This is a genomic window from Neobacillus soli NBRC 102451 (genome assembly GCF_001591665.1).
GTDB lineage: Bacteria > Bacillota > Bacilli > Bacillales > Cytobacillaceae > Neobacillus > Neobacillus soli.
The window spans coordinates 1-91,035 of the sequence record NZ_BCVI01000058.1 but is presented as its reverse complement, the minus strand read 5'-3'; the positions used below and the strand labels follow the sequence as shown (position 1 = coordinate 91,035).

Below are 91,035 nucleotides of genomic sequence, written 5' to 3'. Positions count from 1 at the left end.
GTGCTCCAGTCCATACGACGCTGAACAGGGCACTTGCGCTTTTCTTAATTAGCTTATTCAATGATTTGGGCGTTTGACACCTTTCTTTGCTATTTCTTAGGCAATCGTCACCATCCTAAATCCAAACACATAAGGTACATTAAATAGAAGGAAAGGTGCATAGGAATGATACATGAACAAGATCTTAACGGAAACGTGGTGATCAGGATATGAAAAATTCGTCACAATTTAATTTTATCGGAGATATCAATGTCCAAACTATGCAAAGGCAATCTGGTATTTTTATAGGGGAAGAAAATAATGCCATCGGCTGGAGTACCCATGGCAAAGAAAATAATGTGATTGGGGGGATTAGTGGTCAGTATAATCTTCTTTTTCAAAATATCTCTATTCTAAATGATCCTGATTTTATCGATACTCCCATTGATGACCGTGATATTAATATTTCATTTGAGAATCCGAGTAAGGAAGATGCTTCGAGCATCACGCTTGGGTCAGTAAATGTCAATACGATGGAGCAAAATAGCTCTGTATTCCTTGGAAAGTCTCATGTAACGGGGATGGACGCCAATGAAAAAGTGAATTTTTCACAAGGTGCTATATTTGGAAATCAAAATCATTTGTTGAATAATTTAAATACAAACAATGATCAAGATTTTATAGATGCCATAATGGAAGATCAAGATATCAAGATTGCAAATTTAAAAGAATGAAAATTCAATGATTACTGAAACGATAACCTTTGGCTGTTTTGGTTATTTTTTTTTGACTTGGTGCGTTAGTTTCTGACATTGTTTCTTGTTTCGCCTTCTCTTTATCCATTTTTAAAATGTAAGGGTGGGAAAGGTCTTCCGTGCTTCCAATATTATTTCCAATAATAAGTTTTCCGCTCAACTCGTCGATTTCTAGATTGTCTAGTCGGAAAATAATGTTTTCTAAATAATCAATTTGAACATGATCAAATTGAATGTTTTTTCCAACCTCCTCCTTTTGTTTTTGCTCAAGCAGTTCAATAATTCGATCTAATTTATTGAGAAGAAGAGAGTCTATCTTATTTTCTTTTTCGACCTGTTTCTTTTTAAAAGAAAAAAATTTAAACATAAACTCCCTCCAAACGGTTAAATGGGGGAACTTAAAATCAATAGGAGTCCGTCCATTTTCCGCTTTTTGCATGATTATGTATAGGCTGCATTTTTCGTATCGCTTAAGACACCTTTTTTTAATTTATGCGGTGGATAGTAGACATATTCCGGTGCCTGACATCTCCAATCAAGTCATATACAAAGCTGTTACATTAGGCAGAAAAAGCGGAGGGGAACCGACCCCGCCGATTTAAATTTTCCATGATGGCCAACAGTGATCCGTTGCCTGAGCCCCGAATGCGTTTGGGAGAAGGGTTATTCGGGATTTTCCGAAACTTCTAAAAAATTCCCACTAAATGTCGTAAGTCTCTGAAAATATGTCGTAAGTGGCTGAAATTGTGTAGTAAGTGACGGAAAATGTGTCGTATATGCCCTAAAAATAAGACGCACTTGGCCCAAAATACGAAGGAAAATCCCTTATCAGAGTATGAAGGACTAATCTTTAGCAGAGAGCCAGTGATTAGTCCATCATAATCTAAGTATCATTATATATACAAAAAGCAGAGGAGGTTTATTCATTCGAATAAAAACCTCCTCTGCTTTTGTTAAATAACCGCCCGTCTCTATAGTCCCCCGAGATATGCTTTTTTAATTTCTTCACTTGCCTGCAATTCAGCAGCGGTCCCTGAAATTTCGATGCGGCCGGTTTCGATGACATAGGCGCGGTTGGCAATTGATAATGCCATGTTGGCGTTTTGTTCAACGAGCAGGACGGTCGTTCCGTCCTTATTGATCTGCTCGATAATGTTAAAAATTTGTTTTACCATTAGTGGTGCCAATCCCATAGAAGGCTCGTCGAGGAGCAGCAGCTTTGGCTTGGCCATGATGGCACGGCCCATTGCCAGCATTTGCTGTTCACCACCGGAAAGTGTACCGGATAATTGCTTGCGGCGTTCCAAAAGTCGAGGGAATAGCTCATACACTTTTTCCATATCCTTGCGAACCCCGCTGGCATCCTTTCTTGTATAGGCTCCCAATTCCAAATTTTCCTCTACTGACATGTTGGAAAAAACACGGCGTCCTTCTGGGACGTGTGAAATTCCGGCTTTTACAATCGCCTGAGGGGCCTTAGCGGAAATCGGCTTGCCTAAGTATTCAATCGCCCCTGATTTTGGCTTGAGAAGGCCGGATAAGGTTTTTAGAAGCGTACTTTTTCCTGCACCGTTTGCACCGATTAAGGTAACAATTTCGCCTTCCTTTACCTCTAATGAAATTCCTTTGAGTGCATGAATGTTTCCATAAAATACATTAATATCGTTGACTTTAAGCATGCTCGCTTGGAACCTCCTCTCCTAAGTAGGCCTCAATCACCTTCGGATGGCTGCGAATTACATCTGGTGTTCCTTCTGCAATCAGCTGGCCATGGTCGAGTACATAAATTCGTTCACAGATGCCCATGACTAGCTGCATATCATGTTCAATTAACAAAATCGTTAGCCCAAACTGTTTACGAATAAATGCGATTAGTTCCATTAGTTCGTGGGTCTCTTGCGGATTCATCCCGGCTGCCGGTTCATCCAGCAGCAATAGTTTCGGACCGGCAGCTAAAGCACGGGCAATTTCTAATCGACGCTGCTGCCCGTATGGTAAATTTTTTGCCTTTTCATCCTTTAAACTGTCTAGGTTAAAAATTTTCAAAAATTCGAGCGCTTTATTCTCCATATTCTTTTCCTCTGAAAAATGGGAAGGAAGACGGAAAATAGAGCTCAAAATAGAGTTTTTCGCTAACGAATGATAGGCTACTTTTACATTGTCTATTACGGATAATTCACTGAACAGGCGAATATTTTGGAAGGTACGGCTGATCCCGCTTTGAGTTACCTTGTAGGGAGGCAGGCCGTTCAGCCGCTTTCCGTTAAACAAAATCTCACCTTCAGTTGGTACGTAGACACCTGTTAATAAGTTAAAGCTTGTCGTTTTTCCGGCGCCGTTCGGCCCTATAAGACCGACAAGTTCTCCTTGATGCAGTTCCATATTAAAGCCAGAAACAGCTTTTAATCCGCCAAACTGAATTCCGGCATTTTTTACTTCTAGCAGTGCCATTCTAATTGCCTCCTTTAGCCGGTTTCCACTTAAATAAATCTGTGATTTCACGTGTACCCATCAAGCCTTGAGGACGGTACAGCATGACAATTACCAAGACTAAGCTATAGATAATCATCCGTGTTTCCGGATATTGCGCTAAAAACGTTGAAACAAGGGTTAATAGGATGGCTGAAATCACCGACCCGGTCAGGCTGCCAAGACCACCTAAGACAACGAAGATGAGAATATCAAATGATTTTAAGAAACCGAAATTGCCGGGCTGTAAGATATAGAAATTATGTGAAAATAACCCGCCGGCAATTCCGGCAAAAAATGATCCGATGGCAAAAGCAAGAACTTTATAATAGGTAGTATTGATTCCCATGGCATCGGCAGCAATCTCATTTTCCCGAACCGCAATACATGCACGTCCATGTCTGGAATTGGTAAAGTTGGCGATCACCAGAACCGTAATAAATAGACAGACAAACGTGATGGTCCAGGTGGTAAGATGGGATACCTGCATCCCAGCTGCCCCGCCAACATAGTCAATATTAAATAGCACAATCCGAATGATTTCCGCAAACCCGAGGGTGGCAATGGCCAAATAGTCCCCTCGCAGCCTTAAGGTAGGAATCCCCACAATAAGACCAGTAAGAGCGGCAACTATTCCGCCAATAACGATGGCGAGAATAAACGGCAAATCAAATTTCATCGTGGCAATGGCCGAAATATAAGCCCCAACTGCCAAAAAACCAGCATGGCCGATGGAGAACTGGCCGGTAATGCCAATGACCAAATGGAGGCTGACTGCTAAAATAATATTTATTGATATTGTAATGATCAAGTTACTATAATATTGATTTAATAATCCGGAGCCGATGAAAAATTGGACGACTCCATACACAATCGCCGCTAGAATCACAAATGCCCAAAATGGTTTTGATTTCTTCATTATTTTTCACCTATACTTTCTCTCTTGTATTTTTACCAAAGATGCCTGATGGTTTAAAGATCAGTATGAGAATCAAAATGATAAAGGCGGCTGCATCTCTCCATAAAGAAAATCCTGCGGCACTGACCAATGATTCGACAGAACCGAGGATAATTCCGCCAACCATCGCTCCCGGAATGCTGCCGATACCGCCCAAAACAGCTGCAACGAACGCTTTTAACCCAGGAATCACACCCATTAATGGTTCAATTTTTGTATAATAGGCCCCGTACACGACCCCGGCCGCTCCTGCTAATGCCGATCCAATGGCAAACGTGAAGGAAATCGTTCTGTCAACGTTTATTCCCATTAAGCGGGCAGCATCCATGTCAAGAGATACAGCGCGCATCGCTTTACCCATTTTTGTGCGGTGAACAATAAATTGTAAAATAATCATTAGGATAATAGAGGTTAATAAGATAAATAAAGACTGGCTGTTAATTTGGGCACCAAATAAATTGATGGCTTTGTTTGGTAAAACATCAGCAGGATACGCTTCCGGCTGTGCTCCACGTATATAAATCATTAAATATTCAATCAACAGTGACATACCAATTGCTGTAATCAAAGCAGCAATTCTCGTAGCATTCCGAAGCCGTTTATAGGCAATCCGTTCAATTAATACTCCAAATACAGCACAGACAGCCATTGATATAATGAGTGCCGGCAAGAAGCTTAATCCCCATCCCGTAATCGCATAGAACCCAATAAAGGCACCTACCATAAATACATCACCGTGTGCAAAGTTGATCAATTTAATGATTCCATACACCATAGTGTATCCTAATGCGATTAAGGCATAGATGCTGCCGAGTGAAATTCCATTTATTAGTTGTTGTAACCAATCCATGCGTGTTTTCTCCTTTTTTCTAAGGTATTGTTACCCTTGTCTGTTCATTTCCGCTCCTATCAATATAGTGTGTGAAATCAACCATTTTTTTTAGCAAAGCCTTTTTTAAAAAAAGTAAAATGGAAGGATAATCCTTCCATTTTACTGGTCTGTTTATTAAGGATTAATTTTTGTGTTAAACACTTGCTTACCGTCTTTGTACTCTAAAATTGTTGCAGTTTTAATTGGGTGGTGATTTTTATCAAGCGATAATACCCCAGTTACAAGGGATAAATCTTTAGTTTTTGCTAATTCTTTTTGAATTTTAACGGAGTCTGTGCTGCCAGCACGCTTAATGGCATCGGCTAAGAAATAAACTGTGTCATAACCAAGGGCATTGAAAGCGTTAGGGGCATCGCCATTGTTCTTAGCTTTGAATGCTGTAACAAATTCTTGAACCTTTTTATCTGGATCCTCGGTAGAATAGTGGTTGATTAGGTAAGTGTTATTTAATGCATCTGCACCGGCTAAATCAACTAATTTAGGAGAATCCCAGCCATCAGCACCCATTAATGGAACTGTGATACCTAGCTCGCGGGCTTGCTTCACAATTAAGCCAACCTCTTCATAATAGCCTGGGATAAAAATAAATGATGGATTTTTCGCCTTGATGTTAGTTAATGTAGCGCGGAAGTCAGTATCCTTTGCTACATATGATTCTTCTTTAACGATTTTACCGCCGGCTTTTTTAAATGTTTCCTTGAAAGCATTGGAAAGTCCTTTTGCATAGTCACTTGAGTTGTCGGAAAAGATGGCTGCATCTTTAACTTTTAAATTATTCAAAGCAAAATTGGCTGCAACTGTACCTTGAAATGGATCAATGAAAGATGTACGGAAAACGAATTCTCTTACTTTTCCTTTTTCATCTACAGTAACAGTTGGGCTTGTTCCTCCTGGAGCCATAAGAACTGTCTTGGTATCATTTGCAATCTGCGCTTGTGCAACGGTATTTCCGCTTGTTGCAGCCCCGATTACGGCATTTACTTTGTCTTGGCTTGTAAGTTTAATAATTCCGTTTGTTGCTTCAGCTGCTTCCGATTTATTGTCCACTTTAACGACTTTGATTTGTTTCCCCTCAACGCCGCCAGCTTTGTTAATTTCGGATACGGCCATTTCAACACCTTTGGTCATTGATTCTCCGTAGGATGCAACGTTACCGGAAAGCTCCATGTTTACTCCAAGTTTGAAGTCCTTGGAATTACCGCCGTCGCCACCGCTCGCTTGATTTCCTCCGGAACAACCGGCAAGGATTCCGGCAGCTAAAGCTGAAACCATAAACACCTTACTAAATTTCTTTTTCATTTCTAGTTCCCCCTTTGAAGTTTTTTAATTTTTCTGACACTATTATCCGAAATGGAGTATCGGTAAATGATAGTTAGAAATGATTTAACAATTAGTATATTAAAACAATTTTTCGCTTTCGTCTAGTATATTATTTCAATATTTCAGAAATTTATAATTATTTGGAAATGATTGTGCTTTCATAGGGAGAATGATAATAAAAACGTGAAAAAATTCCATAGATTACTAGAGTTAATAGAATTAGAATAATAAAATAGTATAGTGAAATTATTCTAATAATATAGGAACGGGGATGGATTGGGAAAGTGGGAGCGCCATTAAATGGAATTTTTATAGTATAAAGCTTTTTAGGCCAATATCGGATTATGGAAAAATTTATCTGAAAAATTGTGAAAAACAATCAGTTTTACTGGTAATATAGGAATGTAAAATATACCAAACCTTTTAAGACGGAAGTCAGGATATCATTACGGTTAAAATTGATTATTTCAATTGGCTCAATGATAATAATTAGATAAAATGGAGGTTTTAATTTGAGTCAACTTTATAAATTAGATTTCGAATCACCAATTGGAATGATCGAGATAGTAGGAACAGCTGAGGGGATTTGTTCAATCCTGTTCTCTGAACGAGAGCAAATAGAAAATAAGTTGCATAACGAAACTCCCCAGGTATTAGTGGATTGTTTTGAACAAATGGATCAATATTTTAAAGGGTTACGTCAAGAATTTACATTCCCCTATATTTTTGAGGGGACAAACTTTCAACAAACAGTGTGGGACGCTTTAACAAGAATCCCCTACGCTGAAACGGGCTCCTACAAGGATATTGCTGTTTCAATTGGAAACGAAAAGGCCGTTAGAGCAGTCGGAAGTGCAAATGGCAAAAACAAGTTAAGTATCGTGATTCCTTGCCACCGAGTTATCGGTTCAAATGGGAAATTAACCGGCTATGCTGGTGGTATGTGGAGAAAGGAATGGCTGCTTAAGCATGAAAGATCTATAAAAAACGCTTGAGGAAAAGTTATTAATAAGGAGAACAGTGACTGTGAACTGTTCTCCTTTGAAGTATTTAAATTGGTGCGGACCCCTACTTGCTTCAAATAAACATAACCATGACTTGTAGCGAAGATTGGTTCATTTCTTGCTTTTAATAGGTTAATATCCCCGACAATCGCCTGTCTGCTGACGTCTGTTTTGGCAGCTAATTCACTTCCAGTAATGGGAGTCACGGTTTCTTTCAGCATTTATAAAAGCAAAAATCTTCTTTCTTCCCCGATTAACTTTTTCTGACCTGTCATGGAAACACTCCTATTTATTAATCAAATATAAAATCCATCGCTTCCTTTTGGGCCATAGATTCAATGTCTTGAAAAAGTAAAGCTACAAACATTCCTTTGCCTTAATCCATACTTTTTGTGCGAAAAATCTTGTTTTTAGTTTAAATCTATGTAAATATAGATGTCAAGACAGATGTCAACCTTTGGAGGTATACACTATGAAAAAGAGTGACGTTCTAATTATTGGCAGTGGAGTTGCGGCCTTGCAACTGTCCATTTTGCTTAGGCATGATAAGAATGTGAGAATCCTCACAAAATCACATATAAAGAATGCAAATTCTTATTTGGCGCAAGGTGGAATTGCTGCTGCTATCGGAATTCAAGACGACCCCTCGAAGCATTTCGCTGATACGTTTGAGGCGGGAAGATTTCATAATAATGAGGATACCGTTCGTGAAATAGTAAACGAAGCCCCCAAACTGATTGGTGATCTTGCTAAACAAGGTAATATTTTTGACAAAGATCAACTTGGAAATTTGCAGCTTGGATTGGAAGGGGCTCACAGTGAAAAAAGAATTGTTCATAGCGGCGGCGATGCAACAGGAAAAAATGTAATAGAATACTTGATTAGTAAACTTCCTGAAAATAGTAAAGTCGAAGAGAATGTCTTTGTTTACGAATTAATCATGGACCATCAGCAAAAACGGTGTATTGGCGCCAAAGCGAAAACTGAAGATGGCACCATCCGTTATTTTTATGGAGATTATGTGATTCTTGCGACAGGCGGCTGCGGCCAATTATATCCCTATACCTCAAATGCACCTACTGTAACTGGTGATGGGATTGCCATGGCCTATTTGGCCGGTGCTGAAATTGCCGATATGGAGTTTATTCAATTTCATCCAACACTTTTGTATATAAATGGGGAAACAAAGGGCTTAATTTCTGAAGCGGTTCGAGGGGAAGGGGCCACTTTAGTGACGGAAGATGGAACACCGATTATGGAAGGTGTCCATCCTTTAAAGGACCTCGCCCCAAGACACATTGTTTCTCAGACCATATTTAATTATATCGAAAAAGGCCATGAAGTATTTCTGGATATTAGAAGCATTAATGACTTTGAAACGAGATTCCCATCCGTTACAGCGATTTGCCAGAATAATAAGGTGAATTTGTCAGAAGGGAGAATCCCGGTTGTTCCTGGCAGTCATTTTTTAATGGGCGGGATAAAAACGGATGTAATGGGGCGTACGTCCATAAATGGACTATTTGCCATTGGAGAAGCCGCATGTACAGGTCTTCATGGTGCGAATCGCCTGGCCAGCAATTCCTTATTAGAAGGGCTTTATCAAGGGAAAAGACTTTCCCAATGGATTAATTCACAACAGATAAAAAATCTCATTCCTGATTTTCCTGAACTTGTTCCTTTCCTTCCAGAAAAAAGTGTCTTTCTTCCGGATGTGCAGGTTTTAAAGGAGCAGATGATGAAAAGGGTCGGGATTGTCCGTTCCAAAGAGCTCTTGGAGGAACAACAAAATTGGCTCGAGCAGCTGGATGTAAGCGAGTTAACGGAATTTGACGCTTATTCGACGGAAGACCTTACCGCAATTTTTATGTACGTCAATGCAACCCTGATTACGGGGTCTGCCTTAACCCGGACAGAAAGCCGCGGCGGTCATTTTAGAAGTGATTTTCCAGATGAAAATGATGAAAACTGGTTGAGGAAAATAATCATTCAAAAACACAAAGGGGAAGTGGCAATCAATCATGAATACGTTGAAACTGCGCTCGCTAATTGAGCAATTTTTTATTGAGGACATTGGAGAACAGGATGTCACTACCGATTTAATCTTTTCAAACCAGACTAAAGGGCAAATCGTCTTTATAGCAAAAGAAGATGGAGTCTTTTGCGGGGAAGAAATAATTAAGACGGGCTTTCACTTGTTGAATTCGCAAATTGACATCGAATTATTTGTCAAAGATGGTGACAGATTCGAAATTGGGCAGCGATTAGCTGTGGTATCAGGCGAGGTTTCCTCTCTTTTAAAAGGAGAAAGGGTCATCCTTAATCTTGTTCAGCGCATGAGCGGCATTGCCAGCTTAACAAAAAAAGCAGTAGAGACGCTGAATAGCTCTTCTACAAGGATTTGCGATACAAGAAAGACAACACCAGGACTTCGAATGCTCGAAAAATACGCGGTTCGATGTGGCGGCGGCTATAATCACCGTTATGGTCTTTATGATGGAGTCATGATAAAAGACAATCATATCTCTTTTGCTGGCTCTATTAAACGCGCGGTCAAGTTGGTCCGTGAGAAAACGGGACATATGGTTAAAATCGAAGTGGAGACAGAGACAAAAGAACAAGTAATCGAAGCGGTCGAAGCAGGCGTGGATGTAATTATGTTTGATAACCGGACTCCGGATGAAATAAAGGAACTTATAAAATTGGTGCCTGACACCATTATTACGGAAGCATCAGGCGGAATTCAATTAAACAATCTGGCTGATTATCGCGATTCGGGCGTTCATTATATTTCGCTTGGCTTTTTAACTCATTCATACAAAGCACTTGATATTAGCGTCAAGGTCTTACTTGGGGAGGAACAATAATATGACAGTTACTGAAATGCAAAGCCGCATAATAGAGGAAATTCAAGAATGGAAGAAAAAGCGTAATGCCATTCTGCTCGCTCACAATTATCAACTTCCAGAAATTCAGGATATTGCAGATGTGCTGGGTGATTCCCTTGCACTTGCCCGTGCAGCGGTAAACACTACTAAGGATGTCATCGTATTCTGCGGCGTTCACTTTATGGCGGAAACGGCTGCAATGTTGAATCCAGAGAAAACTGTGCTTCTTCCAGACTTGGAAGCAGGCTGCTCCTTAGCTGATTCCATCACAGCAGACCAGCTTCGTGAATGGAAAGCTGAGCATCCCGGGGCAGTAGTCGTTGCTTATGTCAATACAACTGCTGAAGTAAAGGCGGAAAGCGATTATTGCTGCACCTCTTCGAACGCAGTGGATATTGTCCGTTCCATTCCGGATGATAAAGAGATCCTTTTCTTACCGGATATGTTCCTAGGTTCTTTCGTGAAGCGGGAAACAGGCCGCGAAAACATGCATATTTGGATGGGGGAATGCCACGTTCACGCAGGGATTGCCCCGCATCAGGTAGAAGAAGTGCTTACAGAGCATCCGGAAGCCGAACTGCTTGTCCATCCGGAATGCGGCTGCTCAACTTCCAGCATGTATTTAATGTCTGAAGGCGTACTGCCAAAGGATAAAACTCATATTCTATCAACGGGTAATATGCTAAAACATTCTAAAGATTCACAGGCAGATGAATTCATCGTCGCAACAGAAGTAGGGATTATTCATCAAATGGAAAAACAAAATCCAGAAAAACGATTCGTCGCAGCCAATCCCGAAGCCATTTGTCCATTTATGAAAATGATTACACTTGAAAAAGTTTTAGCTGCTTTAAAAGAAAACAAACATGTGATTACAGTTCCTGCCGATACAGCCGAACGTGCAAAGCTTTCAATTGAACGAATGGTATCCATTGGTTAACTATATTGAATATTGGTGCCTGTCCCCCGATGCAGTAATGCTTTAAAACACTGGGGACAGGCCCTTTTTTCTTGGATACTCCTTTGGTCTTTTGGTCTTTCTGTTCAACATTCCGTCAAAACATTTCAAACAAACTGTGAACTTACTACTATACCCATGTTGTTTAACAAAGAAAGGGATTATAGTGTAATCATAAAGAACAAACAAATTTCGAAAGGCGGAATGAACTCATGTTTAATAAATTTTTAAGAGAAAATAAAATTGCAGCGGCTATCTTAACTGTCTTACGTTTATACCTTGGCTATTCTTGGGTAACAGCTGGTTACGGAAAATTATCAAGTGGCGGCTTCGATGCGGCTGGATTTTTAAAAGGAGCCATCGCGAACCCAGTAAAAGGCCCAGATGGTACCGTCGTATTTGGTTGGTATGTTGACTTCTTAAAACACTTTGCCTTACCAAACGTTGATGTGTTTAACGTGATTGTACCTTGGGGCGAAACATTAATCGGTTTAGGATTAATCTTAGGCTGCTTAACAACTACTGCTATGTTCTTTGGATTAGTCATGAACTTTAGCTTCTTCCTTGCAGGAACAGTCTCTCATAACCCAAGAGACATTTTTCTAGGCTTCATTATCTTAACAGCTGGTTACAACGCTGGAAGAATTGGTTTAGACCGCTGGGTCGTTCCTTTCATCACAAAAATGAGCAAAAAAGGTACTGGTGAAGACAAAGCAAAAGCGAGTGCATAAATAAACTTTCAACTAAAAGGCGATTCGGACTTTCAACTTCCGAATCGTCTTTTTATTCTCGTCAAGAGGACAATATTTTTCCCATCAACACTCGGAAGCCTGTGAAGTGTCCAAGAAGGTGGACCAGGCAGAAAAAAGGTATAAAAAACAGCTTGATAGAATATTGGTGCCTGTCCCCCGATGCCATAATGCTTTAACACACTGGGGGAGAGGCATCTTTTTTTAGACACCTTTTTTTCTGACGGGCTTGTCCATATATGAATACTATGCCAATATATAAGAATATCAAGAATTCCCTAATAAAATTCCAATTCGCTATCTTAATCGGCGTAAATTTCGATATTCAGGAATATACAGGGATAAATGGAGGAAACAACGATATGTCTAATTTGCCAAATTGTCCTAAATGTAATTCAGAATACACGTATGAGGATGGAAGTTTTTTTGTTTGCCCAGAATGTGCCCATGAGTGGGCTTTGGAATTAGAAACTGAAAATAATGAAGACCAAAAGATATTCAAAGATGCAAATGGAAATGTTTTAACCGATGGGGATTCTGTGACAGTAATCAAGGACTTGAAAGTAAAAGGAAGTTCATCAGTTTTAAAAGTAGGTACGAAAGTTAAAAATATCCGTTTAGTTGCTGGGGACCACAATATTGATTGCAAAATTGAAGGTTTTGGCGCAATGAAATTAAAATCTGAATTTGTTAAAAAGGTTTAAATAAAATCATAATATTGGTGCCTGTCCCCCGATGTGTGGTAATGCTTTAACACACTAGGGGACATGCATCCTTTTCCGTTAATGTAAAATCCACCAATCAGCGTAGGTATAATGAATAATAATTATTACTTTCCCCTAGCGAACAGTGACAGCCACGATTCGCTTTTGTATGGTGTTTATTCTGTTTCTTCTCCAGAAGGCCGAGTCGTTTGGGTTGGCAGGGTATTCCAGAAGCTTGTATTAGCTTTCTCAATTGAACCATCGGCGATTGCTCTCGTTGTTGCATCAAGGGTGGTGATCGTTTGCTTAATTAAATAACCATTGCTTTTTTGTCCGAGCACGTAAGATTCATAGTTGTGATCAGACATGCCCCTCATTTCAAAAAGAAGTGTTGAAATATCGTATTGAACTGCGGCTCCATTGCGGCCAATGGTTTCCTCTGAACCGCCATTGTATTTTCCGATATTTCCCCATCCCTTTGCGTTAACAGCATTGAACACGACCGCTCCTAATCTTTTCGACCGTTCTAGGACTGCCGGCTTAACATTCCGATTTGTTGGATAAAGGATGGAACCTGATACATATTTCCCATCTATTTCACTTTGAGTTCCTTGATGATGGAGATCAATCATATAATCAATTTTGTACTTTTTTAACACATTATTATGCAAGGCTTTGGTCTCTGGGTGTATTTTGGCAACATGGTCACGGTTTAAATCGGCACCAACAGCATTATAGCGAGTCAAATGCCTGCCGCCGTCAGCGACATAGTCATCAAGGGAAAAGTTGACATCTCCCATAGCTCCATCAGCATTTAACATTGGTACAATCAGGATGTTTACGTTCTCAAGAACTCCCTTCATTTTATTCGTTCCTAAGTGTTTAATAAATTCTAAAGCACCTTCTGTCGTCAGCTGTTCATTTCCATGTTGCTGGGTTAAAAAGAGAATAGTCGGATTACTAGGGTTTGACATATATTTCGCGAGGAAAATGTCACGGCCTTTAACAGTTTGACCAATGACTTCTAGTTTCATAGCGCTTTGTTTAGCATCTTGGGTTTTTAGAAAATCAACTAGTCCAGTGTATGTATGTAGAATAGAAGTCTGAATCGACTCATTTCCGCCATAGTTTGGCCCTTCTCCAACTGCACCAGCAGAAACGGGAACGCTTAAAATTCCGCCAATTGCCATTAAACTAGATAAAGATAATGCTAGGACTTTCTTTTTCATTTTTAAAACCTCCAATTGATATAATTATTGAAAATTAAAAATATTCGATACGCGAAGAATATTACATATAAAATGGCAGCTTGTACATAGTGATTAATTACTGAATTTTTAATCCAACAAATTACCTACTGAGGTGGATTTTGGAAATAAATATAGCCTGCCCCCCTAGATCGAAGACATTAAGATAGTCTTGTCTTTCGATAATCTGACGGTGTAAGACCAAACGTTTTTTTAAACGTCTTACTGAAATCTTTAAATGTACGCCTCAAAGTAGGCATCAGATACTCCAATAAAATTAGCTACATCCTGAAGTGATTGAATTTCATAGGGAGGTTAAAGGGATAATGGTAGAAACTGTGGCGAACAGTGACAGGCACTTTTCTCATTGTCAAAGTGAGAAATGGTGTGTTAAATGCTGTCCTATTTACTATGTTAATCATGGTGAACGTAAAGGAGGCTTGTGATTTTATGTTAAAATATATAAGTAGTTGAAGAATTTCTGAAACTTTACACGTAAAGATATCTGGCTATATGGCGGAGCAGGTCTTATTACAATTTTACTTGTTGATGAGTTTAGATTATCTGTTCACCCAGTTATTTTAGGAAATGGAAAACCTTTATTTATTGACATAAGGCAAAGGGTAAATCTAAAGCTTGTGGATTCAAGAACATTTTCCTCTGGTGTTATTCAACTATGCTATCATCTTAATGAGTAGTAATAAAATTTACAAATAACCTTGCACAACAAATGGGCGCTTTAGAATAACAATACAATATGAACAGCACATAAATATGCTTGATTCAATAAATGCGTATTTAAGTGCTGTTCATAGTGCTATTTTGTGTGCTATCTTTCTGTGTTTTTGTAACCTATTTGAACTGTGAATTTACATACCATTCATTGGACTTATCCACGGATGGTGTCAGGCGCCATCCATTATTATTTTCTCCACATCGACACGCCCTGAAAAGAAGGTGGCGCCTCCGCCCATATCTGCGACTCGATCGGGAGTTAGGATGTTAATTGGCGTATCTGCCCAGAGGCCTTGAGTGACAACTACCCCGGGTAAAACATTTTCGCCAACGGAGACTTTCAGTTCGCAGGCTCCACGATGATTCCAAATTCGAACCCGTTCTCCATCCTCAATCCCTGCTTTCAGAGCATCCATCCTATTCATATGCAAGCGGGGTTCTTTTTCCAAAGTGATGTGTTTTTCATTATTGGAAAAAGTTGAATTTAAAAAGTTGTGATTGGGTCCTGCTACAAATAAAAAAGGAAAGTCTCCATCGTTTACTATGGGGATGTAGGTTGGGAGGGCAGGGTAGCCATCCTCTTCCATTTTCATTGAAAGTAATTCAATTTTCCCGCTTGGAGTTGGTAGTTGATCAAGAAAAAGCCCTTTCCTATTGGATTTCATATACTGCTGTTTCACCAATGAAACAAAACGAATCCCTTCAAGGTAGGGGTTAGTTGAATGGTGTAGGGCATCGGCCATCATTTTTTCTTCTGTCTCCTCGAAACTAGGGTTGTCAAAGCCCATCTCTTTCGCAAGTAAACGGAATACTTCCACATTTGATTTCGATTCTCCATAGTGGTCAATAACAGGCTGTTGAATTTGGATATAGTGATGCCAATACGAAGTGTAAAAATCTGTATTTTCAAATGCAGAGGTGGCTGGAAGCACAATGTCCGCAAATTTAGCTGTTTCTGTTAAAAATAATTCGTGGACGACAAGAAATAAATCCTCACGAGCTAAACCTTCTCTCACCTTTTTGCTATTAGGTGCAACGATTGCAGGGTTACTCTCATAAACGAACATCGATTTTACTGGCGGTGTTAATTCCAGTAATGCTTGGCCAAGCAGGTTCATGTTAATCACGCGTGTTTGTTTATCACGGAGCAGGTCAGGACGTTGCAAGATGTCTGTATGATGGGCCAAAAAGGCTGTATTTGACTTAATCGCTCCGCCTCCTTTCACAAGCCATTGACCTGTAAGTGCCGGCAGGCAGGAAATGGTTCGAATGCACATGCCGCCGTTATCGTGATGCTGGGGTCCATTCCCGATTCGAATAAACGAAGGGGCGATGGTTCCATACATACGGGCAAGATTAACGATATCTGCCACTGGTATGCCTGTAATACCAGAAACGGAGACAGGATCATACTGAACAACATGCTGCCTTAGTTCCTCATGTCCGACTGTATATTTTTTTAAAAAGGAAGGATCGACCAGATTCTCTGCAAATAAAATATGCATGATACCAAGAGCGAGAGCACCATCTGTACCGGGAAGAATCGGTATAAACCAGTCAGCTAACCGCCCCGTTTGATTTTTATGGACGTCAATCACAATGATTTTCGCTCCGTTTTTACGGGCTTTCTGGGCAAGGGCGACTTGGTGCATATTCGTACTTACGGCATTAATTCCCCAAAAGATAATCAGTTTTGAGTGAATCGTATCTTCTGGGTCTGTTCCCAGGCTGCCGCCCATTGTATATTTATATCCTTTTGACCCGGCAGCTGTACAGATAGTACGATCTAATTGTGAGGCGCCAAGCTGGTAAAAAAAGCGGCGATCCAGCCCTTCAGCGTTCAATTTTCCCATATTGCCATAAAAACTATAGGGAAGAATACTTTCGGGGCCATCTGTTCGGATCATCTCTTTCCACTTGGAGGTGATTGTTTTTATCGCTTCTTCCCAACTGATTCTCTCAAATTTTCCTTCGCCTTTTAATCCGATTCGTTTCATCGGATATTTTATTCGCTTTTCATCATAAATCCGTTCCGCCATATGACGAACCTTATTGCAAATATTCCCTTTGGTGACAGGATGGTTCGGATCACCTTGTATCTTTATGATTTTTCCATCCTCCTTATGAACAAGCAAACCGCATTGATCAGGGCAATCGAGTGAACATACAGATGGAAATACTCCGTTTTGTTGCTTTACAAAAGAATTCATATGGTAATCTCCTTTATCTCTGGATGAAAGGTTGGAAAAGGTTTTGAGTGATGTTGAAATGAATCATTTAAAATTGACTTTACTACTTTCAATATTTAATATAATAAAGTAATTCCAAAAATCATTCAATTCATAAAATTTATTATTGACTTTACCAATTGGAATTATTAGAATTATGTTAATCAATACGAAGATAGTGAATACTAAAAACTATATAATCATTTTTCTATCAAGAGAGGTGGAGGGACTGGCCCTATGATACCTCGGCAACAGATTTTACTGTGCCAATTCCAGCAGGCAAAAAGCCTGAAAGATAGGAAGGTAAGCAACGTTCTTCTTTATTAGAATTTATTGCCTCTTTCCGTATCTTGGAAAGGGGCTTTTTATTTTTATCTCTTTACTGCCAAAGACGAAATTCATGATGAAAAGGAGATGGATGAAGTGAAAATATTAATAACGGCTCCATATAATCAAAAAGCCCGCGATCAGCTTGAGGATCAAATTGGAGAAGTAGTCTATCATTCTTGGAAAGATAACGGGCAAACTTATTCAACCGCTGAATTGGTTCAACTATTAAAGGAAACAGAAGCAGAGGGGCTTATCACTGAACTTGACCAAGTAACAGAAGATGTGTTGAAAGAAGTGCCTTCTCTACGGTTTATAGGGGTTTGCCGGGGAACACCATCAAATGTAGATGTAAACGCAGCAACCGAAAGAGGGATTCCGGTCTTTTATACACCGGCACGCAATGCACAGGCTGTTGCTGAAATGTTCGTGGCTAACTTAATTACGTTTTTAAGAAATACGATTCCGGCTGTAACGTGGACAAAAGAAGGAAAATGGAATGGCGATCCTCTTACATCGTACCTCCACTTTAAGGGAAATGAACTAGCTGGAAAGACAATTGGAATGGTAGGCTTTGGTGCAGTAGGACAACGAATAGCCGGGTTGGTTCAAGGATTCCCATGCAACATCCAGTTTTATGACCCATATGTTCAAAATGAACATCCTGACTATAAGCAAACCACTTTAGAAGAAATCTTTACAACGAGTGACATTGTTTCGATTCACTTGCCAGTCACTGAACAGACAAAAGGCATGATTAACCATAACTTGATCGCTTTGATGAAAGGAGATTCGATTCTTGTTAATACGGCAAGAGCGGTTGTGGTTGAACGTGAAGCCTTAAGATCAGCTTTAAAAGAAAATAAAATCCGCGGAGCCATATTGGATGTGTTTTATCATGAGCCGCCTGATGAAATCGATTGGGAGATGATGAATTTGCCCAATGTGCTGGCTACCCCCCATATTGCAGGTGCGACGTTTGAAGTAGAGGACCACCATGCTGCGATTATGAATGAGGCGATTATGAAATGGACCGCAAACCCAAACGTTCCTATTAAATCATTATTTAATAAAAGCATTTTACATGTTAAATCGTAAGGAGGATTCCCTATGCCGTTACAAAAAGGATATTTGGTGTTTGACGTTGGCACTGGCAACGCAAGGGTAGCAATTGTTGGAACGAATGGTCAAGTATTAGCAATCGAGAGAGAAGATATCACGTATGAAGTGGAATCCCTCTATCCTGACAGTCATTATTTTTCCCCCCAGAAATTATGGGTGCAGCTCTTAAGGATTTCAAAGAAGGTATTGAACAAGACTGATGATGTTGAATTATTGGCAATCACCTCTACGAGTCAAAGACAGGGGATAGTGTTATTTGATAAGAATGGAGATTCCTTGATTGGACTCCCGAATTTGGATAACCGAGGACGTGAATGGGAACAGGAAATTTCCCATCCGGAAACGATTTATCAAAAAACTGGGCGGCTGCCGAATGCCTTATTCTCAGGATTGAAATTATTCGCGGTGAAAAACAAACAGCCATTGCTATGGGAAAAGGTTGCTGCGTTTACAAGTATTAGTGATTGGATTACTTATCAGTTGACCGGGAAAATGGTGTACGAACCGTCCCAGGCAGCAGAAACATTGCTTTACGATGTACATAAAAATGAGTGGTCTGAAGAGCTTTGCCAGCAGTTTAGAATTTCACCACAGTTGCTTCCAACCATCACTTGGTCCGGAACGGTACTTGGTTTCCCTTCTGATTTAATGGCAAATGATTTACAGCTATCCACTGAACTTCCTGTTATTGTCGGCGGCGCTGACACACAGGTAGCTGTTAAGGGCACTCGGGCTTCCGTTGATGACCTTGTCATTGTATCCGGAACGACGACACCGATTGTGCAAGTCGTGAACGAAACAGTTCAAGATAGCGTGGAATACAAAACATGGTTAAATTCTCATATTGAAAACGGAAGGTGGACAGTGGAAACCAATCCGGGAATAACCGGATTAAATTATCAACGATTAAAAACGATTTTTTATCCAAATGAAAGCTATGACGTGATGGAGAAGGAGATTGCGCAAGCTGGAGAAGCTGTAATTGTTGCTTCACTAGGCTCCTATATGACTCATGAAAAGAATGGTTTAGTAAAAGGCGGCTTTATCTTTAATGCGCCTGTCCCACCGGAATTAAGCCGAGCCCATTTTATCTGGTCTGCCCTTCGAGAAATCGCTTTTACTATTAAGTGGCATTTTGATGCATTAGCAAATATCACCCGAACAAAGCGGGAATATGTTTGGGCTTGCGGCGGAGGTTTTCAAAGTCCTTCTTTCGCTCAATTTCTCGCCGACTTGCTGCAAAAGGACATTCGAATTTCAGAAGGATTCATGCATGCATCGATTGCAGGTGCAGCAGCGATTTGTAATGAAGCCCTAGAAATAAACATAGGGCAGAGTGTTTCTGCCGCTATTATTAAGCCATCGAAAGAAACAAACGCAGCGGCGCTATATGAGGAATGGAAGGAAGCCCAGCAGTTCTATGCGAATATCACCCATTCTTACAAAAATAAAAAAGAACCGCTATTGAATCATAGTTGAACATTCGCCCATCCTTCATTTATCAGCGAATCAGCGTCCATCTTTTTGAAAAAGCCATATAAAAAATTCAAATGAAAAGGGGAAAGCATATGTTATCACGGAAAGCATTAAAGAAGATTATTTCGCTGCCACTCCTGCTAAGTATTTTACTACTTTCAGCGTGTACGATTGGAGGTCCGGCAAAAAATACGGATGCAGGCGAAAGTAATAAAGCAACGGCAGCCTCTTCGAATGGCAAAGGAACAGGTGTTGTTGGGATTGATGGCCAGCCTGTTCCGTCTCTTAAAGGGAAAAAAATTGGGGTTGCCGCGATTGGAACCGACCATAACTTTGATCGCCAGGCCTATCAAGGACAAATCGATCGGATTAAGGAATTAGGTGGTACTCCGATTGCTGTTGACGGGGAACGCAACGACCAAAAGCATATTGCAGATATCGAAAATTTAATTTCACAGAAGCCCGATGCGATTATCAAAATGCTAGGGGATACAAAGGTTTTTACACCGGTCCTTAAAAAGGTCTCAGATGCCAAAATCCCTCTTTTTACTGTTGACCATCCAAGTGAATACAGTATCGCCAATCATATGTCAGATAACTATCTAATCGGTGAAGCCTTGGCTCGGAAAATCTTTGAAGATATGGACGGGGAAGGTAAGATTGCGGTATTTAACGGATTCTATGGTACAAGAGTATGTGCGATTCGCTACGATATGTTGAAATATGTAGCAAAGGACTATCCGAAAATTGAATTTATTGAGCCGGAATTACAAGATGTGATTCCTGGTACAGTTGAAGACGCACGTAAAAAGACGCAGGATTTACTAACTAAATATCCGAAAAAGGGAGATTTAAAAGCCATTTGGGCTGCATGGGACAGCCCAAGCATCGGTGCTGCACTTGCTGTCGATGCTGCTGGCCGCTCCGATATTAAAGTATATGGTGTTGACGGTGACCCCGCTGCAATTGACATGGTTGAAGACCCTAACAGCTCTTTCGCTGCTGATATGGCCCAAGTCCCTTACGCTATTGGTCAAGCCGCTGCTGATTCCGCCGCTCGCTATTTAGCCGGCGAAAAGGTCCCTAGCTCTGTCTATGTAGATCCTGTTCTGGTTACAAAAGATAACGCAAAAGAGAAGAAGAAGATTTTATTTACGAAATAGAGATCTGATAAGGGATAGAGACTTCTCTATCCCTCCTATCATTTTTTACAGATGAGGTGAATATCCACAAATGAGTGAAAAGTATATGTTAGAAATGGTAAACATTAATAAGAGCTTTCCAGGTGTTAGGGCCTTGCAGGATGTCACATTCCAACTCCGTGATGGGGAGATTCATGGCTTGATTGGAGAAAATGGCGCCGGAAAATCTACATTAATGAAAATTCTTGCGGGTATCTATCACCATGATCATGGTGAGATTAGGTTTCAAGGGTCTAAACAAGGCCGCTGGACAGCAAGGGTGATTGAGAGGTTAGGAATTCAGTTTATTCATCAAGAAAGGCATGTCGTTCCCTACTTGACGGTAGCAGAATCCTTATTTTTAGGAATCGAACCTACTTACTCACCGTTAAAATTGATTAACCGGAGGAATTTGGAAAAGCAGGCTTCAAAGGTGCTTCAAGAAAAAGTAGGGTTAGTTGTAGAAGGAAATAAACTAGTTGGGGAGCTTACGGTTGGGGAGCAGCAGTTAGTGCAAATCTGCAGAGCGTTGCTTCAAAATCCGAAGGTGATTGTATTTGATGAGCCAACAGCTGTTCTGGCGAAGCGCGAGGCAAATCGCTTGTTTGAGATTATTCGAGAATTACAGAAAAATAAAATTGCTATTATCTATATTTCCCACTATTTTGGTGAAATTATCGATATATGTGATCGGATTACTGTACTTCGGAACGGTCAAAAGGTAGATACGGTTGGGATTGAGGGATTGACGATTGAAGATATGGTGCAAATGACAGTTGGACGCGAAATCGTTGATCAATTTTCTGAAAAGAATCAAAGTACAGACGAAGTTTTACTAGAAGTAAAAGATTTAACTCATAAAACCGACTTTCGCCATGTAGATTTTTCCGTTCGAAAAGGAGAGATTGTGGGAATTACCGGTTTGATGGGATCTGGCCATACAAGTCTAGGGATGTCCATCTATGACCATTACGGCGTTGTTAATGGAGTTGTTCAGTTGGAGGGCAAACCGCTTGGGCGATTAAAACCTGAAGGAGCGATAGCAAAAGGGATCGGATATGTACCGGAGGATCGACGTAATTTAGGAATCGTCCAGGATTTATCTGTTCGGGAAAATATCACTCTGGCTAGTTTGAAAAGGGTGAGCAGAGGGAGTGTCATCAACCAAAAGGCTGAGAAGCAAAAAGTAGCTTCATTAATTGAGAGGTTAGCCATCCGCACGCCAAACCAAGAAGAACCTGTCAACTTCCTTAGTGGCGGGAATCAACAAAAAGTTGTGATCTCTAAATGGTTAAGCAGCGGTGCGAAGCTCTATATCCTAAATCAGCCAACAGCGGCAGTAGATGTGGGTGCGAAAGCGGAAATTTACTCCCTCATTCATGAGCTCGCTAAAGAAGGGGCGGGAATTTTATTAATTTCACAGGATTTGCAGGAATTGGTTGGTCTCAGTAACCGGATTTTGGTCATGTTTCGTGGCGAGATTATCGATGAGCTGGAAGGAAGCAATGTAACAACAGATCAAGTGTTGGTAAGCATGATGGGAGGGGAACAAAATGGAACAGACGACAAAATCAGTTAACACGAAGGCGATTGATTTCCGGTACCTCCTGAAATATAGCGGCTATTTTGCCTTTTTCATTGTTGCATTATTTTTTGCTATCCAATCCTCCACATTTCTAACGCCAAAAAATATTATCAATCTTTTAGTTCAATCAAGTCCCTTAGGAATTGTTGCCTGTGGAATGGCCTCGGTCCTGATTGGGGGAGGAAATCATGTGATCAGGGGGGGAATTGATTTATCACTTGGGAATAACCTCGCACTGAACGTTGCGGTGACTGCTGTTTTAATCAATGGCGGCTCCTCTTTTATAGCGGCCTTTGGAATTGCCTTTCTCTGCAGTGTGTTAATCGGCATCATTAACGCTTTTGCCATTGTAAAATTAAAAATCATTCCTTTGCTCGGGACACTTTCGATGATGTATTTGCTACAAGGCATCATCCTGCTTGTTTCAAATAATAAAGTGGTTAGTGTTAATGATCCCATCCTCATTTTTATTGCGAATAACGCTTTTATCGGGTTACCGATACCGATATGGATATTCACTTTTGTAGGCCTTATCTTTTATGTGGTTCATCATCAGTCGGTTTTTGGTAATTGGGTTTACGCCGTAGGAGGAAACCCATTAGCTGCTAGAACAGCTGGCATCAATGTCAGCAAAGCATTGACTTTAACGTATGTGATGGCTGCAATCACGGCGGCGATTGCAAGTATACTAGTGACAGCACGTTTATCAGGAAGTGTACCAGGAGTAGGCGATATTATGTTATTAGATATCATGCTAGCTGGTTTGATGAGTGCCATATTTAGCCGCTTATCTGTGCCGAACATTCCAGGAGCGATTCTTAGCGCTATTTTTGTTGGAATGTTATCAAATGGGTTTACGTTAATCAATGTGCCTACCTATTGGGTCTATGCTATTAAAGGTGCCTTAATATTGGCGGCTGTTTCAATCACGACGGCACAGCAAAGGAGAATGATACGTAATGTCTAAGCCTATAATGAAAACAACCGTCCAGACTGGGAATTGGGTAAAAAACGGCGTGGATGTAACGCGTTATACGACTGTCATTGCTTTAATAGGGGTCACCATCCTCTTTTCGCTTATTTCACCATCCTTTTTTACGGCAACTAATATAGCGAATATATTCAGTCAATCGGCCATCCTTGCTTTGGTTGCGATTGGATTGTGTTTTGTTGTGGCCAGCGGCGGCATCGATCTTTCCGTGGCCGTCTCCTTTGACTTAGGTGCAATGACTGCTATTATGGCACTGCAAGCGGGAATGGGGTGGATACCGGCGATTCTCCTCGGTCTATTGGCAGGTGCCATCATTGGATTATTTAATGGATTTTTTGTCGTGAAATTGAATATTACTCCTTTTCTTGTTACGCTAGCCACTTTATTTATCGGCGAAAGCGTCCAGAAGATTTTTACAAAGGGTGGGGAGCCTATCTTTCTAACAGGAATGGACGAGATGTATAAATTTCTGGGCCGTGGCAGTGCTCTCCTCATTTATACGGCAGATGGAGGGAGAATTGATTTTAAGTTTTCGATTATTCTTGCGGTTGTTTTAGCCGCTGTCGCTTATTTTATTCTAACTCGGACTATTTTCGGTCGTCAGCTATTTGCTTTAGGTTCTCAAAAGGAGGCCTCCTATCTTTCGGGTGTACCTGTAAAAAGATACACGGTCTATGCATTCGTATTAAGCGGCGTTATTTGTGCTTTTGCAGGAATGGTTGGTTCCTCTGTGTTAGCGGCGTACACCCCATTAAGCGGCCGTTATTATTTGATGGATGCCATTGGTGCTGTTTTCATTGGGAGCACCCTTAATCGCCAAGGGCAAGCAAACATTTCCGGAACTTTGATTGGCGTTCTATTCTTTGGGGTTTTAGCAAATGGATTAAATTTGGTGGGAATTAATTTTTACTGGCAGTCTGTTGCGCGCGGGCTACTAATCTTCCTCATACTTGGGCTGAATTCTTATATTTCACAGAAGAGTTAGGGATTTTGGAAGGGACAGGCCAATATCATCAAGACAAGTTTCAAAATATTAGCAAAAGCCAAAGCCCATACGCCTCTAGGGGTATTCGATGGGAGATTATAATAAACTGACTTTGATACTAACTAAAATAAGGCATTAGGATGCTAGGGGGTGATTTCCTCTTTTCACAGACCCCTGCCATCCCATATAGGTAAATAGCATTTATATACTGTTCCTGATTCAACAAAAGCAGAATATATAGCAAAAATAGGTGATAGGATGAAATACAAATCTGCCACCGATATCATCCATCCGATTCTTTTTTTAAAAACTCCCATCAGTAATAGAGGGAGTTTTCCTAATCACATTTGGTTTGTGAATTAATTCACTTAAGTTAATAATGCAATTGTTGTGGTTTAAGGATTAAAAAGAGAAGGAGAGCTATGTGAGGTAAGAAAAATGGCTTCACCAAGGCGAACAGTGACTGTCACTGTTCGCCGTGTAAAGGAGATGAGGAATCAAAATAGATGCCTGACCCTCTATGTATTAAATCTTTAACACACTGGGGGACAGGCACCATTTTTCTTAAATTTCACGCTGGTTAAAGTATGACCTTTTATGACCGTGCTCGATAAGCCATGCTGTCAGCCGATTTATCGTTAATCCATATATAGACTGCTATTCATACGTTCCCCTTTTTCCGTAAAGCTTCCCCTTTTACCACCATATCAAAATTGAATTAGCTCTAAGTGGAGCTTAGGTTAATTACATACAATTACTTCTCGAATAAATAATCCCTTTTTAGCAACAGCTCGGTCAATAATCGAAAAACCTGCTTTTATTAGGATTTCATCGACGGGTTCAACGGTCACCACGACCACTTTGTCAGCGAACCTACGCGCGCTCTGGAGCATTTCCAGCTGTTCTTCTGGGGTGATTACCGAACACAAGTTATAAGGCAAATCAATTATGGCCACATCATAATGATTGGTAATATCGCGAATATCTGCTAAGTTTATTTCCCCAGTAAGACCAAAGTGTGCCATGTTTTCTCGTGCTCCAGGGAGAATTAGCTGATTTCGGTCGCTTCCGACCATATCAATTCCCATTGACCGGGCTTCAACTAGGACGGTCCCAATTCCACAGCAAGGGTCGATTGCTTTAATTCCGGTTGGATTGGGGATGGCGATATTCACCACTGCTCTAGCAACACGTGTGCTGAGCGCAGTGGAGTATCCATTTGGCTTCTTTTGATGTCGATACCAAACCGCCTCACTTTTCACATGCTCACCGAATACCCATCTTCCATTAACATGCATAACGCCAAACAATCGATCCGGGTGACGAAGGTCTGCTATTCCGTTGACATGTAAACCAATCTCTCGTTCAATGGCACGTCGTTTCTCGAACCCTTCGTTTTCATTTTTAGTCTGACCAATATTTTTTACATAAGTTACTTTAAACGTTTCTCCGCTTAGCTGTAAAGCCTCTACCTGCTGATAAAGATCGGCCAGGCTTTTTGCTTCATATATCACACTAATTCTATCTTTAATAAAAGGGCTTCGACTCGGATCAATTTTTATAAAGCTTTCCAAGACATTAGATTGATAGACCTCACCGAATAATGAGCGCATTTCCAAAGCACACAAAGAGCGTTCATCCTCAGAGCAGGCATAAGTATATATATAGGTCGTTCCATTTTGTGGAGTACTATCCAATACATTATCAAACATTAATTTTTCTATTTCATCTTCACCTCAAGTGTTATCTAAAAACATTAATATAATTAAAACGATTATTTCTTTGCTTTACTTATTGATTTATTATACCAGGAAATGAGGGATTATTTGAAATTACCTATAATGGGGCGCCTGACACCCTATTATTAGACAACAATCTCGATTGGCGTCTTTCTTCAAAAAATGATGCCTGATCCTCAGAGCAATTACCTTCTATGTTTTTCAAGTACCTTTTTCCTTTTCCATTCTTAGATTGGGGAAGTGCATGATTCCGCTTAAATACTATCCTATTAAATCATTTTGTAAGATTGGAAAGTTGCAATATCGGTGCCTGACTCCCGTTACGTTAAAGCTTTAATAAGCTGGGGGTCAGGTACCGATTTTTTGAATGATAAACGCGCCTTAGATTTACAACTCGAAATGTAAGGTAAAATGAGCATCAAAAGGCGCCGCAATTGCGGTGCCTTTTGTATTTTGGCCATAAGAATAGCTCAATCAAAAATGATTGAGCTATTCTATACCTTAATCTAGAGGTGGATATTTTAATTTTTTCCTTTCCAAATTACTAAGTCCACTGCCACCCCATTGTTGTGCCTTTATATGTTCGGCTCCTTCGTAGTACGCTTGAAAAAAGACTTTTTTATCTCTATAAGAATATAAATAGTAAATATCGCGCTTTTCCCCTTCCACATAAGTAGCTAGAAAATAGCCCCCCATAGTGTAATCTCTTTGAAAAGCAGTATATTTTAATTGATTTTCTTTTATTCCTTGTCTAGCGATATAGTCATATATAGACTTTTTCGCATTTTCTTTGGTATAAAACATAAAACTTGCCACTAAAATTATTGGTATTAGGACAACCGCAGCTAAAATCGCATATCTTTTCTTCATAAAAATCCGCCTTTTAAAATTAACTTATTACTTAGTTTAGTGTAATTTTACACTAATCCTATTAAGATAACAAGAATATTTTTTCTAGTTTGTAGGGACAAATTAAAATTTATAACCTTCGTATTAGAGATTACTTAGGCTTGATTTTCAAATGAACCAACTCCTATTTGCTGGTAAATGTATGTCACCCAATTTGAATAGTAATATGTATATAATATTGCTGATATATACCAGTAGTATATATCAGCAAATTCAACTACAAATTGACATACAAATTAACATATAAATCGGGGGTAAAATGCCTTTATACCAACAAAAAATGCCTATCAAGTTAGCCCTCAATTCGATAGACATTTTATATTACATTTTCTTTGTTTGCGATAGGGAACGGAACCCGTTAAGCTACGACTCCTTGTTTTGCTCAAGCCCTTGTTGAACAAAAAGCTTTCTTTTCGTGTATGATCAATCCCGTGGTTATTTGCTCTTTCAAAATCTCCAAAAGGTGAACCCTTTATCAATTATCAGTGCTTTTCTCAGTTAAACACTCTTCTTCCGGCTTGATGTTAACCTGTTTCCACTCTTCATTGACTACTTTCCGAAATTGAGCAATTTCTACATCAGTTCCATTCGTCAATGTAACAAAAATAAAACAATAATCCGCTCCATCTGTACCATGAAAATAAATATTTTTAAAGTATCCATTTTTCACAGTTGGGTACATTTGTTTTATCAATTTGCACCAACTTCCATATTTTACTTCTACGACATCTTCCCCGTCATGGTCCCAACCATGATATGGTGCACATAAAAAATCCTCTTCAACCTTACTCAGTTCTGAAATTCGAAAACCTTCTATTTCATGAATAAGCTGAATAAATCCGTATGAATAACCAAAATACTCAGCTCGCTTACCTTTAAACCCCTCAATCGTTTCAATTTCATAAAAAAACTTTATTCCTCTTTTTCCATCAGGTACTCGACAAAGCTTTATTAAACTCGTGTGCCCTATTCCTGCAAACGTATTAAAATATTCATCATAGCTTAATTTAATTTGATACTCTTTAGACAAAAAATTATATGCAATAGGAAATGGAGTACGTGCCTGACCAACCGTACCGCAACTCCTCCCTCCCATATTTTCAGCTTCACGCAGGACGCTAAAATAGTTAAGAAGAGTATCTTCGGGGGTTCTGGTCAATTCAGGAGGTAATTTGATTTGGTCATGAGTCTTTTCAGAAAACAGTGAAAAGAACTCCCAATTGTCAAATCTTAAATTTAAAGCTTTCAAGCAAGATGGACGAAAATATTTTTGATGATATGAATGTATGTCCATCCGGTTCCGTTTTTGCATAATCATCACCCTGATTTCAGTTTATGGGTGATTGAAGGATATGTGAAAGACCTGTATTTCCTGTATGATTAAAATGTTTGGGCAAATAAGGAAATTATTAATTGCTTAAAAGAACTTCCGAAGGATATAATGCAACAGCTAATCAAGAATAATAAGGACTTGCATACACGCTTAAAAGAGTTGAAAGTAGAACACGGCCTTGAAAAAAACAATGCTCTAAAGGCCTTGTATCATTCAGAAGTTGCTGACGGGGGAAAATACCAGTTAGCCAATCAAGCGCTTGACCAGCCTATAAAGTAGGCCCATTTTCGGCATTTGAAATATAGGGAAGGTGCGATTGTTTAGCTTTAAACATTGTACCTTCCCTATTTAGATAGTGTCGCTTAAAAACTAAAGGACCGACTAGGCTATGCTCATTAAAAGCATAGGAGCCTAGCTTTTATTTTATTCGGCTCCAAGGGGACTGTATTCATGGTTCCCACGATCACAAGAATCTTCCCCATGATCATTGGAGGCAGGAACCTTTGCAGCCAATTTCCGATAGAAAATCGCAAGCAGCATTGATGGGATGGTACAAATGATCATCCCGATAAAGGCGTATCTTGGCTCGATTTCATATAAATATCCCCCGAAGAACGTGAACACCGCTGTACTCCAACTTAGTGCCAGTGCTGTATACATCCCTTGTGCATTCGGAATCTGTGCTTGTGGAATATGCTTGGTTAAGTACTTCATAAAGGCATAATGTCCCATCGCAAACGAGCAGGCATGCAAGGTTTGAGCGATACAGAAGACAATAATATTGGGAAAGAGAAATATGAGAATCCATCTTACTGTTGACCCCAATGCCGCAAGTGTCAGCAAGGATCCGACTGAAAATTTATGAAAGGTCCGGTCCGCGAGTAAGAAGAAAATGATTTCTGCCAGCACAGCAATGTTAAGAATCAAGCCAATTAAATATTTGGGTGCATGGATTTCTTGTAAAAAAATATAGCCATAGCTGTAATAGGATGCGTGTGCCGCTTGTAGTAAAATCACAATAACCAGCACTAAGCCAAAGTGTTTGATGCGAAATAATTCCAGCATCCCGTCTTTTTTCCTTTTAGTGGCTTGCGGTTTTTCCATTAAAATAACAGGGGCACGCATAAAACTAAGACACACGAATACCAATATGCCGAGCAACAACGCCCATAAAATCACTTCATCGCCAAGTGCTCCAGTAAAGACCGTTAACATCATCCCGGATATGACAAATCCAATGGACCCCCACGATCGGCTCTTCCCGTAATCTCGTAATTGTCTTTTTTGCACAAGGACGCCTGCTGCGCTATCCAATGCCGGCATCAAGCTAGGATAAAAGAAATTCAACAGTAAAGTGACAACTAATAAACTCGTATAAGAGTTCGCTGGAATACTGCACAGAAGGGATAGTAATGTGCCGATGGCCATCCCGTTTAGTAAGGTTCTGCTGCTAAATTTCCCCGATAAATAAGGAAAGACAAATAATGTAGAAAGGCCGCGAACAACCAGCCCTAGACTCATAATCAAACTTGCCTGTGAAACCGTCATTCCTTTTGTATGAATCATCCACCCTGTCCAATAGGGCAGAAAAACACCCCAGGTGATAAAAAAACTAAAAAATTGTCTGTTCATCCATCGTTGCGAATTCATTCTTACCCCTCCAATGTTTGCATCATACCATGGAGAAACGTACAATAATATGAGATATCTCATATTTAGGAGGAGATTAATGGAAATTTATAAAACAGAGAAAAGGCAGCGCTATTTGGAAGAATATTCGATTGGCTATTTATTCTCTTTTCCAATTGAGGAATTTTTAGAAGTGCATGAATATAAGCGTGAGGAATGGATTATTCAAGAGGGCATGCGTCCGGATTTCTTATTTTATGTCATAGAAGGGAAAGCGAAAATCTATGTGACGCACCAAAATGGAAAGGTTTCATTGATTAATTTTATCAAGGAGAAAGACTTTTTTGGAGAAATGGAATTATTAAATCCGATTTATTATACAAAAGGGATTCAAGCCACTACCAAGACTGTTTGCTTTGCCATTCCTTTTCATTTCTGCCGTGCCAAAATGCTTGAAGATACTGCCTTTCTCCGTGAACTTGCGAAGTTCTTAAGTGTAAAATCCACCCAAATGGCGGCAAAATATACACAAAGTCTCTCCTTCCCGCTGGAAAACCGGCTTGCGGAATTTATTTTGCAAACAGCAGATGGGGAGATCTATAAAGAGAAACACGTAACCGTTTGTGATTTTTTAGGCGTCTCTTACCGCCACCTATTATATGTGCTTGCACAATTTTGCGATAAAGGCTATTTGCAGAAGGAAGGACGTCACTATCGTATTCTACAGCACAACGAACTAGATGGACTTGCCAGGGTGTTGATGAATGAATGACTCCCTTTTTTTATTCATAGGTTTCTACTGGAAGTGAAAGCCCATATATATATAAGTAAAAGCTAACAGGGGTAGAAATCAGTGGACAAACAAAATAGTAAGTTTAGATGGGTTGTCTTTGCGTCTGTCATGTTTACTTACTTATTATCGTTTTATTTATTGGCTGCCGGAGGGGGACTATTAAATTGTTATAGAACCCTTTCCTTTTGGCTCAGTCCGATTTCAACTTTCAATTCACCGGAGGCAAAATAATTAAGAATTAAAATTTCCACTTGACTTCCATTTCCTAAAAGGAGATTCTTGTAAAAAAGGGCAATTTTCGAGGTGACTAAATTTTGAGAGAAGCACTACATGTGATAGATAATGAAATAACTAGTCTCCCAGATTCCGCAACTAAAGAAGAAGTAGATAACCTAAAGAAGTTGGCGGAGAAAGGCCTTTTTCAATGCCCTTACTGTAAAGCAAAATTAATCGTCAAGTATGGTGAAGAAAGAGGACAATATTTTTCCCATCAACACTCGGAAGCCTGTGAAGTGTCTAAGAAGATTGATCAGTCCGAAAAAAGGTATAGAAAGCAGCTCGAGCGTGAAACAAAGAATCATCATGCAATGCTCGCAATACTCCATGATGAACTGGCTAGCCAGGCTAAAATGAATGAAATGATACAACTTGATTATGGCTATAAAGCAATACAGGAACTAAAAGAGTATCCGGATATTTGGGTGAAGATTGGTGAAAAAGAGTACGGTCTGTCAATTGTGACGAATGTTAAATCTTCCGTGGATAGCAAACTATCAAATCAAATCACTAAAAGACAGCAAAATTTCCTTGAACAAGGGATGGAACCGATTTGGTTTATCGAAAAAGAAGAACAATCAATAGAAATGAGTAAAAATGCCTTAGTGCTGTGGGATGCAGAATTATCGATTTCTTCTAAAACCGAGGAAGATAAAAAGTGGGATGCCATGCTTACTGAACTGGTCAAGGATCAGCACTTTTTTACTTATTTCAATTACCCTGTTTCAATGGATCCTCCAACTGTAGATGTAAGAAGTATGTATTACATTTATTCAAATGGAGACAGTATTGTGGTTAAAGTCATGCGTTTCTTAAAGGATCGGGTGGTAAAACCATACCGTGCCTTTTTATTAAATGAGGGCTATGAGATTCCTTTTGCTGATGCTTTAGTGGTGAAAAAAGAAATCTTGTTGAGCCAGCCAAAGGTGGAAGAGGAAAATCGGAAGGAATTTATCAAGAAATTTCAGCTGCTTCAGATTCAATTTCAGGAGCAGCAAAGAATTCTAGAAGAGCAAAAGCGATTAGAGGAACGGCAAAGGGAAAAATTAAGACTGGAAAGGATAAGACAAACTAATCATCAAGAGAAAGTTAAATCTGCTTGGAAATTGGATATAGAAAATAAGAGTCTTTCAAACACCTATCAACCATCAATAAGTGGAAATGAAATACCAAATAAAAACCGACTAGATGAACTAAATGAATTGCTCGCAAAGACAAGTGTCCTAAATGAAAAGCCCCTTTCATTAATGTCTAAATCAAAACACCAACGAATTATTGAAGAGATGTCTAAAATCTGGGGGACTGAGAATCCAAGTAATCAAGTTAATATGTCCCGTACTAACATCCCTCCTGAACAAAAAGTTGATGATGATAAAAGGAATAAATTAAAAGAAGAGGTATTATCACACTATGTGAATGGACAGCAATACATTAATGGCAGCCAAAGGAAATGGAAAGAATTTGTCTTATATCGATTTAATCGGGTGTATGAGAAGAAGTTAACAGTCAAAGATTTGGTGGTATTATTGAAAAATGCAGGGATTACCTTTAATCAATCGGAAAAAAATGTTTACTATCCTATTAGAGATTATTTAATCTTTATTGGAAAAAAGTCACAGAAGCCATTGAATTTAATGTAAAGGCTTTTCACTGTCAAAAATGTAAAGTGAATATTACTTACGTTAATGAATTAAGGCATGGGGGAATAAGCACCAAATTAAAAGGATTTATATATTGAAGACTTTGTGACTATTATAGGGAGGGGGGGTTTGGTATGATATAATGATTTATATCATGAGACAAGGAGGTAATACCGTTAAATGAAATTTAAAACAATTGCTTTTACTTTATTGGCTGCCGTTATGTTGGCCGCTTGTAGTGGTAAAAGTACTGATGAAGGAAGTTCTTTAAAGGAAAATGCACCAAACTACATTAAGGGACTGGTTCACGAATATAGTACAGGAAAAATAAAAACTCAAAGTGCCTCCATTACATCGCAGCAACTTTTAGTGACTGACAGTAATGGAAAAGAGTCGGCCAATGACTTGCCTAAAGAAGAATTTTTTGTGTCTATTGCTCCTTACGTCGAACAAACTCATCCTTGAACCAATCATAGCTTGACAGGTTGTCAAGGTGAACTGGCGAATAAAGAGTTTCAAGTCTACATAGAAGATACAGAAGGCAATGTGGTGCTGGACGAAATCGTTAAGACCCAATCTAATGGATTTATCGATTTTTGGCTGCCACGTGATAAAACGTATAAGATAAAGTTTGAATATGACGGAAAAAAGGCAGAATCAAAGATAGCCACATTTGAAGGTGATCCTACCTGCATTACAACCATGCAGTTGAAGTAGGGAAAGTTTCTTCTTTGTTGTTGTAGATAAAGGACTTACAGCAAAATAAAGTGTAGGTATAAAAACTGGAGGAATGTAGCCTCCAGTTTTTTGAAATTTACTTTCATCTGCTCGATTAAACCTACTGTTCAATTCACATTTTATTCAAATTTCTAACATTAATATGTTAAAAAACTGTGAAAGTCGTTGCCATTTGAATCCAAATTGCTTATATTTAAAGTGTAGAGAAGATAGTGAAAACAATCACAAACTTCATTGCAAAATCCAGCTGGCTGACCAGCCCCTTATCGAAAGGGGACACAAAAATTTTTCGATAAACTTGTGAAATATTTCACAAGAATAAATAGGAGATAATTGTGATGAGATGGTACAAAACCCCTCTAGCAGCAGGTGTTTGGACAGTTTTACGTATATGGCTTGGCTTACAATGGATTGAGGCGGGTCTTCATAAAATAACAGGCGGATTTGATGCTACCGGATTTCTAAAAGGTGCTCTAGCAAATGCCACAGGTGATCATCCAGCAGTACAAGGATGGTATGCTGAGTTCTTACAACAATTTGCCATGCCAAACGTTCATATCTTTAACGTATTAATCCCTTGGGGAGAATTACTTGTTGGTATTGGTTTAGTCGTCGGTCTAGCAACCATTCCAGCCTTAGTTGCCGGAGCCTTCATGAACTTAAACTTTTTGTTAGCAGGTACAACAAGCACGAATCCAATCCTTTATACAGCAGCAATGATTCTCTTATTTGCAGGAGCCGGTGCATATTACTTTGGACTTGACCGAATTGCGGTTCCATATTTCAAAGGCTATTTCAAAAAAGGTCATGGAAAAACTGCTGGAATTACCCGATAGCAGTAATGAAATCTATTAATGTAACAGCAATTAGAATAATCATAGAAAATCAGGTAACCACTAAGATTACCTGATTTTCTATTTTGGAAACGAGGCACTTATGAACTTCTTTGTTGGGATTCCTCCATCATTGAAAAATATTTATTTTTCAGAAACAAAGGAATGGGAAGCCTAATCACTCCGTATTTTTGGCGAGGAATTAGGCTTATGATTTTCACAATCGCCTCGATTCCAGTATGAAATTCCTGAAAGTGAAGCTCTAACACGCCAATAATTTACATTCGATGTCAATCCACGTTCCGTTAATAATGTCCGATGTTTCAATTCATCTGTTAGCTATAATTCCCGTACCTAATAACACCAAAAATTAATAACACCACTAATGCAAAAATGCATATTGTTCCGATTAAAGCTAAAACATTAAGGATTTTATTTGCTTTTGTACTAAACAGCTTACAAAATACAATATAAACTCCAACTCCAATCATTCCACCTAATGTATTTCCTAAAAGGTCAGTAATATCGCTGCCACCTATAGCAAAGATGAATTGCAATACTTCAAATAACAAACTAACTCCCGCTATTGGTACAATCCTTTTCAAGAAAGGCCGGTTTGGTTTTAGCATACTGATATAAATTCCAAATGGGATAAATGCAAATACGTTATAGATTATTTCACCAATATCTTTTTGATCGTTTTTAATAATTGAACCAGCAAAAGGGATTAAGTTGATTCCCCTAAAATCCGCGAAATGACGCAAGTCTTGAAATGAAAATTGCATTTTAAAGAGTATAATCCATGTTAATACCAATAAATATACGGTCAACAAACCAGCAGTTATTTTATTTTGATTATTTTTTGATTTCTCCATATAAATCCCCAATTCCTACTTACAATCTAAGCTTTATATCCTTCTTTACAATTGAATCCTAACATTTTTCTAGAAATAATAATATTATTTATTAGGGAATGTTTCTTTAAAAGATGAGATCGCTAATATTGTTCAATTCATATCAAATTAGAAAAATAAATGCTATTACACAAAAAGTGTTCTTTGAAGCAATGCTCCTTAACACTTTCACTAATTCGCTGGTTTATTGTTATTAAAAACTAATTGACGGGTAGTTGGATGTCGCGCCAGCCAATTACATCGCATTGGCCATATTCATTATCACCCACTGCAACTACCGTGCCATCCGATTTAAGCCCGACAGTATAGGCACGCCGCAATCGCCACGATATCGCCCCAACCATTTACATTACACTGGCCATACTTATTATCACCCACCGCAGCCACGGTACCGTCCGATTTAAGCCCGATTGTATGATAACTACCCACCGCAATCGCCACGATACCGCGCCAGCCGCTTACATCGCATTGGTCATGTTTATTCAAACCCACAGCTGTCACAGTACCGTCCGATTTAATGCCAATTGAATGGAGATAACCCGCTGCGACCCCCACAATATCATTCCAGCTGCTTACATTGCATTGACCTTCATTATTTCGCCCCACTGCTACCACTGTGTCATCCGATTTAAGCCCAATGGTATGACGCCAACCCGCTGAAACTGCCACAATATCGCGCCAGTCGTTTACATCGCATTGGTTATGCTTATTCCACCCCACTGCCGCCACAGTACTGTCAGATTTTAGCCCAATTGTATGAGCATTACCCGTGTTTGTTGCCATATGAACATTACCAGCTGCGACTGCCACCATATCACGCCAGCCGCTTACATCACATTGGCCATATTTATTATCACCCACAGTCGTCACCGTGCCGTTCGATTTAAGCCCAACGGTATGACGACGACCAGCCGCTATGGTATCTTTAGGCCACCGTTTCACCAGTAACATCCTGTCTTTCGGTGAATAGAAATCCATGTTTTACCTCCTTGAATGTAAGCAGCCTTCCATTTACCTGACAAGTATATGTAACTTTATGATTGCTCGTCAAATGGAAGCAATTGTATGGTTGTGATAAAGGAAGTATATCAAATTGTCATTTTAGTTTATTCCATTATTGGACTGGGTTGTTGTAAACCGCATTTATCCGATTAGTTTGTTAAAGTAAAATATTAATATGATATATGGGTATCAGTATAATAGAAGAGCCATTCATTATCCAATGAACTTCAAGAGATGAAATCAGGACAGACTTTCTTACTGGAAAATTGTGATCTATCTCAGCGTCAATATGAATTATTAACATACCTGTGTATACGAAATATCAAAGCTTTTCCTCTTCGTGAATTGGTAGAATTGGACGAACAGGCGCAATTAAAAGACGAACGGCTATTTAATGTAATGAAGTATACGATCTTTTTGCCAGGAAAACATATTGATCCTCCTAACGCAGCGGGGGGCAGGAACCCTGGGTTCAATATAATGAGTTATTCCGAGAATTTAATAAATTCCAACAATCGAAATGAGAGTGGAAGAAATGGCTATTTTGAAAAATGATTGGGCACCATTACTTGAAGAAGAATTTGCGAAACCTTATTACCAGCGATTGAGGAAAATACTGCTCGAAGAATACCAAACAAAAGTGGTTTATCCGGAGCAATTAGATAATTATAATGCACTGCATTTTACTTCATGTAACGAAACGAAAGCAGTCATTATTGGCCAAGACCCTTATCACGGACCAGGACAGGCCCATGGTTTAAGTTTTTCAGTTAAGCCAGGTGTACGGATTCCTCCATCATTGAAAAATATTTATAAGGAGCTGCAAACAGATTTGGGTTGCTCTATCCCTAATAATGGGTACCTAGTAAAATGGGCGAGGCAGGGAGTATTGATGTTGAATGCGGTTTTAACAGTACGGGCAGGAAGCCCAAACTCACATAAAGGTATCGGTTGGGAAGAGTTTACTAATAAAGTAATTGAAGCATTGAATCAAAGGGAGAAACCAGTTGTTTTTATCCTTTGGGGAAATTTCCCGCAACAAAAACAACAACTAATCACTTCATCAGGGCATTTCATCATAAAGTCGTCACATCCCAGCCCATTTTCCGCCAATAAGGGCTTTTTTGGAAGCAAACCATTTTCCCGAACCAATGCGATTTTGCGCGATTTAGGGGTGGAGGAAATTGACTGGCAGATACCAGATTTATAGAATGGGCTTCATGCAACTTTAATTAAGTCTTTTAGAGATTTAATTAAGTTTTAACCGGTGCCAATCCTCAAGATTAATATATGGTACAGTGAACCGTATCACAAGTGATGGTAAACAGGAGAATAGAATTTCCTATCGAAATAAATAGACTATATGAATTAAGAGAGAGCCAAAAAGTACATTGAGGAATACTTAAAAAAATGGCGTTAACGATGGAAGTATGATCGTAACATTAAGTTTAATACAATATACAGAGGCGATATTTTTGGAAGTTAAAAAGGAAAAAATGTATAGTATTCATAAATTGTCAAAAGGGACTTATGAAGATTTAAATAAGATGATGTATAAGATAAATTCTTATCGAGAAAATCTCCCTATTGTTAAAATGTCCAAGAGTAAAGCATTAATGGAATTATTAACGATACATTCGGAGCTTGCCTTTTTACATGTTAATGGTAATGCTAAAAATATACCAGATTTAAATCCTGCATTAGATGAAAGACAGAATGAGAGGTTTATACAAGAGTCGTTAAAATGGGCAGTTAAATGGATATTTGATTATTGTAACGATGATATGAAGAATATGTCATTTAAGCCTTCTAGAAAAGAACTAATAAACATGCTTATATTTTCATATAAGTACGAAATGCTTAGAGAAATACTTTTTTCAGCCTCACGAGGTGCATATTCTATAAAAATAGATAATAAGAAGATTGAATTTGTCACTGAAAATGATAACCATCATGCTTTTCTGGCATATAATTCTTGGAGGCAAGCGCATAGGGAACGTTTACAATTAGACAATATAAAAACTCGAAATATTAGTGCAATCCAGGAATTACAATCTAGTGAATTTATCATGCCTGAAACATGGAATTTAGGTGATTATACCTTAAAAGAATATAAGTCTTTTAGTGTAAGCTTGGATGGATTACTTACAAGATGGATGATGAACCATGCTAAGAAAAATCCAATCATTTTTATTGGGCAATACAAGTCACAAGACTTAATAAAGGTTTTTGATAAAAAATGGTGGGTAAGTCAAATATCTAAATTATCGGGATTATCTAAAGATACTGTTGAGAATATTATTACAGATTTAACTTATGTAAATAGAAATAACAATGATCCAGCTTATCAATTTTTTATACCATTATCAGAGAAAAAATTAGCATTGTCTGTGTGTTTTACGAATGTGTTTGTTAGACCGGAAAGAAACTTAATGGCTTTACTTCCTAAATTAGAGGATAAGTCGTTTCATAGACTCTCAAATGATTGTGAAAATCAACAGATAAACTTGATTAAAAAATTATTAGATAATAAGAAGATTATTATTGGAGAGAAAAGAACAAAGGCTCAAGAAAAGAGAAGTGGAATGGATATCCTATTTCTAGATTGCGAAACTCTAGATTTACTAATAGTTGAATTGAAGTGGACAATATCTCCTTCTACTACAAGTGAAATGTATGCTGTTGATGAACATGTTAAAAAAGGTCTTAATAGCTTACCAATTGCTTATGAATATATAACTCAAAATATCGATGCAATTCTATTGGAATACTTTGGTCCACAATATAAGGGAAAACGACCTAGGAGATATGAAAACTGTGTTGTAATGAATGAAAGTATAGGAACAGGTAGATATAGTGATCCTCTTGCACACGTTATAACTTTAGATCATTTGATTGAGTTACTGAATAAAGGACTAGGTCATACAATTGATACATTACAAAATAAAAAGCATCGCATTCCTAATGAATTTTATTCAGAAGTTCCAGTAAGATTTAAAATTAATGAATATGAGATTCATTGTTCTGGAACTGATCTTGAAGGCGAGTGGCTAGATCATACATTACCCGCTTTAAATAGTAATTTTATATGATAACATGTTGAAATGAAGTTTTTATTAAATGGGCCTCTTTTCTAAATTCTTATACTTTTGTAAATGTATCCTAATCTTTTAATTCTATCATCACTTGATGATAGAATTCTCAATTGCTGATGCAGCTAAGCTAAAGAATTAAAGAGATAGTTGATCCAAATCAAAATTCTATAATTCTTTGATTATCCACCTAGGGTTTTAGAAGTTGACCTTAATAAAGGTATAAACATTAATGTAATATTAATAGCTGGTAGAACTCCGGACGATTTAAGTGAAAGTAAGAAACCACAGGACCTAAGCTTACTTGGATAAGAAAAATGAGAAGCATTAATATTTAAAATAAATAATATGACAGATTTGTTAAGAGTGTCTCAAAATTTGAGACACCTTTTTATTTTTTATTAGAAACACAATACAAATAGTTATATATACAGAATATACTATATTTGTTGTCGAATTATGGTAAGTTATATTTATTCAATGTTAAAATATGTAATAGTAGAACCTTCAAGGGGGAAAAGAAATGAAACCGCCAATTGAATTAATAAAAAAAGAAAATAAAAAGAATATATTAGTATTTATCCATGGATTTACTTCTGATTTTCAAACATGAACAAATGTACAGATGATATTGATGAAAGCAAAGAAAATAAAAAAGAAGGACTAGACGACCGTGCCGGGGGTCAGGCCCGCTAAAATTTAGATCGGTACTGTTTAGCATTAGTACAAATTTTTTCGAGCTGAAAGAAGGTTTATTATGAGTTATTTGTCTGCATTGAACTACAAATATAAGCAAGAAGATTCAGAGGAAACTTTATTTGTTTTTGATACTAATTATTTCTTATATGCTTATCAAAGTTACTCTAATGGAGATAGTTATATAAAAGCATTAGAGAATAAAGAGAAGGATATATATATTCCTTTTATGACGTATATAGAGTTCCTATCCAATATAAATTCTGTAACCAGTTCCTTGAAAAGTGATATTAAGATTTTAGAAAACTATGTTAATTCAGTTGTTGAAGAAGTAAAAATATTTGATATTTCAGCAATTAAGCAAAAACTAAAATCTGAGAGTTTTAGAAACAAATCGAAGAATTATGATCAATTAAATAATTTACTGAAAAAGGATATAGAAGAAATTATAAATGAATATGTTGAAAGTTCTGTAATGGAAGTTGAAAATAAGTGTATTGAAATAGAGAATATACTTAATGAAAAGTTAAAAGGATTTTCTGATTCAGAAAAGAATTTACCTAAGATAGCAGAGTATGAAAAAAAAATAAGAGACCTTACAGATCGAATTGATAAATTGTTTAAAAGTACAAGTGTTGTTGGAGAAATGTATACACAAGAAAATATTGATGAATATATATCAGATATGGATGTTAGGTATGCAAAGAATATCCCCCCAGGATTTTGTGATGAAAGTAAAGGTGATAAAGAAAAGATATTTGGAGACCTAGTTATTCCTGATAAAGCAGGAGATCTTATCTTATGGAAAGATTTAATAAATTTGTTACAAGTTGATGAAGAAAAAAAAGAGAAATTCTCTAAAGTTGTAATTGTAACAAATGATGGTTTGTCAGATGAAAAATCAGATTGGAGAATAAAGTTAGGAAAAGAAAGAGTAGTACATGATCAATTGAAGATAGAGTTCTACCAAAAAACGGGAAAACTATTAGATTTAATGAGGGTTGAAGATTTTATTGAATACTTTAGCCTGGAAGATGAAGTTACTAAAGAAAACATAGCAAATGAGATTAAAACATTTAAGGAAGTATATTCTTCAAAAGAAGAAAAAATTGTATTTACTTTGTTTGGTACTGTGTATACTTTAAATAATCAGAAAGAAATGATGGAAAAAGTATTTATTACATTAATTAATGTGAAAGATTTAAGATACAAGGATTTAAGAGACTTGCCGTGTATATCAACTAGACATGAAGAATTAAACACAACTTTTGATTCATATTCAGAATTGTTCTTAGATGAAGAAACTGAAATATTATTGGGAACTAGATTAAATAGGACTGATAAATTAAGGTATATTTATAAATTATTTAAAATTGCAGGGTTTGACCCAAAAGATTTAATATTTGGTAGTAAAGAGTTACAAAAAATATGGAAAAAATTTCCCCAAAGTAAAGAAAGACTATTATTTTCAGATGAGATCATAGTCTCATTAGAGAGACCTGAAAATCTATTAGGAATATCTGTTATTGGAGATGTAAAATTTTTAAATTCAGGAGAAGAAATAGAAAATAATCTAACTAGTCAAATACGAGATAAGTTAATAAATTGTGAATTTCATGATGAGTCAAGAGAGCCAAAAGAAATTGAATTTAAAGATATTATGTGGAACTTAGGATATAATGTTGAGAATCATCTTGTTGATTTTGATGATTTTTAATTTAAATTGTATTCAACTATCATCTATCATGGTTCAAATTGGTTCAAATGCTATCTACAAGAGTCCATTTTTATCTGTTTTAGCCCATAGCGAAAGCCAACAGAATGTTGATATAAAAAGGATTCATATAGATTAGCGTTCTTAAAAAACAATGATTCCAGTTCTCAAAACGTTAATAGAAAGGTATTGGAAGTAAATTCGAAATTGATACTATAGAGTTAATTGGGATTTTAAGGATATTATTGGACTTTCAAATAATAGAATCCTATATAGCAATTGGGCTTGCAGCATATAAAAGTGATGAAGGAAATACATTTGCACATACAGGTGCACTTCCATGGAAGTTTTTGAATGTAAAGAGTGTTTTGTTTGCGGGTTGTTATTGATCAATGGAATCAAGAATCCAGGTGATTTCGGGATACGTTGGGCAGACGATATTTATACAGGAGAAAGATATGATCGTTTCTTTCACTGGGATAGGGGAAAGTTTGAGTCAGAACATGGACATCCCCTTGAGAAATCCCTACTAAATAAAGGATTTCCAGGCTATTTCGACCCCGACTACCGGTATACTGTATGGTTACTAAAAAAAGAATAATGACCACTGTAAGCCCGAATAATAAAAATAATGCGCACCTTTCCGGTACACATCACAATTAGCCGTAAATCGAGATTTTTTAAATCGGATATACGGCTTTTTTCATTTATTTACTACATTCTGCCTGAATCATTTTTGACCAGGGCATGAATTGGTCTAAAATTTCAGGGTTTTGATAGATGTCGAGATTTGGTAGAACCGTCAATAGTTTCTTTATGTATTCGTAAAAATTCACCCGGTTACTTTTGGCGGTTTCCGCAATACTCAAACATATGGCGTTTGCTTTTGCGCCAGCTTCACTTACCGAAAAAAGCCAATTTTTCCGACCAATGACATTGGGACGAATTGCGTTTTCGGCTGGATTATTATCAATCTCAATGCGGCCATCATTCAAGAACTCTTTGAGTCCATTCGCTCGGTTCAATGTGTATTCTGCTGCTTTTGAGAGAGCATTTTTTCCGAAGAATGGTGATGTTTCAATCCAGTTAAGGAATTCTTCCACGATTGGCTTCGAGTATTTCTGGCGTTTTTTTCTACGCTTGCTCGGAGACAAATGTTTGAATTTCCTTTCTAGTCGATACAACTCATCACAGTAGTTCACACCGATTCGTCCATTTTTGCTGTCCGCTTTCAGCCAATATCGACGAACATGCGCCCAACAATTTGCGAAAGTAATGCCTTCCAACTTACCATAGGCAGAATAACCATCACAAACAATCGTTCCAGAATAGCCTTCCGTGAAATTTTCAAGGACCGATCGAGCCCGTGATAATGAGCTTTGAAAGAGTGTAATTGGTGGCCCTTGGCTTGGCACACTTCGATACACCCAATTATAGGCATTGGATTGACCAGATTTCCCATCAGATCGGTTGATAATTTGCGCATATGTTTCATCGACATGCAAAATGGATTTATCCATCATTAACGCTTTCATTCGTTCGTAAATAGGAAATAGCCAATCGTTTGCTACAAGAATAACCCAATTGGAAAGGTTCTTATCATTCGTATCCAGCCCATAACGCGCCCATTCATTTACCTGACGGCAAAGTGGTAAGTATTGTATGAATTTATCATAGATGACTTTGGCGAGTACGCTAGGACTAGCGATACTGCGTTGAATAGCTGGTTGTGGTGCTTTTCCACTTTTAATTTGCGCTGGCTGAGATGAATCTCCTTTGCAGCTTTTACATTCATAAGCAAGTGCAATGTGCTGCACTTTCATCATCTTTGCAGGAATAAACTTGGCCTCTTCACGGACAATTGTACCACCCATTTCAACCATTTGATGTTGGCAACAATCACAGATTGTGCTTTCTGGGTGATGGTGAATCGTTTCAACCTCCACGTCATTACGCAATGAATCATTTTGTTTTTTCCTTTGAATCTTCCGTACAACAGTATAAGAAATTGTCTGTTGGCTTTGTTCTTCTGTGTGCTCAGATTCGTTAAAAGACGGGTCATCTTCAAATAATGACACTTGTCCGTCCGGTTCGTTATATTTAGATTTTTCCGTTTTAGATCCAAATAGAAGTTTTGTTAATTGGTGAAGTCGCTCGGTTAATGCTTCGTTCTGTTTAATAGCTTTATCTAGCTTCTCCGAGAGATTTTTGTTTTGTTGATTGGCGGTAGCCAATTGTTCTTCGAAAAGTTTAATTAATTTCTCGTATTGATTCTCGTTGTTTGAAGAAACATTAACCATTTATTTCACCACTTTTCGTTCGTATAAGTTAATTATATTATACCATTTTGAACGTGAAAAATGAAGGTAAAAGTGGCTACAAATCAACGTTTTAATAGATTTAGAACACTCCCTTTAGTGATGTTTGAATTGCTTTTGGCTGCTGATTGGATAACCCTTCAAGGAGCCAGCGAAGCGCCTGTTGTGAAAGATTACGTACTTCATTTTCATCTTTAGGCCATTGAAGTTTGCCATTATCCAGACGTTTATAGAGCATAGCGAATCCATCGCCATCAAAATATAAACATTTATATCGGTCTTTACTCCACCCAGAAAATAAGAAAATGGAATCGCCATATGGATCCAATTTAAAAGAATCTTGAATCAGTGTTGCTAGCCCATCAATCCCTTTTCTCATATCTGTCTTACCGCAAATGATGTAAATGTTTTTCACACTTGTATAATCGTGTTTCATAAATTTTTCAACTCCCTCATGACGGTTTGGATGATGTACTCATCTATGCCATTGAAGAAGGATATTTCAGCGTTTGCCGTTTTAATCGTGCAAGTGCTATTGGCAAGAGTTGTTGGAGAAATAGATGTAACGCGGTCTGTATTTTCGGCGTGAAGTGTAACGGGGACGATCGTTAATTTCTGTTGTGGCATAAGAAAAGCACCTCCTTTATTTGATATATGTATCGTACCAAGAGGCGCTGTTCGTTTATATGCGTTGTTTGAATGGGGGCTTACAGAGTCTCAAAATGAAGAACCCGAAAAAGGAGTTTCAAGAGGACGATTGGCAGCATTTCACGGACAGTATCGCAACGTTATCAAAGGCGAATTTACATATTTTTGACCGGGCAGGGATGGACGTCCCTTATATCTGGTCAAAGCTCCGCAAGATTCGCAGGGAGTACGATTGTGAAAAAAGAATTCTTGTGGTGAGGGATTTACCATAGGGGAAAGAATAGCGAAGTCCACAGATACTGTTTTCATAGTGTTTTTGGGGGGGAGTCCCGACCAGAAACAATGATAGGTTCACCTTCTATGACAAACAATTTCGAGGGAGGGATATGTCCATCTTGGAAATACATATTTATCAATGATCTCAGGTTTAAATTTATTTATATAAATTGAATTAGTTGGTGGAAATGACAGCTCCAAAAGGTTACCCATGATTAATCGACAAAACGTTTGTAATTAACTTCAAATACTTGAAATTAATTTAAAAGTTACAAAAATCTTAATTAATAACTTATACTTAATAATTATATAAAATAAAAATTGGGTGATTAAAATGCAGTTAACATTCTATGATGAATTAAATAAAAGTTTTAGTGGTGCAATAATTGATAAAAATGAAGAATACCGGTACTCTTTATGGAGAATATGGAATGAAAAGCTCCCAAGGATTACTTTCGTTATGTTAAACCCTAGTACAGCTGATGATAGAGAGGATGACCCTACACTTCGTAGATGTATTAAATTTGCCATGGGTTGGGGGTACGGTTCTTTGGAAGTTGTTAACCTTTTTGCATATAGGTCAACTGATCCGAAATTATTACTTTCAGTTTGTGATCCTATTGGAGAAAAAAATAACGAATACATAAGCAAAGCATTAAGTAGGTCTGATAAAGTAATACTAGCTTGGGGAACCAAAGGAAGCTTATTGGACAGGGATAAAGAAGTTCTAGAATTGATTAAAGAAATTAACACTCCTCTGTATGCTTTAGAGCTTACACGGGAAGGATACCCTAGACATCCACTTTATGTTAAATCTAATAAGGTACCTGAACCATTTTTTAAATAGGGCTAAACCGTCAAGGTGATATTTTCTTGACGATTTAGCTTTTTTTATTAGTTAAAATATGGGTTATTAGTGTCGGAATAAAAATTAACTTTTTTCTTATTAACTATCGCATAATTTATCTCTTTTTTTGTGCTACTACCGATATAGTTGTTTACATCAATAACAAATATTTCAAATGATAAATCAATCTTTTTTTTATGTAATTGGTCAAGCATGACTTTATGTTTAGAATCAATATTAATTTGTTTAGAATGGACAAATACTCCAACACTAAGAACAATATGGCCTAATAGAGTTAATTTTTCATTTACTAATTCAAACTCATTTTTAAATTTTGTTGAACCACATAACGTAATTATCTTCATTTATATCTCCTAGTTTTTAGTTTTACTACAATTATCATATAATCCTTAAGACTTACTTTCAAGAGTTGTTAAAAATAAACAATTTTTATAGGTTTTAGGTATTTTTGAATACTTTAAAACTGTATAATTAAGCTATATTGATTTATGGAGAGATGGGAATGAAGGGACTTTGGATTACCTTTGAAGGAATTGGTGGATCTGGAAAATCAACTCAAGTAGGTCTTTTGTATGGATACCTAAAGAAACATTTATTAAATGTGGTATCTACAAAGGAACCTGGTGGAACTATATTGGGCGGTTCGTTAAGGAATATACTGGTTAACAATCTAGAGGTTTCTCCGGAACGTTTATCAGAGTTATTTCTATTTGAAGCAGATAGACATGAAACTTTTAAGAAGATTGTCGAGCCTAATATAAGGGTAGGTATAATTACCATTAGTGATAGAGGTATCGATGGGTCAATAGCCTATCAAGGATTTGGAAGAGGTCTGAATGTCGATATGATTAATACTCTAACAAATCTTGCTACTGATAATAAAAAACCAGATTTAACTATTTTAGTAGATTTAGCGCCAGAAATTGCTCAAGAAAGAATCGCCCAAAGGGATAACAAAAATTTGGATAAATTTGATTTGGAAGAAATCGAATTTCAAAAGAGAGTTCGTACAGGTTTTTTATTCGCTGCAAGAAATGACCCGGGAAGGATCAAGATTGTTGATGGAAAAAAAGAAGTTGAGCCTTTACATAAGGATATCGTAGAGATTATTGATACCTTCCTAATGAAAGTAGAATATAAAGGATGATATAAATGCAAGAAGATATAGTTGAGAAGATTGCAAACTATTTAGAAGATATCTGCGGAGATAGTTCTGAAAGATTATTAAATGAAGTTGAAGTTTATGGAGATACAGAAGTTGAATCAATCTTTTTTCTTGAAATAATTGGTATGTTAGAAGAGGATATGGGCATTAATATACCAGTAAAAGAAGTACATAAACGCGTTAAATCTTCTTTTAGAGATTTTTGTACATTAGTTGGTGAACTCTTGGAGGGGAAATAAAAATGAGTATTAATAATAGATTAGCAAATGCTCGTGATTATATTGGTTTAACTGTAGAATCAGTTTCGGAATTATTGAATCTTCCCTTGGAATACATGATGAAAATTGAAAATGGACAGGAAGAACCCAAGATTGAAGATTTGGAGAAGTTTTCCAAGTTATATAAACACTCCGTTAATTATTTTTTAAATAACGATTATAGTTTTAAATCTGATGTTGAGGTTTTGGCAAGAGCAACCTCGGATTTATCAGACATTGATCGTGAACATGTCATGAGGTTTTCTAACATACTTTCAAACATGAAATAAGGGGTGTAACAATGAGTTTGTCAAGACAGGAAATAGTTAAAATTGCTATTGTAGAAGCGTCTAGAGTTTTTGCAAAATGTAAAGTATCTTATACAGAACCTATAAACATTTTTGAGTTAATTGAAAAATATAGTATAGTTCTGAATTTTCAAAAAATGGAAAATTTAGCTGGTGCTTATTTGCCTGAAACAGAAGGAAGTAAGCCGGGTATCCTTATAAACGAGCAACTACCTTTGACACGGCAAAGGTATACAGCCGCACATGAATTTTGTCATTTTATAAGGGGAGATTCAACTAGCTTTGATACATCCTCAGAGCTATTTTATGAAAATTATAAAAGGGAAGATAAAGAGAGAATTGCAGAAGAATTTGCTTCCTGTCTATTAATGCCTAGAAAACTCATATTAACTACCCTTGCAAAGATCGGTTTAAAGGACCAAGAATCACTTAATCCTAAAGCAGTTTATAACCTTTCTTTACGTATGGGGACAAGTTACCAAGCTACAGTAAATAGATTATTCACGCTGAATATGATTAATTCAAAGAAATACCGAGAATTAGATATAGAACCAATTGAAATAAAGAGAATGTATGGCACAGGAAATCTCTCTTCAAGTTGGAATAACATTTGGTATCTAACTGAGGAGGATAAAAACAGTACTATCTATCCTAATGTTGGAGACGAAGTAAGAATATTATTGGAAGAGAACCCTACAACCGGATATAAGTGGATACTTCATCCTGAGGTTGAAAAAGTAAATACTTTTTGGGAACCGATTCAAGAAGATACTAGTAAGTTTGGGGCAACAGGCTATAGAAATATTACCTTGAGGATCCAGGAAATTCAAGGAATCAAACTGAATTTTTACCATAATCGACCTTGGTTACCTTTATCCAGTTCCATTAATACATACAATTTGAATGTTTTAGTTCAAAAGAAAAGACACGGTATTCGCTTAGAACAATTGATTGCTTAAAGGGGGTTTATTATGAATGATGAGTCATAAATACAGTTTTTCAGTGGATTTAAGATTAAATTTTCCAGAGGTAAGAGATCAAGGTAGAAGAGGTACATGTACTGCTTTTGCTGTTACCTCTAGTCATGAGCATCATAGAAATCTAAATGAACGATTGTCTGAGGAGTTCTTATTTAGTTGTGCTAAGTCTCTTCAAGGAGCATATGATGATAGTGGTGTAAGTATACCAACTGCTTTAGAGTCTATAGTTCGTTGGGGGCACACAACAAATACATTATTACCCTATAATGAAAGTTCAGTTTTACCGTTAAAGTTTAAAGATATCCCACCTGTGATACTTAAAGATGCTAAAAGTAGAAAAATAGCTTCATATAATACTATTAATCAAATTATTACACATATTGAAAGCCAACTAAAGAAAGAGAGATCGGTTATTGCGGGTGTTGTAGTACACCCTACTTTTTGGTTAACTGCTGATAATAATTTCATTGATGTACCTGCAATTGAATCAGTTGAGGGTTATCATGCAATAGTCATTGTTGGTTACGGGGAACGCGATGACGGAAAAAAGTGTTTTATTATCAGAAATAGTTGGGGTTCAGACTGGGGAGATAGTGGATACGCTTATATATCCTATGATTATTTCATTAAATATAATATGGGAGCCTGGATTATTCCTAGGGGGGCATAATTATGAATGATGTTATAAAGGGTAAAAATGTTTCTGATGCGTGGATACAAGCAACTAACCACTTACTACAGAATGGTAGAGAAGAATATAATCTTGTAGTTGAGATTGAAAATCCAACACAAGATGATATTGAAATTAGAAGGCAGTTTAATAAAATTTTATCAAATATGAATGATCAATCTATTGAAACTGTTGCGAATACAATTTTCCCCTATGGTATATGGTCTAAAAGTGATAATAGGTTTAATTTATACGATAGATTCATTAAGGTATATCCAATATTAAGAAAAGTACAAGAAAATAATAAAGGGACTTATTTCGGCAGATTAGTTCAATGGAGCTATGGAACAGAAAAGTGTTTTAATCAAGTTGAACATACTATCTTTAAATTAAGAAGAGAGAAACAAAATGGAAGAGGTATAAGGGTAATGTATGAAATGTCTATATATGACCCAGTACTAGACCTTAATAATCAAATGGGGTTTCCATGTATGAGTTTTATTAGTGTGAAGATAAGAAAAGGGTTCTTAGATTTAACTGCTATATATAGAAACCAATACTTTGTTCAAAAGGCCTACGGAAATTTTCTTGGATTAGGTAGATTATTAGATTTTATTGCAAAAGAATCAGGCTATGAGGTAGGGAAACTAACATGTATTGCTACTCACGCAGATTTAGGTCAAATAAAACCTAAATCAAATTATCTTAAAATGGTTGAGATATGTAGCAATCAAGAGCAGGTGGAACTAAATTTTGACTCTTAATGTCCTAACGAATAAAAGTAATTCTTTTCTCCTTAATAAAAAAATATACGCATTCTTTAAGGGTTTTAGTGTGAATGATCTTCATAACTTACATAAAGAAGAGTTAGAGTTATGGGAAAACAAAAAAAAATTTTTGAGAAATGGAGAGAACTGGGTTGTTGGAAGAGTTACAGCAAAATATTCCATAATCCAGTGTATAGGTCTAAAGTCCGAGGACATTACCAACATAAATATCAAGAATAGGCAGAATGGTGCGCCGTTTTGTCCTAATCTTGATAAAAAAATTAAATTTTCAATAGCACATTGTAAAGGTATTGGTTTTTCCTGTAGTAGTTCAGAATTCGATACCATTGGCTGCGACATAGAAAAGGTTAGAGTTAGGCATTATAAATTTCCTAATTATTTTTTATGTAAACCCGAGAAAGAATTGTGGATAAGAGAAAATAGGAATGAAGATTTACATACACTGTTCACTATTGCTTGGAGTTGTAAGGAAGCATGTTATAAGTGTTTATCTTCTGCTGGTTACTTCATTGAAACAGTATTTGATATACGAATTCAGACTGTTTTGTTCGAAAAAGGATTGTTTTCATTCTCCTTTAAGGGTAAAAAGGGGATAGGTTATTGGGATAAGCATCTAGATTTTGTGTTAAGTATAGCGGTTACAATATAAAAGTTTGTATAGGGGAGATCTCCTTGTTAACTGTATTAGGTAATAATTTTACTGAAGTTTATTACAATTTATTAAAAGAATCTTTAAGAAGTAATATATCTACTACGAATTCTAGAAATGGAGAGGTAAGAGATTTTGGCCCAGCATACTTTGAGATTACTAATAAAGATATATTTAGGATTCCTTTATTAGATGGTAGAGGGTATAATCCCTTTTTTGCTCTTACAGAGTACTCATGGTTAATTAGTGGGTCTAATAAGTTAGAACCTTTAAATTACTTTATAAAAAATTATAATGTTTTCTCAGATGATGGAAAAACTCTTTATGGTGCTTATGGCTATAGACTTAAGAAGCTTGACGGGGAAGACCAAATAAGAAAAGCCATAAAAGTCCTGAAGAATGATAAAACTACGCGAAGAGTAGTTCTAACCATGTGGAGACGTAAGGATTTGGGATATGATTCAAAAGATATTCCTTGTAATGTATCCATAATGTTAAAGATACGAAATGATCATTTAGATATGACTGTTATAAATAGGTCGAATGATATCTATTTAGGAGTTCCTTATAATGTCCTAGTTTTCTATCTATTACAATGCTATATTGCCAATCAAATAAATTGTAAAATTGGTCATCAGAGGCATTTTACTGATTCACTACATTTATATTCAAGACACTTTGAAAAAGTAAATTCAATACTAGAAAAAAACAATCCAGTATTGATTGATAATTTATTTAAAAATAAAGAAAATTTCGATATCTCGACTTTTATTAATTTAGAGCATGATAAAATAATTGATCATATATATAATGATATATCTGAACCTTATCATAGACTATTTGAAACATATAGACAATATAAGTATGGTTTAATTGATTCAAATTCTGCAATTAAAACCTTACCTGAAAATCTTCTTGGTTATAGTGCGTATCTCTGGTTCAAAGAAAAGAAAGATTTCCACCATAATGATTTGAATCTGTTAAATGAATAATTTTGGTCCGCGACTTATGAAGTTCTGAATAAAATGTAAATCTATTTTATCTTACTTTTCTTACAGAACCAAAATAAATTAAGCTGAAGAAGTTATGGAAAAGAGAACAAAAAGAACATAGTAAAGTCTATTTTTGAAATTGTACGTTTCGAACATAGGACTTTTACTGAAATGCATGTAAGATAAGGATGTTTTTATAATTCATAAACAACTGTAAGATATAAATTCCCAACTCTATTGAGTATATGTGTGTTATGCGGAATATTACTAATCTCATTTCGTTATCACATATATCAGTCTCATATGTATGTAGTTAATCATTTTACAACATATTCTCTAAAAAATATTGCCTCTATTTGCTTAAATAGAGGATCTTTTTATTTCCCACAAACTATAGTACAATTTTACATATCCAATAAATAACAATACAGAGATAGACAACTATAGTTAGGGGAAAACCAATGGAAGCAGTAGAAAAGAAACTAATCGTCAACTCCGACAAAGGGAACTTATTACGAGAACTAGTAAAATCGATGAACGAGTGTGTGCGGTTTTATTTTAGTGTTGCTTTTATCAACTTCAGCGGCTTGCAGCTTCTGCTTGATCCTTTAAAGGAAGCGGAGCAAAAGGGCATTAAAGGGAAAATCATCACGTCAACCTATCTCAATTTTACCGATGCCAAGGCATTGGAGAAAATCAAAGAGTTTCAAAATGTCGACCTGAAGGTGTTCGTTACCGATAAAGAAATTGGCTTTCATACGAAGGCATACATATTTGAGTATCAGGATAGCTATAAGGTCATTATCGGCTCGTCCAATATTACCCAAAGTGCTCTGAAAAGTAATATTGAATGGAACGTCGAAATTATTACCAAAGAACATGGCCGCTTTATTCAGGATGTTTTAAAGGAATACGATGGGCTCTGGGACATGAGCGCAGAAGCCGATCAGGCTTTTATTAGTAGATATGAAGAGTTCCTGAAGAGTCTAAAGAATACGCAAAAAACTCATCAATTAATATATGAAAATATGCAATATATTGTCCAAAATAGGATGCAGAAACGAGCAACCGAGAATCTAGATAGGCTGAGAAGCTTTGGTGAGAAAAAGGCATTGGTTATTGCCGCTACTGGGACAGGTAAGACCTATATGTCGGCCTTTGATGTGAAAAATTTAAAGCCAAGGCGACTCCTGTTCATAGTCCATCGCGAAGAGATTCTCAAAAAAGCGAAGGATACCTTCGAGATGCTGTTACCCAATGAGGGGTTTACGTTTGGATTGTTGACAGGGAACCATAAGCAGAAGCATGTGGATTATGTATTTGCCACAATCCAAACCATCTCAAAGTGTTTTCATGAATTTGAAAGAGATGAATTTGATTATCTAATCATCGATGAGGCTCACCATGCCACAAGTACGACCTACCAATCGGTTTTAGACTATTTCGATCCACAATTTACGCTAGGGATGACGGCGACCCCTGAACGAAGTGACGGATATAATGTGTTCGATCTGTTCGATAATAATGTGGCCCTAGAGGTTCGCTTACACGAAGCCTTAGAGGACGAGCTCGTGATCCCTTTCCATTATTTTGGAATCACTGACATTGATGGTGTTGATTTAAGTGATGTGGATATTGATGATATCACTGAAATTACTAAACGGTTAAAGGTCAATGAGCGTGTTGATTTTATTATTGAAAAAATGGATTTCTACGGTCATGATGGTGAGAAAAGAAAAGGCCTTGGTTTTTGCGTCAGTATCGAACATGCCCAATATATGGCAAGTGAATTTAATAAAAGAGGATATAAGAGCGTTTGTTTATATGGGGCTGATTCACCGGATATCCGGGAGCAATATATTCAAAGGTTAGAAGATGACCAGGACGAGTTAGAATTCATTTTCACCGTAGATATCTTTAATGAAGGGGTGGACATTCCTTCTATTAATACCGTATTAATGTTGCGACCAACCAACTCACCGATTATTTTTATTCAACAACTCGGGAGAGGCTTGCGGAAGCATGCGGATAAAAGCTTCTTGACGGTGCTTGATTTTATTGGAAACCATCAGAAAACGTTCCTCATTGCATTAGCGTTAAATGGAAGTCGCTACTATGACAAAGAAAGCTTAAAGGTAGCGGTGGCAACTGGATTCGCTAATATTCCTGGTTGTACCCATATCCAAATGGATAAGATCTCACAGGATAGAATCTTGGAGCAAATTGATAAGGAAAACTTCAATTCTATGAAGTATCTGAAGGAAGAGTATGGTGAATTTAAAAAGCTGAATCAGGGGCGGATTCCCTATTTGTTATTGGATTACCTGAAATATGATGGTGCTCCAGATCCCGTTAAGTTTATTAATCGCGAGAAAACATACTTATCCTTTGTGGCCAAGGTTGAGAAAGATGAGTATTTAAAGGAACTTTTACTAAATGAAGCCTTTGAGGCAGCGATGAAGGAATTATCAAGCAAGCTGCCGCTTAAACGGATTTATGAGTTTGTTATCCTGCGTTATTTGCTAGAGCATGAAGAGATTAATCTAGAAATGGCTAAGCAGCAAATACTAAAAATGATTGATCATGTCGATGATGATAGCATTTTACATGCATTTGAGTGTCTGAATCAAAACTACTATGATAGTGGGCAGCTGAAGAATAAACCTAAATTAGTGCGATATAGCAATGGTATTCTGACTAAGACTGATATCTTTACAAAGCTATTAGAAAATGAGGAATATCGGAAGTTTATTGAAGACATTATCACTTATGGTATTTTTCGATACGAGAAGGATTTTAAAAGAGAATACTACGGTGTCCCACATTTCAAATTGTATGAGCAATATCAAATGATCGACGCTGCGTTATTGTCGAACTATCGGAAAATCCATAGTTCCTTTAGGGGATCGGGATTACTGGCGAATGGCAATGAATATTTTCTCTTTATTGATTTGCATAAAGAGGAAGACGTAAAGGAAAGTATCAACTATAAAGATAAATTTATTAATCCACATGAATTCCAATGGCAATCGGTTAATAATACGACACAACAATCTGAACGAGGGAAAAACATCATTTTTAATCAGCAGCGTGGGGTTCATCTTCATTTGTTTATTCGCAAGTATAAAGAAATGGATGGAAAGACGGAGCCTTATATTTATATTGGTAAAGGAAATTCTGTTGAATTTGAAGGGGACAAGCCGATTACGGTCCGAATGGAATTGGAGAATGAGGTACCGGCAAGTTTATATACGGAGTTTACAGAAAAAGTGTAGTCGTCTCATTTCGAGAAGACTACACTTTTTCTTGGATTAATTGTTCAACTGCTGGAACATCGGCCGGTGCCCATTTAAGAGAATCTAAATTTTCCCGTTTTAACCAAATTAACTTAGAATGTTCACTTTTTGAAGGAGTTCCTTCGACAACTCGACATTTAATTGAGATTAAGTTAATGATAAAGGTTTCGTATTCATGGGTATTATCGTTAAATACTTCATCTGAGGTTTCTATTTTACAAGCTAATTCTTCAGCAATTTCTCTTTTTAACGCTGAGAAGATATCCTCGTTGGCTTCCACTTTCCCTCCTGGAAACTCCCACATATTTGGAATCGACATTTCAGGAGATCTTAGGGCACATAAAATTTCATTTTGTTCATTTTCGATGATCGCTGCGACTACATTGACGAGTTTTTTCATGATTGCCTCCAAAATTATTCTCCTTCTAATGATAACATGTTTTGAGTAGATTTCTACTTTACCAAAATGATCTAAGCAATCAGATTATCAGTTCCCTATTGGAGAAATAATCCAAATATTCTATTATAAGATTAGATCAATATAACTATTAGTATGGAGGAGCTTAAAACAAAGGGGAAAACCGATTTCATTAATTGAAGATGAAGGAATGAGTGAACATCTATGGATAAAAGAGCATTCAGGGCAAATGTATTGTACATATTGGAACAAGATGTAAGCGGACTTTCAACAGAAAAGAAAATTAAATTTATGAAAAAATGGATAAGAGATTATGAACAAGAAAGTCAGGAAGCTTCGAAGGTGGAGGATACACATGATCTGATTAAAGTGGGAATTCTAGTCCGAACAACCATGGAGAAAATTGTTAGAGAACAATTAATGACAATCGATAGAACCGAACTATTACTGGATGTGAAATATTGTAAATCGACATTCGATATAAATTATCCCTTTTTGAAAAAGGTTGTTTGGGATTCACCGCTTTCGGATCAGAGAAAAATAAATGGATACGACCGTTACTGGGCTAAAGATATAACCATCAACCAGGAAAGATATTTAATATGTAATGATTGGTATGAAAGAAACAAACCAAAGTTTCTTAAGTGGTTAAAGGAAATAGAGAATAAATAGAAGTTCTTAACTATGACCTATTATATAGGGGGAGAGTAAAAATTGCTTACATTAAAGGACAAAATAATTGAGTTATTAAAAGTTGATGATGGTTTTACAGATAGAGAAATTACTGACAAGATAATGGGTCATGGAAAGCCTCAGCAAAATGTGAATATAGCATGTAGAGATATGGAATCACGTGGATTGATTCAACGAGTTAAAAGGTCGGATGGAAAGATTGGGAATTATTTAAGTGACTCCAAGATTAATAATGTTCATGAAAATCACATCATAGAAAAACATACAGACGGATTATCTGAAGATGAGATAAAGGACATCATTAATAAGGACCTGATATCTAAAGGCTGGGAGACTCAGGTTGCGTGGGCAAAGACTCCAGGGATTGATATTGATGCTTTTAGGGTTAATGAAAGATGGATAATCGAAGTAAAAGGGTGTGGCTCAAGAAATGCGATGCGACTGAATTACTTTCTTGCCATACTAGGGGAGACATTACAAAGAATGAGCGACCCGAATGCCAAATATAGTATTGCTCTGCCAGATTTGCAACAATATCGAAATCTATGGGAAAGACTACCTCGGCTTGCAAAAGAGAGAACAGGATTTACTGCATTGTTTGTTAACGAGGTTAGCGAAATTGAAGAGGTAAAATAGAACCGACTAGAGAACAACAATTGTCTGACATTGTTTGCTTATCATATAGGAGGAAAATACTCTTGACCCAATATATTTATCTAGCATCACCTGTAAACCTGCCGGAGGGCACCTATGGCTTAAACCCAGTGTCTCCTGAACAGCCCAATATATTTGAAACTGAATTGGATTTTGCCCATTTATCCTTTGAAAATAATTATAATCGTGAATCCAACTCGAGATTTTCCTTTAGTCCGCATTTTAATTATCACTATCAAGTGGCTTGCAGTAATAATTTTCTGTTTTTAAAAGAAGGTTTGAAAGGAAATGCAACCGATGAAAAATGTTTGGGGCTGCTCCATTCATATATTGGCAATGCCCTTCAAGCTAGTGGGATTGTAGAATATTATACTAGTTGGAACGGTGAAGAAGCGCTGCCTATTACGAGTAAACGAAGCATACCGTGGGCGAATATTAAGACACTCTATGATCTTGTGCTAACAGATCGTGAATTTTGGGAAATTACTTTGTAGTATTTTTGAAGAAAGGGAAATCAGCTGGTACAAATATATCCAAATGTAGTTGAGGAGGCGATTGAGAATAAAACTGAAATCCCGCATCGATTTCCAATTCGTGACGAAAATTGTTTAGGAAAAAGCTTTCATTAGTGATCCGGTCAAAGAATTGTGCAAATAGGAATGAGAATAACCAGTCGAATCATGAATTCGATCATCATGGACCTCCATTAGCATGACTTTGTATAGTTTCAGTAAAAAGGCAGTCTGTTAATCTCTGATAAACTAATTGTAAATAAAATGTAAATCATTTAGTTGTTTGATTTTTTATCGTCTAAAAAGGGGAGAATTTATGAAGAAACAAACATTAGTTACCTATGGAATCTTTGCTATTTTAGTAGTAATCATTTTTTTATGGGATATGAAATATTCGAATTAAGAAAAGAAATCAAAGAGACACCATTAACAACGGGTATTGAGGTAAAAAACTCTTTTATGGATGATAATTTCGAAGCTTTAACACAACTTTATCTTAAAGGAGTAAATCCATTATCAAAAGAAAAATTTATTCAAATTAAAGACGGGTATAGTGGAATAACGGATTTCAAAAACTTTGAAGTTCTTGATTTTGGAAATGGTACAATGGCAATTATTCATCTTACTCATAAAGAAGATGCTTCTAGCATTAAAGTACAAGATATAAGGTTAATTCCAAAAGAAATGCAGTCTCTTTTTAAATAATGTCTCTGTACTATACAAAAATGATGAAAAGAATATGTTACTATTTGATCACTTGCATCATAATTTTGGTGACGTATTGTTCATTACGATTCATCACAACGGTATCATAAATATATTCTTCAAAAACATATTCCCCTAAGGCTAAATTAAAGCGGTCTAACTCGGAAAAAAGACGCTTATATGTTTTATGGATGGTTTTCTCTTCCCCAATATGATAGCCAATGAGAAAATCACCCTTAACGCTTTTAAAATATGGATATCCTTCCTTTGGATGTGGCTGCTCGATATATAAATAGCTATAATTAGTGAATTCTCCCTTTATTACTTGCTTGCGTTTTCTGATAATACCGATTGGATATCCTGTATCCAGCTGGGATACGTTCAATTCATTAATAAAATCTGAAAAGGCCTCTACATATTCTTCATCGGATAAATTTTCAATATTTCTACTTAAATAAAGTGTTACTTCGGGTAATTGCTCAAGCGTAACTTGATGAAAATCTAGATGTGACGCTTCTTCCATTAAGGCTATTTTTGCCTCAATCATTTTTTCCTTCATTTCAATCTCCTGCCGTTTTTTCACGATCTCTTCTTTTTTTTGATACATTAAAGACAAAAAACCTTCAGGGGATTTATGTTGCGTATAGTGGTGAATATCATTTAGCGACATACCAAGCTCCTTTAATAAATCAATCACAAAGAATAGCTCTATCTGGCGAATTGAATAATAACGGTAACCTTTTTCATTTTTTACAACCGGAGACAAAAGCCCAATCTGATCGTAATAAAAGAGTGTCTGTTTGTTTACTTTGCAAAGCTTCGCGAATTCCCCGGTCGTTAAATATTTTCCCTTTTTTTTTTTCATTTTTTACAGCTCCATGCTTGAGTATATAGTTACTATATACACTAGGATAGAAATAGTAAACAACATAAGGTAGTTGGTTTTTTTAAGGGGATGTAAAAGATGAAAACACATAAAGTCTCGTTAGGATTAGTTTTAATGAATTTATTTATAGCCTTTTTGGGAATTGGTCTGGTCATTCCTGTCTTACCTACATTAATGAATGAATTAGGCCTTACCGGAATGACGATTGGGTATTTAACAGCAGCATTTGCCATTGCTCAATTGATTGTTTCACCCTTTGCAGGGAAAGCAGCAGATACATTCGGCAGGAAAATTATGATTGTCATTGGCTTATTTATTTTCGGTCTTTCAGAATTTTTATTTGGGATTGGCAAAGAAATCGAGATCCTATTTATTTCGCGTATTTTAGGTGGAATTAGTGCGGCATTCATTATGCCGGCGGTTACCGCTTTTATTGCGGATATCACAAATTTGGATACTCGGCCGAAAGCACTTGGGTATATGTCAGCTGCCATTAGTACAGGATTTATTATTGGACCGGGTATTGGCGGATTCTTAGCCGAATTTGGTACACGGGTACCCTTCTATTTTGCAGGAGCGCTTGGTACACTTGCGGGAATCCTTTCGCTTCTTTTATTATCTGAGCCGAATCGGAATGAAGATCATCATGAACAAGTCTCAGATGGGAAGAGTGGCTTCAAACGCATTTTTGCCTCGAGATACTTCCTTGCGTTTATCTTAATTTTTATTGCCTCATTTGGGTTAGCGGCTTTTGAATCGTTCTTTAGTCTATTTGTGGATCATAAATTTCAATTTGCTCCTTCCGATATAGCTATTGTGATCACAGGTGGTGCGATTTTTGGCGCTGTTTCGCAAGTCATCCTATTTGATCGGCTTACACGAATGTGGGGTGAAATTAAACTGATTCGATATTGCTTACTGTTATCTGCCGTACTTGTCTTTTTCATGACGGTTGTTCATACTTATTTAACAATTTTATTGGTTACATTTCTTGTTTTTGTTGGATTCGATTTATTCCGACCAGCGGTTACTTCCTACCTTTCAACTGTTGCCGGGAATGAACAAGGTTTCGTTGGTGGAATGAACTCAATGTTTACAAGTTTAGCGAACATAAGTGGACCCATTTTGGGAGGAATCTTATTTGATATGGATATTAACTATCCTTATTATTTTGCGACTGTGATCCTAGTTCTGGGAATCGTACTTACATTGTTCTGGCAGAAGCAAGCAAGTAATTCTTCCAAAAAAGTGAAGGCAAGCGTAGCTAATTAATCAAATATTGAGAAGGAATCGAAAAATAGTATTAACTGAGTTTAGTTAAATTAGAATCAAGGGTAAAATTTTGAGAATTAATGAAGCCTATGGGGAAATATGGCTTGGGGTTTCAAAAATGGGTAGACCAGTGTATAAGAAGTTTGGGTTTACGGAAACGGATGAATTTCTAGAATTCTTCTTTAAAACGTATGCAGCATATAATCTTTTAATGTACTAAGAACCAGACACATCAACAGGATATAAGCTAGACCAATGACATTTCACAAGAATGGCCCCCCCAACCTTGATATGAATGGTTCTTTTTTAGAGATTGTGTGAACTAAGAAACAAAAAACAAAAAATCACTTAATACTACTGATATAAACATTGAGGCATCTTGATTCATAAAAATACGATTACCATGATAGAATGTCGTAATTTCGATTGATGTAAATCCAACCTTGGTTAATCTTTTTTTTCAGTTCTTCATGTGAAAAACCGTTATGAACTTTCGGATGATTTATTTTATCGTTTTTATCAAAATCAATAATTATTAGCTTGCCAACTGGATGCCCTCAAGAATGGTTTTCGAACCATCTTGAGGGCTATTATTTTTCTTAAAGATGTTCAAATGGGGGGGGCCTATCAAAATCAATAGTCATGTAAGAAGGTATTTGTAAATCGAGTCACGAATATTATTTATATTGTTTGTACTTAAAAGTGGCAACTTACTTACAGATTTAGCTAAGGGGAGATAAAATGAAACAGGCTTTACTGATTATTGATGTTCAACAGGATTTAGTCGAAGGTAATAGTGAAGAGCAAGGAGTATTTAAGAAAGAGAAACTGATACAAAATATTAATACTGTAATTGAAAAAGCGATAAATGAGAGAGTGCAGATTGTTTTTATAAGAGATTTAGATGTTTCGAATGGGGAGGGGCCAGGATTTCAGATACATAAAGATATTAATGTGCCCTCCACTGCTGTCATATTTGATAAAGCTGCTACAAATTCATTTTATGGAACACCGTTAAAAGAATATTTACAGGATCAAACAGTAGAACATCTTGTTATTATGGGATGCAAGACGGAACATTGTATTGATACGGCAGTTAGAACAGCAACCATTAATCACTATGATGTAACATTGGTTGGAGATGGCCATTCTACTTCGGATTCAGAAATCTTATCTGCAGAGCAAATCATTCTACATCATAATAAAACCCTTCACGGTCATTATAATGTGGATAATTTTTCACTAGTTAGAAATTCAAATGAAGAGTTGTTTAAACCTGATCACAATCAATACCGATAATTTTAGGCATACAAACTGAGAGTGTTTTGGCTGGAAACTCAGCGAAAACCCTACGTGATATGGCTCAATGCAAACAGTATTTTTGCATCTTAAACATGCAAATTAAGCATTCGATAGAAAGGAAATGATGTACGGATGGAGGATGAGCGTTACCCAATAGGGCAGTTTCAATGTCCTAAAGTGGTTTCAAAAGAAAATGTACAAGGTTGGATCGAGGAATTAAAAACATTCCCACAAAAACTAAAAGAATCTGTTGAAAACTTAGATGACAAGGTATTGTCCTATACATATCGTGAAAATAGTTGGACTATTCGTCAGCTTGTTCATCATCTTGTCGATAGTCATATGAATTCTTATATTCGATTTAAATTAGCCTTAACTGAAGATCAACCGACGATTAAGCCTTATCAAGAAGACAAATGGGCAGAGCTGGTCGATTCAACAATGCCGATTATGGTTTCCTTAACGCTGCTTGAATCACTTCATAAACGTTGGACCTGTTTACTGGAAACATTAACTGATGAACAATTAAAGAGAACTTTCATTCATCCTGAGTCAGGTGCTGTCTCACTTGAAAAAAACATTGGTATTTATGCTTGGCATGGTAATCATCATTTAGCACATATTCATCAGGCGTTAAAACGTGCTGGGGACTTTTCATAATCAAAGGCTATGTTAATGCTCTTGTCTAGTCTAGAGATCTAGATGGTGAAAAGAAGGGGATGGGGATCAATGTTAGTTAGAGAAGTGACGGAAAATGAATACTTAGAAGCAATCAAACTGTCAGAGTATGCGTTTCAATATAAGGTTCCTGAAGCTGACAAACCAGCTAGAAAAGAATTCTTGAAAAACCACAAGATTTTAGGAATTTGGGATGACAACATGCTGGCGGCCAAACTGCACTTGATTCCGCTAAAAGTTTTCATGAAGGATGCTGAATGGGAAATGGGAGGGATCGCGGGAGTCGCTACCTACCCGGAATATCGACGAAATGGTTATGTAAAAACACTCATGATTGAGTCGTTAAAACACATGCAGAATAATGGGCAGATTGTATCTTTGTTACACCCTTTTGATATCTCTTTCTATCGGAAATATGGCTGGGAAATATTAAGTGAACAAAAAAAGGTAACGATTGAAAAAATCGACCTAAAGTTCCTCGAAATGCAGCCAGGATTTATCAGAAGATATACAAAAGAGACTCATAATGAAGAAATCGAAAAGATTTACGACCAATTTTGCACTCAATATACAGGAATGCTCAAACGCGATACAAATTGGTGGAAACAAAATGTATATGGCGAAAATTCGAAGCTAGCTGTTTATTATAATTCCAATCAGGAGGCTAAGGGCTATATTCTCTACGAGGTAAAGGAAAGAAAAATGAAGGTGGAGGAGCTCGTTGCTCTTGACCACGAAGGAAGAATTGGACTTTGGAATTTCATTTGCCAGCATGATTCCATGGTGGAGACTGTGACAATTAACCTCTCCATTCATGATCCTTTACCATATTTAATGCCGCAGCCAAAGGTGAAAACAGAGTTATATCCTTATTTTATGGCGAGGGTCGTAAATGCAGAAGAGTGTTTGCGGAGATTTCCGTTCATTCAGGGCAGTGAGTCCCTATTCCTGCATCTTGAAGATGTACATGCACCCTGGAATAATGGGAGCTATTTGCTCGGAAAGGGGGAAATCAAAGTATATAAAGAAAAAACCGGAGCTCAATGTGTTCACCCTCCGAAAAAAGGAATCCAATTAAACATCAATTCTCTCTCAACGATTCTATTCGGTTACAAAAGACCAATGGAGCTTTATGATATGGGATATATGAAAGGTTCCAAGACAGAGATTGAACTTTTTGAAAAAATGGTTCCAGCGTTTAAATCATCCTTTTTTGACTTCTTTTGATATTTTTCAAGAAATCCTCAAAAAAGACCTTGCTACTGTGCAGCAAGGTCTACTTTATTGCCCGAGCACACTCCTTTTTCCAAGGTAACAGGGGTATGGTGCAGAAACCGTATTGGTCGTGTGAGCTTGGCCCCCGATGCAGTAAAGCTTAATACACTGGCGCTTCAGGTACCCAATTTTCCCGTATATTGTCGTTTTGATCGACACTATTCGGGGAGCGGCAGGCATTGTTTTTCATTCAAAACTATTTAGCCATTGTATTAACGATTAATCCGATATGTGTAAAGTAATTCATCACTCCAAATACAACAAAGATGATTCCTGCAATTGTCCAAAGGAATTTGATAACTTTAGCATAATTCGGATTAGCGTTTTTGTTTAAGGAAAAAGGTAATAATACTGCTCCTATCCCTGTAATCGCGTATAATCCAGAAATAAAAGTAGCCTCTAGCATTGGATAATCAGCAAATGCCCCTGATATTGGTTCTTGTGGCGGTGCTGCAAATAATTGATATTTAATGCCTGCAAATGCAATTGAAATGAGTGCTAATCCCATTGCTGCGGCAAAATAAGATAATGGTTTTATCAAGTATGGCAATTCTTTATTTAAAGTACTGGAAACTATTTTCGAATCGTTCATATTAATTCCTTGTCTTATATATAGATTAGATTTTCTCCATAATAGGATGGATATTGCTATGAGCATAATACCAAATGCGAGGGATGGCTCACCAAAAATAATATCGTCAAATGGAAATCCAATCTTTGATAATGGCCAAGTAAGGATCATATGAGTTCCTGTTATCGTTAAAATAAACCCGGGTATCCCAAATCCTATTGCCCAACCTTCTAATTGTCCAACTTTTTCTTTAGCTAAATGGGAACCAAATCGAAGAATTAATAATAACCCAATTCCCGTCGAAACCGACATTATTGTGTTATAGACTGCTGATACTGACCAATCGATTACCATAATAAAAACTCCCTTTCTAAATATCTCAAATTTGAGATATTGTAATTCCGAAGTAATTCTATTCCTTTGTCACAAATTTGTCAATAAAATATAGATCTGAAATTACAACTTTTTAAATATCATTTACCAAATTTAAGTGCTGTATGCCCACATTGTTCAATCATGGAGAAATAAATAAAAGGAGAAGATTAATTTTACTTTCTGAGAACTTATCAATGGTAGAAGGCAGGTATGTACCTGAACATTAAAATACATATTGTAACTTCATATGAATCGATGATTCCTATTATTCAAGAATGTATCCCGAAATTTCCTGAACTTGATATAAATTATTCCATTGGAGATTTAGATGAAGGGTTATTCAGGCCAAACAAGCGCAGAAAAATGGAGCTGAAATAAAAATAAGTGCCTGTCATCACCCACATTTTGTCGAATCGTTCGACGTTATCTGGGGCATGACTAGGTACTTTTTACATGAGTCATGAAGAGTGGGTTTCATGGCCTGAATAGGCAAAAAACAGCTCACTCGGGTCATGAAAGGTGGTCTCATCGGCCAGCCTTTTCCAAAAACTCTTGTTTTGTGCTTTTTATCAGCGAATACTCCTAGTTAATCAGCGAATTTCAAGGTTTTATTAGCGAATCTAAAAAGTTAGGCAAGTTGTCAGAAAAGAGGTGCCTGACTCCCGATGCTTTAATACGCTGGGGGTAAGGCACCTCTTTGTGTTTTCAATTATAGCTGCCGCGAATTTGACGAGTTTTTTCATGATTGCCTCCCAATTTATTTCTTTATTATTGATAACTTTTTTTGCGGCTTTCTTACTAGGTAAATTTGAAATGATTTTTAGTATCAGAAAACTTATAAACTTTTATTGGGAAAATAATACTAATACATTATCATTAAGATTAGGTATTCGAAAATAGATATAGGAATTTGAGTATTAATAAGTATTCTCAACGAAAAAGAAAGTTGAAGGGATGAAATAAATAATCATAGACCTAATCTAAGGAAAAAGAGGTGAATATTCTTTTGACCCAATACATTTATCTAGCCTCACCCCTAAACCTGCCAGAAGGTTCCTATGGCTTAAACCCAGTGTCTCCTGAACAGCCCAATGTATTTGAAACTGAATTGGATTTTGCCCATTTATCCTTTGAAAATAATTATGATTGTGAATCCAAATCGAGATTTTCCTATAGTCCGCATTTTATTTTTAACTACCAAGTAGCTTGCTGTTACAATTTTCTATCCTTAAAAGATGGTTTAAAAGGAAATACAATCGATGAAAAATGTTTGGGGCTGCTCCATTCATATATTGGCAATGCCCTTCAGGCTAGTGGGATTGTTGAGTATTTTACTAGTTGGAACGGTGAAGAATCGCTGCCGATTACGAAAAAACGAAGCATTCAATGGTCGGATATTAAAACACCCTATGATCTTGTGCTAACAGATCGTGAATTTTGGGAAATTGCTTTGTAGTATGAAAAGAGGGGATATCAGCTGGTACAAATATATCCAAATGTAGTTGAAGAGACGATTGAGAATAAACCTGAAATCCCGCATTTTGTTAAAAATAGGTATCCAAATCGTGATGGAATTTTTAGAAAAGGCTTTCGTTAGTGATTAGGTCAAAGAATTGTGCAAATGGGAATGAGAATAACCAGTCGAATCATGAATTCGATCATCATGGACCTCCATTAGCATGACTTTTTATAGTTTCAGTATAAAGACTGTTTGTTAATCTCTGATAAACTAATTGTAAATAAAATGTAAATTATTTATTTGTTTGAATTTTTATTAGGTGTTTTTGATGATTAAGGCTATTTTAAAAGGTCTAATCATTATTTTAGTAAGTGGTCTTATAATGGAAAGCGGGGAATGCCTCTTATGAATGTGATTGAAAAAGCCCTACAGGTTGCAAGTAGAGCACATGTAAGACAGTGTAGAAAACATACCGATATTCCCTATATTACTCATCCGGTTGCGGTTGGGATGATGTTAATGAAAGCAGGGTATGGTGATGATATCGTTGCTGCAGGAATCTTACACGATACAGTTGAAGATACAACACTTTCATTAGCAGATATTGAACGGGAATTTGGCCTTACAATCGCTAGTATTGTAGAAGGATGCTCGGAACCTGATAAATCATTATCTTGGGAGAAAAGAAAGCAGCATACAATCGAGTTTTTAAAGACTGCCCCAGAAGACATCAAAGTTGTTGCCTGCGCAGACAAATTACATAATATAAGGTCCATCATGAATGATTATGAACAAATCGGTGACATGGTCTGGGAACGGTTTAACCGTGGGAAAGTGGAGCAAGAATGGTACTATCGGAACGTAATTGAAAGTCTGGGTTACCAGTCTAACTTTAAGTTAATAGATGAATTAAAGGTGGAAGTAGAGCGATTTTTTGGACCTGAAGATACAGAAATCCCAAGTAGCAATGAGTAGTAGATTCCCGTATATCTAGATAATCGAGACTGTGAGGTAGAAGGAATGGTTGGATGGGTTATAGTCTTTTTCATTTTATTTGTTGTTCTTTATGGCTTTTACGCAATTAATTTATTTCTACCAAAAAGGAAAAATCTTAAATATGTAATTTCTCTCTGCTTCTTGATCATTGGTTTACTAGGATGGCTGTATATTTGGTTTGGCTCGGGCTGGTTAAGGACGGGCATTATTAGTACTGCTTTTTTAGTGTTATCGGCCATCTCTGTTTTTGTTGCTTTACTGTTGGATTTAGGTACAAAGTTAAAAGACAAGCGCAAATCCACAATAAATTAATGTCTGAAAGTTGGTGTATAATCCTCAGCGTAGAAAGCATTAACGTAGTGGGGGTACTAGGAACCTTTCTCTGTTCTGAGTCTTTTTATGTTCATATAATTAAACATTACTCCCCGTTAGCTGCATTATCAGGGGTGGTTGCTGAGGGACTTAAGCTGATTTCGACTTATTTGTACTCACTGGTTTGATGAAGGACAAATCGAGGCCTTTCTATTAGGGATTAGACCTTCAAAGGTTTGATGAAGGACAAAATGCAGCTTTTCTAATAGGGATTAGTCCTTCATAGAATGATGGAGGACTCTCCGTCGCAATATCCTCCAAATATGCAGCATAAGAACGCCATTAATGAGATATCACCATTTTGACAACAAACTAAATTTACTAAGGTAAAATTTAGCAAAAGTTACCAATCTGGATTTGGATGGCACCAATCCCAGTTTCAGTAGCTATCAATAATTCCTTTTAATAAAGTAATTTTTAGAAACGGCTTAACAGGGCGTAGGGAATTTATGATGATACTTCAGACGTTTCGAACTGAGCGTGTGAATCTACATCACGTTGTTGGTGATTATCGGATTGAAGTAACTGGCGATAAGGCTACCATGCAAGTGTACCGTTTGGTTCCATACAATGTATCAAAAGAAACGCTATACAAGAATATTTTTGGTGCAACTTATAATTGTTCTTTACGCCGGGAAGAAGGTTTGTGGAAACTGGAAAGATTGACTTATACAGAAGGACATATGTTTGAAGTTTAGTTGTAGGGTGACAGAAATTTAAAACCTGTGGGTAATTTAAAGATAAGAACAGTCAGGTCTAGCTCCAGCGCCCAGCAACTAGCGAGACATCGTTTACCTCCGTCCGTTATCAGCTGTACCTTCATGGTTCAAGACCGAACAGTTTATAAAAAACATGGATACGGATTCCCATCTCGGTCACCCTTAATTGAGGAACAAGTGATAATTAAATAAGCGGAGATTTTCCGTTTAGAATGCAGAATAGAGCTCGATTCTAAGGATATAAGCGGAGGTTTTCCGATTAAACAAAGAAAAATGACCCATTTTCACGTTTTTAGAGTCAATAGCCGGAATCTTTCCGTCTATTTAAGCGATTTTTAGTGATATTTCCTAATTAAAAGGAATTTCTCCGCTTATTTATCAAACTCACTTTAGCATCTATTAAACTTGTACAAATTAAGAGTGCTTTAGTAAATTTTAAAAAGGCTTAGATAAATTTACAACTCTAAGCCTTTTTCACTTTGAAATATACTGTGAAGTTTATGTGATTTGCTATGTGATTAGGTTTGTGATTTACCGTTTTGTACCTCACGAGTAACCCCGCTAATTTATTACAGACTCTTTCAACCATTTCCACAAGCCTTCGATTAGATTAAATTGTGGGCTGTATGGAGGTAGAAAAACGAGCTCAAGTCGGTCAACTGTTATCGCTGCAAATATAATGAGAACAAAAGCCATACCGTAAAACCCTTTTTCACTTAACTCAATACTTTCTGCATTGTATAAACCAAGTTCTTCTAAGTATCTTTTTCGATTTTTTATATGATGATTTAATGCAACTTCTTGGATTTGTCAGACATATCTTGAGCTATTCGTTACAGCCATCGCTTGGCTGATCTTCTCGCCGATTTCTTGTAAAAGGGGCAAAAAGTCCTCAAGCAGTACCTCTTTTGAAACCCGTCCGGCGTGGACAGAGCAGTTAAAGGCGGCGAACACTTTGCCGGTTCCATGACGTAGGGGAACGGCAATGGAACGGAGTCCTTCTTCTAATTGCTGGTCAACGCCACCCCAACCTTGCTCCCGAACATCCTCTAATATAGCGAGTAATTGTTCCTTATCCACAATTGTTTTGTCCGTAAATTTTTCGAAATCGATGGACTCTAAGTATTGTTCTAACTTCTCTTTTGGTAAGTTTGCAAGCAGAACATGCCCCATGGATGTCGCGTAAGCCGGTAGGCGCGATCCAACATCCAAATTGATGGACATAATCCGTTTGGTGGAAACACGTGCAACGTAAATAATATCTGGGCCATCTAAAATCGAGATGGAGCAAGATTCTCCGGTTTGATGGACAAATTCACGCATGAACGAATGGGCAATGCTCCAGCTATTATTAGAAGCTAAGTATGCGTATCCAAGTGATAGGGTACGAGCTGTCAAAGAGAATACACTGTTGTTGGATTCTGCAAAACCTAGATGTTCTAGTGTCAGTAATATCCTACGAGCGGTAGGTCTACTAAGCCCTGTTAGTTTCGAAACATCACTAATAGTAAGTGCTTGGTTTTCTTGTGAAAATGCTTGGATTACTTGGAGTCCACGCTCTAATGATTGAATGTAGTCTCCAGACTGTTTGAAATTATCTTTTTTTTCTGTTGACAAAGATATCACCCTTCATGTTAAAATAAGGTTGTACGAATAAGGAATAATTGTACGCATATCGTACAATAAAAAAGTTGATTTTGCAAGTGGTGTATAAAGATTTTTATTTTTTTAAATAAAAATGAATACGTTTACAAAGATGGTGTGGTCGGGAATTATCAAACAAAACGTAAGGGGGAAATAAGAATGGCAGAAGCAGCAGTAAAAAACACAAGAGTATTAGAGGCATATGAAGGTTTTGTAAAACATATGAAGGCATTCCTTGACGAGCAGCAGTTTAACCATGAAGAATATACGAACTTTGTGAAATGGGCAGATCGATTAGGAAGAAGTGGAGAAATTCCATTGTTCTTAGACGTTTTTGTGGAAACGCATGTTTTGGAATCCAAATATAAAAACGCTCCGGGTACAGAGCCATCACTACTTGGACCTTACTATGAAGAAAACTCGCCTTTACTGGAAGGATCAAAAGTTGTTATTCCACAACGTCCAGAAGAGCCGGGTGATAAATTGAAGTTCTACGGCAATGTTAGTTCTGTAAATGGTCCAATCGGAAAAACGAAAGTCGAGTGGTGGCAGGACGATGCGGAAGGATTATATTCGAACTATGATTCTACAGCACCTGATTTCAATTTAAGAGGTCAGTTTTATACAGACGAAAATGGGGATTTTGAAGTGGAATCGATTGTACCAATTCCATATCAAATTCCAACAAGTGGTCCTACTGGTGAATTTACATTTGCTGCTGGTTATCATGCATACCGTCCGGCGCATATTCATATTAAGTTCGAACATGAAGGACATGAGACATTAATTACGCAAGTGTTCTTTGAAGGAGATCAATGGTTAGAGACAGATGTTGCTGGCGGCGTTCGCTCCTCGCTTACTACTAAACTAATCGATAAAGGTGACTATAAAGAAGCTTCTTTAAATTTTGTTATGCGAACTGAATAAGATTTCAATTCCATAGCTGTCAGGTAAACTTGACAGCTATTTTTATTAGACTTTTTAGGTTATTTTGATACAATGAATATATATATTGTACGCATTAGGTTAATATGTACGAATAACGTACAAAAAGGGGTGCGATCATGAATTTTTATAAAGTAAATATAAATGGTAAAGCGATTCAAGTTGCTGATTATCCAGGAGAAAAAGGACCGATCATTGCAATCCACGGTCTAACCGGTACACATAAGAACATGCATTACTACGCAGATCGATTTAAAGGAGAATATCGTTTTATTTCGGTTGATTTGCGTGGACGTGGGAACAGTGATGAAACAGACGAAGAGCCCTCCATTTTCAAACATGCCGATGATATTGTCGGTTTACTAGCAGAATTGGAGGTTGAAAATCCCATTCTATTAGGATATTCAATGGGTGCTTTTATTTCGGCAATTGTTGCAAGCCGTTTGAAATCAGTGCAAGGTTTGATATTACTAGACGGTGCTGCAAAAGCGACGGAACACCAGCGAGGAATTGTACAGCCATCTTTAGGACGAATTAGTAGGGCATTTACGTCACAAGAACATTACGTAGAAGAGATAAAAAAAATCTACACGAACTTAGGTGTTGTGTGGAATGACATGTTACAAGATACGGTTGAATACGAGGTAGGTTCTGTAGGAGATCATTGGGAGAATAAATCAACAGAAGCACGCATAGTAGCTGATTTTGACAGTTTCTATACATTTAGTCCAAAAGAAATTTGTTCACAAATTGAATGTCCGGTATTGCTCGTTTACGCAAAGGGTAATATTGGCTCGATGCCCCCGCTTTTTTACATGACAGACTATGAAGAAACACAAGCCTTTACAACGCAAATCGAAACCGTTGTCTCGGATTGTAATCATTACACAATGGTGTTTGAAAAGCGTGAAGATATTAATAGCTATATAGAAACATTCTTACACAAACTTTCATAGAGGTGAAACCGATGAGTAAAGGATTGGAATATTTTAAAGAAGTGTACGACGAAGTTCCGGGTTGGGTGCAGAAAATGCACGATTATAGCCCGGTTGTGCTTGACCATTATACAGGATTACGGGGCGAAATTATGCAGGATGATGCTCTATCTCGAAAGGAAAAAGATGTACTATTAGCGAGTATGAATGCCGCCCGATTGTATGTACGTAGTATGGGATATCATACGAAAGGCGCAATCGAATTCGGCACTACGCTTCCCGAGCTAGTGGAGTATTTTTTAGTTTCTTATCTATATGGAGGAACGGCCGCTTTAAAAGTGTCATTGGAAGCGCTCGCTTATGCGCTTGAGTTAAAAGGTAAACGAGTAGAACAACCTGAAAAGGATCCAGAAACGATTGAAGAGATTTTTGAAACGATGATTACGTGGCTAGGTGATGAGGATACTAGCTTTTTAGTAACATCTCTAGCCGCTATTCAAAACGGAGACAAAGAGAAAGTGGAAGAAACGCTTCTCGGGGAAGGGCATGTTTCCTCTCGTATGAAGCATTTAAATATGGTTGGAAACTATATTACGCAACTACGAGGGGCGGATGCGATACCTTGGATAGAAAAGGCAAGGGCTGTTGGTGCAGCGGAAGCTGAACTTGCGGACGTCGGTTTTATTTGTGTATTAACAGCCGGTATTCCAGCGTGGTTTGAAATTAGCGATTCATTACAATTGGTAACGAAGTAAGGAGGGAGTAAGTTAAGATGTCAAAAGTGACAAGTGATATTCAAGCGGCTTTGGCATGTGTAGAAAGTGGCGATATCGTTTTAGTAGGTGGTTTTGGATTAATAGGGGCACCTCTTTCATTAATAGAAGGCTTGACTGAAAAAGACGTGACAGATCTAACGATTGTTAGTAACAATCTTGGAGAATCAGGAAAAGGGCTTGGGATATTGCTCAATCAAAACAAGATTAAAAAAGGGATAGGATCTTATTTTACAAGTAATCGGGATGTCGGGGATAAGTATCAAAAAGGAGAAATTGAGCTGGAATTGCTTCCTCAAGGGACGTTAGCCGAATCTTTACGAGCCGGTGGAGCGGGCCTTGGAGGGTATTATACAACGACAGGTGCTGGAACCGATCTTGCAAAAGGAAAAGAAGAACGCGAGATTGATGGCGTAACGTATATATTCGAAAAGGCAATTCGGGCAGATGTTGCACTGATTCGAGCACATAAGGCAGATACACTAGGGAATCTCGTGTATTACAAAACAGCACGTAACTTTAACCCGCTCATGGCGACTGCTGCAAAGAAAGTAATCGTAGAAGTGGATGAAATCGTTGAACCTGGCGAGTTGAATCCTGAAGAAATCGTCACGCCATTTTTGTATGTCGATACAATCATCAAAGCGCAGCAAGTGTTGACGAAGGAAGGGGTTATGAACAGATGACTACATTGAGTAAAACAGAGATGCAGCATTTAATCGCAAAGCGTGTAGCTGCGGAACTTAAAGGACCTTGTGTCGTAAATTTAGGAATTGGTATTCCTACGCTCGTTGCAGAATATATGGAAGCAGCGGATATTTATATGCATACGGAAAATGGTCTACTCGGAGTAACGGATGTGGAAGAAGCAGATATCGATCCGAACCTCGTCAATGCGGGGAAGTTACCAGTTGGGGAAGCAATCGGTGCTTCCTATTTCAATAGCTCGGATTCCTTTGCGATGATTCGTGGGGGGCATGTAGATGTAGCGATTCTAGGAGCACTTCAAGTGGATCAAACGGGTGTGATTGCAAACTGGGCGGTTCCTGGAAAGAATATTATGGGCGTTGGCGGGGCGATGGATTTACTAGTCGGTGCAAAGAAAGTGTTTGTAACAATGAGCCATACGTCAAAAGATGGCAGTAGTAAACTGTTAAAAACGTGTACATACCCGATTACTTCCACTAGAAATGTCGATATGATTTTTACAGAACTTGCAGTATTTGAAGTAGTAGATAAGCAATTGAGACTAGTGGAGTTAATGCCGGGTGTCACAATTGAAGAGGTACGAGCAAAAACCGAAGCTGATTTTGTACATTAATTAAATAGAAGAGAGTTGGTTCCTGATGAAAATATGTTCTTTTGATGTTTATATATTAGATTTACCAACGATTCGCCCACATCAATTGGCGATGCATACGATTGTCTCTCAATCGATTGTTGTAGGTTGTGTCAGAGATGAAGAAGGAAGAGAAGGCTGGTCTGAAGTAGCTACTATTGGGGGTGCTTCTTATGGAGAGTCTACACCGGAAGCGATTAAAGCGAATATTGACGCGTATATTGCACCACTCGTAATTGGGAAAGATCCTATTCACTTTGACAAAATTATGTATGAAGTATCGAAGCAAGTTAGAGGTAATAATTTTGCGAAAACTGTAGTGGAGGCAGCGATTATTGATTTAGCAGCCCGCAGTAAAAATATACCGGCGTTTGAATTATTCGGAGGCCAAATCCATACTTCATTACCAATTGCATGGACGTTAGCGAGTGGGGATACCGCAAAAGATATTGAAGAAGCGAAAGAATTTTTGCACCAAAAGCGACACAATATATTCAAATTGAAAATTGGAAAAGGCGATCCGTTTAAAAATGTAGAGCACGTCCGGCAGATTAAACAAGCAGTTGGAGATGAGGCGCGCATTACAGTCGATGTCAACCAAGCATGGGATGAGGATACGGCAAATTATTGTATCGCCGCCTTAGAAGATGGTGGCGTTTCAATGGTGGAACAACCGTTGCCGACATGGAATTTCGAAGGCATGTCTAGGCTTACAGCTAAGTTTAATGTACCAATAATGGCAGATGAAGCAGCAAACAGCATACAAGATGTGTTCCAAATTACGAAACACCGTGCAGGAAATTGCATTGCGCTGAAGCCGTGTAAAGCTGGAGGATTAACACAAACAAAGAAAGTAGCAGGCATTGCAGAAGCAGCAGGAATTGGGTTGTATGGCGGTACGATGATTGAGTCGAGCTTAGGAACAGCCATTTGTGCGCAAATATATGCAACAATTCCAGAGATAAAATTCGGCACAGAAATATTCGGTCCATTATTATTTAAAGATGATCTTACTTTGGAACCTATTAAATTTGAAAACTTTGAAGTCATCATACCGAACGGTCCTGGTTTCGGTGTAGAAATTGATCGTGAAAAAGTGAAACATTATGCCAGAAGTCTGTAGTGTGGAGATGATGAAATGGAAAATGTAGTAATCGTAGATGCTGTACGTACGGCAATAGGAAAACTTGGCGGTAGCATTGGCAATGAAACAGTAGATTTTCTCGGATCACATGTAATAGAAGAATTGATACGTCGCACAGATCTAGAAAAAACTGCTGTGGAAGAAGTCATTTTAGGGCAAGCAAAACAAAGTGCAGATGTATCCAACTTAGCAAGAGTAGCGATGCTTCGTGCAGGAATTCCTGTAGAAATTCCAGGGTATACCATTCATCGACAATGTGGGTCAGGTGTACAAGCCGTAAATTCTGCTATGCAACAAATTCAAACAGGGTTAAGCGATATTATCATTGCTGGTGGAGCGGAGTCAATGAGTACTGCACCGTACTATGTAAATAGCGTGCGTTTTGGTACAAAATCAGGGGATGTTTCACTGAAAGATCCGAATACTGCAAGTCAGCCTGGCTCCCAGCCGAGGGAAATTTATGGTGATTTGAATATGGGGATAACAGCAGAAAATATAGCAGAAAAGTATGGAGTTTCACGAGAAGCACAAGATGAATTCGCATTAAGTAGTCAGGAAAAAACGAAAAATGCGATAGAAAAAGGATATTTTGAAAAAGAGATTGCACCCTATCCAGTGAAAACTCGTAAAGGTATCGTAGAGTTTAAAGTAGACGAGCACCCAAGAGAAACAACATTAGAAAAGTTGGCATCGCTAAAGCCAGTTTTCAAAGAAGGTGGCACGGTAACTGCTGGAAATGCGAGCGGTCGTAATGATGGAGCGGCGGCATTATTAGTAATGTCCGAAAAGGAAGCATTAAAACGTGGGTACAAACCAAAAGCAAGAATCATCTCCCAAGCTTCTGTAGGGTGTGCACCTGAGTTGATGGGAATGGGACCTGTATATGCGATGCAAAAGGCATTGAAGCAAACTAATTTGTCGATAGCGGATTTGGATGTAGTGGAATTGAACGAAGCGTTTGCATCACAAGCAGTTGCCTGTGTAAATGAGTTAGGTCTTGATTATAGAAAGGTGAATCCAAACGGAGGAGCCATTGCGATGGGGCATCCGATTGGTGCAACAGGTGCAATACTATTGACAAAGTTAGTGCATGAGCTCGAACGTACAGGTAAGAAATATGGCGCAGTAACGCTATGTATCGCAGGCGGTATGGGAATCGCAACGATTGTAGAAAATATGCAAGTTTAATTGGAAGTTAAATTATCAAATAAACAATTACTTTAGGTCCCAGCAGAGAAGAATGGAACCGAAAGAGAATTTCATAGGAAGATTATAGGAAATATAAAAAACGACTTCACTACTACAAGCCGGACAAAATTTAGTCGGTGTGGGTGATATTGCTGGTGAATTTAACCAAAAAGTTACATGAAAATAAATTGCCAAATACCGCTTCTCCTTTTGGTTTAAATATCATGGTAAGTTTACTGCTAATTTTTGCGGGTTTTGCTTTCTACCGTTACTCAAGAAAAAACGAGAATGCGTAATCAAAAAAGGTGGAGAAAAATCGCTTCCCTTGCGGCGATTTTTATTGGTGTAACTATTTTCAGCTATAACCTTTACTGGCTGAATCGGGGATTTTCGGCTTATTCTAAACCAGAAATCACCCCAAGCTACTTTAATGACCAAAGCGAACCGATAAAAAAGGAAAAATTATATAAAAGCAAACCTGTCCATGGTGAAAAAATCGGGGTTCTTACCATCCCTAAATTAAATCGCTCCCTTCCAATCCTAGAAGGAACCAATCCAGACGTGCTAAAACAGGGTGTTGGACACTTTGAGCATAGCGTCCTTCCGGGTGATAACAATAATTCGGTTTTATCCGGGCATCGGGATACTGTTTTTCGAGGACTTGGAGATGTAGGCATAAATGATGAGCTAATCGTCACAACGGACGCTGGTGAATTTTTGTATAAAATAAGGAAAGTAAGGATTGTTAACCAAGACGATCGGACGGTAATTGTACCGAAACCAAAAAGCACATTAACGGTAACAACCTGTTACCCATTTGGTTTCATCGGGAAATGTCCCTAAACGGTACATCCTTGTCGCTGATTTAGTATCGGAAAAATTAAAGAACTAAGAAAGTTGGTGCCGACCCCCAGTGCAGAAAAGCATTAACGTAGTGGGGGTCCGGCCCTTATTTTCGAGGGGAGATACTTTATGGCTAAACGGCGTAAGCGCTATTCCTATCTCTCTTGGTTTTTGATATTGACCTATTAAAAAGAGAAATGAGTATTCCTTCTTTCTTAAATAGAAAAGAATGATTTAGAATTATGAAAAATGTGATGACATACCTCAACTATTGAAAGCTTCTTAATTTGGGATATGGTTTTAATAGATTCTTTCATCATGGAAGGATGGGTCATCTTTCCAGTGAAAGGTCCTTCAAAAGGCCATGGACCATCTGTTTCGACCATGATTTGCTGAAGTGGATAGGATTGAACGAGATGTTGAATTTCCTCCTCATACAAAACATCGGGCGTGACAGAAATGTAGTACCCGTTTTCTGCCATTCGGAGGATCGTTTTGGAATCACCTTTGAACCAATGGAAATGGGCTTTTGGAAGGGAGTATCTCTCCAAAAGATCACAAACGATGGGTGCATCTTCATAAACAGCATGAAGGACGATAGGTTTTTCTAATTCCTTACTTAGTTTAATAAATGCTTCTAATAGTTCAATGTATTGGCTACGTTGAAGAGTCGTTAGTTTTTGTTCTTTTCCTAAATAATATGGAAGCCCTACTTCACCAACTGCGACCATGTCATTTTGATGGCTCTTTATCCAACTAAAAAGTTCATCCATTTGTTTCTCCGTAGGGGGCGTTTGTTCAGGATGATAGCCGAAAGCTGGCTTCACCTTTAAGTATATGTTGGCAAGATCTTTATTTTTTTTACTTGATTCTAAATCAAAAGAAACGGATATTAGTGCTTCTAGAGATGAGTCCCTTTCAATGATATCCTTCATTTCTTGATCGTTATAATGATCTAAATGAATATGTGCATCAATCATTTTTAGCAACGTAATCACTCTCCTGTTTTTTTGAGAGAATAGTAAATTTTCCTTTTCCATTCTAAGAACTCGTCTTCTAGAAATAGACTCTCCTCTCTTGGACGTGAAAAAGGAACTTGAAATTCGGCAGCCACCTGAGAAGGTTTATTGGATAAAACAATAATTCGGTCAGATAGAAATAATGCTTCTTCAATATTATGTGTCACAAAAAGGATGGTTCTTCGATGTTCTTCCCAAATCGATAATAGCCATTTTTGCATATCAAGTCGTGTTAATTCATCTAAGGCTGAAAAAGGTTCGTCTAAGCAAATGATGGATTGTGGACTTAATAATGCGCGAATAAAGGATGCCCTTTGTTTCATACCACCTGATAATTCATGAGGGTAAGCATTTTCGTAACCCGTTAATCCAGCAATATCAATCATTTCTAATGCTGCTTTTTTTTCTTTTTTTCCTTGAAGCTCTTGCCCAAGCAATACATTTTCGACAATCGTTCTCCAAGGAAGGAGAGAAGGGGTTTGTGGCATATAGCTAATAAACCCCCGTTTTCCGTTAATGACTTGATGATCTAAGTGAATGGTTCCTTGATCTGGTGAGAGGATTCCTCCGATAAGACTGAAGATCGTACTTTTCCCACTACCAGATGGCCCAATAATCGAAACAAACTCATTCTTATCAATTGTGAATGCGAGATTCTTGATCACTTCATTCTTGTCAAATTTCTTAGAAATATTTGAAACGGTAAGATGACTCACTTTCATTTCGCCCCTTTCAACTGCCACCGAACGAGCCAGCGTTCAATCAGAACGATGATAGAAAAAAATAATAAACTTAATGCCACAATAGAAAATATGGCTACAAAAACTCTATCTGTACGGAAGGATGAAGAGGCGAGGGTCATATAAACACCGATACCATCTTTTGCTCCAAGCCATTCGGAAATAACTGCACCCATGACACTGTAAGTAGCGGATATCTTTAAACCTGAAAATAGGGAAGGAAGGGCATAGGGAAGCTCTAGCTTCCAAAATAATTGCTTATTCGATGCTCCTGCCATAATCATGTAATGCTTTAACTCATTGGAAGTTTGCTTAAATCCATCTAATGCAGCAACGGTGATGGGAAAAAAGCAAACGAGAGTGATGACGATCATTTTTGGTAATAATCCAAAGCCAAACCAAATCACTAAAAGAGGAGCTAGGACGATAATAGGAATGTTTTGTGAGATGATTAGCAACGGGTAAATCGATTCCCGAATGAAAGGGAGCAAGTGCAATAGAATAGCTGTAAGTAACCCGATTAATAAACCTAAGGCAAATCCGAGTAAGGATAATTTGATCGTTGACAATAAATCTGGATAAAAGTTAGCCCAACCATTGAAACCCTCATAAAATATTTTTGTCGGAGTGGGTAAAAGCCAATCTGGAACTCTAGATTTAATCGCAACCGTTTCCCATACAATGAATAAAAGGAGGAGAACCAATAACGGTCTCCACCCTTTCGCTATGATTTTCATCATTATCTATATTTCTCCGTAAGCTGACCCATGGAGATGCCTGATGGCTGGTACAATACTTTTATTTGCGAGATAACGTTACTGCTGCCAATTTCTATCATGCGATCATTCATTTTCGTGATCACCTGCAGCAATTGCTGTAAATCGCCCTCCATTGTGGTTTCAAGAGGATGTACCTCGAATTTTACCCCAGACTCTTGAATCACTCGAATTGCTTCATCTACATACGGAATAACACTTTCGCCATCTTTTGTTTTTGGTATGATTTGAATACTGATCAGTGAATTTGTCATTTCATTATCCCCTTATTGTGGTAAAAATTGATCTGTAAATGCTGTTTTAGCGTCAAGCTTTTTCTCTAGAAGTCCATTTTCAAACATCCATGAAGCATAGTTTTCCCAGACTTTTTGTTTTTGCTCGCCCCATCTTGATGCATCATCCTGATATTTAGAGGCCAGCCATTCTTGACTTTTCTTAACAAGCTTTGGATCCAAGTCAGGCACTGCCTTAATTAAAATGTCGGCAGCATCGGATGGATGTTTAATTGCAAATTCATAGCCTTTGGAAGCAGCTTTTACAAAAGCTTTTACTGTATCTGGGTTTTCTTTTATCATGTTTTCATTCGTTGCGAGAACTGGTGTGTAATAATCGAGTTTATCAGAGTAGTCTGTTAGATATACCATATTGAGCTTTTCTCCACGTAACTCTGCCTCAACACCAGTCCAGGCATAATAAATCCATGCGAAATCGATGTCTCGTTTCACAGCTGTAAAGAAATCAGTATCTCCCATATTGACAATCGAAACTTTATTTACATCGGCATTTTCTTTTTTCATTAAGGAAGAAATAACCGATTTTTCAACAGGTGAGCCCCAGCCACCGTATGTTTTCCCTGCAAAGTCCTTTGGTGAAACAATGTTTTTTGAAGCTGGTGAGGCAAAACCAGATGTATTGTGTTGAATAACGGCTGCGATGGAAACAAGTGGAACCCCTTGTATGCGAGCTTGTGTGATCGATTCCTGATAGCTTACGCCAAACTCTGCTTTACCTGAAGCCACAAGTTGATCTGCTCCAGCATCACCTGGCATAATGATATCCACATCTAATCCTTCGTCTTTAAAATAGCCTTTTTCTTTTGCCACATATAAACCGGTATGATTCGTGTTTGGTGTCCAATCTAGTACGACAGATACCTTTTTCAGAGATTGCTTGTCTTTCTTTTTCGATTCTGATGCTGAATTTGAATTGCTACAGCCCGCAATCATGAATAATGAACATAATACGATTAACCACTTCTTCATTCCTCTTCCTCCTATGTACATAATAAAAGCGCCCTAGGGGAGAACCCAGGGCGCATATAAGCAAACAATATCAATTGTTTAAGAACATGTTCCCTCCGCTGGTTTCAACCAGATCAGGTTCTAAGAGTCAGCATCTTAAGGATGCTATCTCAACCGGCAACACCGGTCCCCCTACAATTCTAGCTATTAAATTTTATTCCAACCACATTATAACAGAAACCTTTATTTTGACAAGTGCAAAAATGGCAATTTGGTAGAAAGGAGTGAAATGAAGAGATTATTTTTTTAAAAGGTTGGAAATGGAGTCGTTATTAACATCATTCAAGTCCATAGTGATTTTCCCTTCCATCCCCCATTTTGGACATTTAAGTTGCTAATCGTTGCTATCTTAAATTAGAGTATGAATCACCAATTGGAGTAATCGAGATATTCAAAAAACAGCAGTGCAAATGGAAAAAACAAGTTAAGTATGGTGATTCCATGTCCCAAAAATGTAAAAAAGGCAATCCTTCTTTAAATGAAGAATTGCTTTTTTGAATTGGTTTCTCTGTCTTCTCGCAAGAATAAATTTCATTTCCTGTTACAAAATTCAAATCAGATTACACCTTAAATCGATAACCTGCACCCCAAACCGTTTGAATATATTGGGGCGAAGATGGATCTTCCTCTATTTTCTCTCTAATACGATTAATATGCACCGCAACGGTTGCATTATCTCCATACGATTCAGCACCCCATATGCGTTCATAGAGTATTTCCTTGCTGAAAACCATATCAGCGTTGATGACTAAAAAAAGCAGCAACTCATATTCCTTGTTTTTAAGCTCAATCTCCACATCTTTTACATATACCCGTCTTGTTTTTTGATTAATCCGAATGGTACCAACGGTCATTTCTTGTGGCTTATTCTCGACATTGGTTTCCATTAATCGTTCAAACATGGCAAGATGGGATTTGACACGTGCCACTAGCTCACTGGGCGAAAATGGTTTGACAATATAATCATCTGCCCCCAACCCTAAGCCCCGTATTTTATCAATTTCCTCTTTTTTAGCGGTTACCATGAGGATGGGGATGTTTATTGCTCCACGAATCTTGCGGCAAATTTCAAATCCATCCATTCCCGGCAGCATGACGTCAAGCAAAATCAAATCATACGCTCCTGTCAATGCACTTATCAAACCGCTTTCCCCATCACTGTTAATGTCCACACTATATCCATTCGCAACCAAATAATCTCTTTCAATAGAAGCAATGGAGTCATCATCTTCAATAATCAGTATCTTCTTCAACTTCCTCCGCCTCCGTTTTCATATATTGGTATCGTAATCACGATGCTTAACCCGCCTTCTGGAACATTTTCCGCCCAGATTTTTCCGTCAAACCTTTCCAAAATTTTCTTAGTAATCGCCAGTCCTAAACCGCTGCCCTTACTCGGATTATTTCGGGAAGGATCACTGCGATAAAATATATTGAAAAGCTTAGGGAGCGCTTCTTCTGGAACTCCGGGACCATCGTCTGTCAGGGTAATCCAGACTTCCTCCCCACGTACAAAACTGGCAATTTCTAATATACCTGTGTCTTTCGCTTTGTATTTAACGCTATTTTCAAAAATATTAATGAGCGCATTACGAAACTGGACGGGATCCACTTGGATAGTAATCTGCTTTACATTCTGGACGATTTTTAGAGTAAGTCCTTTACTTCGATATTCCGCTGACATCGATTTGACCAGCGTTTCTAGTTCAGTCCCAATCGGAAGCTTTTCAGGATAAAAAGGGAATTCGCCGATATCCAACTTAGAGAATAAAAATAACTTATCTACAATTTGATCAATTTCTTCTGATTTAGTTTTTATAGTTTCAAGATAGTTTTTTTGTATCGTTGGTGTAGTGGCGATGCCATCGAGAAGCCCTTCTACAAAAGCTTTGATGGAGGTTAACGGGGTTCGTAAATCATGCGAAATCCCCGCAACTAATTCTTTCCTGCTTGTTTCATCTTTTTTTCTTACTGCAACAGATTCTCGCAGTTTCTCCGCCATAAGATTAAAATCACTGCATACGGATGAAAACTCGTCCTCTCCCGAATATTCAATCCGGTAATCCAAATTTCCCAACTGAATTTGATGGACTCCGTAATTAAGGATTTCCAAGGGTGTCACAATCCGTTTCAGGATAAATTTAGTCAGTAAATAATTGGTCAGCGATACGATGATGGTGATTAAAACAAATAACATAAGTCCCCATTTTATAAACGTCGTTCGATATTGTCCATTATTTACGTCAATCCCCCTATAGTCGGAAAAAGCTAATACCGCGGTATAATGGTTTATTTTTTTACTATAAAAAGCATAATGATCGACAATCACGGTGTGAGTCGTCTGATCATCCAGTAAAGCCTGGACAATTTGGTTCATTCCAGTTTCCACATTCGATTGCGATGGATAGCTGAGTTGATTATTCTCATATAGTAAAAGCGAGATTCTTTTATCATTGTATTTTTGATTAAAGATATCCATTTCTGTCTTAATGGTTTGGATATTGGTATGGCTTGACCAACTGTTAAAGGTTTGATTGGTCTTTTTTATTAATGTAGAAAATAACTCACTATTATTATGTGCTCGATTAATGTTCGTTCCTGTAAAGACTAGAAAAAGAACAAGAGCGGCTATTAAGCTTAAGAAGGCAGGGATAATTAACATGAGGATGTTTGAAACCAACAGCCTTTTTTTTATCGTCACCCTATCCACCTCCACTACTTCAATTTTATTCGCTCTTAACATTCTAACCTTAATTTATTGATAGAAGTAAAAATAAATATAAACTGTTTATAAACTGAACTTTTCTGCTATTTAAATCCATCCCAAACGGAACCCTAATATATCCTCATTTTCCATTCTAAAAATCCCAACTAAAAAATGAAGACCTGCAGCGTTTTATTCTTTTTTATGAAACAGTTTAAGATCTGTTTAACTTTGATTTACAGTCTGTTTATCGAACAAGGTTACAATAGCGAAGAACAATAAGAAATACAAGGTGGAAATTTTTCATAGAAAGCTAAAATACAAGAATCATACTTTTTTCCACAAAAGTTGAGAGAAAAATTCAATTGGAGGACATCATGACATTATTAGAAATCAAACAGGTAAGTAAATCATATAAACTTGCTGGAAAAGAAAAGGTGCCTGTTCTCCGGAATGTGAACATAAAATTTGAAAGTGGTGAATTTGTTTCCATTCTAGGTGAATCAGGTTCGGGGAAGTCCACCTTAATGAATATTATCGGTGGGATGGACTCTGATTATGAGGGAGACGTGATGATCCAAGGCAAGACGCTGAGATCGATGAAAGAAAAGGAAGTTGATGCGTATAGGAAGGATAAAATTGGCTTCATTTTTCAAAGCTTTAACTTAATTCCTCATCTTTCTGTCCTCGAAAATGTGATGATGGCAATGCAAATGACGGATACAAATAAACAAGAACGAATGCAGCGCGCCAAGGGAATTTTAACAGAAGTTGGCTTAGTAGATCACATGCAGAAAAAACCAAATCAACTTTCAGGCGGCCAAAAACAGCGTGTCGCGATTGCTCGGGCCTTATCCAATGACCCTGACATTATTCTCGCCGATGAACCAACCGGTTCATTAGACAGGGATACGAGTGAACAAATACTTGAACTGCTTGATTCCATTGCGAAAAAAGGGGTTCTTGTTATTACCGTAACACACTCACAAAGAGTAGCGGATTTTGGAAGCCGGATTGTATCGGTGGAAGATGGCTCTATTATTGAAGATCAACGATTAAAAGAGCGATACATGGCAGTGAAAGAAACAAACGAGACAAAGGGGAAAAGTTTAAGCTTAAAGGCTTCCTTTAAGCTGGCCATCAAAAATATGCGATTACAATCGAAGAGAAACCTTCTAGTGGCCATAGGAGGTTCGATAGGGATCGTGAGCGTCCTTTTAATGTTGTCATTAGGAAACGGTGTAAAAACCTATATGAATAATGAAATTAATTCCACCTTGAATCCGCTTCTTGTTGATGTAGTAAAATCGCCCGAAGCGGTGAAAGGGCAGCAGGCAGGCCGACTCCCTAATCGGCAAAGAGGCGGAGAACCTTTTACGGAAAAGGATATCAACAAAATCAGTGGCATTAATAACGTTGACCACGTCGAAAAGGTCATTACAATCAAGGGAAAGAGTAATGTTGTCTATCATGAGTCGAACAAAGATCTTCAAGTCCTTGGAACGGTAACAGATTCAATCAAGGATAAAAATATTGAAAAAGGTAGTTTGCCCTCTGACAATGAAGTGCTGCTGACGACATCTTTTGCAAAAAGCTTGAGCAGTGACAAAACATATAAGTCCCTTGTAGGTGAAACAATCAGCCTGTTTATTAATCAAATGGATGAACAAAATCAGCCTGTCACGGTTAAAGCAGAATTGGTTGTATCGGGTGTGTACGATCAAGGAAATACGGGGCCGATGAATGATGCGAATGCCTACGTTTCCTATTCAACACTTGAAAATGCCTATAGCAGCCAAAATTTAACCTTACTCCCTACCCAGATCAATGCGTATGCGAACAATCAAGATCAAGTCGAGAGTATTAAAAAAGCCGTCGACAAAGCGGGATTCATCAGTTCGCCGACGGCCAGTATCATGAAACAGGTGACAACCTATGTGGATATGGCCACTTACCTATTATCAGGGATAGCCGGCATTTCACTACTAGTATCGGGCATTATGATTTTAGTGGTTCTTTATATTAGCGTTGTGGAACGAACAAGAGAAATCGGGATATTACGGTCGATTGGTGCAAGAAAGAAAGATATTCGTCGTATTTTCTTCTCAGAGTCAGCGCTTTTGGGCTTGTTGAGCGGAGTCATTGCTGTTGCGGCGGCATGGGGTATCAGCCTTGGTTTGAACAACCTGTTAGTAAATACCTTTGGTACTGAATTGGTTCAACTCACACCTGGTTACATGGTATTTGGTATTGGCGTTAGTACCTTGATTAGTGTGATTGCAGGCTTGCTGCCTTCTTCAAAAGCAGCCAAACTTGATCCGATGGAATCTCTTCGTTATGAATAATTATGTAAATAGACGTTAATTCGGATCTTTGATATGAGAATAGATATACAGAGCCAGCCAGGAACATTCATAAGCGTTCCTGGCTCTTTTATCGCACAAACGTAATAAAATCGACATTAATCAATATTGGTGCCTGTCCCCCGATGCGGTAATGCTTTAATATACTGGGGGACAGGAACCTTTTTATTGGGGACACGCTGGAAGGAACTTTGTCTTTTATGACTTAAATGGAAATACATTTGATGTATGGAGTGAATTAAGTACGATATTTAAAGAAAAATATCTTGCTTAAAGAAAGATGTTAAGCATAGGAGGGTGGTAACAATTCCAACCTGATTGTGACCGATCAGCTGAATGAATAACGGTACTGATCCAGGAATCGGGCGATTTTTTTTACGTCCGATTTTTAAAAGATGGATGCTATTTTGGGATTCGCCCATTAAACTCAATAATTCGCTCATTGAACCTAAAAATTCGCCCATTGGAAGTCATAATTCGCCCATTGAACGTGAATATTCGCCCATTGAAGGCATCCCCCGATGCACTAATGCTTTAACATTCTGGGGGATAGGCACCTTTTTTGTTCAACTCCTTAACTGAAAAAGGACACTTTTTAATGTTGCAGGTGAAAACAGTGTGATTGGGTGCGCTTTTAATTGAAGAACATTGATTAGTTTTTCGTATACAGCTTCATTCGTTTCGCAGGCTAAAATGACCTTTTTTACATACCACATCAGAAACGGCAGTCCAAATGGTTTTTTTTCCAACCGTTTGAGTGAAGCGGAAGTCTTCCGTTAGGGCGACTAACCAAGGAATATCAATAATTTTGCTGAAACTCCGATGGGTATGGATGGAGATTTGAGCTAGCCCGTTTTTATGCACTGCTCTTTGAAGTTCCTTCTTCAATGCAATGGCCTCTAAGGCAGAGATACTCATACCTTGGCCAAAGACTGGATCCATTCTGCAAAAAGCATCGCCCATGACAATGAGACGATCAGGAAAAGGAGACAATTTTTCATAATGAAAACGCCGCAATGCGGGAAAGCGGTAGACTGTAACATCCGTCTCAGGCTGCCCTTCTTCGATGGCCTCATAGATATCTGGCTTTCCCAAGCATTTTGTATAAGCTAAAAATTCTTCCCCGCTGTTTGGAGGCGAATCAACCCCATACCCAAGTAACGTGACCATCCAGCGCTTATTTTCAATGGGGGAAATGCTGCCGCCCCTGTTTTGTGAAGGGGGATTGGGATATACCAATAAATTACTCCAATCTTTATTTTTCGAGGAAAGGGAACGATAAATTCTGCTGGCATAGAAAAGGTTGACCCTCACTTCTGTTTTTGCCGGAGCCTGATAACCTAATTGCTTCAGCCAGCTAGAGGTTTGCGATCCTGCACCTGCAGCATCAACAACTAGGTCAGTCTGGATTTCCAAATCCATTTCCCCTTCTTTTTGAATTACAATTCCATTGATTTGCGTTTGATCATTATTCACCAGAAGCTTTTTCGCTTTGGTTTCATACATATAGCTTACATTTGGTATTTGCTTGAGCCTGCGCTGGATATGCCATTCTAGGAATGGGCGGCTTTGCTGGATAATGGACATGCCTGCATGATATTTCAATTTCCAGCTCCCATGGTGATTCCAGGCCAGTCCACCCGCAAAGTCGGATTTGACGGAACCAGCTTCGATTAGTTCATCTATAATTCCTGGAAAAAGGTCATTCAGAATCTCTTCCCCGCTTTTTAAAAGAGCATGGCCGTGCGAACCTTGCGTGACTCCTATTCTTGGTATATGTTGATTGCTCATTTTATCTTTTTCGATGATGATGACTTCTTCGAAGAAATCGGATAGTACTCGAGCTGCCAGCATACCGGAGATACTGCCGCCAATAACCACGGCTTTTTTTCCTAAAAAATCTTTTTCTAGCAATCCTTTTGCCATTGATGATGTGCCACCATTTACAATAACCATATAATGGTTAGCATTATATCAAAATTTTTTTGGTTTAGGGATTATTTTTTTAATAGAATTAGTAGAAGTAGTTATAGAGTTGGAAGAGTGAGTTGGATGAATGGGCAAAAAACTAATTAAACGTTTGATTGAATCGGCCAACCCGTTGGCAACATCGGTTTGGAGAATTTAACTAAACTTTTGATTGAATCCTTAACTTGTTCTTTTTAAATGTTCTTTAGTGAGTGAGCAGTTTACGATACGATAGATTAAAATAGGTGATGATTGGAGTGAGATGTAATGAAGATTATTCAAAAAGAATTTTTCATTCATAATTTACAATATATTATCAGGTACGCTCTAGAAGAAGATGCGCAAAACTTGTCTGAAGTACGAGTGCAGATAGATGGCGAAACAGAAAACATGGATAGGGAAAAAGGCGAGGCGTACATAGATGAAGCGGGTTTTAAGGCGATCATACAAGACGATACAGAAAAGATGAATCATCTATTTTTGGTTGCTGAGGTAAATGATAGAATTGTAGGTTTTTCAAGATGTGAAGGGAACAATTTGAAAAGGACTTCTCATAAAGTCGAATTTGGGGTCTGCGTATTAAAAGAGTTCTGGGGCCATGGAATAGGGCAAAACCTATTAAAAGAATCCATTCACTGGGCAGACGCAAATGGCATAAAGAAAATAACCTTGAATGTTCTAGAAACCAATGACAAAGCGATCAAGCTTTATCAAAAATATGGCTTTGAAGTCGAAGGCATTCTAAAAAAGGACAAAATTCTATCTGACGGGAATTATTATAATACTATTTTGATGGGAAGGATTAATGGATAGGATTTGAGGACAATTTGTTTTTCTATAGAGAACTTTATATCAATGTTTTGACTCAAAACCCACTGAAACATCGAAGTAGAGGGGATCTACTTCAATGCTTCGATGTTTTAGCTTAAAATGCGCAGGTATATCTAAGTAGCATAGCGGGGGTCAGGTACCCCCTTCCTTATTATGTGAAATTCCCTGTCTAGTTGAAGAAGAATAGTTATAATATTACTCCCGCAAAATTTCCTCTCAATACTTGTTTCTCATTCTGATTTGTACATAGGAAAGCTGCCACAATAGAAATTCTATTATTATCTTGCTTTTCATATTTCTCAATTGTTACTTCACATATAATTGTATCTCCTGTAAAAACGGGTCTCAAAAACTCAAAATTCATTGTACGAGCCAATACATTGTTATCTCCACCAACTTTTGTAGGTAATGTAGCTGTCAGCAGCCCTTGTATGACAAGTCTTCCCTGATCATCAGGAGTAGTATGGTGAGTGCCTTCATCACCTGAAACCTTAGTAAACAATTCAACATCTTCCATTGTGAAAGTCCGTTCAAATGTAATAATATCGTCTACTTTTAAAGACATCGTTATTTCCCCCTATACTATTAAATTAAAACTCTCCTCAATTTATATGTGAAATATATTCAAATGTTGTTGTTCCATATACGCATTAAATTAAAATGGCTATAGTATATTATTGCAGAATTAGATATAGCCCACATACCTTTTAATTTATGAGAGAAAATCTTGAGGTTTCCAATCATGCGGCTTTATGTTCTTATTCATACATTTCATTTGTGGTGCTTGGTAGGGGATGGTGGCGATTAAATAATTATTATGCCAGCTTGCTGCTCCGGAACGAATCATTTCATTGAGCAGGATTTGAATAAATTCTTCTGGCTGAAGCTGGAAAGAGTAGCGTGCAAAATCTTGGAACCAACCACACTTTAATAGGTAGTTATCGATTTCTTCTTTTGCCAATCCGTTTTTTATGATTAATGTGAATGAAAAAATCCTCTTACAGGCATGCCATGAAACTTTTTCCGGCATCTTGAGCCACTTTTCAAACCTTTCCCTGGCTGCATCAATGGCAGCCAGGGGATTCTCAATTTGAGGTCCATGGCCAGAATATGCCCGCCCAATCCGTAGCTTCGACAACCGATCCAAACTTTCTATCGACCGCTGGATAGATGCCACACCCTCACGAAAGATATTCAACCATCCGATATCATTTTTGTGAAAGAGATCCCCGCAAATTAATACCTCCCCTTCAGGTTCATATAAAGAAATATGCCCTAACGTATGTCCTGGTGTGTGCAAGACTTTTAAGGTTCTACTTTCTGTATTAATCTCATCGTTATCTGAGAGCTTTGTATTGACTCGATAGGGTTCTACAGGCTGATCTAACCATTCTGCACTACAGGCTTCGGGGTCACAGGAATTAATTAAATTGGCATCCCATTTATGAGCAGCAATCGTTACACCATAATTTTTTTGAAAATGAAAATTGCCTCCTACATGGTCACTATGATAGTGCGTGTTTACAATAAGGTGTAATTCTTCTGGTGAAACACCTTCATCTTTAATTAGTTGCTCTGTATCTTTCACATCACTCCCAAAACCAGTATCAATAAGAATCGGGAGCTGATCTTTAATTAGGATCATATTTGCACTTGGAAATTTTCTTTCAAAGAAAATAATACTGTTTTTTTCCATTTGCTATTCCTCCTTAAGTTCAGAGATTAAACAATTATGATTGAACGCTCGCTCAATTATATTATAAACCATTTGCAGAATAGTTAAAAAATATTAACGCTTCATTTGTAATTACAAAAAGTTGGAATCTTATTTCACTAACCTTGACTTCGCCCCTTGGATAAATCCAAAAAGTTGGTGCCTAGTGCAGTCTTCCTCTTTTTATCTTTGTGAGCATACTGTTAGAATAATTTTCCCACAATAATATAATGAGAAATAGAAGGAGATGTTGATCATGACACAATCATTAAAAGGAAAAGTAGCGTTTGTAACAGGTGCTGGAAGAGGTATTGGCAAGGCAGTTGTAATTGCATTAGCAAATGAAGGTGTAAACATTGGTTTACTCGCAAGAACTGAGACTGCCTTAAGGGAAGTCGTAAGTGAAGTGGAAGGTTTAGGAGTAAAAGCAGCTTATGTGGCCGTTGATATTTCATCTCAGGAAGAAGTAGAACAAGCGGTTAAAAAATTAACTGATGAGTTGGGCACCGCTGATATTCTGATCAATAATGCAGGGATTGGGAAATTTGGTACGCTATTAGAAATGGATCCGAAAGAATGGAAGAGAATCATTGATGTTAACTTAATGGGCCCCTATTATGTAACACGTGCAGTTCTTCCTCAATTAATTGAAAAAAACCGCGGTGATATCATTAACATTTCGTCTACAAATGGGTTAAGCGGCGCAGCCACATCCAGTGCCTATAGTGCATCTAAATTTGGAGTAATCGGCTTAACGGAATCATTAGCACAAGAAGTCCGAAGGAATAACATCCGCGTTACAGCATTAACTCCGAGTACCGTTGCTACTGAACTTGCGGTTAAAA

At 37.6% G+C, this 91,035-nt stretch carries 90 protein-coding genes, 8 pseudogenes and 2 riboswitches; of the genes and pseudogenes, 62 read left to right on the top strand and 36 right to left on the bottom strand.

The genetic code is table 11. The features are described 5' to 3' along the window. Positions 1–209 precede the first annotated feature (209 nt). Positions 210–713: a hypothetical protein gene (locus BSO02S_RS20160; RefSeq protein ID WP_066071779.1), complete on the top strand. Its 504-nt coding sequence runs from the start codon at positions 210–212 to the stop codon at positions 711–713. Positions 714–717: 4 nt separating this feature from the next. Here BSO02S_RS20160 and BSO02S_RS20155 read toward each other — a convergent pair whose 3' ends face one another. The 6 genes from BSO02S_RS20155 to BSO02S_RS20130 all read right to left on the bottom strand — a co-directional run bounded on the left by BSO02S_RS20155 (position 718) and on the right by BSO02S_RS20130 (position 6,352). After that, positions 718–1,101: a hypothetical protein gene (locus tag BSO02S_RS20155; RefSeq protein ID WP_066071773.1), complete on the bottom strand. Its 384-nt coding sequence runs from the start codon at positions 1,099–1,101 to the stop codon at positions 718–720. A 604-nt stretch (positions 1,102–1,705) separates the two neighbouring features. Beyond that, positions 1,706–2,413 carry an ABC transporter ATP-binding protein gene (locus tag BSO02S_RS20150; RefSeq protein WP_066071770.1) on the bottom strand — a complete coding sequence of 236 codons (708 nt, stop codon included), beginning with the start codon at positions 2,411–2,413 and terminating at the stop codon, positions 1,706–1,708. Next, positions 2,406–3,185 carry an ABC transporter ATP-binding protein gene (locus BSO02S_RS20145; protein WP_066071767.1) on the bottom strand — a complete coding sequence of 260 codons (780 nt, stop codon included), beginning with the start codon at positions 3,183–3,185 and terminating at the stop codon, positions 2,406–2,408. The genes BSO02S_RS20150 and BSO02S_RS20145 overlap by 8 nt, the downstream gene beginning before the upstream one ends. Position 3,186: 1 nt before the next feature. Further along, a complete protein-coding gene (locus tag BSO02S_RS20140; protein WP_066071763.1) occupies positions 3,187–4,122 on the bottom strand; it encodes a branched-chain amino acid ABC transporter permease in 936 nt (311 codons plus the stop codon). Positions 4,123–4,132: 10 nt separating this feature from the next. Next, positions 4,133–5,011 carry a branched-chain amino acid ABC transporter permease gene (locus BSO02S_RS20135; protein WP_066071760.1) on the bottom strand — a complete coding sequence of 293 codons (879 nt, stop codon included), beginning with the start codon at positions 5,009–5,011 and terminating at the stop codon, positions 4,133–4,135. 156 nt (positions 5,012–5,167) lie between these two features. Next, positions 5,168–6,352, bottom strand: a complete 1,185-nt coding sequence (locus BSO02S_RS20130) for an ABC transporter substrate-binding protein (protein ID WP_066071757.1) — start codon at positions 6,350–6,352, stop codon at positions 5,168–5,170. Between the two features lie 533 nt (positions 6,353–6,885). On the opposite strand from BSO02S_RS20130, the gene BSO02S_RS20125 reads away from it, so the two are divergent. Continuing rightward, the gene (locus BSO02S_RS20125; RefSeq protein WP_142303761.1) at positions 6,886–7,368 is read left to right on the top strand and encodes a methylated-DNA--[protein]-cysteine S-methyltransferase; all 483 of its coding nucleotides are present in this window, start codon (positions 6,886–6,888) and stop codon (positions 7,366–7,368) included. 83 nt (positions 7,369–7,451) lie between these two features. Here BSO02S_RS20125 and BSO02S_RS28100 read toward each other — a convergent pair. Next, positions 7,452–7,598 (bottom strand): annotated as a pseudogene (locus tag BSO02S_RS28100) (HTH domain-containing protein); the annotation flags it as partial. A 251-nt stretch (positions 7,599–7,849) separates the two neighbouring features. Here BSO02S_RS28100 and nadB point away from each other — a divergent pair. The 5 genes from nadB (at position 7,850) to BSO02S_RS20100 (ending at position 12,676) form a co-directional block, all read left to right on the top strand. Next, complete coding sequence (nadB, locus tag BSO02S_RS20120; RefSeq protein ID WP_066071755.1) at positions 7,850–9,430, top strand: L-aspartate oxidase; 1,581 nt, start codon at positions 7,850–7,852, stop codon at positions 9,428–9,430. Continuing rightward, positions 9,399–10,244, top strand: coding sequence for a carboxylating nicotinate-nucleotide diphosphorylase (gene nadC, locus BSO02S_RS20115; protein WP_066071751.1), 846 nt, complete (start codon positions 9,399–9,401; stop codon positions 10,242–10,244). The genes nadB and nadC overlap by 32 nt, the downstream gene beginning before the upstream one ends. Position 10,245: 1 nt before the next feature. Beyond that, positions 10,246–11,205 (top strand): quinolinate synthase NadA, encoded by a 960-nt coding sequence (gene nadA / locus BSO02S_RS20110; RefSeq protein WP_066071748.1) that lies wholly within the window; start codon positions 10,246–10,248, stop codon positions 11,203–11,205. Between the two features lie 230 nt (positions 11,206–11,435). Beyond that, entirely contained in the window at positions 11,436–11,954 is a 519-nt protein-coding gene (locus BSO02S_RS20105) for a DoxX family membrane protein (protein ID WP_066071746.1), read from the top strand. 380 nt (positions 11,955–12,334) lie between these two features. Then, positions 12,335–12,676, top strand: coding sequence for a zinc ribbon domain-containing protein YjdM (locus BSO02S_RS20100; protein WP_066071743.1), 342 nt, complete (start codon positions 12,335–12,337; stop codon positions 12,674–12,676). 176 nt (positions 12,677–12,852) lie between these two features. Here the strand turns inward: BSO02S_RS20100 and BSO02S_RS20095 are convergent, their stop codons facing one another. After that, a complete protein-coding gene (locus tag BSO02S_RS20095) occupies positions 12,853–13,905 on the bottom strand; it encodes a M14 family zinc carboxypeptidase (protein ID WP_066071738.1) in 1,053 nt (350 codons plus the stop codon). A 515-nt stretch (positions 13,906–14,420) separates the two neighbouring features. Here BSO02S_RS20095 and BSO02S_RS26575 point away from each other — a divergent pair. Beyond that, a pseudogene (locus BSO02S_RS26575) lies at positions 14,421–14,621 on the top strand (dihydrofolate reductase family protein); the annotation flags it as partial. A gap of 207 nt (positions 14,622–14,828) precedes the next feature. On the opposite strand, the gene BSO02S_RS20090 reads toward BSO02S_RS26575, so the two are convergent. Next, complete coding sequence (locus BSO02S_RS20090) at positions 14,829–16,868, bottom strand: molybdopterin oxidoreductase family protein (RefSeq protein WP_066071737.1); 2,040 nt, start codon at positions 16,866–16,868, stop codon at positions 14,829–14,831. Between the two features lie 223 nt (positions 16,869–17,091). Further along, positions 17,092–17,188, top strand: a riboswitch (SAM riboswitch). A gap of 121 nt (positions 17,189–17,309) precedes the next feature. On the opposite strand from BSO02S_RS20090, the gene BSO02S_RS20085 reads away from it, so the two are divergent. The 6 genes from BSO02S_RS20085 (at position 17,310) to BSO02S_RS20060 (ending at position 24,553) form a co-directional block, all read left to right on the top strand. Continuing rightward, on the top strand, positions 17,310–18,311 hold the full coding sequence (locus BSO02S_RS20085; RefSeq protein ID WP_096190970.1) for a 2-hydroxyacid dehydrogenase: 1,002 nt from the start codon (positions 17,310–17,312) through the stop codon (positions 18,309–18,311). Between the two features lie 12 nt (positions 18,312–18,323). Next, positions 18,324–19,814: an FGGY-family carbohydrate kinase gene (locus BSO02S_RS20080; protein WP_066071734.1), complete on the top strand. Its 1,491-nt coding sequence runs from the start codon at positions 18,324–18,326 to the stop codon at positions 19,812–19,814. Between the two features lie 89 nt (positions 19,815–19,903). After that, on the top strand, positions 19,904–20,974 hold the full coding sequence (locus tag BSO02S_RS20075; RefSeq protein WP_066071730.1) for a sugar ABC transporter substrate-binding protein: 1,071 nt from the start codon (positions 19,904–19,906) through the stop codon (positions 20,972–20,974). Positions 20,975–21,044: 70 nt separating this feature from the next. After that, the gene (locus tag BSO02S_RS20070; RefSeq protein WP_066071728.1) at positions 21,045–22,571 is read left to right on the top strand and encodes a sugar ABC transporter ATP-binding protein; all 1,527 of its coding nucleotides are present in this window, start codon (positions 21,045–21,047) and stop codon (positions 22,569–22,571) included. Next, a complete protein-coding gene (locus BSO02S_RS20065; RefSeq protein WP_066071727.1) occupies positions 22,546–23,544 on the top strand; it encodes an ABC transporter permease in 999 nt (332 codons plus the stop codon). Before BSO02S_RS20070 ends, BSO02S_RS20065 begins: the two co-directional genes overlap by 26 nt. Further along, positions 23,537–24,553 carry an ABC transporter permease gene (locus BSO02S_RS20060; protein ID WP_066071724.1) on the top strand — a complete coding sequence of 339 codons (1,017 nt, stop codon included), beginning with the start codon at positions 23,537–23,539 and terminating at the stop codon, positions 24,551–24,553. Before BSO02S_RS20065 ends, BSO02S_RS20060 begins: the two co-directional genes overlap by 8 nt. Before the next feature lie 740 nt (positions 24,554–25,293). Here BSO02S_RS20060 and BSO02S_RS20055 read toward each other — a convergent pair. The 3 genes from BSO02S_RS20055 to BSO02S_RS20045 form a co-directional block, all read right to left on the bottom strand. Further along, the gene (locus tag BSO02S_RS20055; protein ID WP_066071721.1) at positions 25,294–26,265 is read right to left on the bottom strand and encodes a TRM11 family SAM-dependent methyltransferase; all 972 of its coding nucleotides are present in this window, start codon (positions 26,263–26,265) and stop codon (positions 25,294–25,296) included. A gap of 528 nt (positions 26,266–26,793) precedes the next feature. Next, positions 26,794–27,162 carry a DUF3139 domain-containing protein gene (locus tag BSO02S_RS20050; RefSeq protein WP_066071718.1) on the bottom strand — a complete coding sequence of 123 codons (369 nt, stop codon included), beginning with the start codon at positions 27,160–27,162 and terminating at the stop codon, positions 26,794–26,796. A 514-nt stretch (positions 27,163–27,676) separates the two neighbouring features. Further along, complete coding sequence (locus BSO02S_RS20045) at positions 27,677–28,513, bottom strand: hypothetical protein (protein ID WP_066071715.1); 837 nt, start codon at positions 28,511–28,513, stop codon at positions 27,677–27,679. 129 nt (positions 28,514–28,642) lie between these two features. Between BSO02S_RS20045 and BSO02S_RS27600 the strand changes: the two genes are divergently transcribed. Next, on the top strand, positions 28,643–28,813 hold the full coding sequence (locus tag BSO02S_RS27600) for a hypothetical protein (RefSeq protein WP_096190907.1): 171 nt from the start codon (positions 28,643–28,645) through the stop codon (positions 28,811–28,813). Between the two features lie 144 nt (positions 28,814–28,957). Here BSO02S_RS27600 and BSO02S_RS20040 read toward each other — a convergent pair whose 3' ends face one another. Then, positions 28,958–30,184, bottom strand: coding sequence for an MFS transporter (locus BSO02S_RS20040; RefSeq protein ID WP_084375112.1), 1,227 nt, complete (start codon positions 30,182–30,184; stop codon positions 28,958–28,960). A 79-nt stretch (positions 30,185–30,263) separates the two neighbouring features. Here BSO02S_RS20040 and yeiL point away from each other — a divergent pair, with 79 nt between their 5' ends. From yeiL to BSO02S_RS20015, 5 genes are all read left to right on the top strand, one after another. Beyond that, complete coding sequence (gene yeiL / locus BSO02S_RS20035) at positions 30,264–30,935, top strand: transcriptional regulator YeiL (RefSeq protein ID WP_066071713.1); 672 nt, start codon at positions 30,264–30,266, stop codon at positions 30,933–30,935. A gap of 81 nt (positions 30,936–31,016) precedes the next feature. After that, positions 31,017–31,187 carry a hypothetical protein gene (locus BSO02S_RS27280; RefSeq protein ID WP_157081489.1) on the top strand — a complete coding sequence of 57 codons (171 nt, stop codon included), beginning with the start codon at positions 31,017–31,019 and terminating at the stop codon, positions 31,185–31,187. An 83-nt stretch (positions 31,188–31,270) separates the two neighbouring features. Continuing rightward, entirely contained in the window at positions 31,271–32,872 is a 1,602-nt protein-coding gene (locus BSO02S_RS28095; protein ID WP_235846972.1) for a competence protein CoiA family protein, read from the top strand. A gap of 180 nt (positions 32,873–33,052) precedes the next feature. Continuing rightward, the gene (locus BSO02S_RS27695) at positions 33,053–33,589 is read left to right on the top strand and encodes a CueP family metal-binding protein (protein ID WP_174524261.1); all 537 of its coding nucleotides are present in this window, start codon (positions 33,053–33,055) and stop codon (positions 33,587–33,589) included. Between the two features lie 359 nt (positions 33,590–33,948). Continuing rightward, positions 33,949–34,446 (top strand): DoxX family membrane protein, encoded by a 498-nt coding sequence (locus tag BSO02S_RS20015; RefSeq protein WP_066071704.1) that lies wholly within the window; start codon positions 33,949–33,951, stop codon positions 34,444–34,446. Between the two features lie 332 nt (positions 34,447–34,778). Here the strand turns inward: BSO02S_RS20015 and BSO02S_RS20010 are convergent, their stop codons facing one another. Next, a complete protein-coding gene (locus tag BSO02S_RS20010) occupies positions 34,779–35,318 on the bottom strand; it encodes a VanZ family protein (protein WP_066071701.1) in 540 nt (179 codons plus the stop codon). Positions 35,319–35,557: 239 nt separating this feature from the next. Continuing rightward, positions 35,558–36,335, bottom strand: a pseudogene (locus tag BSO02S_RS20005) (RCC1 domain-containing protein). A 559-nt stretch (positions 36,336–36,894) separates the two neighbouring features. Between BSO02S_RS20005 and BSO02S_RS19995 the strand changes: the two are divergent. The 5 genes from BSO02S_RS19995 to BSO02S_RS19980 all read left to right on the top strand — a co-directional run bounded on the left by BSO02S_RS19995 (position 36,895) and on the right by BSO02S_RS19980 (position 42,462). Next, positions 36,895–37,569: a uracil-DNA glycosylase gene (locus BSO02S_RS19995; protein ID WP_066071695.1), complete on the top strand. Its 675-nt coding sequence runs from the start codon at positions 36,895–36,897 to the stop codon at positions 37,567–37,569. Positions 37,570–37,834: 265 nt separating this feature from the next. Continuing rightward, entirely contained in the window at positions 37,835–39,451 is a 1,617-nt protein-coding gene (locus BSO02S_RS19990; RefSeq protein WP_169802776.1) for a hypothetical protein, read from the top strand. 523 nt (positions 39,452–39,974) lie between these two features. Next, the gene (locus tag BSO02S_RS27275; RefSeq protein ID WP_142303758.1) at positions 39,975–40,064 is read left to right on the top strand and encodes an alpha/beta hydrolase; all 90 of its coding nucleotides are present in this window, start codon (positions 39,975–39,977) and stop codon (positions 40,062–40,064) included. Between the two features lie 144 nt (positions 40,065–40,208). Continuing rightward, positions 40,209–41,864 carry a PIN-like domain-containing protein gene (locus BSO02S_RS19985; protein ID WP_066071689.1) on the top strand — a complete coding sequence of 552 codons (1,656 nt, stop codon included), beginning with the start codon at positions 40,209–40,211 and terminating at the stop codon, positions 41,862–41,864. 337 nt (positions 41,865–42,201) lie between these two features. Beyond that, complete coding sequence (locus tag BSO02S_RS19980) at positions 42,202–42,462, top strand: hypothetical protein (protein ID WP_066071686.1); 261 nt, start codon at positions 42,202–42,204, stop codon at positions 42,460–42,462. 106 nt (positions 42,463–42,568) lie between these two features. On the opposite strand, the gene tnpC is transcribed toward BSO02S_RS19980, so the two are convergent. The 3 genes from tnpC to BSO02S_RS19965 all read right to left on the bottom strand — a co-directional run bounded on the left by tnpC (position 42,569) and on the right by BSO02S_RS19965 (position 44,806). Beyond that, positions 42,569–44,161 carry an IS66 family transposase gene (gene tnpC, locus BSO02S_RS19975; protein ID WP_066071683.1) on the bottom strand — a complete coding sequence of 531 codons (1,593 nt, stop codon included), beginning with the start codon at positions 44,159–44,161 and terminating at the stop codon, positions 42,569–42,571. Between the two features lie 100 nt (positions 44,162–44,261). After that, positions 44,262–44,615, bottom strand: coding sequence for an IS66 family insertion sequence element accessory protein TnpB (gene tnpB, locus BSO02S_RS19970; RefSeq protein WP_066071680.1), 354 nt, complete (start codon positions 44,613–44,615; stop codon positions 44,262–44,264). Then, positions 44,612–44,806 (bottom strand): hypothetical protein, encoded by a 195-nt coding sequence (locus BSO02S_RS19965; protein WP_066071677.1) that lies wholly within the window; start codon positions 44,804–44,806, stop codon positions 44,612–44,614. The genes tnpB and BSO02S_RS19965 overlap by 4 nt, the downstream gene beginning before the upstream one ends. 95 nt (positions 44,807–44,901) lie before the next feature. Here BSO02S_RS19965 and BSO02S_RS19960 point away from each other — a divergent pair, with 95 nt between their 5' ends. Next, positions 44,902–45,099 carry a DnaB-like helicase C-terminal domain-containing protein gene (locus BSO02S_RS19960; protein WP_066071674.1) on the top strand — a complete coding sequence of 66 codons (198 nt, stop codon included), beginning with the start codon at positions 44,902–44,904 and terminating at the stop codon, positions 45,097–45,099. Between the two features lie 338 nt (positions 45,100–45,437). Continuing rightward, entirely contained in the window at positions 45,438–45,950 is a 513-nt protein-coding gene (locus BSO02S_RS19955) for a DUF1643 domain-containing protein (protein ID WP_066071672.1), read from the top strand. 47 nt (positions 45,951–45,997) lie between these two features. Here the strand turns inward: BSO02S_RS19955 and BSO02S_RS19950 are convergent, their stop codons facing one another. Next, positions 45,998–46,315: a hypothetical protein gene (locus BSO02S_RS19950; protein WP_066071669.1), complete on the bottom strand. Its 318-nt coding sequence runs from the start codon at positions 46,313–46,315 to the stop codon at positions 45,998–46,000. A 158-nt stretch (positions 46,316–46,473) separates the two neighbouring features. On the opposite strand from BSO02S_RS19950, the gene tmk reads away from it, so the two are divergent. From tmk to BSO02S_RS19905, 9 genes are all read left to right on the top strand, one after another. Next, positions 46,474–47,118 (top strand): dTMP kinase, encoded by a 645-nt coding sequence (gene tmk, locus BSO02S_RS19945; RefSeq protein WP_066071666.1) that lies wholly within the window; start codon positions 46,474–46,476, stop codon positions 47,116–47,118. Between the two features lie 5 nt (positions 47,119–47,123). After that, positions 47,124–47,375: an acyl carrier protein gene (locus tag BSO02S_RS19940; RefSeq protein WP_066071663.1), complete on the top strand. Its 252-nt coding sequence runs from the start codon at positions 47,124–47,126 to the stop codon at positions 47,373–47,375. A gap of 2 nt (positions 47,376–47,377) precedes the next feature. Beyond that, the gene (locus BSO02S_RS19935) at positions 47,378–47,683 is read left to right on the top strand and encodes a helix-turn-helix domain-containing protein (RefSeq protein ID WP_066071660.1); all 306 of its coding nucleotides are present in this window, start codon (positions 47,378–47,380) and stop codon (positions 47,681–47,683) included. 11 nt (positions 47,684–47,694) lie between these two features. Further along, positions 47,695–48,660, top strand: a complete 966-nt coding sequence (locus BSO02S_RS19930; protein ID WP_066071657.1) for an ImmA/IrrE family metallo-endopeptidase — start codon at positions 47,695–47,697, stop codon at positions 48,658–48,660. 16 nt (positions 48,661–48,676) lie between these two features. Further along, the gene (locus BSO02S_RS19925) at positions 48,677–49,351 is read left to right on the top strand and encodes a C1 family peptidase (protein WP_066071653.1); all 675 of its coding nucleotides are present in this window, start codon (positions 48,677–48,679) and stop codon (positions 49,349–49,351) included. A 2-nt stretch (positions 49,352–49,353) separates the two neighbouring features. After that, positions 49,354–50,115, top strand: coding sequence for a thymidylate synthase family protein (locus BSO02S_RS19920; protein ID WP_066071650.1), 762 nt, complete (start codon positions 49,354–49,356; stop codon positions 50,113–50,115). Beyond that, a complete protein-coding gene (locus BSO02S_RS19915; protein WP_066071648.1) occupies positions 50,105–50,788 on the top strand; it encodes a 4'-phosphopantetheinyl transferase family protein in 684 nt (227 codons plus the stop codon). The genes BSO02S_RS19920 and BSO02S_RS19915 overlap by 11 nt, the downstream gene beginning before the upstream one ends. A 23-nt stretch (positions 50,789–50,811) precedes the next feature. Further along, positions 50,812–51,780, top strand: coding sequence for a thymidylate synthase (locus tag BSO02S_RS19910; RefSeq protein WP_066071645.1), 969 nt, complete (start codon positions 50,812–50,814; stop codon positions 51,778–51,780). A gap of 461 nt (positions 51,781–52,241) precedes the next feature. Continuing rightward, positions 52,242–55,055: a DEAD/DEAH box helicase gene (locus BSO02S_RS19905; RefSeq protein ID WP_066071643.1), complete on the top strand. Its 2,814-nt coding sequence runs from the start codon at positions 52,242–52,244 to the stop codon at positions 55,053–55,055. Positions 55,056–55,074: 19 nt separating this feature from the next. Here the strand turns inward: BSO02S_RS19905 and BSO02S_RS19900 are convergent, their stop codons facing one another. After that, positions 55,075–55,476, bottom strand: coding sequence for a (deoxy)nucleoside triphosphate pyrophosphohydrolase (locus BSO02S_RS19900; protein WP_066071782.1), 402 nt, complete (start codon positions 55,474–55,476; stop codon positions 55,075–55,077). Between the two features lie 222 nt (positions 55,477–55,698). Between BSO02S_RS19900 and BSO02S_RS19895 the strand changes: the two genes are divergently transcribed. The 4 genes from BSO02S_RS19895 (at position 55,699) to BSO02S_RS19880 (ending at position 58,058) form a co-directional block, all read left to right on the top strand. Next, on the top strand, positions 55,699–56,166 hold the full coding sequence (locus BSO02S_RS19895; protein WP_066071640.1) for a hypothetical protein: 468 nt from the start codon (positions 55,699–55,701) through the stop codon (positions 56,164–56,166). Positions 56,167–56,208: 42 nt separating this feature from the next. After that, positions 56,209–56,823, top strand: a complete 615-nt coding sequence (locus tag BSO02S_RS19890; protein WP_066071637.1) for a hypothetical protein — start codon at positions 56,209–56,211, stop codon at positions 56,821–56,823. Between the two features lie 62 nt (positions 56,824–56,885). Continuing rightward, positions 56,886–57,335: a hypothetical protein gene (locus BSO02S_RS19885; protein WP_066071634.1), complete on the top strand. Its 450-nt coding sequence runs from the start codon at positions 56,886–56,888 to the stop codon at positions 57,333–57,335. A 396-nt stretch (positions 57,336–57,731) separates the two neighbouring features. Further along, positions 57,732–58,058, top strand: a complete 327-nt coding sequence (locus BSO02S_RS19880; protein ID WP_066071631.1) for a hypothetical protein — start codon at positions 57,732–57,734, stop codon at positions 58,056–58,058. Positions 58,059–58,098: 40 nt separating this feature from the next. Here BSO02S_RS19880 and BSO02S_RS19875 read toward each other — a convergent pair whose 3' ends face one another. Next, positions 58,099–58,923, bottom strand: a complete 825-nt coding sequence (locus BSO02S_RS19875) for a MerR family transcriptional regulator (RefSeq protein ID WP_066071628.1) — start codon at positions 58,921–58,923, stop codon at positions 58,099–58,101. Positions 58,924–59,022: 99 nt separating this feature from the next. Between BSO02S_RS19875 and norA the strand changes: the two genes are divergently transcribed. Both norA and BSO02S_RS27270 read left to right on the top strand, forming a co-directional pair. Continuing rightward, positions 59,023–60,216, top strand: coding sequence for a multidrug efflux MFS transporter NorA (norA, locus tag BSO02S_RS19870; protein WP_066071625.1), 1,194 nt, complete (start codon positions 59,023–59,025; stop codon positions 60,214–60,216). Between the two features lie 70 nt (positions 60,217–60,286). Continuing rightward, positions 60,287–60,436, top strand: coding sequence for a hypothetical protein (locus BSO02S_RS27270; RefSeq protein WP_157081487.1), 150 nt, complete (start codon positions 60,287–60,289; stop codon positions 60,434–60,436). 102 nt (positions 60,437–60,538) lie between these two features. Here the strand turns inward: BSO02S_RS27270 and BSO02S_RS28090 are convergent. Further along, a pseudogene (locus BSO02S_RS28090) lies at positions 60,539–60,761 on the bottom strand (hypothetical protein); the annotation flags it as partial. Positions 60,762–60,957: 196 nt separating this feature from the next. Between BSO02S_RS28090 and BSO02S_RS19865 the strand changes: the two are divergent. The 3 genes from BSO02S_RS19865 (at position 60,958) to BSO02S_RS19855 (ending at position 63,423) form a co-directional block, all read left to right on the top strand. Next, positions 60,958–61,515: a cysteine hydrolase family protein gene (locus BSO02S_RS19865; RefSeq protein ID WP_066071622.1), complete on the top strand. Its 558-nt coding sequence runs from the start codon at positions 60,958–60,960 to the stop codon at positions 61,513–61,515. 135 nt (positions 61,516–61,650) lie between these two features. Then, on the top strand, positions 61,651–62,178 hold the full coding sequence (locus BSO02S_RS19860) for a YfiT family bacillithiol transferase (RefSeq protein ID WP_066071621.1): 528 nt from the start codon (positions 61,651–61,653) through the stop codon (positions 62,176–62,178). A 69-nt stretch (positions 62,179–62,247) separates the two neighbouring features. Beyond that, on the top strand, positions 62,248–63,423 hold the full coding sequence (locus BSO02S_RS19855) for a GNAT family N-acetyltransferase (RefSeq protein WP_066071618.1): 1,176 nt from the start codon (positions 62,248–62,250) through the stop codon (positions 63,421–63,423). Positions 63,424–63,667: 244 nt separating this feature from the next. On the opposite strand, the gene BSO02S_RS19850 is transcribed toward BSO02S_RS19855, so the two are convergent. Then, positions 63,668–64,396, bottom strand: a complete 729-nt coding sequence (locus BSO02S_RS19850; RefSeq protein WP_066071615.1) for a DUF981 family protein — start codon at positions 64,394–64,396, stop codon at positions 63,668–63,670. Positions 64,397–64,627: 231 nt separating this feature from the next. Between BSO02S_RS19850 and BSO02S_RS27265 the strand changes: the two genes are divergently transcribed. The 5 genes from BSO02S_RS27265 to BSO02S_RS19825 all read left to right on the top strand — a co-directional run bounded on the left by BSO02S_RS27265 (position 64,628) and on the right by BSO02S_RS19825 (position 67,942). Next, positions 64,628–64,795 carry a hypothetical protein gene (locus BSO02S_RS27265; protein WP_157081486.1) on the top strand — a complete coding sequence of 56 codons (168 nt, stop codon included), beginning with the start codon at positions 64,628–64,630 and terminating at the stop codon, positions 64,793–64,795. A 628-nt stretch (positions 64,796–65,423) separates the two neighbouring features. After that, positions 65,424–65,873 (top strand): hypothetical protein, encoded by a 450-nt coding sequence (locus BSO02S_RS19840; RefSeq protein WP_066071609.1) that lies wholly within the window; start codon positions 65,424–65,426, stop codon positions 65,871–65,873. A gap of 408 nt (positions 65,874–66,281) precedes the next feature. Continuing rightward, entirely contained in the window at positions 66,282–66,851 is a 570-nt protein-coding gene (locus BSO02S_RS19835) for an HD domain-containing protein (RefSeq protein ID WP_066071606.1), read from the top strand. A 45-nt stretch (positions 66,852–66,896) separates the two neighbouring features. Next, a complete protein-coding gene (locus tag BSO02S_RS27595; RefSeq protein WP_066071602.1) occupies positions 66,897–67,184 on the top strand; it encodes a hypothetical protein in 288 nt (95 codons plus the stop codon). A 452-nt stretch (positions 67,185–67,636) separates the two neighbouring features. Then, on the top strand, positions 67,637–67,942 hold the full coding sequence (locus BSO02S_RS19825; RefSeq protein ID WP_342352026.1) for a nuclear transport factor 2 family protein: 306 nt from the start codon (positions 67,637–67,639) through the stop codon (positions 67,940–67,942). Between the two features lie 588 nt (positions 67,943–68,530). Here BSO02S_RS19825 and BSO02S_RS28560 read toward each other — a convergent pair. The 3 genes and pseudogenes from BSO02S_RS28560 to BSO02S_RS19820 all read right to left on the bottom strand — a co-directional run. Then, positions 68,531–68,620: pseudogene (locus tag BSO02S_RS28560) on the bottom strand (transposase); the annotation flags it as partial. Beyond that, a pseudogene (locus BSO02S_RS28555) lies at positions 68,615–68,713 on the bottom strand (YiaA/YiaB family inner membrane protein); the annotation flags it as partial. The pseudogenes BSO02S_RS28560 and BSO02S_RS28555, both read right to left, overlap by 6 nt. 60 nt (positions 68,714–68,773) lie before the next feature. Further along, complete coding sequence (locus tag BSO02S_RS19820) at positions 68,774–69,589, bottom strand: IclR family transcriptional regulator (RefSeq protein ID WP_235846971.1); 816 nt, start codon at positions 69,587–69,589, stop codon at positions 68,774–68,776. Positions 69,590–69,766: 177 nt separating this feature from the next. On the opposite strand from BSO02S_RS19820, the gene BSO02S_RS19815 reads away from it, so the two are divergent. The 8 genes and pseudogenes from BSO02S_RS19815 to srtD all read left to right on the top strand — a co-directional run bounded on the left by BSO02S_RS19815 (position 69,767) and on the right by srtD (position 76,823). After that, the gene (locus BSO02S_RS19815) at positions 69,767–70,534 is read left to right on the top strand and encodes a dioxygenase family protein (protein ID WP_066071593.1); all 768 of its coding nucleotides are present in this window, start codon (positions 69,767–69,769) and stop codon (positions 70,532–70,534) included. A 137-nt stretch (positions 70,535–70,671) separates the two neighbouring features. Next, positions 70,672–71,508, top strand: coding sequence for an alpha/beta fold hydrolase (locus tag BSO02S_RS19810; protein ID WP_066071590.1), 837 nt, complete (start codon positions 70,672–70,674; stop codon positions 71,506–71,508). An 11-nt stretch (positions 71,509–71,519) separates the two neighbouring features. Continuing rightward, positions 71,520–72,242, top strand: coding sequence for a carboxymuconolactone decarboxylase family protein (locus BSO02S_RS19805; RefSeq protein ID WP_066071588.1), 723 nt, complete (start codon positions 71,520–71,522; stop codon positions 72,240–72,242). Between the two features lie 17 nt (positions 72,243–72,259). Then, entirely contained in the window at positions 72,260–72,946 is a 687-nt protein-coding gene (locus BSO02S_RS19800) for a CoA transferase subunit A (protein WP_066071585.1), read from the top strand. Beyond that, positions 72,943–73,581, top strand: coding sequence for a 3-oxoacid CoA-transferase subunit B (locus tag BSO02S_RS19795; protein ID WP_066071582.1), 639 nt, complete (start codon positions 72,943–72,945; stop codon positions 73,579–73,581). The genes BSO02S_RS19800 and BSO02S_RS19795 overlap by 4 nt, the downstream gene beginning before the upstream one ends. Before the next feature lie 25 nt (positions 73,582–73,606). After that, entirely contained in the window at positions 73,607–74,722 is a 1,116-nt protein-coding gene (locus BSO02S_RS19790; RefSeq protein WP_066071579.1) for a muconate cycloisomerase family protein, read from the top strand. A gap of 15 nt (positions 74,723–74,737) precedes the next feature. Then, positions 74,738–75,931, top strand: a complete 1,194-nt coding sequence (locus BSO02S_RS19785) for a thiolase family protein (RefSeq protein ID WP_066071575.1) — start codon at positions 74,738–74,740, stop codon at positions 75,929–75,931. A gap of 288 nt (positions 75,932–76,219) precedes the next feature. Next, positions 76,220–76,823: pseudogene (srtD, locus tag BSO02S_RS19780) on the top strand (class D sortase, LPxTATN-specific). Positions 76,824–76,989: 166 nt separating this feature from the next. Here srtD and BSO02S_RS19775 read toward each other — a convergent pair. The 7 genes from BSO02S_RS19775 to BSO02S_RS19745 all read right to left on the bottom strand — a co-directional run bounded on the left by BSO02S_RS19775 (position 76,990) and on the right by BSO02S_RS19745 (position 83,311). Next, a complete protein-coding gene (locus tag BSO02S_RS19775; protein ID WP_369691311.1) occupies positions 76,990–77,754 on the bottom strand; it encodes a TatD family hydrolase in 765 nt (254 codons plus the stop codon). Positions 77,755–77,768: 14 nt separating this feature from the next. Continuing rightward, positions 77,769–78,509, bottom strand: coding sequence for an ABC transporter ATP-binding protein (locus BSO02S_RS19770; protein ID WP_096190968.1), 741 nt, complete (start codon positions 78,507–78,509; stop codon positions 77,769–77,771). A 2-nt stretch (positions 78,510–78,511) separates the two neighbouring features. Next, positions 78,512–79,273 carry an ABC transporter permease gene (locus BSO02S_RS19765; protein ID WP_066071566.1) on the bottom strand — a complete coding sequence of 254 codons (762 nt, stop codon included), beginning with the start codon at positions 79,271–79,273 and terminating at the stop codon, positions 78,512–78,514. Then, positions 79,273–79,563 carry a thiamine-binding protein gene (locus tag BSO02S_RS19760; RefSeq protein ID WP_066071563.1) on the bottom strand — a complete coding sequence of 97 codons (291 nt, stop codon included), beginning with the start codon at positions 79,561–79,563 and terminating at the stop codon, positions 79,273–79,275. Before BSO02S_RS19760 ends, BSO02S_RS19765 begins: the two co-directional genes overlap by 1 nt. Before the next feature lie 12 nt (positions 79,564–79,575). Then, positions 79,576–80,571, bottom strand: a complete 996-nt coding sequence (locus BSO02S_RS19755) for an ABC transporter substrate-binding protein (RefSeq protein ID WP_066071562.1) — start codon at positions 80,569–80,571, stop codon at positions 79,576–79,578. A gap of 73 nt (positions 80,572–80,644) precedes the next feature. Further along, positions 80,645–80,754: riboswitch (TPP riboswitch) on the bottom strand. A gap of 416 nt (positions 80,755–81,170) precedes the next feature. Next, on the bottom strand, positions 81,171–81,863 hold the full coding sequence (locus tag BSO02S_RS19750) for a response regulator transcription factor (RefSeq protein WP_066071559.1): 693 nt from the start codon (positions 81,861–81,863) through the stop codon (positions 81,171–81,173). Further along, positions 81,860–83,311: a sensor histidine kinase gene (locus tag BSO02S_RS19745; protein ID WP_066071554.1), complete on the bottom strand. Its 1,452-nt coding sequence runs from the start codon at positions 83,309–83,311 to the stop codon at positions 81,860–81,862. Before BSO02S_RS19745 ends, BSO02S_RS19750 begins: the two co-directional genes overlap by 4 nt. Before the next feature lie 380 nt (positions 83,312–83,691). Between BSO02S_RS19745 and BSO02S_RS19740 the strand changes: the two genes are divergently transcribed. Both BSO02S_RS19740 and BSO02S_RS26560 read left to right on the top strand, forming a co-directional pair. Continuing rightward, positions 83,692–85,659: an ABC transporter ATP-binding protein/permease gene (locus BSO02S_RS19740; protein ID WP_066071550.1), complete on the top strand. Its 1,968-nt coding sequence runs from the start codon at positions 83,692–83,694 to the stop codon at positions 85,657–85,659. A 190-nt stretch (positions 85,660–85,849) separates the two neighbouring features. After that, positions 85,850–85,951, top strand: a pseudogene (locus BSO02S_RS26560) (VOC family protein); the annotation flags it as partial. A gap of 398 nt (positions 85,952–86,349) precedes the next feature. On the opposite strand, the gene BSO02S_RS19730 reads toward BSO02S_RS26560, so the two are convergent. After that, positions 86,350–87,603 (bottom strand): FAD-dependent oxidoreductase, encoded by a 1,254-nt coding sequence (locus BSO02S_RS19730; RefSeq protein WP_066071544.1) that lies wholly within the window; start codon positions 87,601–87,603, stop codon positions 86,350–86,352. A 309-nt stretch (positions 87,604–87,912) separates the two neighbouring features. Here BSO02S_RS19730 and BSO02S_RS19725 point away from each other — a divergent pair, with 309 nt between their 5' ends. Next, positions 87,913–88,458: a GNAT family N-acetyltransferase gene (locus BSO02S_RS19725; RefSeq protein ID WP_066071542.1), complete on the top strand. Its 546-nt coding sequence runs from the start codon at positions 87,913–87,915 to the stop codon at positions 88,456–88,458. Positions 88,459–88,663: 205 nt separating this feature from the next. Here the strand turns inward: BSO02S_RS19725 and BSO02S_RS19720 are convergent, their stop codons facing one another. Both BSO02S_RS19720 and BSO02S_RS19715 read right to left on the bottom strand, forming a co-directional pair. Further along, on the bottom strand, positions 88,664–89,041 hold the full coding sequence (locus tag BSO02S_RS19720) for an FAS1-like dehydratase domain-containing protein (protein ID WP_066071540.1): 378 nt from the start codon (positions 89,039–89,041) through the stop codon (positions 88,664–88,666). Between the two features lie 147 nt (positions 89,042–89,188). After that, positions 89,189–90,172, bottom strand: a complete 984-nt coding sequence (locus tag BSO02S_RS19715) for an MBL fold metallo-hydrolase (protein ID WP_066071537.1) — start codon at positions 90,170–90,172, stop codon at positions 89,189–89,191. 274 nt (positions 90,173–90,446) lie between these two features. Between BSO02S_RS19715 and BSO02S_RS19710 the strand changes: the two genes are divergently transcribed. Then, positions 90,447–91,035 (top strand): 3-ketoacyl-ACP reductase (locus BSO02S_RS19710; RefSeq protein ID WP_066071535.1); only part of this gene is annotated, 589 nt, incomplete at its 3' end.

Excerpts from the sequence above, each read along its gene's own strand:
- BSO02S_RS19815 (WP_066071593.1), top strand. The coding sequence starts at position 69,767 with ATGGCAGAAGCAGCAGTAAAAAACACAAGAGTATTAGAGGCATATGAA.
- BSO02S_RS19995 (WP_066071695.1), top strand. The coding sequence starts at position 36,895 with ATGGCTATTTTGAAAAATGATTGGGCACCATTACTTGAAGAAGAATTT.
- BSO02S_RS20055 (WP_066071721.1), bottom strand. The coding sequence starts at position 26,265 with ATGTTTGATAATGTATTGGATAGTACTCCACAAAATGGAACGACCTAT.
- BSO02S_RS19835 (WP_066071606.1), top strand. The coding sequence starts at position 66,282 with ATGAATGTGATTGAAAAAGCCCTACAGGTTGCAAGTAGAGCACATGTA.
- BSO02S_RS20135 (WP_066071760.1), bottom strand. The coding sequence starts at position 5,011 with ATGGATTGGTTACAACAACTAATAAATGGAATTTCACTCGGCAGCATC.
- BSO02S_RS19955 (WP_066071672.1), top strand. The coding sequence starts at position 45,438 with ATGCAGTTAACATTCTATGATGAATTAAATAAAAGTTTTAGTGGTGCA.
- BSO02S_RS27595 (WP_066071602.1), top strand. The coding sequence starts at position 66,897 with ATGGTTGGATGGGTTATAGTCTTTTTCATTTTATTTGTTGTTCTTTAT.
- tnpB (WP_066071680.1), bottom strand. The coding sequence starts at position 44,615 with ATGAAACACGATTATACAAGTGTGAAAAACATTTACATCATTTGCGGT.
- BSO02S_RS20150 (WP_066071770.1), bottom strand. The coding sequence starts at position 2,413 with ATGCTTAAAGTCAACGATATTAATGTATTTTATGGAAACATTCATGCA.
- BSO02S_RS19810 (WP_066071590.1), top strand. The coding sequence starts at position 70,672 with ATGAATTTTTATAAAGTAAATATAAATGGTAAAGCGATTCAAGTTGCT.
- BSO02S_RS19720 (WP_066071540.1), bottom strand. The coding sequence starts at position 89,041 with ATGTCTTTAAAAGTAGACGATATTATTACATTTGAACGGACTTTCACA.
- BSO02S_RS19940 (WP_066071663.1), top strand. The coding sequence starts at position 47,124 with ATGCAAGAAGATATAGTTGAGAAGATTGCAAACTATTTAGAAGATATC.
- BSO02S_RS19985 (WP_066071689.1), top strand. The coding sequence starts at position 40,209 with ATGAGTTATTTGTCTGCATTGAACTACAAATATAAGCAAGAAGATTCA.
- BSO02S_RS20100 (WP_066071743.1), top strand. The coding sequence starts at position 12,335 with ATGTCTAATTTGCCAAATTGTCCTAAATGTAATTCAGAATACACGTAT.
- BSO02S_RS19790 (WP_066071579.1), top strand. The coding sequence starts at position 73,607 with ATGAAAATATGTTCTTTTGATGTTTATATATTAGATTTACCAACGATT.
- BSO02S_RS19855 (WP_066071618.1), top strand. The coding sequence starts at position 62,248 with ATGTTAGTTAGAGAAGTGACGGAAAATGAATACTTAGAAGCAATCAAA.
- BSO02S_RS20060 (WP_066071724.1), top strand. The coding sequence starts at position 23,537 with ATGTCTAAGCCTATAATGAAAACAACCGTCCAGACTGGGAATTGGGTA.
- BSO02S_RS19785 (WP_066071575.1), top strand. The coding sequence starts at position 74,738 with ATGGAAAATGTAGTAATCGTAGATGCTGTACGTACGGCAATAGGAAAA.
- BSO02S_RS27275 (WP_142303758.1), top strand. The coding sequence starts at position 39,975 with ATGAAACCGCCAATTGAATTAATAAAAAAAGAAAATAAAAAGAATATA.
- yeiL (WP_066071713.1), top strand. The coding sequence starts at position 30,264 with ATGGAAATTTATAAAACAGAGAAAAGGCAGCGCTATTTGGAAGAATAT.
- BSO02S_RS19775 (WP_369691311.1), bottom strand. The coding sequence starts at position 77,754 with ATGATTGATGCACATATTCATTTAGATCATTATAACGATCAAGAAATG.
- BSO02S_RS19715 (WP_066071537.1), bottom strand. The coding sequence starts at position 90,172 with ATGGAAAAAAACAGTATTATTTTCTTTGAAAGAAAATTTCCAAGTGCA.
- BSO02S_RS27265 (WP_157081486.1), top strand. The coding sequence starts at position 64,628 with ATGTACCTGAACATTAAAATACATATTGTAACTTCATATGAATCGATG.
- BSO02S_RS19925 (WP_066071653.1), top strand. The coding sequence starts at position 48,677 with ATGATGAGTCATAAATACAGTTTTTCAGTGGATTTAAGATTAAATTTT.
- BSO02S_RS19880 (WP_066071631.1), top strand. The coding sequence starts at position 57,732 with ATGGGATATGAAATATTCGAATTAAGAAAAGAAATCAAAGAGACACCA.
- BSO02S_RS19875 (WP_066071628.1), bottom strand. The coding sequence starts at position 58,923 with ATGAAAAAAAAAAAGGGAAAATATTTAACGACCGGGGAATTCGCGAAG.
- BSO02S_RS19860 (WP_066071621.1), top strand. The coding sequence starts at position 61,651 with ATGGAGGATGAGCGTTACCCAATAGGGCAGTTTCAATGTCCTAAAGTG.
- BSO02S_RS19755 (WP_066071562.1), bottom strand. The coding sequence starts at position 80,571 with ATGAAGAAGTGGTTAATCGTATTATGTTCATTATTCATGATTGCGGGC.
- BSO02S_RS20130 (WP_066071757.1), bottom strand. The coding sequence starts at position 6,352 with ATGAAAAAGAAATTTAGTAAGGTGTTTATGGTTTCAGCTTTAGCTGCC.
- BSO02S_RS19850 (WP_066071615.1), bottom strand. The coding sequence starts at position 64,396 with ATGGTAATCGATTGGTCAGTATCAGCAGTCTATAACACAATAATGTCG.
- BSO02S_RS19920 (WP_066071650.1), top strand. The coding sequence starts at position 49,354 with ATGAATGATGTTATAAAGGGTAAAAATGTTTCTGATGCGTGGATACAA.
- BSO02S_RS19900 (WP_066071782.1), bottom strand. The coding sequence starts at position 55,476 with ATGAAAAAACTCGTCAATGTAGTCGCAGCGATCATCGAAAATGAACAA.
- BSO02S_RS20065 (WP_066071727.1), top strand. The coding sequence starts at position 22,546 with ATGGAACAGACGACAAAATCAGTTAACACGAAGGCGATTGATTTCCGG.
- BSO02S_RS19725 (WP_066071542.1), top strand. The coding sequence starts at position 87,913 with ATGAAGATTATTCAAAAAGAATTTTTCATTCATAATTTACAATATATT.
- BSO02S_RS19935 (WP_066071660.1), top strand. The coding sequence starts at position 47,378 with ATGAGTATTAATAATAGATTAGCAAATGCTCGTGATTATATTGGTTTA.
- BSO02S_RS20075 (WP_066071730.1), top strand. The coding sequence starts at position 19,904 with ATGTTATCACGGAAAGCATTAAAGAAGATTATTTCGCTGCCACTCCTG.
- BSO02S_RS19740 (WP_066071550.1), top strand. The coding sequence starts at position 83,692 with ATGACATTATTAGAAATCAAACAGGTAAGTAAATCATATAAACTTGCT.
- BSO02S_RS19960 (WP_066071674.1), top strand. The coding sequence starts at position 44,902 with ATGAAGAACCCGAAAAAGGAGTTTCAAGAGGACGATTGGCAGCATTTC.
- BSO02S_RS27600 (WP_096190907.1), top strand. The coding sequence starts at position 28,643 with ATGCAACAGCTAATCAAGAATAATAAGGACTTGCATACACGCTTAAAA.
- BSO02S_RS20050 (WP_066071718.1), bottom strand. The coding sequence starts at position 27,162 with ATGAAGAAAAGATATGCGATTTTAGCTGCGGTTGTCCTAATACCAATA.
- BSO02S_RS19905 (WP_066071643.1), top strand. The coding sequence starts at position 52,242 with ATGGAAGCAGTAGAAAAGAAACTAATCGTCAACTCCGACAAAGGGAAC.
- BSO02S_RS19730 (WP_066071544.1), bottom strand. The coding sequence starts at position 87,603 with ATGGCAAAAGGATTGCTAGAAAAAGATTTTTTAGGAAAAAAAGCCGTG.
- BSO02S_RS20095 (WP_066071738.1), bottom strand. The coding sequence starts at position 13,905 with ATGAAAAAGAAAGTCCTAGCATTATCTTTATCTAGTTTAATGGCAATT.
- BSO02S_RS20155 (WP_066071773.1), bottom strand. The coding sequence starts at position 1,101 with ATGTTTAAATTTTTTTCTTTTAAAAAGAAACAGGTCGAAAAAGAAAAT.
- BSO02S_RS20105 (WP_066071746.1), top strand. The coding sequence starts at position 11,436 with ATGTTTAATAAATTTTTAAGAGAAAATAAAATTGCAGCGGCTATCTTA.
- BSO02S_RS19980 (WP_066071686.1), top strand. The coding sequence starts at position 42,202 with ATGGAAGTTTTTGAATGTAAAGAGTGTTTTGTTTGCGGGTTGTTATTG.
- BSO02S_RS19865 (WP_066071622.1), top strand. The coding sequence starts at position 60,958 with ATGAAACAGGCTTTACTGATTATTGATGTTCAACAGGATTTAGTCGAA.
- tnpC (WP_066071683.1), bottom strand. The coding sequence starts at position 44,161 with ATGGTTAATGTTTCTTCAAACAACGAGAATCAATACGAGAAATTAATT.
- nadB (WP_066071755.1), top strand. The coding sequence starts at position 7,850 with ATGAAAAAGAGTGACGTTCTAATTATTGGCAGTGGAGTTGCGGCCTTG.
- BSO02S_RS20160 (WP_066071779.1), top strand. The coding sequence starts at position 210 with ATGAAAAATTCGTCACAATTTAATTTTATCGGAGATATCAATGTCCAA.
- BSO02S_RS19795 (WP_066071582.1), top strand. The coding sequence starts at position 72,943 with ATGACTACATTGAGTAAAACAGAGATGCAGCATTTAATCGCAAAGCGT.
- BSO02S_RS19895 (WP_066071640.1), top strand. The coding sequence starts at position 55,699 with ATGGATAAAAGAGCATTCAGGGCAAATGTATTGTACATATTGGAACAA.
- BSO02S_RS19760 (WP_066071563.1), bottom strand. The coding sequence starts at position 79,563 with ATGACAAATTCACTGATCAGTATTCAAATCATACCAAAAACAAAAGAT.
- BSO02S_RS20145 (WP_066071767.1), bottom strand. The coding sequence starts at position 3,185 with ATGGCACTGCTAGAAGTAAAAAATGCCGGAATTCAGTTTGGCGGATTA.
- BSO02S_RS20070 (WP_066071728.1), top strand. The coding sequence starts at position 21,045 with ATGAGTGAAAAGTATATGTTAGAAATGGTAAACATTAATAAGAGCTTT.
- BSO02S_RS20040 (WP_084375112.1), bottom strand. The coding sequence starts at position 30,184 with ATGAATTCGCAACGATGGATGAACAGACAATTTTTTAGTTTTTTTATC.
- BSO02S_RS19930 (WP_066071657.1), top strand. The coding sequence starts at position 47,695 with ATGAGTTTGTCAAGACAGGAAATAGTTAAAATTGCTATTGTAGAAGCG.
- BSO02S_RS19805 (WP_066071588.1), top strand. The coding sequence starts at position 71,520 with ATGAGTAAAGGATTGGAATATTTTAAAGAAGTGTACGACGAAGTTCCG.
- BSO02S_RS19800 (WP_066071585.1), top strand. The coding sequence starts at position 72,260 with ATGTCAAAAGTGACAAGTGATATTCAAGCGGCTTTGGCATGTGTAGAA.
- BSO02S_RS20090 (WP_066071737.1), bottom strand. The coding sequence starts at position 16,868 with ATGAATTCTTTTGTAAAGCAACAAAACGGAGTATTTCCATCTGTATGT.
- tmk (WP_066071666.1), top strand. The coding sequence starts at position 46,474 with ATGAAGGGACTTTGGATTACCTTTGAAGGAATTGGTGGATCTGGAAAA.
- nadA (WP_066071748.1), top strand. The coding sequence starts at position 10,246 with ATGACAGTTACTGAAATGCAAAGCCGCATAATAGAGGAAATTCAAGAA.
- BSO02S_RS20080 (WP_066071734.1), top strand. The coding sequence starts at position 18,324 with ATGCCGTTACAAAAAGGATATTTGGTGTTTGACGTTGGCACTGGCAAC.
- BSO02S_RS19950 (WP_066071669.1), bottom strand. The coding sequence starts at position 46,315 with ATGAAGATAATTACGTTATGTGGTTCAACAAAATTTAAAAATGAGTTT.
- BSO02S_RS19765 (WP_066071566.1), bottom strand. The coding sequence starts at position 79,273 with ATGATGAAAATCATAGCGAAAGGGTGGAGACCGTTATTGGTTCTCCTC.
- BSO02S_RS20140 (WP_066071763.1), bottom strand. The coding sequence starts at position 4,122 with ATGAAGAAATCAAAACCATTTTGGGCATTTGTGATTCTAGCGGCGATT.
- BSO02S_RS20015 (WP_066071704.1), top strand. The coding sequence starts at position 33,949 with ATGAGATGGTACAAAACCCCTCTAGCAGCAGGTGTTTGGACAGTTTTA.
- nadC (WP_066071751.1), top strand. The coding sequence starts at position 9,399 with ATGAATACGTTGAAACTGCGCTCGCTAATTGAGCAATTTTTTATTGAG.
- BSO02S_RS20010 (WP_066071701.1), bottom strand. The coding sequence starts at position 35,318 with ATGGAGAAATCAAAAAATAATCAAAATAAAATAACTGCTGGTTTGTTG.
- BSO02S_RS20045 (WP_066071715.1), bottom strand. The coding sequence starts at position 28,513 with ATGCAAAAACGGAACCGGATGGACATACATTCATATCATCAAAAATAT.
- norA (WP_066071625.1), top strand. The coding sequence starts at position 59,023 with ATGAAAACACATAAAGTCTCGTTAGGATTAGTTTTAATGAATTTATTT.
- BSO02S_RS19965 (WP_066071677.1), bottom strand. The coding sequence starts at position 44,806 with ATGCCACAACAGAAATTAACGATCGTCCCCGTTACACTTCACGCCGAA.